Raw genomic sequence first — 115,343 nt, 5'->3', positions numbered from 1 at the left:
ACCCCGCTTTACGATCCGCAAAAATATAGCCGGACCCCCTCCCGCATTTTCTCCGTCGTAGAATGTCCTCCCCGAATACCCCCCCATTGGTAAATCCGGGCCCGTAAAACCGTCCGATTCCCCTGCCCGAAAATAAAACCGATTATATGCCCCAATTTGCCAAAATAAGCCCAAATTGAGCCCCATATAATACCCTTTAAAGCCCTATAGAAGCCCTATTAGCGGCCACTTTTTTCTCCATCAACCAAAAACCCATCCGGGCCTGAAAACGGCCCTCAAAACGCTTCTATGAGAACTTTTTATTTCGTCCGATTGCCAAAATACGGCCGATTTGGGCTTATTTTTAAACGGAGCCCGATACGGGCTTCTTTTTGATCTGAAAATGGGTAATCGGAGGCCAGATTGAGCCCGGATTGGGGTAGACCAGTACCACTCCCTGCACACCAGATAGGAGGGTGATGGCATCCCTCTCCCACCGCCCTTGTCCGCTTAAAACATTCACCGGGATTTTCCGGCTTTTCCGGAAAAAGCCGGACACGGTTGCCGAAATTTCTCAAAAAAGTTTACTGGCGTTATCGGACTTTTTGAAATTCGTTTACCAGTGCTGCCGAACTTTTTAAAAAAATTCATCCGGGAGTGTGCATTTTTGGAAAATGTTCAACGATTCGTCCGGACTTTTCCCGGAATTTTCAACCAGTGGGCCGGCCAGCATGCCTCTGGTTCTGGCCGTCCCGTGGGATGGGGGGCCGTCGTCCCCATACCCCCGCGGCGGATCAGGACGATTAAAACCGCACTCACATCCGTCATGCCTAGGAGGTGCCCTGATGAGAGGAGCATCATAATTTTACCTGTTTTGAGGTTCCGGACCAAAATCAGCGGGTATGGTACCAGTTGGATCTCTTGTGGTTATGATATTTTTACAATTTTTCTATGAATCGGTTTCGCCAGAATATATTTTTCTAATATGTATAGAGCAATTCGTCAAATCTATATAGTGTCAGGGTGACATGGTAATAATAAGGGTGCTGATGCATTGGCAGTCGATTTAAAAACATTCAATGAGGTGAAATAGTGATCGCCAACGGTAACCACAAAACAGCACGGTAGTGGCAATAGTACGATTTAACATTAAGGGATAATGCATATGTTTTCGGTGCTCTATATCGATGACGATCCGGCGATTCTCGATCTCGGAAAGATCACTCTCGAAATGTCAGGAAATCTTCGCATCGACACAGCCGCATCGGTCGGGGAGGCACTCGGCAAGGTAAACCGGCAAAAGTACGATGGTATTATTTCAGATTATGAAATGCCCGGCGTCAACGGCATTGATTTTCTCCGGCATATCCGTCTTCACCACCGCGACCTTCCCTTTATCCTCTTTACCAGGAAGGGGGGGGAAGAGATCGCTATTGACGCCATCAACAGCGATGCCGATTTCTATCTCCGGAAAAGCGGGGATCAAACGACCCGGTTTGTCGAACTTGAACAAAAAATCCTTACGGCCATCGACCGGAAGCGAATCCGGGACAATATCAGGGAATCCCGGCAGCAGATGGAAGATCTCGTCGATTCTCTCCCGTATGCGACGTTTGCCATCAACCACGAGAACAAGGTAATCTCCTGGAACCGGATGATGGAGACGATGACCGGCGTGCCTCCTGAAGCAATCATTGGCACGGGGAAGTACCGGGATACGCTCCTTGTACTGGACGAGAAGAGGACTCCCCTCGTGGACCTCGTCCTCAACAATGATAAAACCAGTGAAAATGCGTATCCGAATCTGGTCCGGAACGAAGACAGGCTTGTCTCCGAAATATACAGTCCGACCGTCTACGGCGGCAAAGGGGCGTTTCTCTCTCTGATGGCATCCCCTATCTATGATTCGGGCGGCAGGGTAACCGGCGCGATAGGGTCAATCCGCGATATCACGCCACAGAAAATCGCAGAGAGTGCGCTACGGGAAAGCGAAGCCCGTTTTCAACGGGCGGAAACGATAGCACATCTCGGCCACTGGCAGCTTGACCTGGTCTCCGGAATAATGACGAGTTCCGAGGGCGCAGGAGCAATTTACGGCATGAAGGACCTCACGATATCAACCGCTCAAAAAATCCCTCTGCCGGAATACCGCCAGGTTCTGGATGGGGCCCTCCAGTCGCTGATAACGGAGGGGAAACCCTACGATCTGGAATATAAAATCCGGCGCGCGAATGACTGGGCACCGCGGGATATCCATTCTGTAGCGGCATACGACGCGGAACACCGGATCGTTTTCGGAGTGATCCAGGATATCACTGATCGTAAACAGTTCGAACTTAAACTCCAGGCAACAAATGAGCAACTTTCCGCAACACAGGACGAACTAAGGGACCGCTGGCAGAAGATCGAAGAGATCACGGCCGGGGTTCCCGGGATTGTCTACCAGTACTACGTCCGTCCCAATGGCGAGAAGGGTGCATATTATATCAACGAACGGGCCGGTGAAATCATTTTAGGGTTCGATTATTCGGATAAGGATTTTTTCCGGTGGTTTACCCTGCATGTGCACCCGGACGACAGGAACCGGTTCCTGGAATCGATCGACGATAGCCAGAAGAAGGTTGTGCCCTGGTTCTTTGAGGGCCGGTTCGTAAAACCCTCCGGGGAGACCATCTGGTTCTGCGGCAGGGGAAACCCGGCTGCCCACAGAGATGAACTGGTCTGCACGGGTGTCTTTCTGGATATCACGGAGAAAAAAACAACCGAGATAACACTTCGGGAAAGCGAAGAGAAGTTTTTGTCGCTTGCAGAGCACTCACCTGAATCCATCCTGATAATTGATGTACAGGGAACGATCCTGTTCGCAAACAATGCAGCGGTCCAAATAATCGGGGCCCATGACCGTGCCGCACTGGCCGACAGGAATCTCATGGAGTTTATCGCCCAAGAATCCCGGGAAGATGCGGCAAGGGACTTTACGCAGCTATCCATGGGACACGATGCCTGCCCTGTCCCCCTTTCGGTTATATCTGCACAAGGGAAAAAAATCCAGATGGAACGTATCGGCAAGGCTCTGGTGTACGAGGGCAAAACCGCAAATCTTCTGTCTGTCCGGAGTATTACCGATCGCGAGCGGCTCGAAGATGCTCCGCAAGAAGGCGGGGAGCAGATCCTCCTCCATTTCAACAATCTGGATGCAGGCTGGGCCCTGCACGAGATCATCCTCAATGCCGATAAAACGGCATCGGATTACCGGGTCCTTGCGGTCAATGATTCATTCGAACAGCAGCTGGGTATCAGCCGTACAGCCGTGATCGGGAAGACCAGCCGTGAAGCCTATAATACGAAAGAACCCCTGTACCTTGATATATTCGCACAGGTTGCAGACTCCGGTGAACCGGAAACCTTCGAAACGTGTTCCTCCACCTTTCAGAAACATTTCCGGATCTCGGTGTATTCTCCCAGGAAAAACCAGTTTGCCACGGTCTTTTACGATATAACTGACCGCAAACAGGCCGAGGAGGCGCTGCGGCAGGCAAACATCCAGCTTAACCTGCTGACCAGCATCACCCGGCACGATATCCTCAACAAGGTCTCCACTCTCATCGGATACCTTGGCATCCTGCGCATGAAATTTCCGAATCCTGCGTTGACAGATTATATCAGCAAACTGGAAGATACCGCAGTAGCGATCCAGTGCCTGATTACAGATACGCAGACCTGCCAGAATCTCGGTCTCCGCGCACCGCAATGGCAGGACCCGGACAAACTCATCAGGCATTTACATTTCCCGGAGACCGTCGCGCTCACTCTGGATTTGCAGGGTGCTGAAATATACGCGGACCCGATGCTTGAAAAAGTGTTCTTCAATCTCCTGGACAATTCCATCAGGCACGGCAGGCAGGTGACCGGGATCAGGGTATCATCCCGCCGGTCAAACGAAGGGCTGGTGGTCGTGTGGGAGGACAACGGTGCCGGTATCCCGATTGAAGAGAAAGATAAAATTTTTGAGAAGGGGTATGGGAAAAATACCGGGCTTGGATTATTCCTTTGCCGGGAGATTCTTGCCATCACCGGTATGACCATGCGGGAGACGGGGGAACCGGGCAAAGGCGCCCGGTTCGAGATTATGATTCCGAAAGGCGCGTACCGGCCATCCTGAACGAAGACCTGCAAAAAAGGGTCCGATATTTCCCATTGCTCACAGAGTACGGCAAAATCTGCAGATATCCTGGCAGAACCCTGGCAGCGGGATGAGTTATATTTTCTGGATGAATCGGGGACAGACCCCTCTGACAGGAACATCCCGCCGGGCCCCGGTAAGAAGACCTGCGGCACAGGCATCCCGCATGCGCAGACCTCCTAGTTTGTAGCGGCCCGCCGCTCTATGAGGGAATCATTCTTGCGCTTCTTGTAAATGGCAATCTCAATATTCGCAAAGAGTTCCTGCCGGTTGATCGGCTTGACAAGGTAACCGTCGGACTCTGTCACCACCACCCTCCGGATCGTCTCGTTGTCTGCGTGAGCAGTCATAAAAATGGTAGGGGTGCCGTACAGCCCCTTGATCCTCCGCGCCGTCTCAATGCCGTCTATCTCGCCCGCAAGGTGGATGTCAATAAGGATAACGTCCACCCGACTTACTCCACCGGCCATGGTGATCGCCTCTTCGCCGCTCACGGCAATCCCGACTACCGTGTAGCCTATTTCCATCAGCAGGTCTTCAAGCATTTTTGAGAAGTTTGAATCGTCTTCGACAAGAAGGATGCGTTTTTCGCTGGAGTTCCCGGCATTCCTGATCATTACGTGACTTCGTACAATTCTTTTGGTGTTTTCGGGATCTGTTTCTTTCAACACGCCAGGGTCGGATTCCTTCAGATTTAATTTCCGGGTAAACTGCACGATTGCATTCTGTAACTTATCGGACTCTTTATTAAGTTCCAGGATCCTTTGGGTATTTTTTGAATCGGCTTCCTTTAATACACCCAATTCGTTTTCCTTTTCCTGAAATAATCGGATATATTGATCTATTATCTCTCTCAGCCTTTCGGATTCCTGTTCTGATTCTATGAGACGCAGGCCATTTCTCAATTCTGATTCTTTGAGTGCAGCGAGTTCATTTTCACGGTTTATTAAGACATCATAAATACTGCCTGTAGAATTTTTTAATGCATCATGATCTGTTTTTAACTGGGAATACTGATTTTTTTGATCCTCCAGGTCACCGTATATCTGCCGGATCTGGATTTGAGCCTGATTATTTTGCGCGTTTATGGCCTCCAATGCGTGGGTTATGGTCAGAAATTCATGATAGGCAACAGTATTTAATTCCTCGATTCGCCTCCAGCCGAATAATCTGTTAAAAAAATCAAGAGATTTAATATTCTCAAGTAATGTGCGTAAATTACCCGTGGAAGAAATTACCATATTAGTCTCTTAAATAAAAAAATGAGTTAAATACATAAATACATTTGGGAGAAATTGATGTATATAGAGAATTTGCATTCGTATCTGATTTCCGCCCTAAAAAAATCTCAGGGTGCACTGTGAGCAGTGTACAGGTGCTGAGGAAAACCGAGGGAGAGCATATCCAATGGGAGTTTTCATATCAGCCAATACCTTTTCACAATAACGAAAAAACTGCTCCCGCCCTAAGATAATCGCATCTGACACAGATCTATGGAGAGAGGGTCCGGTATATTCTGGCAGCGGGAAGAGATGTGCGGCATACCGAAGCTCCCAAAAGAGTCAGGAGAATTTTCTGACGATTTCTATAGATCGATCTCTTTTCCGGTATTGCCTTATTACCCCCCCTGCAAGGTGTCGGTTACATTCTTCTTGATGAAAGAGAAATGTATATACTTCATAATTTTGGAATATAGTTAATCAGTTTTATTCTATTTACATGGGTGGCGAACTGTTGAAGGAGGGGAAGTTCACGTATTTTAAAAAAGATTCTCCATCGCTCGCAACGATCCTCATTCTTTTTTTTATCGCAATGCTGGTTGTCTCGTTTATCTACGAGCTGGTAAAACAGATTCTCTATCCATCTATCACCATCTGGGAATCCCACACCGTCACTATCCTGTTTACCAGCATTGTTTCGGTTGTGATTCTCTTCTTCCCCCTCCGCAATCTGTACCAGGAACAGGAAAAAACGAAGGCCGTACTCATGCACCAGCATGAAGCCGAGAAGAAACTCAGGCAATCGGAAGCCCAGTACCGTACCTTTGTCGAATCGGTAGACGATTCGATTTATACGGTTGACCGGGACCTCCGGTATCTTCTCATCAATGCACGGCACCTCGCACAGCTCGGCCTCTCACCGGGGGTCTATATCAGAAAAACATACGGTGAGTTACATTCACCAGAAGAGACCTCGGCCTTTGAAGAGAAGGTCAGGCAGATTATTGGAACGAAAACGTCCCTGCAGTATGAATATAGACGTGAGGGGAAATATTACCACCGCAAACTCAACCCGGTCATTGAACCTGCAGACAATACCGTGATTGCAGTCACGGTGATCTCTACCGATATCACTGACCGGAAGCGCGCGGAAGAAGAACTGAAGCTCTTTAAGGCCTCTGTCGACGGGGCTTCAGATGAGGTGTTCTGGCTCGATTTCGAAGGCAATATCATTTACGTCAATGAAGCCGCCTGCCGGCTTACCGGGTACTCAAGGCAGGAACTCCTTGGCATGAAGATCTTCGCGCTGGATCCGGGCCTCACACCGGCACGCTGGGAAAAGTCCACTGCCAATCTCCTCATGCGCAAAAGCCAGATTTTCACCACGCAGCACCGAAACAGGGACGGGGAAATCCGGGATGTCGAGATAATGACAAATTATGTCAGGAATGATGAGGCGGAGTATTGTTTTGCCTTTGTCCGCGATATCACAGACCGGAAAAAGACGGAAAAGGCGATAAAAGAACAGGAGCGATTCTTAAACGACATTCTGTCGGCCATCAAGGATGGCATCTCGGTACAGGATCCATCTATGACGGTCCTGCGGGCCAATAAAACCATGGAGCAATGGCATCATCAGTCAGTGCCCCTTATCGGAAAACGGTGTTTTGAGGTGTATCACCAGCGCCGCAGGCCATGCGATTCCTGCCCAGTGCAAAAGACCCTCAGAACAGGTAAACCCGACAGTTCAATCCTTACAATAAAAGACGCGGACAAGATTACGGGATGGGCAGAAGTCTACAGCTTCCCGATGTTCAGTCCGGAGACCGGTGAGATAACCGGGGTTATCGAGTATGTCAGCGACATCACCGAGCGGAAGTATCTCGAATACACGTATGAACAAGAGATGGAATACTACACCGCGGAACTGAAACGGTATACGGATACACTGGCAACGACAAACAACAAACTCAATCTCCTGAACAATGTCACCAGGCACGATATCCTCAACACCGTTACCGGCCTTCTGGGCTCGGTGGACATGGCGCTTGTCGCGGGGACAAAAGAGGAGCAAACCGCGCTTCTGCACGACATCAGAAGTCTCGGGAAGATCGTCCAGAGACAGATTGAGTTCACGCGGCAATACCAGGACATTGGAATAGGGGCAGCAGAATTGCAGGAAGTCCGGTCAACCATCAGGTCGGCTGCAGAACAACTGCCACTCGAAGGCATCACTCTTGAAATCAATGTCGACCGTCTCGCGATTTATGCCGATCCTCTCATCGGGAAGGTTTTCTATAACCTCATGGAAAATTCACTCAGGCACGGGGAACACGTGACTAAGATGTCCTTTGATCTCAGGAAATCCGGCAGCGATATGATTATAACTTTCAGCGATGACGGGGCCGGTATTCCGGAGGATCTGAAAGAGAAGATTTTTTTGCGGGGATTCGGGAAGCATACCGGCCTCGGGATGTACCTCGCACGGGCGATCCTCTCCATCACCAACATCAGAATTCAGGAGACGGGCGAGTTCGGGAAAGGCGTCAGGTTCGAGATCATTGTACCGGAGCAGGTGTACCGGGAATCGAGGTTTTCCCCGATGTAGAAGGAAATAACAGATCGCATTACCATAAGACATGAAACCTCATGGAGACCAAGACTACATCCACTCGTGGAAACGGTACAGGGCCGGGCCCGGATCATTGTTCACCTATTGCTGGCAATCCGGGCACCACTGTCAGACCGGCCCCGGTTTTTTGTTTATGATCCCGCCGTACCGGATAAACACAAGACCCATAACATCCATGCGCCACACGCAGGAGGGAGGCGTCGCATTGATTTTTTGTTTCACAGGATACTATTTTGAAAAATCAAAAAATGATCGGACAAAGAATTATTGAAATTTTTACAAATGGACGGTATAGGTATGACCGTTATCTAATCATACTGCCGCCATGTGTGGCCGCACTCGGTGCACCGGAAGAACCGCACCTCGCTCTCATCAGCCGCCCGGAGCTGGCGGAGCCACCAGAAGGCGAGGTTGTTCTCGCACTTCGGGCACTTGATCTGGAGCGTGGGCATCGTTTTTATATTTGTATCTTCATCGTCCACGATGGTGATCTCGTTCTCCGTGCGCTTCTTCTCGCGGGTCATATGTTCGGTGGACTCGATCTTCCTGATATATCCGCATTTGCGGCATTTGAGCTGGCCGCCAGATGATATCAGCATCGTTTTACATTCCGGGCAAAACATCGGATACCAGTATTGGTTATAATACAAGATTAAGGTGATTATGATGCCCCTCTGACGTAAGTGTTACCTACTGGCCGCCCCGCGCAGGCGGTCACGGCGCGGTCGTTTCCCTGCCGGTGGGACAGGTCATGGGGAGAATCCTTTTTTTGATTAAGCGCAGATAGATCTGTGATGATCGAGTATCTTGTCCTGATATCCTGTATCGGATTTCTGGCATCCCTGATACCCGGTCGACACCGGAAATATGCAGCGATCGTTGGCTGGGTCTTTATTGTCATCTTTCTCTTTGCCGCGCTGCCGGAATATTTTTCCGAGAGCAATTTCCTCTATCCGCTCATGGCGGCGCTCTCGGTCCCGTTCCTGTTCATCACCATAAAATACCTGCTCGCCGGCAATACCTCGGTCCTGCACCTCTCCCGGGCCGCTGCGGTAGCTTTTTTGATCTATGCCCCGTTCGCGTACCTGCCCGTAGCCGGCACCTGGCTCATTTCGGCGGTCGTGAGCGAGATTATCTGGCTGCTGAATATTTTCAATTACCCGGTCAATCTTGACGCGTGGAATATCATCGCACAGCACGGCTTCCGGGTCGAGATCATCCTTGCCTGTACCGGCATGCAGAGCATCGCGATTATGCTCGGCGTCGCCGCAGCGGTGCCGACCACGCTCCGGCAGAAAGCCTATGCGTTCCTTCTTGTCGCACCGACAATCTACATCCTCAACCTGTTCCGGAACGTCTTTGTCATCATGGCCTATACCGGCCAGTGGTTCCCTTACTTTCCAGATATCGCGGGGAACGGCGAGATCGGTTACGAGAGCTTCTTCTGGGCCCATAACGTGATCGCGGAGTTGCTCGCACTGGTCGTCCTGATCGTGATCGCGTACGGCCTCTTTACCCTGATACCCCAGCTCGGGTCGTTTGCCGACGAACTGTACCAGTTGTATTACGGGGAAGTCGTCAGGGAACTGGGACGGATCAGGGGAAAAGGGACCGGGACACCTGCACCGGCTCCCGAACCGGTGCCCGGGGCTGAGCCGGCGCCTGCAGAAATACCGGATGAGCCGGGAAAACAGTAGCAACCGGGCTGTGTTTCCTGGCGGGACGATCATGTTCTTTTGTTTTTTGAGGATTTTTATTCTCCCGGAGACGGAATCAGGGTAAATAAATAACAGAACCCTGCAGGATCACATGTAATCCAATTGAGGTTCCCATTGGACAATAAAAACGAATGAAATTATTCGAGAGTTCCTTCGCATCAGGGCCCCTCCTGGACACGGCGGCACTCATCAGATATGGGGGCAACAACCCCCGTGTCTCACGAGAGTGTTTTGTACAGGTACACGATCCGCTGGATCGCCGAGAAGTTCGTGCAGATCGCGATAATAATAACCGATATCCCGATAAACCCGGTGACGCCCCCGAGGATTAGCACAAGGAAGGTTTCGGGCCGGCCAAAGAACCCGACTCCCTCCAGCGGGTCGTCGATCTTGCCTTCCACTTTTTCCCGGTACCCGATCTCCGCGTAGACCACCGGCTTGATGAACGTGTTCATCAGCGACCCGGTCATGGCAAGCCCGATAACGGCAAAGTCCGCGATTTGCGGGACTGGCAAAAACCCGCTCACGATGGCGATTCCCGACAGACCGACGCCAAGGAGCACCAGCGCATCCACGTACTTGTCGACAATCCAGTCAAAGACCGCGCCGAAGTTGGTGTGGGAGTTGGTACGGCGTGCGATGCTGCCGTCGACCAGGTCAAAGAGTGCCGAGAGCAGCAGGAGCAGGCTCCCGACCAGAAACAGGCGTTCCACGAACAAGGCCGCAGCGGCAATCCCCGCCACAAGGGCGAGGAACGAACACTGGTTGGGGGTGATACCGCACCGGACAAAGACCCCTGCAACCGGCTCAAGGTACTGTTTGAACCGTGGCCGGAGAGCGGTAATATTCATAGCTCACATCATGGGTATACGAACCATTAATAGTTACGGGATAATGGCGGACTGACCGGTAGCGGTAACTCACCGGTATTATTATTGCCTGCAGGGAATCATCATATTATTTACATCGCGCGTCAAATGAAGAACTGAGAGTTGAATGCTCATGGCAGCAACACCGGCCCGTCCGCATATCCTGATGATGTCCGAGATCACCGCTGACGGCAAGCTTACCTTAAAAAAAGGTGCTTCCAGCAAGATCCTGATGAAATACATGGCACATGAGACCGAGATCCTGCTCCACGAGACACGGGCCGCATACGACGCGATCATGGTCGGCGCAAACACTATCCGGATCGATAACTCTTTTCTGACGGTCAGGCTCGTGCCCGGCAAAAGCCCGCTCCGCGTCATCCCGTGCAGCATGGCGGATATCCCGCTTGATTCAAACGTCCTCGGGCCCGATGCGAGGACCCTCATCGCGGTAGCGGAACGGGCTCCCAAAGACCGGGTTGAAGCGATACGGGCAAAGGGCGTGACCGTGGTAACTGCAGGAAAGGATCATGTCGAACTGCTCCTCCTGATGCAGATCCTGCACGATGACTTCGGGGTAAAAAAGCTGATGATCGAGGGCGGTCCGACGCTGAACTGGCATATGCTCCACGAAAAACTGGTTGACGAGATACGGCTCATCCACCTGCCGTTTATTGTCGGCGGATCGGATACGCCGTCCCTTGTTGGCGGAATGCATATCAATTCAGAAGACGAGATGATCCGCTTAAATCTCAAGAAATATTACCTGTGCGGCAGCAACCTCGTCTCCGAGTTTGACGTGCTGTATACCTGAGAGCTTACCTGTATGGAAATCCCTGCAATCTATCCCGCGATGTCTGCACCGGCTCCTGCCCCCCGCAGCGTCAGTCTGAAATGGTTGTTGATCATCGTAGCCGGTATTATTCTTGTAATCGGGGCGTTCATTGTCGTGTATTATATCACCGGAAACGATCATGCCGGTGTCAAGGTCATCCGTATGGAAGGAACGCTCTCGACCGGAGATTTTTCCAATGATGACAGTGTCGGAAGCGAGTATGTCGGCGACCAGCTGCGGCAGGCAGCGGACGACCCGATGGTCGAGGCTATCGTGCTCCGGGTGAACAGCCCCGGGGGGACACCGGCTGCGGCAGAAGAGATCATCAATGACATGGAGTACGCAAAGACAAAGAAGCCGGTTGTCGTCTCCATGGGGGACATGGCCACCTCTGCGGCGTACTATGTAAGCGCCCATGCGAACAGGATATACGCAGATCCCGATACGTTCACCGGCGGTATCGGGGTCATCTGGACGTTCTCGGATATAAGCGGCTGGATGAACCAGGAAGGCTATAATGTCACGGTCGTCAAATCCGGGGCTTTTAAGGACATGGGTTCAACGTCCCACGCGCTCACCCCTGCCGAGCAGGACTACGCACAAGAGATCGTAAACGAGAGTTTCAACGAGTTCATCAACGATGTGACGACGCAAAGGATGATTGCACGCTCGGATATTGATGACGGCCGGGTGATCCGCGGTGCCGATGCGATAAAGATCAACCTTGTCGACAAGCTGGGCAACCTCAACGATGCGATCGAAGGTGCGAAGGAACTGGCGGCCGCACGGAAATAAGTGCACTCATTTTTCCTGTATTTTTCTTCTCGCTGTAAGTATTTTTTGTTGCAGGTTCAGTCTGTATTCCAAATCCCCCTTGTTCCTGTCGTTTCCGTACCATTTTCCTGACAAGCGTTTTTCCTTCGCGCGGCCATTCCTCACATAAAGCTTCCTTTCTAAAACGAGCAAAAAACGGCTCCATAGAATCGGACATGAACATACGCGTTCACATCCGGAACCATGAAAATCAATAAAAAATATGTGATGGTTCCCCGCATCAGGGCCTCTTTCGAGGCCCGGCGGGGCAGGGTGTTTTTTAGTATTTTTGGTTACCGATCCGCCGCGGGGGACGTTCCCTTCAGGGGCGGCGGCACTCATCGTATATCTTACGGGAGGCAGGTGCTGTCTTCAAGTCATTCTGTGTTTTATTGCTTGCAAAAAACAGGGTTCTCTCCAGATCCCAAAAAAACCGGTTCACACCATACGGAGCGGGTCGGCCTTCATGTACTCCCTGCATACGGTAGTCGCATAGTGACCCGGGGGCAGGGTAAATTTCAGGCGCACGGTTGTCTCATCTACGGAGGCATCGACCACGGTTCTGAGGGCAATCGGACGCCACGCCCCGTCAAACTTTGTCCTGACAAACGTCGAGGCCTTCCGGAAATCCTCTGCGGTGATCTGCATATCTGCAAGGATATCCCGGATGGCGTCATTGCCGGTAATAGCATCAGGCTCATCTTTTCCCGGCATGAAAAGTGCGATGGTGCACCGGCCCCGGGCGAGGTGGAGGGTGACGGCAGGAAGGTTTGCCGCGGTCACGGCATCGGTGCGGCCGTTTGCGAAGATCAGCCGGTCTCCCGGCACCGGGTCCGTGAGGGTTTGACCGCTGGCGAGCCGGTGAGAGAGGGCGCAGTTGAAGAGGTATGACTGGAACGCGGAGACAAACATCGAGAGGAGCTTGGGCGGCAGCTGCTGGAGCGCCCCGGCGTAGTCGCCCGGCCGGGCATGAAGGTACGAGAGCATCGAGCGCTCGAAGGACATCTGCACCGGCAGCTCGCGGAGGGCAACAGCCGGATCACGGGTGTCCATAAATACCGTCCTGACCCTGCGGACCTCGTCGATCTCGTGAGGAAATGCCTGGCCCACGTAAGTGACTACCGCCTGCTCGTAGTCACCATGGAGGATCAGCTCCCCGATACGGTGCGTCAGCGGGCGGATGACGCCGAACCGCTGGAGCCCGAAATAGTTGGGCAGGGCCTGTGATACGGTTTCGCAAACAGCCGCGACCCGGCCGGCCAGATCCTCCGGGCCGGCGTCCCGGATGCAGATATCGAACCGGTTCCCTTCGAGATCGCCCAGCGAGAGCTGTTCGTTTGACTGCCCGACTGGTTCAAGGATGATATCCTTGAGGTAGAATCCCGCGATCTCTTCCGGTGTCACCTTGTACAGCGAGATGAGCTGCGTGGTCCGGGCGTTCCTGTCCTTGGTCCCTGCCCAGCCAATCCGCCGGTGACTGATGTTGAGCCGGCGGGCGATCTCTTTTACCGCGTGCTGGAGTTCCCAGTTGGTTTTGGTGAGCCGGCAGATCAGGTACGGGCCGGTTGTTCCGCCTTTCCCTGCGAGAGGGATCTCATCGACGATGAAATCTTCCGGTGCCGTGCGGAGTGTTCCCCCGATACCCAGCGTACTGGTCGCGTAGTACTGCATCCCGAGCTCGCGTTCGAGCGCATACGGACTCTCTTTCATAAGAGCGAAAGCGTACCGGTGATCTTGTCGAGGTCTTCTGATTTTGCCGGTCCGAGGCCGAGCGCGGTGATAGTGCCGGGCGGGATCTCGGTCATGCCGGCATCCTGGACAAGAGATGTGGAGATCCCTGCCCGTTCCGCGATCACCTTGATCTCAAAGAGGGTCCGTTCGCTGTCCGCTTTGAGCACCACTTTTTTCTGCCCCTCCGCCTGCCACGATTTGCGCAGCGTCTTGTCCGCGCTCTCGAATGCCCCAATGGACGCATGGGCTGCCTGTGCACATTTCTTGCCGCAGCTCATCTTCACATCGTTCCTGAGAATGAGGCACTGTTTGTACCTGAAATGAGGTTCGTATCCGGGGTTATTATCATTTTGAGGTGGTTTTGGCATCGCAAAATCTCTTTAGTTTAGGTGGAAATTAATCTTATCATTCCGGAAAAAACGGATGTAATTTTTTAATAAAACCCCTAAAAATCCATGGATCGTCATGGTGGTTGCAGTGCGACAACTTTTGAGTTCACCCCCGGCCCTGTGTGGCCGTTAATCGGGGGAACCAAGGGAAGACCCGGTATGGTTTCTCTGGTCACCGGTCTCCAGAAACCTCTTCCAGAAACCTCTATTTGATCTCTCACTAAAAAGCAACCATGAAAAGATCTCAATCAAAATCCGGAACTATGCAGAGGAAAATAGTGGCACAGAGCATTGTTCGGATAATGTTGGCTGACCTCTGCAGGAAATACCCTGCCTTTGATACTTTTTATTCCGATAATAAAGCCAATATCGATAAAATAGATATTACGTGGGAGATCTCTGCAACTGCAAAAAATGAGGGCACTTCGTCACCGGTAACAAATACCATTGTCCTGAAAAAATATCCCAAATCCCCCGAGGATGCGCGGATAGTCGCCCATGAAATCGAACATCTGCTGATCTGGGAACAGGGATATCCATACATCATCGCCGATCTCCATGCTGACGGCGAACTCTACCGCAGACTTCACCAGTCGGCACAGGTTATCCAGGGAACGGTTTTTGAGCCCATGGTCGAATCGAAATTAAAAAAATATTTTAAAAACATGTGTACCGGTAATCACACCTCCGCCATGAAGGGACTCTCAAAATTAATAGAGAACAAGGAGAAAGTCATTCCTGAACTTGAGGAGCCCCGGGCTCTCCTGTATTACAGCTGCCTGTATGTCCAGAAACGCCAGATACTTGAATTGACCTGCACGACAGACAAAACGGATGAATATACCCGCAGGTTCACCACCCATTTTGGCGGGAATATTCTCCCGTGCGCAGATAAAATACTGGCATTGATCAAAAAGAATACGCCCCGCTCCCCGGAATCGGTCAGGATAATCCTTTCGGGCATACTCCAGAACAGGAACTGTGAATTTGGCTGCCGGTACCAGGAAGAATTTAACCGGTTCGTTATTGACCGGTAATTCTTTAACAATTCCCCCGGGTATCAGCCCAGACCTGGTACATGAAGCGGGCAGGATCTTTCTCCGGTCCTGCAGTACAGGTATTTTGTGGCCCTGGAAAACGGTGTCCCGTAAAGGCGGCTGTAAGAGAAATACGAAAAATGCTTTAATGCCTCTGTTTCAATTTCACGGGAATGCCGGTTTTGGGGAACTGGCATACCCCGCACCCGGAAAAGATCCATGACGTGATCACCCGGTGCCGGGCGCAAACCGGGTCAGAACCGATGTTTATCCCTTTGCCATCCCCGCGGCTCACGGATAAAACCCCGGCTTACCGGGCAGGTCTGCCGCAAAAAAAGCATTATGCTAAAACCTCTTCTTGCAGGAACGCCAATGGTACAAAAAGAGATCACCATGAACCCCCTCCGACCCGACCGGATCATCCGCTCCCGCCGCCGGACTATCTCGCTTGAGATCACCCGGGACGCGGTTCTCGTCGTGCGGGCCCCGCTACGGACAACAGAAGCATACATCGGGAGCCTGATCGAACAGAAACGTGCGTGGATCGAAAAAAAGATGGCCGAGATGAAGGGCCGGCCGGCTCCCGGAAAAAGACGATTTGTGCAGGGCGAGGAATTCTTATTTCTCGGGAAATTCTACTCTCTTGAAATCCTCGCCGGAAGCGATGCCGGGATAAGCCTCGGCGATCGATTCTATATCGGCGAAGAACGGCTCCCGGAGTGCCGCAGGCTCCTCATTGCATGGTATACAGAAAAAGCCGCATCGATCCTTCCGGCCCGGGTCGCCGGGGTTGCCGCAATCCTCGACTACCGGCCAAAAAAGATCCGGATCTCGGATACCCGGCGGCGCTGGGCCTCGTGCAGCACGTCAGGCACCCTCTCATTCTGCTGGCGTCTCGTACTTGCCCCGCCCGAAGTCATCGATTACGTGATCGTCCATGAACTAGTCCACATGCGCCAGCCGGATCACTCGAACCTCTTCTGGGAGAAAGTGCGTCTGGCCATGCCGGACTACGAACGGCACCGGGAATGGCTGCGCGAGAATGAGCAGATGCTTGCGATCTGACCGGACAGCCCGTTACAACCGGCCCATGGCAGTCATATGCGCTCCGGCCCGGGCACGCACCGGGCATCACCTCAATATACTTTATGAGGGCAATGATAATTTAAGGGAAGTATCTGATGGCGCACGTGCTGGTATCACCGCTGAACTGGGGACTGGGCCATGCCACGCGTGACATCCCGGTGATCCGGACCCTGCGTGATCACGGCCACGATGTGACGATAGCCGCGTGCGGCAATGCCCTTTCGGTGATCAGGCAGGAATTTCCGGACGCGCCGTATATCGAGTACCCGGATTACCCGGTACCGTTCAGTTCCGGGCACCTCTTCGTTCCCAGATTCTGTGCGTCCATCCCATTCATGCTCAAGGCGGTGGCACGTGAGCATGCAACCCTCGGGGCCATCCTCGCAAAAGACCGGTACGACCTTGTCATCAGCGACAACCGGCTGGGCGTCTTCTCGTCAGACGTCCCCTCGATCTTTGTCTCCCACCAGCTCCACTACCACCTGCCGCTCCTGTACTGGCCGGCAGAAATCCTCGCCATCCCGGTCAACCAGTATCTCCATGAACAGTACGACCGCATCATCGTACCTGACAATCCCCCGGGCCCGCTCTCCCTTGCCGGCAAGCTCTCCCGGCCGCAGACCGACGTGGCACGCGAACGGGTCTTCTACTCAGGCATTCTCTCCGGCACCCGGCAGATGGCGTGTTCCCAGGATCTCGACTACCTTATCATCATCTCCGGGCCGGAACCGCAGCGGACTTTCCTTGAAAAGGTTATCCTCGCAAAAATCGGGGACCTCGATGGCTCCGGCGTAGTGCTGCTGGGCAGCCCGCAGAGACCAAAGGCGGCAGTCCGGCGCGGGGACTGGATCTGCGTCTCGTACGTCTCAACCGAAGAGAAGGCTGAACTGATGAACCGGGCCAAGTGCGTGATCTGCCGGTCGGGTTACACAACCTTGATGGAACTCGCCGAGCTCGGGAAAGATCGGGCGCTCCTCATCCCGACCCCGGGACAGACCGAACAGGAATTCCTCTCGTGGTACTACAAAGAAAAAGGCTGGTTTTATTCACAGGAACAGGGCAGCCTGGATCTTCTGGATGATATCGAAATGACCCGGAAATACCACGGGTTCCCGGCGATGCCAAAGACCGCTGAGAACACGCACCGGCTGTATGACGAACTGCTGGCGGGGTATCTCGAATGAGGCGCGTCCATGGATGATCTGATTATATCCGGCGTCATCGCCCTTTTGGTATTTTACGCCGGTATTGCGGTTGTAGTGTACGGGATAATCCGGGTGCTGTTGCTGGTCGCGCAGGCAGCCCTTGCCGGCAACTACCTGAAATTCGGCGGGCTGGTGGCCGGTATTGCAGCCATGGTTCTCGCATATATTATCATAGGGTTGTGGCTGCGCAGGACCGGTACGATCTGAATAATCGCAGGTTTTGGCAGTAGTGGGGTAAAAAAAGTACAGTCCCCTTCTCACGATTATCTTTTATGAACCCGGAGATTACCTTTTCATGTAGGGATGCTTCTTTTGGAGTAGTGTGCGATTTGGCTTTGCGTCCCCGCAAACGCCAGATGCATTCGCGGGGTAATGGGAAAAAGGATGAATAGTCAGTCGGGGCCGGTCACGGAGCATGGGGTTCTTCCGGTCTTGCCGGGTTTACCCGTTCCAGCGCGAGTGCGGCCTGGTTTGCAAATGCGGTCAGGATACGGGACTGCTCGTAGGTTATGACTCCATTTGGCTCGACCGGCTGGACTCCGAGAATCCCGATGACGCCGCGGGAACTCTGGAGAGGGATGTACCGGAGTTTCGATCCGTGAAGGGTATCGGTGTCATAACCGGCGGTTGCACCATGCGCAAAGGCCCAGGTCGCCACGGCGATATCGTCTGCATCGAGGACGAGTCCCGGGCTCTGCGCATGCACCACAAGGTGGTTGTTTTCCGGCAGGAAAAATGCACTTTCCCACTGGAATATTTCCCGTATGTGTTGCCCGACCGCATTCATGATCGTAGCGGCATCCACCGCGCTGGCAAGGTCCTGCGAGAGTGCATAGAGTGTGCCTGTCTCTTTTTCGCGGGTCTGGGCCGCATCGGCATGTCTGCGTGCGCGGGCAACGAGCATGCTGATGACCGTTCCGACAATGATCATACCGGCAAACGTGACGAGGTACTGGGTATCGGAGATCCTGAACGTCAGGTACGGGGGTACGAAGAAGAAATCGAACGCGATGACACCGATAACCGCGGTAAAAATTGCGGGTTTGAAGCCACGCTTGAACGCGATGACGACAACGGCGAGCAGGTAGAACATCAGTTGGTTGACCGGTGAAATAAGGGGGTGGAACAGCCACCCGATAATGGTGACCGCAATGATAAGCGTCAGGCTGTCCACGTAATCCCTTGGAGGTGTAGCAGGCAGCAGGGGTTCCAGATCTGCCGGTTTTTCCGGCAGATCCTTACCGCTGCTGATCACGTACACATCGATGGGCCCGCTGTTGTGGATGAGCTGGTCAACCACCGAGCCAAAGACAAATTCCTGCCACCGGGGGCGCAGGGTTTTCCCGATAATGATCCGGGTCACGTTATGCTGCCGTGCATACTCGAGGGCGGTATTTGCCACGTTAAGCCCGAACAGGCTTACGGTTGTCGCCCCCAGTTTTTCCGCAAGCTGGAGCGACCGGTCGACCTGCTCCTTTGATTTCTGCGAGAGCCGGTGATGTGCTGGAGTTTCAACGTAGACGGCGCACCAGCGTGCATTGATCCGGTCGGCCTGCCGGCGGGCCGTCCGTATCAGCCGTTCTGCCAGAGGGCCCGGTCCGATACAGACCAGCAGGTATTCTCCGACCGGCCACGGACCGGGAATAGAACGCGTCCGCATGTACTCAATCATCTGGGTATCCACGCGCTCTGCTGCCCGGCGCAGCGCAAGTTCGCGGAGGGCATACAGGTTTCCCTCGTTAAAAAACTGCTCGATGGCCCGGGCCGCCATGTCGGGAATGTACACTTTGCCTTCACGGAGACGCTGGAGAAGTTCGGGCGGTGCAAGATCGACTACCTCGATCTCGGCTGCCTCGTCGATCACCCGGTCAGGGATCTTTTCCTGCATGATGACGCCGGTGATCCGCGCGACTACGTCGTTCAGGCTCTCGATATGCTGGACATTAAGGGTGGAATAGACGTCGATCCCATCCGCGAGCAGTTCTTCTACGTCCTGGTACCGTTTCGGGTGCCGGGAACCGGGAACGTTTGTATGGGCCAGTTCGTCAACAAGGACCAGCTGCGGGCGTGCGGAAAGGATGGCATCGAGATCCATCTCGGGGAGTTTCACGCCATGGTACTCGATAGTTCGGACAGGAATCACCGGAAGTCCTTCCATGAGCATCTCGGTCTCGCGCCTCCCGTGCGGCTCGACGTACCCGATCCTGACATCGATGCCTTCGTCTTTTTTGAGGTGCGCGGCCTTGAGCATCTCGTAGGTCTTCCCGACTCCCGCGATATACCCCAGAAAAATTTTCAGTTTCCCCCGGTGTTTCTGCATCTCTTCTTTTTGTACCCGGGCGAGGAGCGCATCGGGGTCAGGGCGCTGATTCGTACGGGTATCGGGGCAGGCTGGCATAGGTCAGGTTCACACTCCAAAGAACACAAGCAGCATATCGATGATCTTTATTCCGATAAAAGGGGCAATAATCCCGCCGACCCCGAATATCAGGATGTTATTGCGTAATGCTTCTTCCGCCGACATCGCGCGGTACTTCACGCCCCGCAGGGCAAGCGGAATGAGCGCGATGATGATAATCGCGTTGAAGATCACCGCCGAGAGAATCCCGTTGTGGAGGCCGAGGATATTGAGCGCGGCAAGCGACGGGTAGGTGGACGCAAATGCAACCGGGATGATCGCGAAGTACTTGGCGATATCGTTTGCGATGGAAAATGTCGTGAGCGCCCCCCGGGTCATGAGGAGCTGTTTTCCGATCTCCACGATCTCGATGAGCTTTGTCGGGTTGGAATCGAGATCGATCATGTTTGCCGCTTCACGGGCCGGCTGGGTACCGGTATTCATTGCGACCGCGACATCTGCCTGCGCAAGAGCCGGGGCGTCGTTTGTCCCATCGCCGGTCATCGCCACCATCCGTCCGCCGGCCTGGTACTCCCGGATCAGTCTGAGTTTGCTCTCGGGTGTTGCCTCGGCAAGGAAATCATCGACCCCGGCCTCTGCTGCGATCGTTGCTGCGGTGAGCCGGTTGTCCCCGGTGATCATGACGGTCTTGATGCCCATCTTACGGAGCTGGACAAAACGCTCCTTGATCCCGCCCTTGACAATATCCTTAAGGTGGATGACCCCGAGCGCCTTCCCGTTTTGTGCAACGACGAGCGGGGTTCCCCCTGCCCGTGAGATGGTGTCGACCGCATCCATGAGCTGGTCCGAGACGGAGTTCCCGCTGGACTGGATGTACTTAAAGAGTGCATCGGCCGCGCCTTTCCGGATATGGAGATCGCCCTGGTCAACGCCGCTCATCCGGGTCTGGCTGGAGAACGGTACAAACTGCATGCCGGCATCGGGCCCCGATGCCCCGACCGTCCTGCCCCGGAGGCCGTACTTCTCCTTTGCAAGGACGACAATGCTCCTGCCCTCAGGAGTCTCATCGGCAAGCGAGGCAAGTTGTGCGACCCCGACCAGATCCTCGATTGCGGTCTCGTCCACCGGGATGAATTCGACTGCCTGCCGGTTCCCGAGCGTGATGGTCCCGGTCTTATCGAGGAGGAGGACATCCACATCCCCGGCTGCCTCGATCGCACGCCCCGATGTCGTAATCACATTACGCTGGATCAGCCGGTCCATCCCTGCGATGCCGATTGCAGAGAGGAGCCCGCCTATCGTCGTCGGGGCAAGACAGACAAAGAGCGCCACGAGTACCGTGACCGTGATCGTGGTCCCGGCCCCGGCGGACTGGACGCTGTACGCGGAAAATGCATATAGGGCTGCGGCGACTACGATAAAGATTGAGGTCAGGCCGAGCAGCAGGATGTTAAGCGCGATCTCATTTGGCGTTTTCTGGCGCTTTGCCCCCTCGATGAGTCCGATCATGTGATCGAGGAATCCTTCCCCGGGATTTGCACTCACGAGAACGATCAGCCAGTCGGAAAGGATGACGGTTCCCCCGGTGACTGCACTCCGGTCTCCCCCGGATTCGCGTATGACCGGGGCGCTTTCACCGGTGATCGCACTCTCGTTCACCGATGCGATGCCTTCGAGGATCTCGCCGTCCACCGGGATCGTGTCCCCCGCCTTTACATAGAACAGGTCGGACTTGTGCAGGACCGATGAGGAGACCATTTCGAATTCTGTGTCCTGCGGTTCACTGCCATGTGCGATCCGGTAGCCGTCACAAAGGCGTTTTGCGGTCGTGTCCTGCCGCATCCTCCTGAGGGAGTCTGCCTGTGCCTTGCCCCGGCCTTCCGCAAGCGCCTCGGCAAAGTTTGCAAAGAGTACCGTAAACCAGAGCCACGCAGAGATGGCACCTATAAAGCCGGCCGGTGCCTCCCCTGCCCCCGCGAGCGCCTGAAAGTACAGGAAAGTCGTTATTGCGCTCCCGACTTCCACCGTAAACATAACCGGGTTATGGATAAGCGTCCGCGGGTCGAGTTTGAAGATCGCATCTGCTATCGCACGCCGGTAAAGGCCCGGGACTGCCGTAGAACTGCGGGTTTTTTTCACGTCAGACATGGATCAGCCCCCGCGCGACCATCCCCATGTATTCAGCGATGGGGCCAAGCGAGAGCGCCGGGAGGAAACTGAGCGCCCCGACAACGATGATGACAAAAACCAGCCACAGGATAAACAGAGGCCGATGATCAGAGAGCGTCCCTTCACCCGATGGAACAATCTTTTTTACAACAAGAGATCCTGCGAGTGCAAGGGTCAGGACGATAACCGCATAACGCCCGATAAACATCGCAATTGCGGTGGTGATGGTATAGAATAGGCTGCCCGCCGAGATGCCGGCAAAAGCGCTGCCATTGTTCTGGGATGCAGATGAGTACGCGTACAGGATTTCGGAAAATCCGTGCGGCCCCGGGTTCAGGACGCCGGCCTGACCGGCAGGAGTGAGTACGGCAAGGGAGGTGAAGGCAAGAATCAGGACGATGGGGATAAGGATGATGATCGTCGCCATCTTCATCTCGCACTGCTCGATCTTCTTGCCGTAGAGTTCCGGGGTCCGGCCGACCATCAGGCCGGCAACAAACATAGCGATGACAGCAAAGACTAGCATGCCATACATCCCGGACCCGACACCGCCGAACACTACTTCACCAAGCTGTATATCAAAAAGCATGACCCCGCCGGCAACGGGCATGAATGAGTCATGCATGGAATCGACCGCGCCGCAGGAAGTGACCGTAGTCAGGACGGCAAAGAGGGCAGAGGGGACGATCCCGAACCTGACCTCTTTTCCTTCCATATTCCCCCCTGACTGGATGTGCGAAGAGGCCTGGTCGATGCCAAGCGGCGCAAGCACCGGATTGCCCCCCTGCTCGGACCAGATGGTAAGGCCAAGCAGCGGCAGGAATATAAGGGTCATGGCGATCAGGAGCGCGACACCTTTGCGCTTGGACCCAATCATGACCCCGAACATGATGCAGAGCGCTGCGGGAATGAGAATGAGGGAAAACATCTCGACAAAGTTTGAGAACGGGGTGGGATTTTCCAGCGGATGCGCCGAGTTGGCATTATAGAACCCGCCGCCGTTCGTACCGAGCATCTTGATTGCGATCTGCGAGGCAACCGGCCCGAGCGGGATGGTCTGCGTGGTCACAAGGTTGCCGGAAGAATCGTTGACCGGATTGAGGAGCGGTACGGTGACCGGGCCGCCAAATGTCTGGGGGGTTCCCTGCGAGACGAGCACAAGGGAGATGACCAGACAGAGGGGGATCAGGAGCATGACGCTCCGCACCAGCAGCACCCAGAAGTTGCCGATAGTCGTTCCCGAACGTCGCATAAACGCATAGATGAGCGCAACGAGAACGGCAAGCGCGACTGCCGCCGAGAGGAAGTTTTCAACAGCAAGGCCGGCCATCTGCGTAAAATAACTGACCGTTACTTCCGGTACATAGGCCTGCCAGTTGGTATTGGTCGCAAAACTGATCGCGGTATTAAGCGAGATGTCCCAGGGCACGGCCCCGAGTCCCGCCGGGTTAAGCGGCAGGAGAAATTGCACCAGCTGCATGACAAAAACGACACCAATACAGGGAACGGCAAAGACAAGGACGGAAATGGCAAACTGCTGCCAGTTCATCTCCTCGCCGGGTGCGACTCCGCAGAGCGTGAGGACTTTCTGTTCGAACCACTCGATGACCGGCGAGAGGAAGTTTGGCTGTCCGGTAAAAATCTTTGCCATCCACGCGCCGAGGGGGATGATAAGCAATGCGACAACGACAATAAAGAGGATCAGCTGGATCCAGTCCGACACCCGCAGGCCAAAAATAGAATCCGGGGTGTGGTCCTGGAGAATGGCAGACGACCCGGCGTTCTGCGGTACGGCGATCGCATGTGCCGCGAGGTCGTCAAGGGCAAGGTTCAGCGACAGGACATTGACCCGGGGTTCGCCAAATATCCCGAACTGGCGGGGCTCGACATGCGAGGCCACGAGTGCCGAGACATCTGCCTGCGAGAGGTTGCGTTCGCGGGCCACGCGGGGCACCTGGTAGTATGCGGCCGCGACCGAGATGTCCGGGTCAAGGCCGCTTCCCGATGCAGTAACGAGATCGACCGGGATCCTTTCCGTATTACCGGGATCGACCGCGTGAAGGGCATCGACCCGGGCCTGTACCTGCTGTACGAGCACCGGGTTATCAGGGCCGAGATTGGATCCGGAAGATAACCCTGCATTATACGGCATCAACGGTGTTGCGGAGGGGCGCCCCCAGAAATACTGTGGGGACGAGAACGGCTGGCCGATCTGCGATGACCCGGCCACCTCCCCGTTATGCTGTATGAGATCCCCGTTTGCCTGGACCGGGAATACCACTTGTGCGATACCGGTGACAACAAGCGGATAAAGAATGCCTACAATAAGCGTGAGTAAAAAAAAGATCAGTACCGCAGGCTTTGCCTGTTTTTTGATCATTGCCCCGATCGAATCGGAAGTCATATCACGACTACCTCATGCATGCCCGGTCCGGCTGGTTTGTGCCTGCGGGTTCTGTAGGTTCTGTATATAGCAGGGGTTCGACGAGTTTATAAATGCGCATCAGCCCTGTACTCCGGTAGTGATTTTTGTTAAATAAGACTTATGGTCGGAATCACAAAATAAATCGCAGATCTACGCCATTCCTGAAAGTCCTGGCGGCATACCGGTTTTTGGACTGCACACCTTCATTTCCGCCGTTTTTTAACATCTGCCAGGGGGGGGTTATACCACCGCCGGCACATAATCGTCAATAGGGCCGGGTGCCTCGGTCCCATGGAGTTGCCGCCTTTCGTATAAACAATTATCATTGCGTACAGCCTTTGATTATCCAATCCGGCACCCGCTATACGCGAACCGGGACATCCCCCTATGCCTGCGGGCATGCAGGTTTACCTGCCGTAATCTCCGGCTCCTGGTCGGGGAAATGCCCGGCATTTCGTGGCTGACGATTTTTATGAAAAGCGAGAGTGGATGAAGTGAGGGTAAAGGAAAAAGATAGCAAGAATCGTGACGAGTTTGCCTTTCTCTGCGAGACAGCCCTGAAACTGGGTGCAGCAGACGCAAAGGTGATTCCCGCGACAGGTGTTATCGTTGAAAACCGTGTCCCGCTGAAATGCCGGGCCGGGTGTATTGGGTACGGGAAGAAACTGACCTGCCCGCCGTACGTCCCGACACCGGACGAGTTCCGTAAGATTCTCGCCGAGTACCGCGCTGCTCTGCTCGTGAAATTCACGTCGCCGGCGATCGCTGACCCGGATATCATCTCGTCAGTCTACCGGTACTGGCTCGACCCTGAAGCACCGGCTGACAAGAAAGAGAAGGCTACACAGTTCTGGCACGATTATTTTGCCGGCAGCAAAGACTGTGCACCGGTGATGCTCGAACTAGAAAAAATGGCATTCAACGCGGGGTATACTCTCGCCCTCGCGTTTGTCAATGGGTCCTGCCGGCTCTGTGAGACCTGCAACGTGAAAGGAGGGATCTGCCTCCACCCGACGATGGCCCGGATCCCGGAACATGCAGTGGGCATCAACATGAAATTGACCGCGGAAAAAGCCGGGATGCCGATCCGGTTCCCGGTTGCCGGGCACCCGGAACCGATGGCGATCCTTTTGATCGATTAACCTTATGGCCGTAGAAGGAGACCTGATGCAACCATGACAGAAAACCTGTTGAAACCGGCTGACCGGGCTGAAGTGACGGTACTGGTGGACAATTATATCGATATCTTTGTACCACCGGCCACTTCAGTGGACCACCGGCTGCCGTTCGACCCGGTCCGCACGCTTCTTGCCGAACACGGCCTCTCCTGTCTTGTCAGGGTCTTCTCCGGGAAAAATGAGCACGCGATCCTTCTTGATGCCGGGCTCTCCGGGGACTGCCTCTTCCATAATAGCCGGCAGCTGGATCTCGATCTTTATACGGTTGAAGCGGTGGTTTTAAGCCACGGCCATTTCGATCATACCGGCGGGCTTGTGGATTTTTTCCATGGTGCCACCCGGCAAATCCCGCTCATCCTCCACCCGGACGCCTTCCTCAGGCGCAGGATAAACAACCCGGCCAGAGTACCGGTCGATCTCCCTTCTCTTGATGCAGTTACGCTGAAAAAAGCCGGCGCGGACCTACAGCAGCGCGAAGGATCCTCAACCCTTGCTGCCGGTCATCTTCTCGTGACCGGACAAGTCGAAAGAAAAACGCCGTTCGAGAAAGGGCTCCCGGGAATGGAAGCCTGGACCGGCGACCGCTGGACGGCCGATCCTGTCCGCGACGATCAGGCGATCGTTATCAACGTTAAGGGCAAAGGCCTTATCGTGATCAGCGGTTGTGCCCATGCTGGCATCATCAACACTGTGGAGTATGCAAAAGAGATCACGGGAGTTGAGACGGTCCACGCGGTCATGGGCGGTTTCCACCTCACCGGGCCGGCCTTTGAACCGGTGATCGCTCCCACCATCAACGGGATGAAACAGATAAACCCGGTCTATGTCGTCCCGATGCACTGCACGGGGTGGAGCGCGATCAACCGGTTTTCCCGGGAGATGCCGGGAAAGTTCATTCTCAATACGGTCGGGACGACATACCGGTTTTAGGGATGGATGTACAATGTCCATCATTTTTTTGGCGATAATAAAAATACGGCGCCTTTCGGCTTGGGAGAACGCACATGAAGCGATCGGGTTCGCTTTAAAACGATAACAATCGGTACAATGCGGGAGGGTTCCCCGCCTCAGGATTCCTCCGGGGCGCGGCGGAAGAGGAAATTTTTGCGTGCTGGTTTTTCGTAGTGATTCTGTTTCCCGGTCCTTCGCGGGAGCGTCCCTTTGGTGGCAGCGGTATTTATCGTATTTAAGGGAGGGAGACGGCATCCTCACAGGTAAGCGTCTGGGGCAATGGCCGCCATCACCTGCCGGAACCGCAACCTGAATGCAAAAAAAGAGTCCCTGTCTGACTTTCCTGTCATACACCCGGGAATAACCTGTTGTCCCGGCCTGCCCTCCATCTTCCTTTACATTCAGGCAGGTCTCATCACAATCTGCACCGCTGTCTTGTTGTCCCAGAATACAGTTCCAAGATCCATGTCAACTGTTACTGCGCTTCCCTCCTTCCTGACGAGCCGGACGTTGTCAAGGGTCATGCGTGCACCATGAGCGGCCTGATCAACCCGCTGGCGAAAGGTGGCCTGGAACCCCGGATCGATCATGCTCGCGATATCGCGGCCTGCCATATTTTCCCCGGGACCGGCACCAATCAACCGGCTGCCGGCAGGATTTATGTAGGCGATCCCATCCTTTTGGTATACTACGATCCCTTCAGGCAGCCATTCGACAAGAGATCGGTACCGTTCTTCACTTGCAGATATGTCCTCGACATTCGATACGTAATCCTTGATAAAAACTGATGCAATGACAAGAATCAGCGCAAAGAAGACCCGGTCGACCAGTGCGTATCCAATCGGTATGTCACGCGGCGACAGGAAAAGGCTTGTCGCCATCAGGAGAATGAAAACGCCGGTCATCACGATCGGTGCATACTTCCAGCTGAGGTACACGGTCAGGAAGAGGGGGATAAGATACAGGATCCAGATCACTACGCCGAGGGGCGTTATGATGTCGATGACAAAAATGAATGCAGTTGCAAGAATAATATACGTAACAATGCGGAGAAAATCACCCCTTCGCTGAACCGGCCACGTGAGCCTTCCCATGTCCACCATACATGATCCTGTAGGATCTTATTATAAAAATCTGGCGGATGGCAGATGGCGGCGCCGGGGTCACGCTTCCAGGTTCATGGGTTTGCGGGCAGCCTTTTTGGGAGACGGGGAATATTGTTATCCGGACCTGCCCGAACCGTTCACCCCTATCAGAACCGTTACCTCCCCGGGCTTTGCGCTCAGCGCAAAGTCACAGTATAACCATGGAGAGGTTGTGCTATCAGCGCTTTAATCATGGTACTCTTCCCGTTTCCGGATAAGGAACGCGGCGATCATGATCACAAACAAAGATCATCCGGACACTTACGTTTGATTTCCCGGTCGTATTACAGAATACACATTTTCAAATACAGGTATCGCGTATGAAACACTGGTGAGAACATGAAGATCAGTGCACGGAACATTCTGAAGGGGAAAGTAAAGAAGATCACCACGGGATCTGTCAACTCCGAAGTCACGATTGAGCTTCCTGACGGGCAGGAAATCACGTCGATCATCACTAAAAAATCGGTGGAAAACCTCAAACTCTCCGTAGGTGTACCTGCCTGTGCAGTCATCAAGTCCAGTGAAGTCATGATAGCAGTCGACTAAATCTTCTTTTTTTAGCGAGGAATGCAATTATGATTGCATTCTTAAGACAGGGGATAATTCCTGCACATCGTTCCATCGCAAAAAGGGATAGTTTCCCCTGAGTTTCTTCCTGAAATTCCTCCAAATGTACCGGAACCGTGCAACCGTACATTTAACTATTGTTAATGTTATTTGTTTATATTAGGGCGAAAATTAAATGAAAGATGCATTGCTCACGGACCGGCAAAAGGAAGTCTTGAGATACCGGAAGAGTGGGATGACACAGCAGCAGGTAGCGGATATCATCCATACGTCAAAAGCAAATGTCTGCACCATAGAAAAATCTGCAATGGAGAATATAGAGCGTGCAAAAGAAACCCTGTATTTTTTCCACACACTGGATGCGCGCCACCTCTGTACCCTGAAGGAGGGATCCGATCTCTTCGATTCGGTCCCCCTCATTTTTGAGGAAGCCGAAAAGATCGGGATAACCGTAGCCACCGATTCGATGAATCTTGTCAACCGGCTGCGTGCCGAGATCCCGAAACGTATCCATGGCCGGCTCATCAGGCAGGATATCGAAGTATTTCTGGGGGACGACGGGAAACTTGAGTTCGGGTGACTGTTTCCCGGGCACGGGCAGTTCGGTACCGCCGGATCTTCCCGTGCAAACCCTGCACATGGAGTGGCCGGTCCTGAGTACATCCAGGGACGTAGGATAGTTCCTGCGCATCGTTATGTCGTGCGGCTTCAGACTTTTTGCCATCTTTCTCTACGAAGTCACGTCAACTTGTCAGGACCCAAATTCACCCGGATTAAATTCACGCGCAATGGCAGACCGTGCATATCTCTGGCATCTCACCGGGAATGCCTTCCCACTCTTTTTTGCCCTGGCAGATCACGCAGGCACGGTCCCCTATATCAGTACTGTCGGAGACCCGGTGCGTCACCACGATGCAGGGGATCTGCATATCTTTGACAACCCGGCGCGTGAGATCCTTTACCGTCTGCGTGCTGTCCGCGTCCAGCGCGGTAAACGGCTCGTCCAGCATCAGGAGGCCCGGCTCGATGGCAAGGGCCCGGGCAAGCGCGACCCGCTGCTTCTGCCCGCCGGAAAGGTTTCCGGCTCTGACCCCGGTCAGATCCGCGATGTGCATCTGCTCCATCCAGTACGCGATGCGCTCGGAAATGACCGGGCGCGGGATGTGCCGGGCGCGAAGGCCGAATGCGACATTGTCGCGCACGGTCATGTGGGGAAATACGGCTGAGTTCTGGAGGACATACCCGATCCGGCGGTCTTCGGCCGGTACATCGATACCCTTGGCCGTCAGGGAGAGGCATTCACCGTTTAAGGTGATTGAAGCGGTGTCAGGAGTAAGCAGGCCCGCGATAATGTTGAGGGTCGTCGACTTGCCCGAACCGTTCACCCCCATCAGGACCGTTACCTCCCCGGGCTTTGCGCTCAGCGCAAAGTCAAGGGTATAATCGCGGAGCCGTTTTACCATCATTGCTTCAAGCACGATCTGCCTCCCGTTTCTGGATCAGGCGCACGGAGATCATGATCGCAAACGAAATGATCACGAGCAGGATAGAGATCGTAAGCCCGACGTTGACATTACTCTCCATCTCCACGTAGACTGCAAGCGGCATCGTCTGGGTTACTCCGGGCAGGTTACCGGCAAACATGATTGTCGCACCAAACTCCCCAAGAGCCCGCCCGAAGGTCATGACCGCACCCGAGACAAGGCCGCCAGCTGTCATGGGGACGGTGACCATCGTCAGGATCCGGAGAGAAGAGGCCCCGAGCGTCCGTGCAGTCTGCTCGTAGGCCGGGTCCAGCTGCTCGAAGAGTGATTTTGCCTGGCGGAGGTAGAACGGGGATGCGACAAATATCTGCGCCATGATCACCGCGAGAGTGGTAAATGCAAGCTGGATACCGAACATGTTAAAGTACCGGCCGAGAAGCCCGACCCGGCCGTAGAGAACGAGAAGGGCGACCCCCGCTACGGCCGGGGGGAGGACCAGTGGCAGGTCGATGAGGGTATCCACGATCACTTTTCCCGGGTACGAGTACCGGGAATGAAAATAGGCAAAGGGCGTCCCGATAAGGATGACGATGACAAGGGTGATACAGGTGGTAAAAAGGCTCAACCAGAGTGCGCTTGTCACACCGGGGTCCTGGAGCGTGGCTATGAACTGGCCCGGCGGGATCCGGATCAACAGTGCAAGAACAGGCAGGGCGAGGTACAGCGTGACCCCGGCAATTACGATCCCTGCCGCAAGGAGGGTAATGCTGTGCCGGTAATTTTTCGGCCAAAGATGTCGTGGTATCATGGGTCAGGTGCTCTCCTCCGGCAGGCCTGCTCTCCGGCCCGGCTTAAAAAAAATTGTGTTTTCCGTTTTTCTGAGTTACGGGGAGGTAAACCCGTATTCATTCAGGATATTCTGACCGGCCGAAGAGAGCATGTACTGTTCAAACCAGGCAGCCTGTGCCTGGTTGGTGCTTTCCCTGAGGATACCGATGGTATACGTCTGGAGGTAGTTATCCTTTGTGGGGATGGGGAGGCTCTGGTAGGTGCCGCTTGCCGCTGCAGTCGCTGTGGACTGGTATACGAATCCCGCATCCACTTCGCCAAGGGCAACCTTTGCGGCGACGGCGGGCTCGGAAGTCTCATAGCTGACCACATTGCTGATCGTCGCATTCTTCCAGCTCTGTCCATAGGTGGAGTTGGCAAGGTTGTTTATGGCCGCTGTCGTCGCGGTACCGACCGGAACGGTATTTGCCGCCATTGCAATCTTCACGCCTGGTTTTGCAAGATCGGTAAGGGACTTGATATTGGCGGGGTTGGATGCCGGCAGGATGACGATCACGTAGTTGGTCGCTAATTTCTGGATAGTATTATTGATGAAGTAGCCCTCTTTTTGCAGGGTGTTCGTGTAGCTGTTACTCGCGGAGATGAAGACATCGGCATATGCACCGTTTTCAACCTGTGTCTTAAGTGCCTGTGTGCCGTCAAGGTCAAAGGCCACGGTTGTTCCCGGGTAGGCCGCGGTAAATGAGGATCCGATGGTCTTTGATGCACCGGATAATGATGCAGCAGTGTAGACTACCAGGTTGCCTTGCGATGCGGTGTAGGTCGGGGCAGGTGTCGAGGTCGTTGCAACGGTCGTCGGCACAGCGGTGGTCGCTGATGCCACCGGTGTTGATACAGCGGTTACCAGTGCAGTTGTCGCAGCAGGTGTTACCGGGGCACTTGTTGTGCTCTGCGTGCAACCGGCAAAGAGAGCCGATACAAGCAGGAGTCCGCAGACAATACCGATGAACGCAAGTCTGGTTGGTGTCAGTGTTTCTTTCATGACTTAACAATCCTCTGGGATCAATTCTTTTGTATATTCTTTTCGGGATAATAGTTAATATTTGTGCTGTATTATCCCATTTTGTAAACATTAAGTGATTACTCTCTGCAATCCATTCGGTGCATAACTCTACGGGGGCATCCGGATAAGTATCCGGTTTTTTGTATCGGCATCGAACAGTAACGTTCGTAATCCGGAGTAAATTATCTTCAGATTTTTGTTGTCAGCCGGACTTTCACCGTTTCCTTGTCCGGTTTTTCGATCTCAAGAACATAGCCCCTGCGTTCTGCTTCAACTTCTATCCAGGGAGGCACATGGCTGCAGGTGATCTCAAGGACCAGGAATTCTCCGCGCTGGATAAACTGCTGAAGTACCTGCTTGCTCGAAACCTCCGGGCGGTTGCCCTGGATCTCCCTGATGGAGATGGTGTAGTTGCCGGGCGAAGTCTCGATTGGTGCCGGGGTGGTGCCGGCACCTGCCGGAAGACACACGGTGGCCTGCTCCGCAATCTCATCGCGCCAGACGTTGTCGAGGAACTGATCCGGTGTTCCCGCAATCTCCCAGACCGAGCACCGGGCTTTTTCGAGCTCGAAGTAAAGGGCGCCACTCGCCGACTGTGCAACAAACACACGGCAGTCGCGGAGGAAGCTTTTGAGATCCTCCATCTGCCTGCGCAGCTCGCGGAGTCCCAGTAACGGAGAGAGGACAAACGCCATCTCCCGGTCTTTCTGCCACGATCCGAGGACATGGCGGTATACGACAACGTTCCCCGCTTCATTCAGGGGAATAGATGCACCGTCCGGGCCGATGATGGCTGCTATCTCCTGGATGCACATGGTTTCATCACCTCAGGTTACAACAGGAGCCGTTCGACCGGTTTTCCACCTTCAATATGGGAGTCGAGGATCTCGGCAACATCTTCCGGTGTCACGGAGCCATACCAGACATTGTCCGGGTACACGGCCACGATCGGCCCTTTCTCACATATTCCGAAACAACCGGTGTTGGTGAGGAAGACTTCGCTCCCGGTCCCACGTTCTTCGATCTCCTCTGCGAACTTCTGCATTATGTCGACACCGGTTTTGGTGTGACAGAATCCTTTCTGCGTCCCGTTCGGACGGGAGCTCGTACAGACAAATATGTGCTTCTCTGGTTTCTGCATGTCAATAACCTTCCTTAATCATCATTTTTTCTTTGATCCGGGTCCGGTAGGACATGTATTTCGTCTCGAGCAGGGTGTTCGTGAACCGGTCGAGGAACGCGAGCGTGCCGGTGTAACCGACCGAGAGGACACGTTGACCGCCGGTCCGGTCATGGACCGGGAACCCGACCCTTACAATGGGAATACCCTGCCGTTCGGTGAGAAACTTCCCACCCGAGTGGCCGACCGCGATATTTACCCCGGCAAGTGCAGCTGCCTCATCAAGGGTGGCAAAGTCCGTTTCCTCGAAGAGAACCGGTGCTTCTCCAACATCGGAGAGGACCGGCACCAGCAGCCCGGCGAGTTTGCTGTTCTTTGTCCCGCTTGCGATAACAACAGGCGGCGCTCCGTTCTCCGTGCAGGCACGGGTAAAGGCGTATACGAGTTCGGGTTCGCCATAAATGACGGGCTTCCCTTCTGCATTGTACTTGTGCGAATCTGCCATTGCATCAAGAAGCCAGCCCCGCTCAAGTGCGAGCTGGTCCGGTACCGGCCCGCAAACGAGCCCCTGCAGGGTTCCGATAAACCCGTCCATCGCTTCGATCCCTACTGGCAGGGGCAGATTAATGAGCGGAACGCCGAACTTTTCTTCAAGGAACAGGCCTGGCGAAAGAGCGTCCGGGCAGGTGAGCCCGAACTGGACGGTAAAGGGGGCGCCGGGCATCCGTGCGATATCCTCCGTCCGGGTTCCTCCCGGCGGGATCTTCTGGTACCGTCCGCCGTAAGGCCGGTCGAGCGTCAAAGAGTAATCGGGCACCAGCACATATTCTATCCCCATCAGGCAGAGAATGCGTTTGATTTCGCGGATATCGGCAGGGCTGATGTGTGGAACGATCACGTTGATACGGTTGTGCTTTTCCGCAGGCCGGGCGTAGGTGGCGATGACCGCCCGTGTCGCCGCCCAGAACCCCTCGGTGTGGCTCCCGCTGTAACTCGGGGTCGGCACCGGGATGATGTCAATGCCGTCAAGATTGTGCTCTTTTACATACGAAGCCACGATACGGTCAAGGTCCTCCCCCATCGTCTCCGAGAGGCATGTCGTGAGGATCCCCACCACTTTGGGCTGGTAGACCCGGAGCACGTTATCGATTGCTTTTTTCAGGTTCGCTTCTCCGCCGTAGATAGTCTGCTTCTCGTTCAGGCCCGATGAGGCGATGTCGACCGGCTCGTTGAAATGCTCAACGTTTGCAAGCCTCATGTACGTACTGCAGCCCTGGGAACCGTGCGAAATGACCATGGCATTTTCTATACCTTTGAAGGCGATCACGCCACCAAGGGGCATGCACATGTGGCACTGGTTCTCGTTTACCTGTCGTGCCCGGCCTGCCTGTTGTGTTCCGTCCATGTCAGCGTACCTCCGGCGCAGCGGTTCGTTTCAGCTGCTTCCAGACCGGTGAGCACGTGGTGACGTAAACCTCGTGTGCGAAGGTAACTGCCCCGTCAAAACCCGCGAGGCACTCTTTCCGGTCATGATTGTGGTCGACGAATCCGATACCGAGTTTGTACGCGAGGACACGCTCCTTGACACCGCCGGCCATCACGTCCACGTGTTTTTCAAGGAGAAACTTCTCGAGTTCGGCCGGGTTCGCATCGTCGATGATGACTGCATTCTCGTCAAGCATTCCGCTGATGTCGTCGTACTCCTCTTTTTTGCCGGTCTGGGTGCCGGTGAGGACGATCTCCATCCCGAGTTCCCGGAGCTGCCGGATAATGGCGACTGCTTTGTAGGCTCCGCCCACATAGATTGCTGCACGTTTGCCGGCGAGCTTTTTCCCGTACAGCCGGATAACGGGCCTGATGCGTTCCATCTCCCGTGCGATGAGAGTTTCGGTCCGGCGGGTGATTGCCGGGTCATCGTAGAATGCCGCGATCCGCCGGAGGCTGTCCGCAGTGTTTTCCGCACCGAAGAAGTTAACGGAAATGAACGGGGTGCCGAACTCTTTCTCAAGATTTGCCGCCACCCAGTGCATCGACCCGGTACACTGCACGATGTTCAAGGCAGCGCCGGGTGCCTGTTTCAGCGCCGCGACCGAGGAATCCCCGGTGAAGGCGACGTTGATCTCGATCCCCATCTCCGCAAGATAGTTCCTGATGAGCCAGGTCTCGCCGCCGAGGTTGTATTCTCCAAGGATGTTGAGTTTCCTTGTCTTTTCCACGGAGGTGCCGTCTTTTGGCGTGATAAGTTTCATCAGCGCTTCGGCCGCAGCCCGGTACCCGACCACTTTGTTGCCGGAGATGAAACCGCTCGATTCGACCGGGATGATGTCGATTCCGTAGCGGGCTGATGCCGCTTTGCTGACCGCGATGATATCATCGCCGATCATGCCGGAGACGCAGGTCGCGTACACGAAGATGGCAGGAGGGTGGTATTTTTCCACGATCTCATCGATGCAGGCGACGAGTTTCTTCTCGCCGCCAAAGACCACGTCGTGCTCTTTCATGTCGGTCGAGAAGCTGTTCCGGTACATCTCCGAACCACTCGACAGGCTCCCCCGGATGTCCCACGTGTACGTGGCACACCCGATCGGGCCGTGAACGAGATGTACCGCGTCCGTGACCGGGTTTAAGACAACCCTGGCCCCGCAGAAAACGCAGGCCCGCTGGCTGACCGAGCCCGCGAGGCTGTCGTCAGTACAGTGAATGGCCGTCTTGTTCTTGCCGCCGCTCGCAATGGAGTTCTGGCGTTCATTGATGCAGGCATCCGGGCCTGTTTTCAGTACGCAGGTTTCCTCCATGGTTTACCTCCCTTCTGATATTTTCACAATATAAGTTCGTAGTCTTCATCGAGGCAGTCGCGGTCCCGGCGTTCGAGGAACGCATTACTAATCTGCTCTATGAGGCGCAGGCACCCGCGATAGCCGACAACCGGCATCAGGGGATGGACAGCCCGGTCAAGAACCGGGAAGCCGACCCGGATGAGCGGGATGTCTTCGGCCCGGGCGATGTACTTGCCATATGTCGTCCCGATGATGAGGTCGACACTCTCCTCCCTGATCCACTGGTGAAGCTCGAAAAGGTCGCCTTCCGCCTTTACCTTGCTTCCCTCGATCCCTGCATCTTTGAGCAGCTTCTGGATCTCCGCATCGAACTGTTTGCCCGGTGTGCCCGTGAGGATATACTTCGGGACCATGCCCATCGTGAGGACGAATTCCGTGAGAGCAATCACGTGATCGGGATCGCCGAAGATCGCGACTTTCTTTCCCTGGTAGTGGAAGTGGGTGTCGATGAGGGTGTCAATTACCTGCCCGCGCTCGATGGCGAGCGATTTCGGGACGGCGACGCCAAACCAGTCTTTGATTGCCATGATGAAGTTGTCGGTCGCTTTCAGGCCGATGGGGAGTTTGAGGGGGATACCCGTGACCCCGAATTTCTCCTGCAGGAGATCGGCTGCATCGTTCGATGCGAATGCGCCAAGCGCTATCGTTGCAGAGGAGTTTGCAGAGTCGCGGATCTCCGCGATGGTTGCCCCACCCTCCGGGTACATTTCGTACTTGCTTGTCAGGGGTGAATCCAGCACGTCCGAAGTGTCCGGGAACATGATCATCTTAACACCGAGTTCGGTGACGATCCGCCGGATTTCCCGCATGTCGCCCGGGTTTACAAAGCCCGGGATGACATTAAGCTGGTTTTTCTTTTCGCCACCGTCAGACTGTGCAAGGTACGAGACCATCGCTTTAACCATGCCGGAGAACCCGGTAATGTGCGAGCCCTGGTAACTCGGGGTATTAACATGGATGACGAACTTTCCTTCCGGGATCTCGGCCTGTTTTAAGATGTTCGGGATATCGTCCCCGATCGTTTCGGAGAGGCAGGTGGTATGGACCGCCATGATCTCGGGGTTATAGATTGCAAATACGTTCTTGATGGAGGTCTTGAGGTTCGCCGCCCCGCCAAAGACCGAGGCACCTTCCGTAAATGAGCTCGATGAAGCGAGCACCGGGTCACGGAAGTGCCGGGTCAGGTGCATCCGGTGGTATGCGCAGCAGCCCTGCGAGCCGTGGCTGTGAGGCAGGCACCCGTGAATGCCAAGTGCCGCGTACATCGCGCCAATGGGCTGGCAGGTTTTTGCCGGGTTGATTTTGCCGGTCGTGTGGTCGACCGATCCTTCCGGTACGCAATCAAGCATTTGATTCACTCCGTATTTCCGGTTCTTTTTCCCATGGAGGGGTTATCAGTTTCCATGCAGGGGTCGTGAGAGCGTTTGCCACGTCACGGGCGAAGTTGATCGCGCCGTCGTATCCCGCGTACGGGCCGCTGTAGTCGTAGGCGTGCAGTTGTTTTGAGGCCACACCCATCTTGTGGACAATGTACTTGTCCCTGACGCCCGAGAGAAAGAGGTCGGGTTTTGTCGTCCGGATCAGCATCTCGACCTCGTGATGGTTTGCGTCATCGATAATGATTTCCCCTTTCTTCATGTTCGGGTAGATGCCTTCGTAGTAATTCAGCGGAACTTTTGCCTTGAGCTCCTCGTACTTTTCTTTGGATATATTCAGGTGAACGTGCGCTTCCTGGTACATCTTCTCGTCAGGGACGAGATGGAGTTCGGGGATGTTCTTGCTGTCCGCGTCGGGCTTGATGGTGGGGATGACCTGCCGGCCCTCGTAGTCGTCACGATGGGCGAACTCATAGCCGGCGATGATCATTTCCATACCAAGGTCGCGGAGGAGGTACTGGTAGTGATGACTCCGCGAGCCGCCGACGATCGCAAAGGCGGTCTTGCCTACCAGGATCTTCCGGTACTGATCGAGGATGGGCCCGATCCGTGCGGTCTCCCGTTCGATGACTTCTTCGGTTTTCTTCGCAAGTTCCTCGTCATCGAAGCACCGGGCAATCTGGCGCAGCGAATCGTTTGTCGATTCAATACCGATGAAATTGACCTTCAGCCATGGGATGCCGTACCTGGTTTCCATCATCTCGGCGATATAGTTGATCGACCGGTGACACTGGACGAGGTTGAGGTCCGCGAGGTGCAGGTTCCTGATGTCGAGGTAACTCGAATCCCCGGTGAGGACGCAGTTGACCGTGTACCCGATTTCGGCAAGGACGCGCTCCAGTTCCCAGCCGTCGCCGCCGATGTTGTACTCTCCGAGAAGATTGATGACGTGTTTGCCGGGTTTCCGCTCGGTCCCGGTCCCGACAATTTTCTCCATGAGGTTGTTGTTTGCTATGTGGTGGCCTGCCGACTGGCTGACCCCTTTGTATCCCTCGCAGTTGTACGCAAGGACCTGGATCCCGTGGCGCTCCCCGGCTGCTTTCGCGACGGCGACGATATCGTCGCCGATGAGTCCCACCGGGCATGTTGCACATATGTTGATCGCCCGAGGGTGAAATGCAGCGACGACCTCGTCGATCATCCGGGCAAGTTTTTTCTCGCCACCAAAGACGATATCAGGCTCCTGCATGTCGGTCGTAAAGCATAGCTGTGAATAGATCCTGTCCGCCGGGGTCGTGTCATCGGCCCGCGCCTTGTTCCGGCGTGTCCCCCAGCTGTAGTACCCGCAGCCGACCGGGCCGTGGGTGATGGTTACCATATCCTTTATCGGCCCGATGACAACACCTTTGCACCCCGCATATGCGCAGCCGCGTTGCGAGATGATGCCGGGGATTGTCCGGGTGTTTGCCTCGATCTGCGGGCAGCATGCTGCCGCTTCATCCCTGACGATGAGATGTTTCTTCCGGTTTTTCTTCACCGTATCCGGATAGGGGATGAGCATCTCATCGATTGTTCCTTCAATATCGCTCATATCAGATGCCTCCTTACCAGATTGCCGCTTCTCCCGATTCGCCGGTGCGGACCCGCACCGCGTCGAGGATTGGCATCACGAAAATTGCCCCGTCCCCGATACCATGCCCGGTCCTGTTCGCGTTCGTTATCGCTTCCACGATCCGCGGCACATCGTCATCGTGCGCGAGGATTGTAAAGAGCCGGCGCGGGAAGAACCGTGAGCCGTCGAGAAAACTCGTGACAAGCTGTTCGGTGTCCTGTGCCTCGCCAAAGTCATCGGTGCTCATCGAGAGGAGTTTCTCCCTGCATTCTTCGATCCGCACCTGGTCGGTGATGAGCCGGCCCCTCCCGGAAACTTTCACCGCAGTGAACCCGGCTACGCCGGCCGAGACGAGGGCTTTTTTCGTGGCGCCGGTTTTTTTCATCCGGATTACGGCCATTATCTCTTTCACCAGAAGTCGCCTCCTAGAGGATGGGTGCACCTTTCGAGATCGTGTAGACCTCTTCGATGGGAGAAACAAAGATCTTCCCGTCCCCGAATGCCCCGTCGCTGCCGGTCTTTGCCGTTGATAAGATCGTTTTTACAACCTTATCCTTGTCCGCATCCTGGATAGCGACAAGGATGAGAGTCTTTGGGATTTCGTCATAGACCATCCCGCCGATCCTGATCCCTTTCTGTTTGCCGCGGCCCACAACATCAACCATGGTTGCCGCATTGAACCCCGCAGAGGAGAGCTCTGCGAGTACGTCGTCTTTCTTTTCCGGTCGTACAATTGCACGTATCAGTAACATTGCCTCAATCCCGCCTCAGTTTTAACGTTTATCTTCCGGGTTTTCCGTCTTTACATTGCGTCGAGGAAGCCGTGCTGCATCATGAGCTCTTCAAGGCGTTCCTGTTTCATCGGTTTTGGGATGACGAACATCTTGTTCCCGTCAATGGCCTGTGCGAGGTTCCGGTACTCATTTGCCTGGTTTGACGTAGGATCAAAGTCGACGACCGTTTTCTTGTGGATCTCCGCACGCTGCACGAGGTTGTCACGCGGGACGAAATAGATGAGCTGGGACCCGAGTTCCTTTGCGAATGCCTCGAGAAGAGGGCGTTCGTTGTCGACTTTCCGGCTGTTGCAGATAATACCGCCGAGCCTGACTTTGCCGTTTGTCGCGTATTTCTGGATCCCTTTTGAAATATTATTTGCCGCGTAAAGGGCCATGAGTTCTCCTGATGCGACAATATAGATCTCTTCAGCTTTTCCTTCACGAATGGGCATCGCAAAACCCCCGCAGACAACATCCCCCAGCACATCGTAGAAGACATAGTCGAGGTCATCGGTGTACGCCCCGAGCGATTCGAGCAGGTTTATGGACGTGATGATCCCGCGGCCGGCACAGCCGACACCGGGTTCAGGCCCTCCGGATTCGACACACATCGTGTTCCCGAATCCGGGTTTGAGTATTGCACCGAGTTCGATGTCATCTCCTTCATCTCTCAGGGTATCGAGAACAGTTTTCTGGCACAGGCCGTGCAGGAGGAGCCGTGTCGAATCCGCCTTCGGGTCGCACCCGACGACCATGACATGTTTTCCTGATTCTGCGAGCGCCGCAACAGTGTTCTGTGTGGTGGTCGATTTGCCGATACCGCCTTTTCCGTAAATTGCTACCTGTCGTTTCATTGAACTATACCTCTGTCGTTTCCACTATTATCCGTAAAAATTATTCCCGGAACCTTGCCATATGATTCCAAGGTCCGGTGTCCGCAATTTGTTTCGTGCAGAAGACCCCGACGTTTGTTTTCATCTTATCGGGATTTTTTGAGGAACGAATCAGGATACGTCAATCTTTCGTCCCTCCTGCCTGTCTTACCCAACTCCCGGTTCGGGACTTTCGGCATTGCATGCACAAGCAGTGATTATCGGAACAATTGATCCGATACGTGTCAAGTGCATGAGCCTCTTCGTCATTCCGCCCAAGAGTAGATCTACAGCTTTACCTTGTGCAATGGAGCAAACGGGCATGACAAAACCCTAGTGTCTCCAGTCCTCAATCGTCGCATCGCAGGTAACCGCCGGTTAATCGCGGATACCTCCGAAGCTCGTGCAGTTTGTCGCATCTTTCCTCCTTTTTACAAAATAGAATTGTTTTACAAATATTTATATGTTATAGTAGGAACATTCCTTCTCTCGTATAACATTATAAATAGTAATCAATCAAACCTCAAGAAGGCAGCACAGTTATCCCTGAAGACAAATGGAATTGGGAGGAAATTCGGTCGAACGCCCGGAAAACCATTATTGGCGCCAAGAAAAATATAGAAGATCCGAACATTTTCCATAAGATTGCCCCTATCCCGGTTCTTGCCCGGATTGGGTTGGGGGGTCTCATCATCATATGGTCCCCCGAGGCATTTGTCGCTCTTGGGACGAACACCTACTTTGCTATTTTTCTTGTGTTAGGGACTGCACTCACGGGTTTTTATCATCTCATATGCCTGCACCCTAATTCAACCGGGCAAGTCTGATTATTCTTTTTCCTGATAACATTCTCCTCTGCCATTTTCCCGGAGGAAATACAACGCCCAGTTTCGTTTTGAAAGGACCTATCTGGTAACAGGTCATATCGGCAGGAACGGCTTTATTGAATTCAAAAAAATTCTTCGCTTTTTTGTTCCAGTCAGGAACGATCAGTTCAAGTTTTCCACATCCTCTTTTTTTTTGCTGTTCTTATACAAAATTCAAACAACGCCAGTCCGATCCCAAGATTTCTAAAACTATCCAGGACAAACAGTTCGTCAACGGAAAGGGAGGGTAACGCCATGACGGTCGAGTACGACATGATGATAATTACGTAGGCTACCCATTCCAGGCCTATTTTCCCTAAATATACCTCGTATTTAGGATTTTTTGAAAATGCGTCCTCTTTGAGTCTTGTTAATATTGTGGAATCAGGAGCGCGAGTTCTCTCCGATTCCCTGTATTGTGTAAAAAGAAAACCAAAATTATCAAAATTACTTTTATTCATTTTTTCTATATGCAATAATATTTCTTGCATGGAAAACTAATTCCCCCAGATAATATAAATATTTTTAGTTCTTATACTTCATCGGGATTCTTGTGACCACAGTATCTCATTAAAGTGCATACTAAAACACAAAATGAAAATGAACACGCTATCAGACAGAGGGGTGAAAACGGTATGAAGATGGTTCTGGCGGCAGTACGCCCGGAGAAATTGGATGTAATAAAAAAAGCCCTCGAGGAAAAGGGTTTTGTTGCCATGAGTATCTTTGAGATGACCGGCAGGGGGGAACAAAAGGGAATTCTGCTCGAATACCGGGGAGAAGATGTTGCAGTTGACACCCTGCCTAAGATTATGCTCATGATGGTCGTAAACCACAATGACGTAGATTCAGTTATTTCTATCATACGGGCCAGCGGGAGGACAGGACATATCGGAGATGGAAAGATATTTGTTCTCCCGGTAGAGAAGATGGCCAGAGTACGCACTGATGAAACCTGGTAATAAGGACTGGATAAAAAGGATCTTTCACGTGAAAGATTCTCCATTTTTGATAAGCCGCCGATTGGTTTTATTCTGAATTATTAATCCTTTGCAAGGAAAGCCTGAGAAGCATAGTATCGATCTATAATTTTTCCGGATGCGGAATTAATGCATCATTAACACACAATGATTCGATGATTTTGCCTAAATAGATAATTTTATAAAGTATGGAAGGAAATTGTCTTCCTGTAATTTTCCAAAAAGAGAAAGGAACCATTAGATGAAACTTGGGGGGATTTGATTCAATGGAGCAATCACAAAGCAATGACCAGGCACAAGGAGCCCCGAAAACCGGGACAATGAAACGTACGTTGAACCTGACGTCACTTCTGGTGAATGCCATGGCGCTTATTGCACCCGGCGCATTTCTCTGGACTACGTTCCAGATACAGGCAGCACAAACGAACGGGGGCGTAACAACAGCAGGAGAGATGTGGACCGGCCTTATGGCCGCTCTCATTCTTGCCTTCTTAACGGCAATTTCCTATGCCGAGCTTGCAAATATTTATCCCAAGGCCGGCTCCGGCTCTTCTTATTATTATGCCGAAGCCGCGTTTCTTGAAAAAGAAAAAGCCGGGCACCGCAAATGGGCGCGTATTGCCAAATTTTTAGTAGGCTGGATATCCCATCTCTACTACTGGATTTATCCGGGCATCATGGTGGCCTTCTCGGCAATCCTGATCGTGTATATCTTCGGATTGTTCGGGATCGCCCTGGCAGTATGGCAGCAGATCCTCGTAGCCATCCTCTTTGCGGTCTTAAACGGCTACATCGCCTATCGCGGGATTTCAGGTTCCACCATGACCGCGATTATCATTAATGCTATCCAGCTCGCGGCACTCATCGCTTTTGCAATACTCGCGATCCTGTACCGGCACGCGCATCCGGATCTCGCGTACGTCCAAACCGCTTCAAGCATAATGATACCGCATAATTTCACAAACCTGCTTTTCCAGTCGACCATTGCCATCCTGTTACTGGTGGGATTCGAATCGGTGACTTCGTTAGGTTCTGAAGCGCTCCGGCCAAAGCAGGACATCAAACGGGCAATCCTGCTCTCCCTTATCATCCAGGGCGTATTTGCCTATTTGTTCGAATACTTCGCGGCCATCTACTTTGTCGGCCCCCAGATGACCGGCACCGATGCGACAGGAGCTGCAGTTTCCGGCTGGGGGGCAGCCGCAGCGTCGGGCGCTCCCATCGGCGATATGGTACGGATTATCGGCGACTCGATGTTCGGGGGAGGTACCGGGTTCATTCTCGTGATAATATTTGCTGCGACGGTTGTGCTGGCATTGATCGGTACTACCCTTGCCTGCCTGAACACCGGCGTCCGCATAACCTATGCAATGGGCAAAGAGAAAGAGATGCCCACCCTGCTTGGTATCCTGCACGGTCGTTACGACACGCCGCATTACGGCATCTGGATACTCGTCGCGGTATCTGCAGCGCTCGGAGCGTATGGGGTGGTAAATGTCGATAACCTGACCCAGATCACGCTTGCATCCAACACGGGCACCTTCCTCCTCTATGGCCTGACCAATTTGATCGCCCTGTGGGCGTTCTTTGGCCGTCCCAATTCCAGTCTCCTTAAACATCGTGTGGTCCCGTTACTCGGTTTCCTTGCGAATTTCCTCATGTTCGGGGCCATTATCTGGCTCGGTGTCAGTGCCGGGGGAAATTCGGCCAACGATGCCGTGATCGCTCTCGCGATGGTTGCAGTCTGGCTGGTGGCCGGGTCAGCCTGGTTTATTCATAATTCGAAGAAACTGAGTCGCCCGGTACTGGCAACTAATGTACCACAGGCAAATGGTCTGGATCACGATGATGCATAACCCGATGGATCTGGAAGAAAAATAACTGGTGGAATCCGGGAGGCAGCAAGAGAGAAAAACCCGGGAGGTAAGAAGGAGGTAAATCCCCCCGGATCCAGGATTTCTCATGTTTCCCCCGTGAATTTCAGGAGAATCATGGTGGCAGAAAATTCCCCGATGCAGGCAACAGACAAAACGCCGGCTCTTGTCGGCGCTATTGTGAAGTGGCGGGCAATCACTCATCAGGGACTGCTGCGCTCGCAGAATGAGGATGCCCACTGGGTCTCCCATTCTGTTGAAGCCAAAAACGATACTGAGTCGGCTTCGCGGTATATCTTCGCTGTTGCCGATGGACTGGGCGGACACCGGGGCGGGGCCATCGCCAGCAGGATGGCCCTGAAAGCGGTTAAGGATTGTGTTTACCGGTGGCATGGAGGGGGATCGGACCGCCTCGTTGGCCGGGCCCTGCAACAGGCAAACCAAAAAATATTCCACGTGGCCCAATCCGACACTGAATTATTCAACAAAATGCAGACGACATTGACTGTCGTTGCGTTGGACCAGGATTCATTAACCGTCGGCCACATCGGAGACTGCCGGCTTTATCGTGTAAGAGATGGCCGCATCGACATATTGACCCGGGATCATACCATGGCAAATGACCTGCTCCAGTTGCATTTGATCTCGAAAGAACAGGCATCTGATCATCCGGGACGGCACCAGCTCACCCGTTCGGTTGGTGGCGAGCCATTTATGAATTCGGATATAATCCGCGAGAAGATGCATCCCGGTGACATCTACCTGCTCTGTAGTGACGGGTTGTGGTCAGAACTTACCAGGGATGAAATTTTCTCTGCATTGCAGGAGAACGATGTCAGTTCGGCATGCGAAAAACTGGTTCGCATCGCCCTGAGGGGGGGTGCGCCGGATAATATCACGGCCATTGTATTTTGCATTGAAATGATTGGGACACAAGCGGCACCGCTGTTTTCCTGGAGGTCAATCCTTGGAAGACGATAATTCCCGACACAATCCGCCAGCAGGAGATCACCGTAAACACAGGATGGGGATCATTATGAAACTGGTTAAAGCAATCCTCAAACCACAACAGTTCGAATTTGTCAAGAAAGCATTAGAAGACAAAAATTTCGTCAGCATGACCGTAACCGAGGTCAGGGGCCGGGGCGAGCAGAGAGGAATCTCCCTCGCATACCGGGGTGGCGTGATGAACATCGACATGCTTCCCAAAACCCAAATCGAGATCGTCGCGAGGGAGAAAGATGCCGGTGCCGTGATCAACACCATCATCGAATCCGCAAGGACCGGGAAAATGGGCGATGGAAAGATATTCGTCCTCCCGGTTGAAAGGGCGATCCGGATCCGCACCGGGGAAACGGAGGTCTGACTGGAGACACGTGCGCCACCGAGGTCGAAGATCAATCTCTTCCATAAAGGCCCCGGGTCTCACTATCCCGTGGCCGGTTTTCAGGTGTTGAACACGTATATGCAGGAACTGCCAGGACCGATGTACATTCAGTTTTCCCCGGATTCTTTTATGACGGGTTGTACGTATTATTATCCCGGATGCTGCCCTGGCCCGTCACGGGAATTCATACATGTCCAGGTTCAGGCATACAGTACGGATGAGTGTCTCTTATGAAGATGATCTGGACCATGATCCGGCCGGAGTCGGTACAGCCGGTGATAACGGAGCTCGACAATGCAGGGATCTGTGGTATGACCCGCATTAAGGGGACAGGTTTTAGCAGGGATTTGGGGGTCACCCCGGGAAATATCCAGAACCCGGAGATTCCAAAAGAGATACTTATGCTTGTTGTCCCGGACGCAGAAGTTGCCAAAGCAGTCATGCTCATACGGACTGCAGCAAAGAGCGGTCCGAAAAATATTGCAGAAGGAGGAATGATCGACTACGGAAATATCTTTGTCACCTATGTCGAAGAATCGTTTCCTATAAGGACAGCCGGTAAAACCGGCGGGATTCTGAAGATATGAAGCAGATCCTTGCTATAATCCGGGACGACCAGGTCGGGCAGACTACCACTGCCCTCGCAAAAATCGGCATCCGGGGCATTTCATTCCTGTATGTCACCGGCCGCAGCGGCCGCGAGAAAGGAACGGACAGTGCCCGGGAACAGCGTGGGGTCCTGAACCGGGACTGCAGGATGCAGCTGAAGGGCAAAGAAAGTTCTCACCGACCAGCAGTATCCGGTGATGAAATACCCGGTGATTTGTCATCCCCTGGAAAAGAATCCGGTTATGGTTTTTTACCACGGCGGATGCTTATGATCATCGTGGACGATGATGATGTTGAAGTAATTGTTCGGGCAATTCTGGGCGCCAGCAACACCGGCGATCTGGGTAAGGGAAGGATTTTTATCTGCCCGGTAATCAGCACTATCCCGATCAGCAGTGGTGAAACGGGAGAAAAATCCTTGTCATGAAGAGGGGGAATAGAGTGGTATTGGAGCAGGCGATTGGCAGAAAACCGGACCACCGTTTTTTTGGAGGTGAGGGCAGCAAAAACAGTAATTTACCTGATCCGGGGTACATTCAGCATAAGGTAATAAAGAAATGAAAATAATTCCTGATGAGTGTGCAATCATCTGTTTTGGATCCCAAAACACCCGAGTACGCAGATTTCAGATAGAGCCGTGAGGTGCCAAATTGTATAAACCTGGGGAAATTGTATGCGATTATAAAATAATTGAATTTATGAGCCAGGGCGGGTTCAGCCAGATCTACAAGGCATATGATCCCAATGGGCAACTGGTCATACTTAAATTCCCGGATGTATCGTTACTCGGCGATCTCGCAACCTACGAGCGTTTTCGCCGTGAAGTAACTATCGGGCAGAAGTTGAATCATCCGGCAATTCCACGAGTAATTACCTTTAAAGAAGGGTCTGACTGCGTATTACTCGCCCTCGATTACATCGAAGGCAAATCGCTTCGAACCTATATCAGCGAAAATGCCCCCTTACCGCTTGACAAAGTCCTCTCTCTCTCCGATCAGCTCACCGAGGTGATCGAGTACCTTCATTCCAACAAAGTCTATCACCGGGACCTGAAACCTGAAAATATTATTGTCGGGCCCGATGAAAAAATCCACATTCTCGACTTCGGAAGCGCGTTGCTTGAAGGTTCCCGGCGGGTAACATGGCGGTGGGGATCGAATGCCTTTGGCACACCGGATTATATGGCACCTGAACAGATTCAGGGAAAACGAGGGGATTCGCGTACTGACGTATACGCATTGGGGATGATTGTCTTTGAAATGCTGACCGGCACCCTGCCATTTCACGGGGACAATGCTCTTTCTGTTATGAACCAGCACCTTACGGCAGTTCCCGTCTCACCCCGAAAACTCCAGCCATCAGTACCACCCGGCATTGAAGCCGTAGTGCTCAAATCGATACGCCGTGATCCCGAAAAACGCTACCAATCCGCCAGTGCGTTCCGGTATGATTTGCAGCATTATGCAGAACTTGATCTATCACAATTCCAGCTTGAACCGGAGCCGTCGGCAAGCGGGATGCTGACCGACCGCCAGATATGGCTGCGCAGTATATTGATATTTTTTGCATTCCTGGGAGTTGCAGCATTACTTGTATTGGTCGTATACCTGATGCATCACCGGTAAATGGTAGTATGCATGATATACTGTAAAAAAGTGAAGATTTCTTTTCCCCGGTTGCCCGGGAAATCTCTGAAAAAAATTGCTTTCATCCCCCCACACGGCCGGCATCAACCGGCAGTCAAAAAACTTCGATGTCCGGGCACTCAACGAAGTTGCCCGGGCGGGATAACCCTGTCAGAGAACTTCAGGAACCAGGACAGGATCCGGCGCCTGTTGTCCCGCTCCTTCCAACACCTCAAAATACGCCCGTAAAACCGTCCGATTCCCTCACTCAAAAATCAAAGCTCATATTTGCCTTAATTCGTCAAAATAAGCCCAAATTGAGCCCCATATAATGCCCTTTAACGCTTAATATCGGCCCATTACAGGCCACTGTTTTCCTTACCTGCCAATTCCCATCCGGGCTCAAAATCAGCCTAAAAACCGCTTCTATGAGGTCTTTTTATTTCGCCCGATTGCCAAAATACGGCTTATTTGGGCTTATTTTTAAACGGAGCCCGATACGGGCTTCTTTTTGGGGTGAGGGAGGGGGATCTGGGCTCAAATTGGGCCCGGATTTGTGGATCCCCCTATTGCTGAATCAGACATTCCGGGGGATCTTCAAAGCGTCCCCCACGAGAGAGGCGATTTCTTCCCTTGCAGATCCTGTACAAACAGTCCCGGTTAGCATCTCCTTTTTCATTCTGTTTTCAATCGGTATCGGTTCCGGGGTAATGTCGGCAATATCTGTGGACTTGCATACCGGATTTTCGCTAATACCCCACTGATGTAATATTCATCCAGCGCGCGATGAAGGCGGACGTGGATGCAGCGATAGAGACGTTCGGGAAAAATGAGCATGTGAAGAAAGTGTTCTGGGCCCTGTTTGTCTCTATGGCCGGGCCGGTTTTGGCCCGGGTCCTGGACCCGGTGACGGCGCAGCAGGTGGTGGGGGTGATTGCCGGGAGGGGAGGGTGATTTTTTAAAAATTTTTGATAAACCCTTTTTCAGTTTAATTTTTTTTCAAATCGCATCCTCATCGTGCTTGGGACTCCTGATAAGATCCAAATCCTTGAAGATCGATTGAGCTATTCGTCCAGGAATCGAAAAGAATTGTACCGGGCTCTTACGTATCCCACTTTTTTAAAAGAGGAAAAGAAAAAAAGATCTGTTTCGTCTTCAGTTAGTGCTCGCTATTTCACCTCATAGAATTTTCCGGGCCATACAATTTTCCTGGCAACTGCCAACGAAACGGCGTCGGTAATAAGTTAGGGACGACACATATCAATTATTATCCCAAAAAACAATATTGCCCATTATAAAATCGCCCGGCTTCCCGAAGGGGAAATTATCCGTCTGCGCGACACCACATAGGAAGATCCAACAATTACCATGGGTACAAGTTATATCTTAATCGGCAGTCCCTGCAAAAGGGGACGATTTCGAGGATGAGGATATGGCCGCAAAGAAGAAGACAATCAGACCAAAAATAGCAAATCTTTCGGGGAAACCCCCCGGGGATATAAAGAAACCTGATGTGAAAACCGGTTTTCCCATCATCGGTATCGGAGCATCGGCAGGTGGGCTTGAAGCCTTCGAGCTTTTTTTTAAGGAAGTCCCCGCAGACAGCGGCATGGCGTTTATCCTCGTCTCCCATCTCGACCCCGGCCACGCGAGCATGCTCGCGGAGATCCTGCAGCGGGTCACAAGCATCCCGGTTGTCGAAGCAAATAACCAGATGGCAGTTGAGCCCAACCATGTCTATGTCATCCCGCCCAACCGGGAACTGACCATCTTCCACGGGACGCTCCAGCTCGGCGTTCCCGGCCTGCTGCGGGGGCAGAGAATGCCAATAGACACGTTCCTGCGGTCCCTTGCAGAAGATGCCGGCGAGAAAGCGATAGCAGCAATCTTCTCGGGAAGCGGAACTGACGGGACGCTGGGCCTCCGGGCTGTGCTGGGTGCCGGCGGGGTTTCATTTGTCCAGGATCCTGCGACCGCAAAATACGACAGCATGCCCGCGAGTGCGATCCAGAACGGTCTTGCGACCTTCGTTTTCCCGGTAGAGAAGATGTACGGGGAAATCGCAGATTACGTTCATACGTATCTCGTTCGTAAGATCCCTTCGCCCCTGCCGCCTCCAGAAGGAAAACACCAGTATATAAAAATCCTGATGATCCTCCGGACAAAGACCGGCCATGATTTTTCCCTGTACAAGGAGAACACGATCCGCCGCCGCATCGAACGGCGCATGGACATGCACAGCATCGAAGACCCCGATGCTTATGCCCGGTACCTCGCCGAGAACCCATCCGAAGTCCGTCTCCTGTTCAAGGAACTTCTCATCAACGTGACCAGTTTCTTCCGCGACCCGGAAGCATTCGAGGTTCTCAAAACAGAGATCCTCCCGCCGCTCCTTATTGACAAGCCGGAGAATTATGTTTTCAGGGTCTGGGTAGCCGGTTGTGCGACCGGCGAGGAGGCCTACTCCATCGCCATGGTCCTGCGGGAATGCATGGATACGGCCCGGCACCCGCTCAAGGTCCAGATCTACAGTACGGATATCAATGAGGACGCGATCGCGGTTGCCCGTGGCGGGGTATATCCTCCCAATATTGCGATCGATATCTCCCCGGAACGGCTCAGGCGGTTTTTTATCAAGGAGGAGACCGGGTTCCGGATAAAAAAGGAGATCCGGGAGATGGTCGTATTTGCCGTGCAGGACGTAACAAAAGATCCCCCGTTCACCCGGCTTGACCTGATCAGCTGCCGTAACCTCATGATCTATTTTGAACCGGAACTCCAGAACCGGCTGCTGCCGGTATTCCATTATGCCCTGAACCCCGACGGGGTTCTCTTTATCAGCCCTTCGGAGAGTATCGGCCGGTTCACCGATCTCTTTGCACCGGTCAACAGAAAATGGAAGTTCTACCGGGCCCGGCAGTTCATTCCTTCCGCCCGCACGGAACGGATATTCAATCTTCCCGTTGCCACAGGCCAGGCCGGCCGGGAGCTGGCCGCAACACCGGTGGGGACAAATTTTGTCGAACTCACCCGGGGGATCCTCCTCCAGGCCTATGCACCTCCCTCGGTGATCATCGATGCTGACGGCACCATACTCTATGTGCACGGGGATACCGGGAACTATCTCCGCCCCGCCCCCGGCCAGGCCAGTCTGAATATTATGGAAATGGGCCGCGACGGGCTGCAGCTGGGCATGAGCAAAGCCATCCACACTGCGATAAAGACAAAATCTCATGCGATCGCCCGGGGGGTGCCGGTCAGGACAAACGGCGGGGTGCATCATGTCGATATCACGGTCAGGCCGCTCACTGACCCCGGAACGGCAAAAGAACTCCTGATCGTTAGTTTCCGGGATGCGGGACCGGAGGAAGCAGAAAAATCCCTCCACCGCACGCCACCGACAGGGAAGGGGCAGTCGAAGAGAGTAAAAGAGCTCGAGCAGGAACTTACGTATACCCGGGAGAACCTGCAGGCACAAATGATCGAGATACAGGCTGCGAACGAGGAACTCAAATCCACCAACGAGGAACTCCAGTCCACGAACGAAGAACTGCAATCCACCAACGAGGAACTCGAAACCTCCAAGGAGGAACTCCAGTCAGTCAACGAAGAGATCGTGACCGTCAATGCGGAACTGCAGGCGAAGATCGAGCAGCTCACCGATATCCAGAACGATATGAAAAACCTCCTTGACAGCACAAATATCGGGACGATATTCCTGGATCAGCGTCTTTGCGTGAAACGGTTTACCCGCGAGGCAGTGCACGTCTTCCGGCTGGTCGCGACCGACGCGGGCCGCCCGCTTGCCGATGTCAAGTCCATCATCGTTTCCGGGGATATCCTTGTCGATATTCAGGAAGTGCTCGACACCATGGTCCCCCGGGAAAAGGAGGTGCAGACCACGGACGACCGGTGGTACCTCGCCCGTTTTACCCCCTATCGCACGTTAGAGAATGTGATCGACGGGGTGGTGATCACGTTCACCGATATCACCGCAATAAAATCGATGGAGGTCGAGATCCGGCGGGCCCGCGAGGTCGCGGAGAATATCATCGATACCGTGCGGGAACCGCTCGTCGTGCTCGATCCTGAGTTTAAGGTTGTCTCTGCGAGCCGGTCCTTTTATTCCACGTTCCAAGCGGCGCCCGGGGAAACGATCGGGCGTAGTCTTTTTGAACTGGGAGACCGGCAGTGGAACATCCCGCAGCTCCGCGAGCTGCTGGAAACCGTCCTCCCCGAAAGAACCAGTTTTGAGAATGTCGAAGTCGACCATACATTCCCCGGGATCGGGAAACGGAAAATGCTCTTAAACGGCCGCCGGATCGAAAGCGACCGTGGCGAATCCCGGCTCATTCTCCTTGCAATGGAAGACATCACCACCCGTTCACCGGAAAAGGCACCGGTGAAAAAAGGCCGGGGTACCTGACGGGGTGCCCCGGTTCGGCCTCATAGCAGGGTCACAGGGTTAAACAAGCGAGGGCCAAAATCCGGGACTGTTATGCAATCAGACCTTTTCGCGATCCCGGTGAGCCGTCCCCCGTGCCCGGTACTGCAAACGATACGTTTATCCCGTCCCCCCGGCTTCTTAGCCTGAGTGTAATCGCGACGCCATTTTCCCTGCGTGAGATGATCGATAACGAAAAAAAGTAAGCAGTCCAGACCAGCCTCTCCCATAAAATCCGGAAACATCACCCCGACGAGTACGGAGCCGGGCCATCTCCCCGGAGCCCTCGCTTGTGCAGAGGTACCGGTACGGTCAAAAAACCGGGAAACCCGGGACCGGCAGGACCTGCGGCAGATCGCAGAGACCCGCCTCGCTGAGCATCTGCTGGTTCCCCCCGGTTTGACAGCCAGGTCCTCCGCACAGGTCCTCCACGAGCTTCGTGTCCACCAGATCGAGCTGGAAATGCAGAACGAGGCCCTCCGTGAAGCGCAGTGCGCCCTCGAAGAATCCCGTGACCGGTACGCAGACCTGTATGAATTTGCCCCGGTCGGGTACCTCACTCTTTCGAAAACTGCGGTTATCATTGAAGGGAACCTCACCAGCGCCACAATCCTTGGGGTTGACCGGCGAAAACTGGTCAACAGCCGGTTCGGGAGATTTGTTACCGACGATGACCGTGACCGGTGGAACCGTTATTTTGTCAGTATCCTTCGTACCGACGACAAGCAGGTCTGTGAGCTGAAACTCAGCAAAGGTGACGGCCCGGTTATCAGTGCGAGGCTCGAAAGCGTCCGTCTGGAGCGGGGTGATGCAGATCCCATCATCCGGATGGCAGTCAGCGATATCACGGACCGGGTGAGCGCCGAGGAGAACCTTGCCCTCAAAAGCCATGACCTCGATGAACTGAAATCTGCCTACGACACTATTGCACGAGGGCAGGAGAAATTGCGGCAGAACGAAGCGAGGCTGACCGAGGCACTTGAAGAAAAAGAGATCCTCCTCTCAGAGGTTCACCACCGGGTCAAGAACAATCTGACCGCGTTCATCTCGCTTCTCAGCCTTGATGGTTCCTATGAGGATACCGAGGGAGGTAGGGCCCTCAGGAAAGACCTCCAGAACCGGGCCCGGAGTATGGCCCTGATCCACGAGACCCTGTACCAGACCGGGAAATTCTCGAACGTCGATATGGAGGTCTACCTGAATAATCTCGTCCGCCAGATCGCCGACACGTACCCGGAGAGCATGAATATCCGGACCGTTGTCGACGTTCAGGGAGTCGCTTTAAGTCTCGACCGGGCCACTACCGCCGGCCTGATCATCAACGAACTGGTGACTAACTCCCTCAAGTATGCATTCCCGCCGGGGTTCGACTGCATGGCAACCCGGGGAGAGCCCTGTACGATCAGGGTCTCGCTTGCCCGCAAAGAGGGGAGGGATGTACTGGCAGTGGCTGATAACGGCCGTGGATTCCCTGAAGGGTTTGATCCCCTGACAGCAAAATCGCTCGGCCTCAAGCTGGTGAACTTCCTTGCCCGCCACCAGCTCCGGGCGGAGATAGACATCCAAAGAGAGAGGGGCACTGCATTTGTTTTCCACCTTAAGGAAACCGGGGATTAACACATGACAGGAAAAATCATACAGATTGTGGAAGACGAGGGCCTGATCGCCATCCACCTGACTGAAATACTGGAAAAAGCCGGGTACAGGGCTTCCGACCCGGTTTTCTCCGGAGAGATGGCACTTTTGGCGCTTGAAAAATCTCCAAAGCCCGATCTCATCCTGATGGACATCGGGCTTGCAGGTTCGCTTGACGGGATCGGGACCGCAAGAAAAATCCGGCAGCAGTATACTATCCCGATCATCTTCCTGACCGCATATTCGGACAGGAGCCGGATTGAACAGGCAAACGAGATATCGTCCTTCGCATACCTCATAAAACCGGTGTCCGAAGAAGACCTCCTTGCTGCAATAAGAGACGCACTGGACGGGAAGTCAGGATAAATGAAAAGAGGGCACATGGACCGGTGCGGAGATCACTCTTGCATTCATCGGTGCTGCAGTTCTGTTCCTGCCGCTCTTTGTGTTCCTGCCCAAGCTGATCCAACGGGCGATGAAGACAGATGTGGACGCAGCGATCGAGACGTTCGGGAAAAATGAGCATGTGAAAAAAGTCTTCTGGACCATGTTCGTCTCTATGGCCGGGCTGGTTTTGGCCCGGGCCCCGGACCCTGTGACGGCGCAACAGGTGGTGGGGGTGATTGCCGGGATGGGGGGGGATGATCATCATGAGGGGGGCAAATGCTCCCTCCCTTTATCCGCGATGTGTACGTGGACTGCGAAAAAGTGGGTCTTTTTCGCCCGCATCCGGCATGATGGCCACCGTTGGAGAAATCTCACATAAATCTGCATTAAAAGAAAAGTGTTATGCCGGGGTTTTTACCGGTGCACATTCACTTTTGCGGGCCGACTTTTTCACCGGCACTGTTCTATGTCGCGTAAGATACCCCTCTTCTCCCCCCAGATTTTCCTGATGCAATTCAAACAAAATGATCGTTTAAGACACTCCTGCAGGCAGGGGATGCGGTATACAATCCGTATAGCCTGTCGTTTGTCAATTAATCTTAATGTACATTATTTAAAAATAAGTAAAATCCCAATACTTATATGCAACTACGCGAGAGTATTTTGCAGATAACCGGCGGGAATACCAGCCCCGCCGGTTTTTGATCGTCACCGATCCCGGCTGCATCACGGCTATTGCCACCGCAAAAAACCTGCGGTTACGATAAATGCCGGACATGTAGGGAGCCAGAACTCATGATCACCCGGCATCATATGGCACTTGCCCTGATGTGCGCTCTTATTTTATGTAGTTCCTTCTTTCTGTCCGACCCTCTTCTCATGGTGCTGGTCATTGCCGGTACCTGTACCGGTGTCCTCCTGCCCGATATCCACATGACCCGGCCAAAACATCTTACCTTCCGCACGTTCGCGTGGCTCATCGTCCAGTTTCCCCGGCGGATATGTGCCCCGCTCATGTGCCGGATCTCTGCACGCACCCGGCACCCGGTCCCGGATCCTGCGGACAAGCGCCTGACCCACTCCCTTCCCGGCGTCCTGTTCATTTTTGTATTCACCAGCGCCTTTCTTTACCTCCCGGCGTTCCTGGCAGACCGTGCACTTGCCGGATGGATCGCTGTATTCCTGGGCGGCATACTCCTCGGCATGGGGCTCCATCTGGCTGAAGATCTCTGCACGAGAAAAGGTATCTTTCCCTTCTTCCCGTTCAGCTCCCGGGCAGTCGCCGGTTCCATACGTCCCTGCGACCGGACCGACCCCCGGATCGCCCGGTATCATATCCAGCACGGTACCGTGCTCATTGTCCTTTTCTCGCTTGAAAGCGAAGGCATCCTGGCACCGGCCCTCTTTTCACCGCTCAGTGTCGCCGGTATCGGCATCTGCCTGGGTACCATGGTATACTTCTCTGAAGTAGCGGTCCGGCAGGATCGCGGGCCCGCAGGTATCATAAAGGCGCCTTCACCGGCAAAGACTACCTGATCGTATAAAATGAGGATCACAAAAAAGTGATCGTTGCACCAGCCCTGTTACGATCTTTGATGTACTAAAACTACGGTCTTTGTAGTCCTCAAAAAGTGCGGGTGGTGTGGTTGTTCATTTATGTGCCTGGTATCCCATCGCGCGGGCAAGTGCGACAAGCTCTGCGAGCTGCGCTTCCTGTCGCCCGGTCAACCGCCTGCCTTTCTGGATCAGGCGCCCGAGCTTCACGATCCTGATACGATCCTCATGGCTAAGTGAGCCCGCATTGTGAGCCCATTTCACCAGATCGAACCACTGCTGGCGGCTGAATGTCGGAACGCCGGCGTCCGTAACCTGCCCCGCTGTTTCCTCACCGGATACGCTTTCGGTATCGGCCGCACCGGCATCATCGTCACCGGTTTCATCGTCGTCACAAGTATCCTCCGCATCATCCGGATCATACTCCCCGGTCGTAGTGTCTTTGTAACCTGATGCACCGGTTTCCCGGACAATATTCCCGGCCTCGCCGCCCGGTGCCCCGGGGGCCCGGGTCGCATCCGGCAGCTCGTCGATATCGAGGTCCTCTGGCTCTTCAAAGAGGTCTTCCACGCACCTGATCGTGACCCGGGGCTCATCCGGTTCTTCAGCCGCATGTAAGGTATCTGGATCTGCCGGTGCCGGCGGTACCGGTATTAACCGGTCAATCTCTTTGCGGGCCAGTGCCTGCGGCCCGTGCGTAATGATAACGGGAAGATCCGGCCCTTTCATGACGATCGCGTGGTTTTCAACCGGGATTTCTTCTAGTGCGGTGGAAGGGATACGGGGTTTTTTCCTGAGTTCGACAAGGGCATCTTTTGCCTCGGCATATGCCTCTTCAGCCGCATGCCGCTCCTCTTTTTCTGCTGCAAGTGCGGCGGCAGCCTGTTCAATTTCCTGGTTGAGAACCTGCACTGCTGCTTCTTTTTCGGCCTGCTCCCGCTCGGCATCGCGAAGCTGTTCTTCCAGCGACCGCTGACGTTCGAGTGCAGTTTTAAGATCGCCTTCGAGTTCTCTAACCTGATCTTCGCGGCGGACATCCCCCGTCGCTTTCTCGTCGGTTATCTTTCGGAGTTCCTGATCGGCCTGCTCCTTTTCCCGGGCTGCACGCAGTTCGTTATCCTCTGCCCTGCAACGCGCTTCGCGCTCTGCATCAAGGGCATCTGCCAGGCCCTGGATTTTTGCAAGGAGTTCACGTTCGTGTGCCGCCGCCTGCTCTCCGGTGGTATCAAGGCTCCTTTCGACCCGCTCCTTTGTCAGGGTAACCTCCGAGAGTTTCTCTTCGGCTGCGTGGCGCAGGCGCTGTTCGGTCTCCAGTTCATCCTGGACCCGTTCCATCTCGGATGCAGCCGAGCGGGCAAGTTTGTCGGATTGCGCTCCGGCAAGCACGGCCGCAGCGAGTTCTTCGTTCAGACCCTTCTGCGTACCAAGCGCGGCGTCCCGCTCCTGCCGGACCTGCACCAGATCGGAGCGGGCTTTCTCCAGGTCCTGGCGGAGCGCACAGATGCTGTCGTTAAGTGCCTGCAGCTCCCCGTCCTTTGTCTCTGCCAGTTCCCTGACACTCTTTTCTGCGCCGGCACGCAGGTATTTTTCCTCATCAAGGGCAGCAGCAGTAGTGTCCAGCCGCTCCTGTAATGCCTTGAGCTCCCGGGCAATCTGGTCTCCTGCCGTAGCGATGCGGGCAAGTTCAGCTTCGCGTGATGCGTTCTTCTGGCGCTCGGCACCAAATGATTCCGTGAGCGCATCGTATTTCTGCTGGAGCGCTTCATGGTGTGCGAGGAGCGTCCCTTTCTCGGCGGCAAACGCCGCTTCTTTTTTCGCTGTTTCCTGCGCGAGCGTGCCGTACTGTTGCTCCGCGGCTTCCCGGTGCTCTTTTTCGGCAGCCAGTTCGTCAGCGAGCCGCAGGCATTCCTGCGACTGCTGCTTTGCCTTTTCGGTAATATCCCCGACCATCTGCCGGAGATCCTGCTCCGACATTGCTTTCGCCTGCAGGATGGACTTGACTTCCTGTTCAGCCGCTTCCGATCGGTTCTTCTCGCCGGCAAGGGCGCTTTTTAGCTGCTCGATCTCGATAGACCGGGTACCAAGTGTTTTGTGTGCCTCGTCGTGTTTCTGCGCAAGCTCGGCAACCTGCGTCGCCAGTTCATCCCGGTGCCCGGTAACGTCTGCGAGTTCTTTTCTTGCCTCTTCAAGGTCCTTTTGTGTCTTTTCGAGATGCTGGTTTAAGGTCTCTGCATCGCCGCGGAGTGCATGTTCGAGTTCATCTTTCTCGGTCCCGAGCGTACGGATCGTATCCTCTGCTTCTGCAAGCCGGGCGCGTGTTGATTCGAGTTCCTGCGTAAGCCGGTTGATTTCATCCCTGTTTCCGGCAATGGCCATCTCTTTCTCTTCAAGCCGGGAGCGCAGGGAATCTCCCTCTTTTTTCTGCCCTAAAAGAGCATTTTCGGTATTCTCCAGCTCGTGCGTCTTCCCGTTCAGGAGCATCTGGAGACGGGCTGTTTCCGTACTGAGTTCGCTCGTTCTGTCGGCGACCCTGTGTTCGAGCGTGGATTTCAGGTTGTCAAGCGTACCCTGCACCCGGGCCAGTTCCCCGGCCCGGTCGACAGCGATCTCAAACGAGGAGAGCAGGAATTCCAGGAGTTTCCTGCGATCCGCCATGATCACGTAATCGTGATCTTCGTGCCGGATCTTGAACTGGGTCCTGACTTTTTCAGGATCCGGTTTTTCGACCGCTGATCCGAGCATGGTCTCAATCAGCGACAGGAGATACAGGGGATCGTACGGCCGGGCGATAAAATTGTCCGCATTGCTGTCAAGGACGATCAGGAGGTCGCCGAGGCTTGCTACACCGGTGAGAAGGAGCACCGGGACCCTCCAGAGATCGTCATCGGCCTTTATCTCGCGACAGACATCGTAGCCATCCTGCTCCGGGCTGGTGGCATCGCAGATGAGGAGGTTGGGTTTTCCGGCACGAAGGGTCTCGAGCAGTTCCGTTCTGTCGGAAAAAAAGGTAACCCGGTATCCCTCCGACGTCAGCTGATCGCTGATCAGCTGCGAGGCCCGGGGATCTTTGCAGAGAATGAAGACATCGATGGCGCTGTCCCCGTCAGGGATGTCCGCATCTGTACCTGATGGTTCAGAATTCATCACCATTGCTCTCTAACAGAATTAAAAGGCTTTATATTATATCTATGTTTATATCGCCTGCGGTTCTGTCAATCGCCCGCATTCGTGTGCGCAAACCGGCCGGGATGATTAAAAAAGAATTTTTTTCTCGTGTCAACCTTCTCTTTCGACAAAACGACGATGCACCGGGAGACGGAGAAGAGCAGGCCTGCCCCGGGACTACCCTTTCGCTTGAGCGATGCCGGTGTATTACATTCCCGGGAGGCATGGTTTTGCAGGCGACGTATCAGATCGACGGGAGAGAAAGATAGCCTATGCAAGGATCTCCCGCAATATAAAAAGAAATAAAAAGAAATTTTTCCGGACTCTGGGTTTTTTTGTGCTTTTAGGACAAGGGAATTTTACGCTCCACCCACGAGTCGATAAGAGCCCTCGATATGCTCATTTTTGCGGGAAGCCCGGGAAGGTTATCCCGGCCAAACCAGCCTGCGAAAACGATCTCATTGTTGTCGATAGAAATTTCACCACCGGCATAGTCGGCCACAAACGCGATCATGAGCGAGTCGGGAAACGGCCATGGTTCGCTTGCAAAATACCGGATATTTTTCACCGCAATGCCTACCTCTTCCAGCACCTCGCGGCTGACGGCATGCTCAAGCGTCTCGCCCGGCTCGACAAAGCCCGCGATCACGCTGTGCATCACGGCCGGGAACCGGGGGGAGCGGGCCAGCAGGATCTCCTCACCCCGGGTGATAAGCACGATGATCGCCGGTGAGATCCGCGGATAGATGACCAGATCGCAGGCCGGACATCTCTTTGCCCGCTCGGAAAGAACCGGCAGGGTCTCATGCCCGCACCGGCCGCAGAACCGGCTCGTTTTTGACGATCCGATCGTACGGACGGCAAATGCCGCAACGGCGAGATCCCTGTCCGGGATCCTGCCATAGAGATCCCGTATACCGATAATGACCCGGTCCCCCGGGATCGGGGCACCCTGCTGCAGCTCTGCCGCGTAGCAGGGTACTGTACCGATGTGCCCGAGGTATTCGACAATGCCCGGCTGCGACGGCCCGGCTTCTGCATAGATCTGCGGGTGTTCCCCGTTTCCGATCGCTACGCCCTGATCGGAGACGAGTACCCAGAGTGCTCCGGTCGCCGGGATGTCGGGCACCCGGGGGTACCGCGGCAAAAGGGCGGTGGCCGAGAAGACCGCATGGTGAGCGGAGGGATCGGGCGAGGCGGTGTGTTGCATCATCAACATACTCACGAAGGGTGAGAAACATTTGGTGCGGCCCACGATAAACCCGTGGCTTGCACCTTACCTGCCGGAAGCTTGCGGCATCAGCGAAACAGGGCATCCTGTCCCTTTTTACCGGCTGATCGCGAATCCCTGTTTGAAAATCTAAAATAACCGGTTCCGGGGAGTTTCTCTCCCACCCTTTCTTTACGCCCCTGTATGATTCGGCAATGTCTTTACCCCGCACGCTTGAGGGCATCCCCGCATAGAACCATACCTCCCGGGAAGATACTATCCCACGGTCACGAAAGCAAAAAGGGGAGGATTAAAGGACAGGTACGTTCCCTCCCGTCTCTCTGATAACCAGGTCCTTTTGGTGAAAACGGGTTTTCTCCCGGTCCAGAAACCTTCACCCCCTGCCCTCCGGCAGAGATCCGGATCATGCCCGGTCAGGAGCCCTCCGGGACCCAGTTCTCGCACCGGCCGGCAATGGCTGCCTCAAGGGTCCGGACACTGCTGATAAATATCGATTCACCGGCAAGGAGCGGGGTGACCGCAGGTTCGGTCCGGCCGACCACGGGATCATCAGGCAGGACGATGGTCTGTGAAAACTCCGCGACACCCCCGATATTCCCGCAGGTGTTCTGTACTTCAGGGTCTTCCAGTGCACGGTTGATGGCGAGAATAACCTTTTCTATCCCGAGCTGCCGGGCGAGCGCTGCCGATTTCCGGGCAACGGATACGGCGTTGTAGGAATGATCCGTCACCACCACTGCGCAGGTGAACCCTTCGGCGACAGCCCTCCCGAAATGTTCGAGTCCGGCCGGGGTGTCAAGGATAATGACCTCGTCGGCAAGGAGCCGCATGTGCCGGAGTATGGCGGAAAGCAGGGTATACTCGGGACACAGGCACCCGCCACCCGCCTCTTTCACGCTTCCCATGACAAGAAGCCGGAGGTTGCGATCGACCGGCACCGAAAACCGGTCGATCACATCGCTTACATCGGGGTTGAGCGTGAGAAGCCCGCCCGGGGAAACGTCCGACCCGGCGCCGGTCTTTTCGCGCAGGTAGTCGGCACTCTCCGATACCGGCACAATCCGTTCCGCGTCAGCCCGGGGGATACCGAGCGTCGCCGCGAGGTTCTGCTGGGGGTCGCCGTCGATCGCAAGGACCCGCATTCCCTCGCGGGCAAACAGGTGGGCGAGGAGCGCCGCAAGGGTGGTCTTCCCGACCCCGCCCTTCCCGGTGATGACAACCCGGATCCCCTTTTTTACCGGCCGGGTCCCGGCTGGCCCGCTCATATCCCCAGCTCTACGCGCTTCTTTTCGATATGGTTCTCGATAAGCACGGCCGCCTTGACCGGGTCAGGTTCAACGGCAAAGCTCGCGTTCACGGCACCTTTGAGGCCATCGGTGAGGAGCGAGACCACGGCCGGGCTGCCGGAGATATGCGGCATCACGCCGAGTACGGTATAGACACCGGAGGCAACGAAGTAGGCGCCGATCGAAACCGCCTTCTGCGAATACCATTCCGGTGCTGCGCCGGCGATGGGCAGCTTGTGGATCGGGACATTGAGCGCATTGCCCAGTTCGGCCGCGAGCACGAGGATACGCGAGTTATCCACGCACGAACCCATGTGCAGCACGGGCGGGATTTTTAACGATTCGCAAACCGCACGCAGGTCGTCGCCCGCGAGAGCCGCTGCTTCCGGCCGGAGAAGCCCGGCCTTTGCCGAGGCAATCGCCGCACAGCCCGTCTCGACACAGAGGATGTTTTTCTTTATGAGCGCCTTGGACAGGGTCACGTGGCCGTAGTCATGCTTCACGTGCGGGTTGTTGCACCCGACGATCCCGACCGCGCCCCGGATCTTCCCGGCCGCGATGAGATCGATGAGGGGTTTGAACGAACCCCCGAGCGCATTTTTAATCGCTTCATTGGAGAACCCGGACATGAGCGGGACCGGCTTACCCGGGATCAACACCCTTTTCGGGTTCCGGTTCTTGAAGTTCTCGACTGCCATCCGGACGATCGCTTTTGCAGTCAGGAATCCTTTGTCCGCATGGAAATCAAAGAAATACGAACCCGGCATTTTTGCCTTGGCACTGGTGGAGATGATCAGCGTGTGGAAGCAGCTGGCGGTCCGTGCAAGCGAGGGGAAGATACACTGGTAATCGACAATCATCGCCTCGAGGGCACCGCTCGTGATGACCAGTTCCTGGTTTAAGTGGTTACCACTCATCGGGATGCCCTTGCGCATCAGGAGCTCGCTTCCCGTGCAGCAGAGCCCGACGAGGTTGATCCCTTTCGCACCGTTTTTTTTGGCGAGAGCCACGAGTTCGGGGTCCGCAACCGCCTTGACGACCATCTCGGAGAGCACCGGGTTATGACCGTGGACCGCGATATTGACATGGTCTTCCTTGAGCACCGCAAGGTTGATCTGCGATGATTTGATGGTCGGCGTGCCGAACAGGACATCGGAAATATCGGTCCCGATCATCGACCCGCCCCACCCGTCAGACAGGCTGCAGCGCAGGCCCTGCAGCAGGATGTTCACATAATCTGCCCCGACCCCCATCTGGATCCGGTGCATACAGTCCACGACTTCGCGGTCGATCCCCCGTGGGGAGATCCCGAGATTATCCCAAATCTCCCGGGTCGCTTTCGGAGCCCGGTTGAGAAGCTGGAGGGTGTTTTTCACCATGCCGTACTCTTCGAGCATGGCGCGGCCGAGTTCGGCAGCGAGTTTCTCGCTGCTCTTACCGTCAGGTGAGATGCCGTACTCTTTTGCGATCACGCGCAGTTTTTCCGGATCGGCGATGCCGTAGTCTTTGGTCTTGCCCATCCCCACGAGATACAGGGTTTCGAGGATATCACGGCCGTGATCGGAATGGGCCGCTGACCCGGTCGCGATCGTATCAAGCAGGTTGCGGGCGACAATCAGGTCGGCATCGGCACCACAGACGCCCCGGATCCGGTGGGGCGGGATGATCCGGCACGGGCCCATGGCGCACCGGTGACAGGAGAGCCCGGCCTCGCAGTATTTGCAGGGCGGCTGCTGCATCTCGTACCGGTCCCAGACGGTCTCGATGCCGTCCTTCATTGTCCTCTCAAGGAGGGGTTTTGCATTCTCGTCGATCGTCCGCTCTGCAAGTTTCTGTGCGATCAGCGCCGGGTTCATAAGGGCCATCCGGACGCGGTCCAGCTCGCAGACATCGAGGCGTTCACGGACCAGCACGGGTTTTGGTTCTTCATCTGCCATAGATCGTTCACTCCTTCGATACTCGATATGTGGTGATTTTCTATCGGGGATATATAGTGTTTTGGTATATTGTCAGGGAGTGAGAGATGACGGATAACGTTTACCAGCGGGACCGGGTCTGCACAGATAACGACACTTTTCTCAAATCACCTGCCTTCTCCGGTGCGAACGCGATCTCCTGACGATGGCAGGCGAAAATACACGAAAAACAAGAGAGAACCGCCGCGGTAAAATCCTCAGCTTTTATCAGGTATCCCCTCCTGATATACCGTTATGAAGTGGCCCGGATGGCTGAACCGGATCGTTGTTGGTGCCGGGCTTGCAAGTTTCTTTGGCGATCTCGGGTACGAATCGGTGACCGTTCTCCTTCCCTCGTTCCTGATCCTTCTCGGCGCTCCTGTCTTTGCCCTCGGAATTATCGAAGGCCTGAGCGACGGGGCATCCAGCTTCGTCAAGCTTTTCTCGGGATATTTTGCCGATAAGCTGGGCAGGCGGCGGGGGTTCGCGCTGGGAGGCTCGGTCGCGACCGCTGTCTTTCCTGCAATCGTCGCCATCGCGTCCTCGTGGTATGGGGTACTTGCGGGGAGACTCGTCGGGTGGATCGGCAAGGGGATCCGCAGCCCCGCCCGGGATGCAATTCTCTCGAAATCGGTAGAGAAGAAAGATCTCGGCAAGGCCTTCGGTTTCCACCGGGCCGGGGACACCCTCGGGGCAGTCGCCGGGCCTGCCCTGGCCCTCGTCCTCGTTGCATCGATGGGTATCCGGGAGATCCTCTGGCTGGCGGTAATCCCCGGTATCCTTGCATTCGTCGCAATCTGGCTCTTCCTGCGCGAGCGCGACGCGGCCCCGCACCCGCGACCCCGGCCTCTTGTTGCATCCATGCGGGGACTCCCGTTACGGTTCAAGGCTTTTCTCGGTGCAGTCCTCGTCTTTGGGATTGCGGACTTCTCCCAGACCCTGCTCATCGCCTTTGCCATCGTCAGTCTCACCCCGTCGCTCGGGTTTATTCCGGCAACCACCCTGGGTGTGGGCCTGTATCTTGTACGAAACATCGTCTATGCTGCGGCATCGTATCCTCTGGGGCTGCTCGGCGACCGCATCGGGAGGAGGCCGATGCTTATTTTCGGGTATGCCGTCGCTGTCGCGACCTTCATCGGCTTTGTCATCGCCCCGGCGAACGTGATCGTATTCGGTATGCTCTTTGCGATGTGCGGCATCTTTATCGCGGCCGAGGACACTCTTGAAAGCGCCCTCGCCGCTGAGATGGTGGAAGAGGAGTCCCGGGCGCTTGGCTTCGGGGCGCTCGCCACCATAAACGGGGTCGGCGATCTCGTATCGAGCGTGATGATCGGGTTCATCTGGACATTCGTCGGGTACAGCGCAGGTTTTATGATCGCAGCCATCATCGCCGCTGCGGGGACAGTCCTTCTTTTCTGGACTACCAGGGGGGCCTCCGGCGCCGGGCGATCAGTGAACTGACCGGGGAAAGCGTGGCACCATCATTATCGCCTTTTCTCCTCCCTGTCCCGATATGAACCCTGTTTATCCGCTCACATGGATCGTTTTTGTGTTTTCGCCCCTCGCTCTTGTCGCCACTGCCGCCGCCACCACGAATGTCGTGCAGGTCTTTGTCAACCCGGGCAACGGGAGCGTCGGCATTAATTCCACCGACAAGGTGGCCCGGGAATTGCTTTCCGGGTACTGCAGCCTGTAGGCATTTTTGTATTAAGGGATGGCGTAACAATCTGTATCGGGTGATGACGGCCTGCATCTTCTCACCCTGCCCGCACATGAAAATTCCTTTCATTCCTGCATTTTTCCACATGATCCCTCAAAGACCCCAGCCTTCAATCCGGGCCCAAAATGGCCCCCGATTACCCTCTTCACACCCGAAACAAAGCCCGCATCGGGCCCCGATTAAAAATAACCCCAAATAGGCCGCATTTTTGAAATCGGACGAAATAAAACGGACCCGATAGTGCAGTTCTTTTGGCTGATCGCAGGTCACATTGCCGATTACACGATCCGTAAAAAAGATGCCGCCAGAACGCGGATACAGGGCAATAAAGGGCATTATATGGAGCTCAATTTGAGCTTGTTTTCGTAAACTGATGGTTAAAAACAGCCGGATTTTTGGGGAGCGCAATCGGACGGTTTTACGGGCGTTTTTCAGGCATCGTAAAAGGGACAACCTGCACCCCATCCAGTCCTGATTCATGGGATTCTCCGATCAGGATACTCGTCCAGTCAAAGGGATTCGCAACGAATCCATACACGGCCGGGTCCTGTTGCACTTATCGTTGGTCGCCGATCTTTAATTTCGTAAAAATATTCACATCAACCGCCAATGCAACTGCACCCGATGCGAGCCTTGCATGCGCGAACCGAAAACATCCTATGCCGGCGCACCCGAATATCAACGGTAAGTATTATTGTTTGCGGGGCCGTCTTGATGCCGTATACCATCAGTCTCATTTCTCCGGAAGAAAAAGAGCAGCTGGCAGAACGCTGTGCACCACGGGTAAAATACGAGATTAAATCCGAGATCTTCGGCTGCTGCATCAAGCTGCTGTCCGATGATCGGGCACTTCCCGGAAAATGGCAGGAGAACTTTTATCCGATGTCCCAGAATATCCGGTCGCACGGCCGGCTCTTTGTCTTCTCAGACCCTTCCTGCGCTGAGAACACGGTCCGGTTTGACCCGTATTCGAAGACTGCGTTCCTCTTCAACGTCTCCTACTATGGCTGGGTCAAATCGATCGCGCTCGGGCTGTGCGGCGATATTCTTGAAGACGAACACGGCATCTCCTCGGTCCACGGCGCCTGCGTGGATGTCGGGGGAAAGGGGCTTGCCATGGTCGGGATATCGGGTGCAGGGAAGACCACGCAGACCTATGGCCTCCTCCGCGACCCGCACGCCCGGATCATATCCGACGACTGGTTCTTTGCCCGGGTCTTCGGCCCGGAGATCCTCGCGTACGGATCGGAGCGGAATTTTTACATCCGCCAGGACCTTTCCGCCATCTGGAAGGAGTACGATGGCCTCGTTGAGGCGGAAGAGTACGATGCGGACGGGCGTGCGGTCGCCGACATCCGGTGGGTCGTAGGCAAAGGGCGGCTGCTGCCCCTCACCACTCTTTCGACCATCATCATCCTCAAGCGGGACGCCGCCGACCCGCAGGTCCTCTGCCCGCTTGAAAAGGGAGAAGCGCTCGACCTTTTTACCGGAAACGGCTACTTCAACCCGCACCTGCTCGTGAGGGATACCCGCAAGACCGCACTCCGGGACCGGTACATCAGCGACCTCATCGGGCGGACGGACTGCTACCTGCTCAATACGACCGGGACGCCAAAGACGACACAGGATGCGGTCCGCTCGGTCCTCGGCATGCCGGGGAGCGGATAAATGCGGCCCGGATAATCCGGTAACAGTGCGTGCTTTAAAAAGCAAGATTAAAATATCCCCGCGCCAGAATTCACGTATAACTATTGAGGTATTTTTGTATGGCTGAAACTGCTGCAAAACCGGAATCGTGCGGATGTTTAAGCGGGTGCTGGGCACCCGGGCTCTTTCCGTGGTGGGTTCTCCTCCTGTGGGGGTTCCTTGCCCTGATCCTCGGGGTCATGTTCCTTGCCTCGCCCGGCATTACAACGGTGATATTCATCACCTTCCTTGGCGCGTACTGGTTTGTCGGGGGTATTTTCTCCCTTGTGAGCCTTGCTGTTGACCGGACGAACATGGGCTGGAAGGTCGTCCTTGCGATCCTGAATCTTATCGCAGGTATCATCGTCCTTTCCTACCCGTTGTACAGCACCTTCTTCCTCCTGACGTTTGTGATCATCATCATCGGCGTCTGGGCATGCATCACTGGTATTGCCCACCTGTATCACGCGTTCTCGCAGAAAGATGCGGGAAACGGCATCCTCGGGATCATCAGTCTCGTCTTCGGGATCCTGCTGCTTGTGTTCCCGCTGATCTCGGCCGCACTCCTGCCGTTTATTGCCGGGATCTTTGCCATCGTCATCGGAATTGCCGCTATCGTGACCTCTTTTGCCGCAAAGAAACAGGCCCCGGTGGCACCGGCCCCGTAACGGCCAATCCCTCTTTTTAACGCACCGTCCTTCATTTGCCAGATATCCGGCATTTTCCCGCGAACATCGCCGGGGTTCATGAAAGATTCATGCGCAGACAATGATGGCCCCAAAGCACCGGGCAAAACCCCCGGTTCCGGAGAAAATCACCCCGGTATCATGAGGAGATCGTTATTTCCCTTTCATGAATGATGAGTGTCCCCTCCCCAAAGGGATCCCCCCGGCAGATTAACGAGGGGTGCGCATACCAGAAAAACTCCCTTCCCCGCCGTGCACCGGAGGGGCCCTGAGGCGGTAAGCTCTCGCACATTTTTTACCGGTTTTCATAGATCCGGGGTTGAATCCACTCGGTTCGTAACCCCACTCCCCCGTTTCAGGAATCTTCCTGTCGCAACAGCCCACCAGAGGGTTTCTAAAAAAAAATCAGGGACTCCCCCCGGAATGAGGAGATTCATATGGCATGCGCGGAAATTGTTGATATGCCTTGATCCCCCTCAGTTCAGCCCTGCTCCCGCTCACCCCCCTCTCTCTCTCAAACCAGATCCTCCAGTACGGGGTATGGGTGTACCTGGTGGTCTTTGTCATTATCATGCTCGCATCTACTATCGTTGGCTGGCCGATCCCTGACAACACGTTCCTGTTCCTCGCCGGGGCAGTGGCCATTGCCAATGGTTTGTCGTTGGTGTGGCTGTTTGTCATCGCTGTCGGAGGCGGGTTTGCAGGGTACGAGATCAACTACTGGAGCGGGAAGTGGTTCGGGCTGGCAATCTGCCGGGGGGTATGCCCGGCAGTCCTCAATGACAAAAATGTCCGCAGTGCCCTCGACCTGATGGACCGGTTCGGCCTGGCCGCGCTGATCTTCAGCCGGTTTATGCCGGTTCTTAACCTGCCGTCATTCATCGCGGGGGTGAACGCGATGGAATACCGCAGATATGTAGGATTTAATCTGATCAGCTCTGTAGTCTGGTGCGGATCTCTCCTGGTTCTCGGGTATTATATCGGAAGCATCTCCATAATCAGCACGTACATCAATTACCTTACTGATCTCTTTATTGTTATACTGGTCGTCTCGATTATCATCGTGATAGTCCTGTTTGTCCGTGATTATGCAAAACGAAAATACGACCGTGTACCGGAATGAAAGAAATCCCGGGAACGTTTTTTTCGTCCCTGTTTCACGCAAATGGGGTCTGGTCAGTTAACGGCGGATCTTCAATTTTTATCTTGCAAATATTTCGCTGTCAGCCGGCAATGTATCAAAACCGCATCCGGTAATTCTTCAGGCATAGTTCCCGAAACCTGCGGATGAGGTTTCCGCTACGAGGGCCGTTGACCGTATAATTCTGACGAAATAAAACCGTGGTCACCCGTCATAAACACTCCTGGACCCCCCGACCGGGTAAGTCCTTTATAGTTGAGAGGGTATTTGAAACCGGCACTTCATGACGCTCGCCAGTTTTACGATCGAACATCCCTATCGCACCTCTTTTTGGTTCCTGCTGATCGTCGTAGGTGTGGTCGTTGCAACCGGCATAATAAACGAAAGATTCCTGACGGGCAGTCTCGTGCAGTCTGCAATCGTAGATCTTGTTCTTGCTGTCATCGGGATCTGCCTGCTGATACGTCTTGACTGGTGGGGAAAAGCAGGGTACACCACCGGAGTCCGGCTGGCATACGTTCCCCTTTTTATCCTGCCTTCGGCAATTGCCCTGCTGTCGCTGTCGGAAGGGATCCGCGTGACCGCACCCCTTGCCATCATTGCATTCGCAGCCCTGACACTCGTCGTGGGGTTTGCGGAAGAGACCTGGTTCCGCGGCCTGATACTCACCACTCTTCTTCCGACAGGTACGATACGTGCGGTCATTATGAGCTCCTTTTTCTTTGCGGCACCTCACCTTCTCAATATGATCGGAGGTACATGGGATCCTTCCTTCACCCTCGTTGACAGTGTTGCGGCATTCGGCCTCGGGATCACCTTCGCCGCAATTCGTTTACGGACGGGAAGTATCTGGCCCCTTGTCGGAATTCACGCCCTTTTTGATTTTACTTCGCTTATTTCCCTGGGTGGGGTCAATGTCCCGGCACAATCACCCCAGGTTCTGCTCACATCGGTGTTTATCGGCATTTTGTTTGTGGGATATGGCCTGTTCCTGCTCCGGAACGAAAGAAAGGGGGGGAAATCGGTCACGAATGCCTGATAAATCGTGGCTGAACGGTTTAAATTCCGGCACCCCGGTCTTCTCTTTTAAACGTACGGGCCGAACAGGTCCGCCGGTCTAATATGCTGGTGATATACTGACGGACACCCGGGAACGTCCTCCCCCTTATGAAAAATCCGAGCATCCACCACCAGCACGGGGACCTGCGACTGCGCCCGGCAAAAAAGGGGATCATGGTTTTTTTATGAGGGCTTTTCCTGCAATAAAGGCAGCGCCCGCGACACGGCCCAGCTTCCGGTACGAGCGGCCGGCAAGCACCAGCGGGTCGATCTTTTTGGGATCGGGAACCTTATCCGTCAGGCAGTCCTTGTCCACGTAATATTCGATAACGTCGCCGATAAAAACATCGTTGTTGGGCAGCTCTACGGTCTTTGCCACTTTGCAGAGCGCATTTACCGGGCACTCGCGGATCATCGGGGCATGCTTCTTCTTCCCGTAGAATGCGGAAAAGACTACGGACTTGTCGGCATCGCGTCCCGAGACCAGGCCGCAGTAATCAGTCTTTTTGATGAGACCTGCGGAGGGCACATTGATACTGAAGTACCCGGACTTTCTGATGCCGGCATTCGTGTAGTGACCCTTCATGGACGAGATATAGACAACCGGCGGCTGGATGGACATGACGCCGTATGCGCCGATGGTCAGGTAGTTCTCCTTTCCGTCGACAAGCGCACCGGCAATTACGATGGGGAGTGGCGTAGCGGGAGCCTGGTTTTGCAGCTGGATTTTTTCCATAATTAACCTCGTGTGGACGGGTAAGATCCGGAAACCACCGGTGTCCGGGCCCGGCCGCTTCAACTCTGGTACCCTGAGGTACGATGCGGCATATACCGGTACCAGAAGGAAGGTAAAGATTTTTTGGATTCGCACCCGGCAGGAGCGGTGCAAGACCGTTCAGGCTCCTGCCGGGATTTTCCCCCGGGCCCGGTGCCAGGCGAATAGACTCCTGACGATAAATCCCAAAACTATAACCGGCACAGCCGCAGCGCCCGCGATCGTTACCCATTCTGTGGTGGTGAGCGGCACCGTGCCGAAGACCGCTCCACCATACTGGATGATGAGGATTTGTATGAACACGATCCCACCCATGACTAAAAAGAAGACCGGGTTGCCGGAAAAAAACGCCGGCATTTTCCCATCCATCACCCTGCAGTTGAAGCCGTTCACCACGGCGGCGATGATAAAGGCGGCAAAGAATACCGAGGTGACTCCCCCTTCCGTCTGTCCACCCATAAAACCGGTACCGAGCTGGAGGAGACCGCCCATGACAAGAAGGGCCCCGGTGACCGCGATCGAGACCGCCATAAACGGCGTGATGATCGCGGCGTCACGCGGGACTGGGGGCCGGTCAAGCAGCCCGGAATGCGGTGCCTCCGAACAGAGTGCAAAGGCGGCGAGCGTGTCCATGATGATGTTTACCCAGAGGATCTCAATAATGGTAAACGGCTCCGGGTACCCGAGAAGGGGTGCAGCAAGGACGAGGATACAGATGCTGAAGTTGATGGTGAGCTGGAAGATGAGGAAACGCTGGATATTCTCGTACAGCGACCGGCCCCACCATACTGCGCTCGTGATCGAGACAAAGGAGTCGTCGAGCAGGATAATGTCGCCTGCCTCACGGGCCACGTCAGTGCCGGTGACACCCATCGCGAGCCCGACATCCGCACGCCGGAGCGCCGGGGCATCGTTTGTCCCGTCGCCAGTCACGGCCACGACCGCGCCGGCCTTCTGGAGCACCTCTACGAGCAGGAGCTTGTCCATGGGTTCGGCTCGGGCCATCACGTCGAGGTTTTGCGCGGCTGCAGCCTGCTCCGCTGCCGGGAGATCACGGAACTCTTTTCCGCTCATCACGGTCCCACCCGTGAGAATGCCGGCCTCGCGGGCCACTGCCACTGCCGTTGCCGGGTTGTCACCGGTGACCATCTGCACCCTGATGCCGGCGTTCTGGCAGCGTGCGACAGACTGCGCGATACCGTCCCGCAGGGGATCGCGGATGCCGACGTACCCGTCCCAGCAAAGATTGGTCTCGTCCTCATCGTCCCCGTTGATCTCCCGGTGGGCAAACGCGAGTGTCCGCATCGCCCGGGAAGAAAAGGCGTCAACCCCGTGGAGATCGGGCGCCGGCGTGCAGAGGCCGGCGAGGATCTCCGGGGCGCCTTTGACGAGCAGGAACCACCGGCCAGAGAGATTCACCACGGTCGACATGCGCTTGCGCTTCCCATCGAAGAGATGCTGCCGGGCCGCCGGGTGCTGCTCCCGCAGCAGCCGGTAGTCGATCATGTGGGACTGCAGCCACCGGAGGAGCGCCCCTTCGGTGGAGTTCCCGATCACTCTTGTCCTGCCGTCCTCCCGCTTTTCAAGGTGCGTGGTCCCGTTCACCGCAGCGTTGAGCGCAATCCATTCCGCCACACTTGCCGGGACCGGTCCTGGTACGGCAGGGGCAGCGACCGAGGCCCCGGCCACCTCCATTTGGTTTTTCGTGAGTGTCCCGGTCTTGTCGGTGCAGATGGTAGTCGCCGATCCAATGGTTTCACAGGCAATGAGGCGCCGGACGAGACAGTTGGCCCGGGTCATCTTGCGCATAGCAAGGGAGAGGGAGAGCGCGACGCTCATCGGCAGGCCCTCGGGCACGGCAGCAACGATGATCACGACCGCGAGCATGAAGTACCGGAGCAGGTGGTCTACGGAGGCAATATCAAGTCCTGTCAGCTCACCGACAAGGATGCCCCGGATAACCAGTGTGCTGCAGATGAGAATTGCCATGGCGTAGCCGAACGTTGAGATGAGCCCGGCTAGATGGTCTAGCTTGGATTCAAGCGGGGTCTTTGTTACATGATCAATCCCGAGCGCTGCGGCGATCACACCCATCTCCGTTGCGTCGCCGACTGCGGCAGCGATCATCCGCCCTTTTCCCTCGGTTACGAAACTTCCCCTGAGAACCTGCTCACCGGTTTTCTTATGAGCCGGCTCGCTCTCACCGGTGAAGGCCGATTCGTCGCAGGAAAACCCATCTGATGCCAGCAGCCAGCCGTCTGCCGGAATCGCGTCGCCTGCTTCAAGGAGGATAAGGTCGCCGGCGACAATCTCCCGCGAGGGAACCACGGTGGGGCGTGAGTCCCGGATCACCCTGACCGCCATATCGTCGCGCCGTTCGTTGAGGACTTCGAACTCCCGGCTGCTCCGGTACTCGTTGAAGAACGAGATCCCGGTGGCAAGCAGGATCGCGGCCAGGATCGCGAGGGTATCGAACAACCCGCTCCCTTCAGGGATTGCGACAATTGCAGAGACCACGACTGCAAAAAGGAGGATCCTGATGATGGGGCTGTCGAAATTTTTCAGGTACTGTTTCCAGAGCGGTGCCCGTTCCGGCGGCGTCAGTACATTTGTACCATATTGCGTCCGGCTCTCTTCTGCCAGCTGGGACGAAAGCCCGTTTTCCCCGGCAAATTCCCTGATCTTATCAAGCGCGAGCATTTTTCATGTCCCGGCACAATGATACCGTCTTTTCCTGAATGTGAGTGACGTGTTGGCGCCCGGGAAAGATAACACTGTATTATGATATCATGTGTCGACCTGACAGGGTCCTGTCCATTGACCCCGCGGGCAATTTGCCGGATGCAATATTCAATGCAGGGGAAGGTTCAGTATCCCGTGGCGTAGTACCAGCCGTTTTCGTCGTGGATATGCACCGGCACCGAGAAGAGCCTGCTGATGTTATCATCGGTCAGCATGGCTGGTTTTTCCCCGTCACCACAGACCCGGCCATCCTTCATCAGAACGACCCGCGAGATCTCAGGGATGATATCATGGAGGTGGTGCGTCACGAGGATGATACCGGTTCCTGAATGCGCGATTGTCCGCAGGGTTCTCCGGAACGTATAGAGAGCGGAAATGTCGAGGCTGTTTGTGGGTTCGTCAAGGATAAGCGTGGCCGGATCGAACACGAGTGCTCGTCCGATCAGGAAACGCCGCGCCTCTCCCGAAGACATCTCGTTCATGAACCGGTCTTTCAGTCGTTCGATCGAAAGGAACCGGAGGATATGAGCGGCCTTCTCTTCCATCGCCGGGGTGATCTCCCGGTTAAAGAGGCCGATGCTCGAGAAAAAGCCGGAGAGTATCACTTCCTTCCCGGTGATGCCCCGGCTGAAGGTGTAATGGAGATCGTTTGACACGATCCCGAGATGCGACCGGAGATCGAAGATGTCCCAGTCCTCTTTGCCCCGGAACCGGAATGTCACGGGTCCTCGGGAAAGAACCGGGTAATACTCGCGGGTGATGGCTTTTATAAGCGATGATTTCCCTGCGCCATTAGGACCCAGGATGGCTATGTTCTCTCCTTCGCCAATCGAGAGGGTGACAGCATCGAGCACTTTCTTATTGCCCCGGATCACGGAGACATTTTTAAATTCGACAAGGGGGGGCAGGTTTGTCAGGTCAGGCGCAGGGTGTGCAGGCATGGGTTCAAAGAGTCCGTACAGAGTATTTCCCTTTACCGGCAGATATCCGTTTTCTTGTCGGCAACACACCCGCCATGGGGCAGTTTTTCCGGTCAGGGTCATTCCATCAAAAAGACTATCTGGAGAGGGTCGGATAAGCGTACCGTATGCCAGACAATACCCTGTCACCCGCTGGCGCCGGGCTGGAGTTCATGGAGCAGACGAAATACCGGAACCTGAAACGGTCGGACCAGGAAAAAGGTCTTGCCCGGCCGCCGCTTGAACTCCCGCCGGCGCCCGGCCTGCCGGTCATGGACCTCCCGAAACCCGCAACGCTTGCAATCCCACACCTGGATCTCCGCATGGCAATCGAGCGCCGGCACAGCGTCCGGTCGTATGCAAAAAAGCCGCTCTCCGTTGACGAACTCTCGTTCCTGCTCTGGTGCACGCAGGGTGTAAAGAGCGAACACGGCACCCATGCCACCTTCCGCACCGTCCCCTCGGCCGGGGCGCGCCATGCATTCGAGACATACCTGCTCGTAAACGATGTGGACGGCCTCGCACCGGGGCTGTACCGTTACCTTGCCCTCACCCACCGGCTCTGTCAAATGACAACCAACCCTACGCTCCACATCGACATCGCCCGTGCCTGTTTCGACCAGGACTTTATTATGAGGTGCGGCGTTGCATTCCTCTGGACGGCCGTCCCGTACCGGATGACGTGGCGGTATGGTGAGCGTGGGTACCGGGACCTGCACCTTGATGCCGGCCACGTCTGCCAGAACCTTTACCTCGCCGCAGAGGCGATCAGCTGCGGGGTCTGCGCCATCGCCGCATTCGATGACGACGCGATGGCAGAAATTCTGGGGATAGATGGGAAAGAGCAGTTTTTGATCTACCTTGCAACGGTCGGGAAGTGCGAAACAGGGCCGTGACCGAACGCGTACTCTGGGGGTTAGAGTATCTCCTTACGGATCCGTGTTTTTGCGAATTGGAGCTCCGTTGAAAACCTTTTTATAAAAGACGAGGCTTCCCCTCTTGCGCCAATGCGTCCCCCGAGGGGGGACGGGACGGAGTGTGATGCCCAGATATTACCTGTACAGAAAATCTCTGCATTTTTGTGTACAGGCAATTCATCGCTATCGCAAACGGGGGATACCCGAGCGGCAGGAGCGAAGGCATAAATGCCGGAGCCCCCAGGAGCGTCACGATAAGAAATTAAATGGTTTCTATAGAGCCAAATTTTGGCAGGGAGCGCATTACGAAGCACGGTTCACCGCAATCGTATAACGGTGCCCGCCCGGCGTGCGCTCCCCGGAAAGTGAACCGCCGGCCCGCTCGCAGAGCCTGAGGAAAAATCCCCGGACCGTACTGGCAGGCCAGCCGCCATTTTTCCCGCCCGTCCCGGTGATCGTTACGGTAGCACAGGTCTGATCCGTTGTTATCCCCAGGGCAAGTTCTTCCGCGCCGGTACCCACGAGGTCTTCAAGAATGTAGGTGAGCAGATCTGAAAACAGGTCCCGGTCGATGAGTACGCAGGGATCGTCGATTTCCCGTGCAAACGAAACCCGGATATCGTCAAGCAGCGGGCGGGTACCGATCCGGGCGAGCAACAACCGGGAAAAGGCAGACTCGTCATCGGTGGAGGCAAGGATGTCGTCATCAGAACAGGACGGACCAGAGAGACCGATGATCACCGACTCTATGACCGTGCAGAGTGCGCAGGCCTCACGCTCCCTGGGCGGGGTGAACCCGCGCAGCATCGTGGAATAGGAAGAGAGCAGCCGTCCAGCCCGGGTCACGAGCGACGGATCGATAATCCTGGCCAATTCGTCCGTCATAAACGACCGTTCCAGTTTCCCGATCACCTGCCCGGCCTTGAGCGCAAGGTGGATCGAAACATGGTCCTGTGCATGATGGGCCGCGGCAAATTCCCGGAAACTTTCCAGCAGCCCGTCGAGTACGTCTCCGTCGATCAGGGTACCGGCCTGTGCAGCCATATCCGTTTCGCCCAGTTCTTCCATCACATGTGACACGTAATAGAGGCGCCCGGCAAGGATCGTGAAGAGTTCGTTAATCTCCTCCATGCAGTCTTCGGCAAACCTGGCGGTTTCTTCTGCCCTGTGGCTATTGAGTTCCGCAATGTCCGTGAGTGCGCGTGCATCCGTGAGGACTTCTTCAAGCATCGTGCACGCGTGGTTTACCGTGATGATCCTGCCGTGCCCGGGGCAGACGATGTCAATTGTCCCACTCTTAAACATGGCAAGCATGCCTTCCAGCGACCGGATCAGGTCATCCTGATTCCACCCGCACAGCCCGGCGATCCCCGGGTTTGCGGCAAAGAGCAGGTCACCGATAAAGAGCATGCGGCCCACCCGGATACAGCAGCTGTCCGGGCTGTGGCCGGGCGTGTGGTATAGCTCGATGCGGTGCCCTGAAGAAAACAGGAGACATTCGCGATCGATGTATATCCCGGGTTCCGGGCTGAACCGGTCGCGGACACAGGATATCGTCACCTTGTGCGGGAGCCGGATTTGCTCAGTCCGGATTGTATCGCACCATTTATTGTCACCAAAAAGGTGGATGCCCACCGGCATGGCGGCAAACTCCCGCCCGAGAACTTCGCTCTGGGTAAGATTCGGATCGCGCCGCTCGATCGCTATCGCACCGGCATCGTGGACGGCAAGGAGACTGTGTTCCGGATCGAAGAGGGCCGGGCATGTCTGCATCCCGATAAAATGATCCACGTGGGCATGAGTCAGCACCACCATGAGCGGCAGGTCGGTATCGTCACGACACCGTGTTACTTCTGTTGCAAGTATCTCCGCCTGCGACAACAGCCCGCCGGGATCTACAAGGAGCAGGAGGCCCGGTGTCTGGATCAGGTACGAGTTGGACGAGATCACATCGGCCTTACGTATCTCCGCAAAAATCCGAATATCCGCTGCTCCCGGGACCGTCTGCCAGGTCCGGGGCGTCAGCAGCTCGCTGCCGTTACCAGGCAGCAAGCGCTTCATCCTGGGATGCATAGATGGAAAAAATCGAGGTGAACCCGGCAAGTTTCATGACCTTGTGCACTTCGGGCGAAAGGCGACAGAGCGCATACCGGTCGCCATCGTTACGCAGTTTCTTTGCCGTCGCAAGCAGGACCCGCAGGCCACCGCTGGAGATATAGGTTACACCGCCAAAATCGAGGAGAAGTCTCCGGTTCCCTTCGGCAATGCGGCTGTTGATGGCCGATTCGAGATCCCCGGCCGTTGTGGTATCAACCCGTCCGTTCACGGCAAGCACCGTTGCCACGCCATGCATCGTGGTTGTAATTTCCATGTTTATTCCCCGAATAGCCATATGGCCGTACCAGATACTTTATAAATATCATCCCTGTGCCGAGATAATCCTTCTCCTTTTCCAGTTTACTGACTTATTTATGTACGTGCGTGTGCAAACCATAGCTGGAGTGTTTTCTCATGGCCCCTCTGATCCGGATACCGCGTTTCCCTTTCATACGCCCGTCATGGAGGGCTGGTGCATCTGTCGGCTTTCCGGCCCGGGGCCATGACAGGATGGTCCCGGTGCAGGGTGAACCAGCGGCATCATTTCAGGTTTGCGGTGCGTGATTATGACCGGGTCTGCCAGTCTTGCTATTCCCGCCCTTCTTGATGAGGTCCCGGGAGTCTCCGTTGAACTGGAGCGGTGCATGAGGTCGTCGGGTTTTTCCGATGAACAGATCCTCGATCTCCAGCTTGCCGTGGAGGAAGCAATCACCAATATTATCGTGCACGGCTATGCCGGTACCCCGGGCACCATTGTGATCCATTGTGGGGCAGGGCCGGATGAGGCGATCGTTGAGATTTTTGATGATGCGCCGGCGTTTGACCCGCTCCAGGTAGCGGAGCCGGATATATCCACAGGTCTCGATGACCGGGAGATCGGGGGTCTTGGCATCTTTCTGGCCCGGAAGGTGACCGACGCGGTTACGTACCGGTACGAGGATGGGCAAAATATCCTCACATTAACGAAAAAAAAACAAAAATGCGGGACCTGAAATTATTGTTCAGGGCTCCCTGACGATATCCTGAATATAGGCCACGCCGATCTTTGCCCGACGGAGCCGGGTGCTGTCCAGCAGGTGGCGCATATCCACGAACGTGGCATCGCTCACGATCTTTTTTACCTGCGAGTTCAGGTCGAGCGAGGCGTCATAGGGTACCCCCCGGAACACCACGCCATGGTTATGGAGGGATATTACCTTTGAGCCCCCCTTGTTTGCCGGGTTTGCGTAGTACAGGGCATCGAGGTCTTCCTGCCGGTAGCCTGAAAGATCGTGGGCAAGGTCAATGCCGATCCCAAAGCTCACCAGCGTATCTCCCTTGTAAGACATGCTGGTATCGGAAGACATCCACGTGGCGGACTGCGCAGGATCCATGATCGTTGCGCCGCCGGGCAAACCTGCACCGGCAACCGGTGCTTTTTTGATGCCCGAACTGGCGAGACCGGCGATCACACCCCAGATGGCGACCGCGACCACTCCCTTGTAACTCCTCACCCGGTTCGTGGCGCCCGAGAAGATCATGCGGTAGATATCTCCAAGGCTGATCCCCTCCGGGTTCTTGGTATCGAGGGTCAAATACTCGTTGAACGGCCCGTCCAGCGTGACATTAAAGCCCGTGTAGACAGGAAGATCGGTTTCTGCGTCAAGCGGGGTCAAGAAGTCCGGCGTGTTGTTCCCGTCAGTCGGCAGCCAGACCATTGACCCGTACAGGGTGATCATCTCTCCCAGGAGCGGCATTGCCTCTTTTTTGTCGGCCCCGAGCGCGCCAAGGCCGAGCGAGTACGTGATCTCTGAGAATTTCTTTGTCCTGATATCCGATTCCGTCAGTTGTGCCTGCAGGATCTTGTGGAGATCGCCCGTGACCCGGAGAACCGGTGGGCTGGTCATCCAGCCCGGATCAATCGTCAGCGTGACGCCGTTCGCTTCGATCTTCTTATAGAATATTTCGTTAAAGAGCGTCGGGTTTTTGCGTTTTTTCTTCATGTCGTCCACGGCGGCATCCGTCGTCGGGAATATCTCTAATATTGTCGAGAACCCGGCCATATCGAGCACTTTTTGCGGGTACTCCCCGACGCCGGCAAGGGCAAAGCGCCCGCTCCTGCGCTTCATCTCTTTTTTTAATACGTTAAACGTGCGCAGCCCGCCGCTTGAGAGGTACGTGGAGCCGGACAGGTCGAGCACCAGTTCCTTGTCGTCGTCATGCAGCGCTCCTTTTATCCACTCGTCGAGCTGCTGTGCGCCGAATGCATCCAGCCTGCCATTGATAAAAAAGACCAGCACGCCTTCCTTTCGTTCGCTCTTTGCTTCCATAATTCCTTCTCCCGGATAATACTTCTTGCACCTTTCTTTTTTTAATGTTCGTATTTATCAAAAAATGCAAGGCCGGTTACTTGGGGCGCCCGGGTCAAGCAGAGCTTTTTTCGCGGAGAAAAGGGGTTTTAGGAAGTTTTTTGTTCAAAGATGAGGAGCGGCCGGTCTGCGGTATCATAGAAAAAGAGGTGGCCGCTCCGGAACCGTATACCAGAAGTGTTTCGGAGATCCTGCATGTATTCGGATTCGAGCTGCATCACGCCGGGTTCGGCACAGGTCGTTCCGGTCGTGACTTCCTTTGTGAGAGAAAGCGTGAAATTGCTGATAGTGTACTGAGAGCGGTACCAGTTGCAGCCGGAATACCCGCCGAGGGATGTCCCATTATCAAGGCCGAACGAGATATTCACCTTCGTCCCGTTCATTACCGGGACCATCGTTTCCCCGCTGCTTTCGTAATAGGTCAGCGTCCAGCTGGTGCCGGTCAGGTTGACCGGGATGGACCGGGTAACTCCCTGGACCTGGGCGTAGATGATAAGCAGGATGAGGACACCGATGAGTATCATTGCTGCCCAGAAACCCCGGCCCATGGGTGCCGCCGGGACGGGAACAGATTCCGCTGGCACCGGGCCCGGTGTGCCGGACTCCAAATGGTCATCGTCCATACCAGTATTCAAAGGTCCTTTGTCACATAAGCCTTCGTGGTCCCGGGTAGCGGGGCAGCGGAACCGGTGCGGCAGGAAATCCGGCCGGGGCCGAAAAGAAAAACGGTGCAGGCAGGTAGCGTAGTAGCACTCCCGGACCGAACGGGTGCCCGGCGTTATTTTCCCATTTCTTCGATCAGGCTTTCGATTAGTGGCCGGATGCGCGGGAGCGTTTCCGTGATGATCTTCCAGATAATCCGGGGCCGGGTGACCGGGTCTGCACGGGCGACCTCCTCCTCAAGTGCCGAAAGTTCCTTCCAGGGCAAAAGCGCGTATTTTACCCGGATGATTGTCGGGATCTGGTGCACCTTTTCATCGATGACCCTGAGGCTGCCGGCGACGCTTTCATAGGTTTTTTCGTCCCGGTAAAAATCCTCATACTGGTACCCGTCAGTGAGCCGGGAAACTTTTGCGATCTCGGCAAGGATACCGTGAAGCAGTTCGGGAGTATTCCGTCCTGTCATGGGTGTGTCCTCCTCATTATGCCCTCACCCTTAACGTTTTTTTCGCGCTTCCCCGGCATCTGCCGGTCAAACTACGGTTCTTGCGGGGATGATCGCGAATGCCTGCGAGAGATTGGCAGGGGAGGCTCAAATACTTTCTCAGGAGAACGACGTGTCTCTCCCGCAGGGTTTTGGGGGAGTTATTATAGATTACATCCAACTATGCTTATGGAATTTGCCGATGTCAAAAAATGGGTAATCTTTTTTCTGGGAATTCTCTGTGCCATTGTTATCGCCAATGCACTCTCGAATCTGATCATAGCGTATACCGCACTATCCGGCTGGGTGAATTTTGTTGTCAGCTTTGTCCTGTACGCCGTATTATTCTTTGCCATCCTCTATCTTCTGGAAAAAATGCTCGGCATAGAATTTTTCGGGTTCGGGCGCACCTAGGCGCTCTGCGCCTCTCCTTTTTGGCATCGCCCGGAACCGTATCGCTAACCACCGGATGAATCAGGTAATAAAGGGGCACACAGTCCAAGGGACATGATCTTTTTCGAAAGGAATAATACCTGAAATTAACCTGAGTCGGGAACCACGCGAGACAATGGCGGTATCCTGCACCTGGCCGGCTGCAGGATCTCCGAAAAGACGCCATTTATCCTGGCACCGGCATACGAAACTATTAACGCGTGAAAATAGAGGTAATTCTATGGATGCGAAACTCTCCAGCCTCCTGAAAGGGCTGATAGGAGTGATCTTCGGAGGTCTCGCGCTGGTGGTGCCGGGGCCTGTACTCTCCTTCTTCGAGGGTATATTCTGGGTGCTTCTGGTGACGGGAATTGTCCTCTGCGCACTGATCGCAATTACTTCACGGGTGGATGAATCATTTTTCTGGTTCCTCTGTGCTGCAGGCCTCCTTGTCATAGGGATCATCGAGACCTTCTTCCCGAACACAATCTCCCTCGTCCTTGTGCTGGCTGTTGCCGTGCTGGCATTCTATGCAGGCTACTCCGGGATTTCGTTCGCACTGACCCGGCCGCGATCAAAATACTATCTTGTGGCCGGTGTGATAGTGAGCAGTGTCGTTCTCCTGTATATCTTTATCAGGTTCGTGCCGGCCATGAGCACTATCATTATCATGACCGTAGTCGGGACGTTCTCTTTTGTTTTAGGGCTCTTTGCCATCCTCATGGGATTGACCATGAAAGAAGGCGAAGCCGAGCCCATCCCCCCCCATGTATTTATTCTTTCCACCTGCGGGATTCCGATCAAAACCACGGGAAATGATGCCCCGCAACCGACCACACCGGATCAGTCACCGGGACAGCAGCAGAAAGAAAATCCCCCCCGGTAACCCTGATTTTTTCCGGAGCTTTCGAGGATGATGCCGGCCTACGATGTTGTTGTCGCAGGTGCCGGTCCGGCAGGCTCTGCAGCCGCCCGTGCCTGTGCGGAGCACGGGCTTTCGGTGATCTGTCTTGAAGAACAGGCAGGCATCGGGTATCCGGTGCAGTGTGCCGGTCTCTTGTCCCTTGCTGCTTTCGATGAGTGTGCCGTTTCCCGGCACTCTCTCCAGAATGCGGTGACCGGTGCGCGGGTGGTATCCGGTGCGGGACACGCACTTGTCATCGATGCAAAAACCCCCAAGGCTTTCGTAGTCGACCGTGGCATGCTCGACCGCGAGATGGCAGAAGCGGCGGCAAACGCCGGAGCAGAGTTCCGGCTCAAGACCGCGGTCTGTGGGGTTACGGATAACCGGGTCATCACCCGGGGGATTAACGGGCATGAGGAGTTTTCCTTTAAAATCCTGATCGCAGCCGACGGGCCCCGGAGCACAATCGCCCGTACTTACGGAATGGAACGGGCACCGGTGTTTCTTGCCGGCATCCAGGCTGAAGGAAAGCATGATTGGGATCCGGGGCTTGTCGAACTGTACCCGGATGCATCCCCGGAATTTTTCGGCTGGGTCATCCCGTCAGGAAACGGCCGGGTCAGGGCCGGGCTCTGCGGGACAACACAGGTATGGGAACGTTTCTCTGCCTTTGTCCGCAGGATCGGCCTTTCCTCCGATATGCACTTGGTCACCGGCACGATTCCTCTGGGCGTCATGCCGCGGACTTATGCCCGCCGCACCCTCTTTGTGGGGGACGCTGCGGGGTTTGCGAAGCCCACGTCAGGCGGCGGGGTCTATAACGGCATCCGCTCTGCCCGCCATGCAGCAGCAGTGGCCGTTTCGTGCTGCGAACACGACACCTTTTCCGACAGATCCCTTGCAGAATACGAACGGCGATGGCAGGCAGATATCGGAAGGGAACTCGCGCTCGGGTACCGTCTGTTTTTAATGCGCCAGCACCTGTCCCCGGAGACGATTGACCAACTGATCCTCGCGATGAGCGACGAGAAAATTATCGACCAGATTGTGCAGTATGGCGACATGGACCGGCCGGGAAAAATTGCCGGGATTCTCCTGAGAAATCCGTCCCTCTTCCGGTTCCTCTCTCCGTTCCTGATATCCGGCATCCGGTCGTTTTTATAAAAAAATCAGGATTTCCCGGTGGACATCATTCAACCACGTAAGGGGAGTTACTCACATCACTCGAATGGCGAGTGCCACCGCCCCCGATAGGAAAAACCAGCGGTGGATCTGTGACTGCAGAGCAATCGTTAAAATACTTGGTCCTCACCTTGGTATTCCCGATAGTCTTCCTGAACGTGGAGATTTTGGGCGCTGCACTTTTTTTATGGAAAAATTTCAGGACTTACCCGGGTCTTTTGGTTCTTCCGGTCCTGTGCATTCCGGCGTCTCGCACTGGTGTTCCCACGGTTCCACGGGCAGGTCATGTTTCATTGCCGGCCAGAGCCGTGAGACAAGAGTCGTGAGAACAAAGAACCCGATCGTGACCAGCACGATGGCCCCACCCGAGGCGAGGTTGTACGAGAACGAGAGCTGGAGACCGATGACGACCGAGACAATCGCCATGCAGATGGCCACAAGAACCGTGCGCCGGAAGGGTAGCCGGAGCTGGATGGCGGCAATTGCCGGGATCACCATCAGGCTCGATACGAGAAGCACCCCTACCAGACGGGTGGCAACGACCACGGTGAGGCCGACAAGGATTGTAAACAGGACCTCGAGTGTCGAAACCGGCATGCCGGCGACTTGGGCGAAGTCCGGATCAAGGGTGATCCCGACCCACTCCTTCCAGAGCAGGGAAAGAATCACAAGCACGATCACCCCGAGGCCGGCAGCGAGGTAGACATCGCTGTCATTGATCCCAAGGATGGTCCCGAACAGGTACGAGAGGAGGTCGGCCGGGGCGGACTGCGCCATGCTGATAAGGACAATGCCGACGGCAAGACCTGCCGAGAACATGATGGCAATTGCCGCATCGGAGGCAACCCGGAGCCGGCCGAGCACGTGAATCCCCAGCGCCCCGGCGACGACCGAAGCAACGGCAGTATAGAGGGGATAGAGCCCGGTCCAGAACCCCAGCGCAATACCCCCGAAGGCCACGTGACCAAGTCCATCGGCGATAAGCGAAAGCCGGCGCAGCACGATAAACACCCCGAGGCTTGCGCAGGTAACTGCCACAATCAGGCCGCCAATAAGCGCCCGCACACCGAACTTGAACATCAGGAATTCAAATACCATCCGCGTGCCTCCTCATTCCTTTCCTGCCCGGACCATCAGGTTCCAGAGCCCGTCAGGCCCGAGAGCTGCAGCCGGACCATCATAGATGATCCGGTGATGCAAAAAGATGATCCGTTCCATCGTCCGGGAGAGCTCGGTGAGATCATGGAGGATGAGGAGGACGGTGAGCTTGTGCGTGGAATGGAGGTGGGAGAGCAGGGAGTAGAATTCCTCCTTGCTTCGGGCATCGACGCCATTGGTCGGCTCGTCGAGAGCAAGGATATGGGGGTTTCCCACAAGAGCACGGGCGATCAGCACCCTCTGCTGCTGACCTCCTGAGAGATCCGAAAAAAGTTCGCCCGCAACCCGGCCAAGCCCGGCCTCTGCAATTGTTTTGTCAATAATCCTGATATCGTCTTTTGTCTGTCGGGAGAAGAGGCCGGACTGGCCGTAGGCCCCCATTGCGACAACCTCCCGTACGGTGACCGGGAACTGCTGCTGGCGCAGTGCTGCCTGCTGGGGGACATAACCAATGCAGGGCCGGCAGGGAATTCTGCCCTCGCATTCGCCCTTGTGACAGGTAAACTCAACAGTCCCCGTGTCGGGCCTGAGCAGGCCGACAAGAATTTTTAAGAGGGTGGTCTTTCCCGACCCGTTCAGGCCGGCAATTCCCACGAACTCTTCCTGACGGATGGAAAGTGAGATGTTCTCAAGGACGCGGTCTCCCCCGTACGAGAAACTGATATTGTCCGCTCTCAGGCAGACCGGGCGGTTATTGGCGAGGCCATCTACCGGCATTTGAGCGCCTGCTTCATCTGCTGAAGGTTGTTCTCCATGATGTCCACATAATCATTGTCGCCCGGGCTCAGGGGACCGGCAGGCAGGATCTCCATAGTAGTATAGGGATACAGCGGCAGGTTCAGTTCTGCTGCGACCGATTGGCTGAGTGCCTGAACCTCGTCGGGCTCGGCAAGCACGCCCTGGATATTATCTGCTTTTGATTCGTTGAGCACCATCGTCATCTGCTGGATCGATGGCTCCGCATCCGGGCTTACTCCGGTGATCGAGAGGGCGGTCAGGTTGTACGCGGCGGCCTGGTAATCGAGGAATGCGTGGGAGGTCAGGAAGGTCCGCGTGGTGCAGTTCGATAAACCGGCCACATAATCACCATCCAGTTTTTTCAGGCGCGCTTCAAACGCATCTGCGTTTCTGCGGTAGCCGGTGGCATTGGCCGGATCCGCTGCTGCAAGCTGGTCTGCGACATAGCTGACGAAGTATTCGGCAAGCGGGGGAGAGAGCCAGAGGTGGGGATCCTGATTTGTATCGGGAAAATTCGGGTCTGTATTCCTCATCTGCGCGAGTACCGTCGGAGGAATTGAATCGATGAACGGGGCCCGGACGATGGTCGGATTGGCAGACACGGCAAGGTTCTCTGCCCATGGTTCCATGAATGGTCCGTCATAAAAGAGAATGTTTCCCTTCGCAAGGGTTATCGCATCACCCGGGGTCGGTTCGTACTCGTGGGGCTCTGCACCCGGTGGAAGAAGCTGTGTGACCTGCGCATAATCCCCGGCAATGGGAAGAACGAGCAGGGTGATAGGCCGGAACGAGGTGATGACCTGGAGTTTACCGGAAGACCCGGCAGCCTGTGATGCCGCAGGTATGTGACCGGCAGTAAAGACAGGATAAAGTATCAGGACGATGAGCAGGATAAACAGCGCCAGTACACCTGACAGTAACATTTTTTTCGATCGCGGGGTCATTCTGTCATCTCTCTGGATAATGTCCTGATGAGAATCCGGATGGAATATCGCCGGTTGATCATATAACGGTTATGAAAAATTTGGGGATTCCCCAATTTTCCCGGCACTGGTTTTATGGGGATTATGCAAGTTTTTTTTTGATTGCCCCTCCTGTTATGCCGGTGGAAAAATGGGACAAAGGCATCGTGCTCTCTGACGGGCGCATGACCCGGTCACTTCAGGGCGCCATCCCGGATTCAAGACAGCCGTCATCATGCGTGATCGCCCCGCAAACCCCGAGCCGAGGGTGTCCCATCGCAATGCAGATCCGGTCGATGGCCTCTTTTGTCACAAACGATTCAAAGCGCGAGGCCTCTGCACAGGCCTGCTCGTGCGAAAACCCGTAATGGGTGAGCATCAGGCTCAGGATTCGGTGGCGTTTGACAATGTATTCTGTATACCGTCTCCCCTCATCAGAAAGGCCGATCCCATGGTATGGCTCATGGGCAACTAATCCCGCCGCACAGAGCTCTGTTATGGTCTTTGTGATGGTCGAGGGATCAACCGAAAATTCCCGTGCAATATCTGTGGTCCGGACCCGGCCGCCTTTACCATGCAGGTATTTCAGGTATTCCACCTTGCGCGGGGAGAGCCCGCACCCGTCGCCGATTTCCATGATTGCCGTATATGATTGCTTTTCACAATAAAGTTTGGACAATCCCCAATATTTTGAAAAGTAACAGCTGTCTCCATGCACAAGAAAAATACCCAGCAGGTATGAAGGTGAGAGTGGAAGCGCCTGTACATAGACCAGTACTGGCCAGACGCGGGATTGCCTTAAAAGACAAGTTTTATTTACTTTTATAAAGTACACTTGAGCAGTGATATCATGCATATCATGGAAGGATTTCTACCCTGGCAATGGTGTGTCTTCTGGTACCTTGTATCGGCGCCATTCATCATTTACGGGATTTACCTCTTGGACCGACAGGTTAAAGCACAACGTGAAACACTTTCGCTTCTTGCAGTGGCAGGTGCATTTATATTTCTCCTGTCGTCGCTGAAAATGCCGTCTCCTGTCGTAGGTAGTTGCTCACATCCCACGGGCACCGGACTTTCAGTCGTGCTGTTTGGTCCTTTTATCACTGTGGTTCTCAGCCTGATTGTGCTTATATTCCAAGCACTTTTCATGGCCCACGGGGGGATTACCACGCTCGGCGCCAATGTCTTCTCCATGGGAATTGCCGGGCCGCTTCTCGGGTATGCTGTGTACCGCGTGGGAAAGGCAGTGAACCTGAACATATTCATCAATGTGTTCCTTGTTACTGCTGTCGCGGATCTCTTCACCTATGTTATCACGTCGATCGAGCTCGCCGCAGCATTCCCGGCAACGCACGGCGGATTTATGGTCTCGTGGGAGACCTTCTTTGCCATCTACGCCGTGACGCAGATACCCTTGGCGATCCTTGAAGGCGTACTCATCGCCCTCGTATTCAAGTACATTGTCCAGAGCCGGGGCGATATCCTCGTCAAACTCAAAGTGCTCACACCGGAGCAGGTTACAAAAATCATGGAGAGTTTCAAATGATCCCCAGATTTTTCATGAAGTACAAACTTGAGATCATCTTTGCGGTCGTAATTGTGGTCTTTGCTGCGGTCTTCCTCATCCAGAATGCCCACATCCAGGCAACCGCCAAACCCGGCGAAGAGACATGGCAGGGATCTGATGATATGGGCAGCGCGGCTATCGAGGCAACGGGGTATACTCCCTGGATACAGCCTCTCTGGACCCCCCCTAGTACAGAAGTCGAGTCCCTGCTCTTTTCCATCCAGTCTGGCCTCGGAGCGCTCGTTATCGGATACTTCTTCGGGTATTACCGGGGTAAACGGGATAGTGCAAAAGCTGCATAACCTCTCTCTTTAATTTATTAACATTTGAGATGCACGAGGGTATGGACTCCTTATGAAAATCCTGGAGGATAATCTGGACTACTATGCTCAGGCAAACGCCTTACGGGACGTGAATAGCTATCTCAAATTTATCCTTGGAATGGGGGCGATACTGATCTGTGTTGTCTCCCCGGGCCCGGTAGCACCTCTTTTTATTCTTTTTACACTCTCTGCTATCACCATGGTATTCGCAAAAATCCCGGTGCGGGTGTACGCTGAACTCCTCCTGATCCCGCTGACATTTGCAGTCTTATCTGTGATTGTGATATTGTTTTTAAGTGGTGGCGGCGATCCCATCCTCACGTTTTCAATCGCCGGTATACCGCTAACTGCCACAACCGGCTCCGCAAACCTTGCGCTTCTTGTTCTTGTCCGGACCTTTGGCGGGATGTGCGGGCTCTTCTTTATTGCCCTGACGACCCCCATGATTGAGATCTTCTCTGTCATGCATGGACTGCGCGTTCCGCCGGTGCTTATAGATCTTTCCATGCTGATCTACCATTTCATCTTTGTTTTTATAGGCCAGGCAATCGCCATCCACAATGCCCAGACCATCCGGCACGGGTATACATCATTTAGGCGGTCCCTCAACTCAATGGCGATGCTCGGTGCAATGCTCTTTATCCGGGCATGGAAGGAGGCCGAAGACCTGATCATCGCGATGGATTCACGGTGCTATGACGGCAAACTGGAACTGCCAGGCCAGCAGAATCCCCCAAAACCGGCGGCAATTGCGTCCATCGCAGCCTACCTGGGGATCTGCATTACTGTTGCGATCATGACCAGCACGATAGTGCTTTTCAGGTGAACGATGACGAACCTGCTCGAATTTGATAATATCCATTATGCCTACCCGAACTGCCAAGAGTCACTTTCCGGTGTAACCTTCTCGATAAAAAAAGGAGCCAGGGTCGCACTGGTCGGCCCCAACGGTGCCGGGAAGACCACCCTGCTCCTGATGTGCAACGGGGTTCTTGAACCCTCGAAGGGGCGGGTGCTTCTCGATGGCAGACCCCTCAGGTATGACAGCCGCTCGCTCCGTGAGGTGCGAAAGAAAGTCGGGCTGGTATTCCAGAACTCAGACACCCAGCTCTTCGCACCGACGGTATACCAGGATGTGGCGTTCGGCCCCCTTAATCTCGGTATGACGCAGGATGAGATTCGGTCAGCGGTCGCGCGATCCCTTGCTGCCGTAGGGCTTACCGGGTATGAGAAGAGGCCGCCCCACCAGTTGAGCGGCGGTGAGAAGAAACGGGCCGCAATTGCCGGAACCCTTGCGATGGAGCCGGAGGTTCTCGTTTTTGATGAACCAACCAGCTCGCTCGACCCTGCCGGTGCCGCGGACCTCATGGAACTGCTTGATGAATTCAATGCAAAGGGAACGACGATCATCATCTCTACTCATGACGTGGAACTTGCATACCTGTGGGCGGACCAGATCATCCTGATGAACAAAGGGAAGGTGATTCATGCCGGTACTCCAGAAGAGGTCTTTACGGACCCCACGCTCATCACATCCTCGAATCTCCGGATGCCTGCAGTGCTAGAGGTCTATACCGAACTCGTCTCGCGGCTGATGGTGGAAAAGACGCAGTCGCCGAAGTCTGTCCTGCAGCTGATCAGCCTGCTCGAACAGAGTTCCAGTAAGCCACGGGCAGACAGGGTCCCCGGGACCATCACGGTCTGCGACGTGGACGCAACCAGTGCTGAGGAAATCACGGCGTGGATAGCAGACCATCCGGGGGTCAGGTGCGGGGCAATGGGAACCCGGGCAAAAAATCTTGCCGAGTGCGAATCGATATCACTCGATTTCACGTATGGCGTGATAGATAAAGGCATCCTGCGGGCACTCGTCGGGGATTGCTCCGTGCTCCTGACACCGGCATCGATGGTGCCGCATGTTTTCCGGCGGGTGGATGCATATTGCCGGGAGAGCGGCAATACAATCGCCGTTTTTCACCTGAACCCTAAAACTCAGTCCCCCGCGACGGGTATCACGAAGGAAGGAAATCAAAAAGGATGAACCCTGATCCTGACTACAGTGACCATTACGAAGATAATCATCATTCAGGTGATCATGAAGATCATCACCACGGGTGCCTCGCACATACGCACGGCATTGTCAGAAACAAAGGATAATCGGAAATCTTCGAATGTAACAAGCCGGCAGGTCACCATTATTTTTCAGGAATCCTCTTTTTGAGATTTATTAATGAAATCCGTTAAACATTTTATACAAATAAAATTGTTCTTACCTGCCTGCAATTTTTACATAAAATACGAACGAAAATTTAAGAATTTCTTATTAATTACAAGTATTTTGCCTGTATCAATATCAAAAACTTTTTATATGCATCCTGTAATTATCGATTATGACAGTGTCGGGAGTTGTCAGTACTGGGAGTATGAGTCACCCGAAAATGGGCCTGTCTGGCAAGTTGACACTCGTACATGTCATTATCTTTACATCAGTTCTCTCTATCCTGTTCTTACTTGATATTCTGACGACGCAGGCCATCCTCCGTATGGGTGGTGTCGAACTGAACCCGTTGATGGCAGGTGTAGTCACCACCCCGCTCATGCATGTGACTCTCAAGTGTGGAGTACTCATAATGATTATTCCCGTGGCCCTGACCGCGGAGGACCGGGTGAGAGGATCGGGGATTGTGTTGTATGTAACCCTGATCGCCATGTATGTAGTAGTTATTATCAATAATGCGACCGTACTCCTCCCCCACATCACGAGAGCCATCGCTGGATAATCTGCCGGAGAACAGATTTATGTTCCCGGCCATTGGGAAGGAGCGAGGATCCGGCGGGATTATTTTCCCCTGTGCCCTGCAGGCAATAGATAATTGCGCTCACATGAAACCGGGAGTCGAGCCCGCTTCCCGCAAATCCCGGCAAAATTCCTTTGGAGTTCATCAGAAAAGTGTACGATCCCCTCACGATAGGGACTGACTGCCTATGATCCTTTCCTCATGGATATTGAGTAATCAGCAGGAAAACAGGGTGATGTAAGGACACTCCCGAACCCCCTTAAAAAAGATCCTGCACCGTCCTGTAGGATCTACCCGGGATTACAAATGGCCTGTACATCCCTCTCTCATGGGGGGAGATCGCAGGAAATTATGAAAGAAAATGGAGGAAGTTATGCCTTTTTCTCGGCGAACTCGATCTCGATGCCACCGACATTGGCTGCAAATATGTTATACAGGAAGGCCAGGATCGCGCCGCAGATGAAGGCCAGGATCCCGAAAATGATGGGAAATACGATGATGGAAAGCAGCCCGAGGGTCGTTGCGCCCGGCAGGCTGTACTTTGCCCCGATAGCGGCCCCCATGATGGCAAAAAATATGCCATAAACAAGGCCGAACACAATACCGAACAACGCATGGATCTTCGCCCATGAGATAATTTCAATGCTCTTGATGACAGTCATAACAAGATACCTGTTGAATGGGTGTGCAGCTATGGGTAAAAAGTCTTTTGAAGTGTAATCTGGTTCGATCTTTTAATTTCTCCAGGCGGCACGCTTCTTTATCACGTGAAACCGGTGTCCGCGAACGTTCATGTATATAAGGCTGTTTTTTCAATATAACCGGCAGGTATTTTAGCAAAGGATCGAATTCTCATGGCTGGAAAGCAGAAACCCGTGCAGGTTCAGGAGCCAGTACCGTTACGTCTTACCTGTGCATTCGCCCGGCGGATGCACGCCACTCCCAAATCATTCATCCGGGAGATTCTCAAAGTGACGGAAAATCCTGATATTATATCGTTTGCCGGCGGCCTGCCCAACCCCGACCTGATCGATGTCAGGGGTATTGCACAGGCCGCCACCGATGTCCTGCGCGATGATGGCAGAGCGGCCCTTCAGTACGCAACGACCGAAGGGTATCCTCCGTTGCGCCAGTATATCGCGGACCGGTACAGGACCCGGCTGGGTCTCGATGTTTCGCCCGAAGAGATCCTCATCACCAACGGTTCGCAGCAGTGTCTTGATCTCATCGGCAAGATCCTGGTAGATCCCGGCGACAGGATCGTCATTGAACGCCCGGGGTACCTTGGCGCAATTCAGGTATTCTCGCTCTACGAGCCGGTCTTTGTACCGGTCGAACTCGAGCCGGAGGGACCGGATCCGGCAGCCTTTGAAACAGCGCTTGCGGGGGGTGATGCGAAACTCTTCTATGGTATCCCCAACTCCCAGAACCCATCAGGGATCACGTACTCAGAAGAGCGGCGGAAGGCATGTGTCGACATCCTCGCCGGCACCCGTACGATCGTGGTCGAGGACGATGCGTACGGGGAACTCCGGTTTTCCGGCAGGTCGCCTCCGCCTTTAAAGAAATATCTGCCCGACCAGACCATACTCACCGGTTCATTATCGAAGATCGTTGCCCCCGGCATGCGCCTCGGGTGGGTCTGTGCCCATCTGCCGATCATGGACCAGCTGGTCGTTGCAAAACAGGCATCCGACCTGCACTCCAATTTCCTTTCCCAGCGGATCGCCTCGCGTTATCTCGAAGACACCGACATCGATGCACACATCCGTAAGATCCGGGATGCGTACCGAAAACAACGGGACTGCATGATCGCCACGATGCAGGATGTAATGCCGGAGGGAGTCAGCTGGACCGAACCAGAAGGGGGGATGTTTATCTGGGTTACGCTTCCTCCCGGGTGCTCCTCGATGGAGGTCTTTACCCATGCGCTCCGTGAACAGGTAGCCGTGCTCCCGGGTATCCCGTTTTATATCGATGGAGGCGGGACCGATACGCTGCGCCTGAATTTTTCCAACGCAGATACCGGACGGATTGCCGAAGGGATAGAGCGGCTCGGCCAGGTGATCCGGTCCATGACCAGGTAAACATGCCTTGCCGGCAGCAGGATTGCGGTGGAATAAAAGGGCTATAAAAATAGCATTCATAAATAGTAGTGTACATATATATACCGGAAAGAGTATATGCCGCATCCCCCCACGCTTGGGTATCGACTTTGCGGCGCCGGAAAATATCAAGGATTATCGAGGGAGCGACGACAAATTATGAGCAAAAGTGATGCTGAAGCATTAATGCGACAGGGCATCGAACTCTACGATCTCGGCAGGTACCAGGAAGCTGTGGTCATGTTCGACCGGGCGCTCACCCTCTTCCCGAAACTGCCAAAAGCCCATTATTTCAAAGGCATCGCATTATACGACCTCGGAAAATTCGATGCTGCGATTGATTCCTACGATACGGCGCTGACACTTGATCCCTCCGATATCAATGCATGGTACAACAAGGCAGCAACCCTCGCGCAGATCGGCAAAAACCGGGAGGCACTCGATACCTGCGAACGGCTTATCGCTCTCAGATACGACAATGCCGAAGCCTGGATCCTCAAAGGCATCGCCCTCTACGAACTGGGCAGGTACCAGGACGCAATATCGGCCTACGATCATGCGCTTACCATTGATCCCAGCCACGCGAAGGTCTATTACAACAAGGGTATCGCCCTTGCAGATCTCGGCCGGCATGAGGAAGCCATTGTCGCGTACGGGAAGGCAATCGAGCTCGTCCCCGGCTATTCAAAGGCGTTTTACAACATGGGGATCTCCCTCTACGAGATCGGGAGATACGAAGAAGCCCTCGGCGCCTTTGAAAAGGCTCACGCACTCGATCCCGCTGATGCATGGGTCTGGTATTACCGCTCGTTTATTCTTGCAAAACAGGAACGGTATGCGGAAGCCGCCGAAGCGGCGGGGACGTTTCTCGAGTCCGAACCCGATCATGCGGACATCTGGGTGATCAAGGGCATCGCCCAGTACAGGACCGGAAAATATGCCGATGCGGTGTTATCGCTCGACCAGGCGATCCTGCAGAACCCGCTTGTCGCCGATGCCTGGCTCTACAAGGGGCTCTCCCTGTTTGAGCTTGAACGATACGCGGATGCCGCCTATGCCCTGGACAAGGCAGCGGAAATGAGCCCGGCAGACAGCAGGATCTACTTCATCCGGGGCAAGGCCTACCAGAACCTGGGCCGTTTCCGCGAGGCAGTGGCGGATTTTGATCGGGCAATTGCTGCCGAGCCGGATAATACCGATGCCGTGTACAGCCGGGGTGTCTCCTGCATCCACCTGAGCAGGTACGATGACGCGCTTGAGGCATTCGACCAGATCCTCTCCGTGCAGGAGAACCATGCCGGCGCTTCCTATTTCAAGGGAATTGTCCTTTCCCGGCTTGGAAGGCAGGAAGAGGCCATCCAAGCCTTCGAGCATACCCTTTCTGTCGATCCCGGCTGCGCCTCGGCAGCCTACCAGATGGGCCTTTCTTCTGCAGGTCTCGGACGCTTCAGCGATGCAGTCTCTGCTTATAACAGGGCGCTGAAGATACGGCCAGATTATTCTGATGCTGTATACCATAAGGGGTTTGCTCTTGCAAAGCTCGGAAACAGCGAGGACGCCATCCAGGAGTTCGACCGGGCCCTGATCGATAATCCGGGCAATGCACAGGCATACCACCAGAAAGGCCAGCTCCTGGTAAAGACTGGCAGGTTCGACGAGGCGCTGGACGCGTTTGACAAGAGTATCGCTCTCAGGCCCGATAATGCGCAGGTGTATTACGACAAGGGAAATGCTTTGTTAAAAGCGGAGCGGTTCAGGCCTGCGACAGAGGCGTTTGACGAGGCCATCGGGGTCTACCCCAACTATGTAAATGCATATTTCGGCAAGGGCCTCGCCTTCACGAAACTGGGCCAGGCGGATGAAGCACTCCGCGCATTTGACCAGGCCGTAGCAATCGATCCCGCCCACACGCTTGCACTGTATCACCGGGGAGCGGTGCTCCTGAAAAAAGAGCGGTATGCCGATGCCGCTGCAGCGTACGATGCCGCGCTCGCGCTTTCCCCGCAGAACACGACCGCTCTCTACGAAAAGGGGATCGCCCTTACGCATCTCGGGCGGTGGAAGGATGCAGTCACTGCGTTTGAAGAAGCAGCCGGGCAGAATCCTGGCCTTACCGATGCATGGCTCCAGGCGGGGATCTGCCATGCGCACCTTGGCGCTCCCAAAGAGGCAATTGCGTCTTTTGACAGGGTAATCGATCTTAACCCGAAGAACACGGAGGCCCTGGTGCGCAAGGGGATGGCGCTTGTTGCGCTGGGCAGGTTCGACGAGGCGATCGTGGTCTTTAACCATGCCATCGAAGGCACTCCCCGTGATGTCTGGGCCTGGTTCTACAAGGGTGTCTCGCTTGCAGAGCTCTCCCGTTTCGAGGAGGCCATCAGGGCATACGAACGGGTACTTGAGATCAACCGGCGGTGCGCCCGTGCGTTCTATGAGAAAGGCAATGCCCTTGCCCGGCTCGGCAAGCAGCTGGAGGCGATCATCTCCTATGATCAGGCGCTGGAGATCGAGCCCGACAACCCGAAAACGCTATACCAGAAGGGCATAGCCCTCGCGCAGCGCGAACGGTATGACGATGCGATAAAGACCTTTGAGCGGATGCTTGTCCTTGAACCGGATCATCCGCAGGCACTCTATTATCTAGGTATAGCGTACGCCGGCCGGGAACGGTACGAGGATGCAATCGGGGCGTTTGAACGATCCCTCGAGTACAACCCGGCAAATGCTCTCGCCCACCATTTTATGGGGATCTCTCTTATCGAGTGCGAGCGGTACGAGGACGCAATACGGGAATTTTCCGAGGCTATTCTCCTTGATGCCTCAAATGCATCCACGTACTATTACCAGGGTATTGCGTACCTCCAGTCCGGGAAATATGAGGAGGCCCTTGCAGCGCTCAATACATCCATCTCGATGAATTCCGCCCTCACCGGGGCATTTACTTACCAGGGCATTACCCTGGCCCGGCTGGGGCGGCACGAGGATGCAGTCGCGGCGCTGAACCGCAGCCTCGCGGCAAATCCATCGCAGATGGAGGCGCTGGTCTGCCGCAGCGAATCCCTCATGGTGCTCCAGCGGTACGCGGAGGCGGTGGAAACGTTCGACCGAATCCTCTCTTTAAACCCGAACCTTGTCGATATCTGGATGCAGAAGGGAACCGCACTTGACCGGCTGGTAAAAAAACAGGATGCGCTGGCTGCCTTCACCAAAATGCTGGAGATAAACCCGGGCAATGCCGAGGGATGGGTGAAAAAAGGCATCCTTCTTACGGACTTAGGCAAGATTGCCGACGCCGTTACGGCCTTCACTAAAGCCCTCGACATCAACCCGGCGCTTGACGATATCTGGATGAGGAAAGGAGATGCCCTGAATGTCCTGGGGCGCACCGGGGATGCCGCCGATGCGTATGCAGAGGCCCTCAGGCTGGATCCCGACCAGGAAGATGGCTGGATCAAAGACGGCAGGGCCCTCTTTGACCTGGGGAGATACCAGGATGCGATCGATGCGTTCGATAACGCGATTGCCCTAAATCAGCGGAGCACCGTCGCCTTCCTTTACAAAGGATTCTCGCTTGAAAAGCTCAGCCGGATCGAGGAGGCGCTTCAGGTCTTCGAAGTCCTCCTGGAGATCGATGCGGGCAACAGTGACGCTCATTACCACATGGGTCTTGCCCTCGCAAACTCAGGTCGGCCAAAAGAGGCACTTGCCGCATTTGAAGCAGCAATTAAAATACGAGAATCCTCTGCTCCTGCGTGGTACAACAAGGGAAAGATGCTCCTCGATCTCGGCAAGTATCAGGATGCGATTGCCGCGTTCGACCGGGCACTGGAAATAGAGCCCTCGTATACCGAGGTTTTTTATTACCGGGGTTTTACGCTCCAGAAGTTAGGGCGGTTCCAGGAATCTATCGAAGCGTTCGAGAAAAACCTTGAAAAGGATACGAGTAACTCTCCGGGATATTACTTCAAGGGCATCGCACTCTCCAAGCTCGGGAAGTACCAGGAAGCGCTTGAAGCCTTCGACCGCGCGCTTATTTATGATCCGGAGAATGCACTGGTCTATTTCCAGAAAGGCCGGGCGTTTGATGGCCTTGGCCGGCACCAGGATGCTGTCACCGCGTTTGAGAAAACCCTTGCACTCAAACCCAAATACGCCGAGGCACGGATGCGCAGGGGCATCTCGCTCTACAACCTAGGCAGGTTTGGCGAAGCACTTAAAGATTTCGACCGGACTATTGCAGAGAACCCCCATAACTTCCATGCCTGGTACCAGAAAGGCCGGGCGCTCTTTGATTCAGGCAACTATGACGACGCAATCAACGCCTACGACCATGCGCTGGAAGTGGAGTCCAACTATCCTGAAGCACATTACCATAAGGGTCTCGCCCTCTACGAACTCGGCAGGTTCGAAGAGGCGATCCTCTCGTTCGACCTCGCGCTCGAGAGTGATCCCCACCTCGACCGTGCCCTGTTCCACCGCGGGGCATCGCTCCTGAAACTCGAACGCTACCGCGAGGCGATCCAGGCCTTCGACCAGACGCTCGTCCTCCTGCCCAAATACGCACCCGCACACCATCTCAAAGGTGTCGCGCTCGCTGCACAGGGTTTGTACCAAGATTCTATCGATGCGTATGAACGTGCACTTGAATGCGATCCAAAAAGTGCTGAGTCTGCACTCAACAAGGCCATATCGCTGCATAACCTGGGGCAGGATGATGAATCTGTCCAAGCATCTGACAAGGCCATTGAGATCCGACCGGATTTTGCGGAGGCCTGGTATTATAAAGGCGTCGCCATGTCAGCCTTGGGAAGGTATGCCGATGCGGTGCCGGCCTTCTCCCGTTCGCTGGAACTTGACAGCACAAATGCACATGCCTGGTTCGACATGGGACTTAACCTGATCCATCTCCTGCGTAACGATGACGCGGTAGCGGCGTTTGACCGTGTTCTTGCCCTGGTAACAGATTATCCGCCGGCATACTATCACAAGGGACGCGCTCTTGCTGCCATGGGTAAGAACGAGGAGGCGGTCGCCTCCTTCGATCGTGCACTCGCGATCACCCCCGGCGATGCGCCTCTTCTCTCATCGAAGGGTCTTGCTCTCGAATCTTTGAAACGCTTCAGGGAAGCGGCAACGGTCTTTGAATCAGCATGCGCTGCGGATCCCGGGTTGGCCGATAATTTCTATCACTTGGGCCTTGTGTATGTTGAACTCCAGAGGGATGAAAAAGCGATCGGGGCCTTTGCAAAAACCATCAAGATCAATCCGGAGAATACCGAAGCGCTGGAGCAGGCGGGGCTTGCTCTTGCCAGGCTCGAAAAATACGAAGATGCGATCGAAATCTTTGACCGGTGCCTCCGTCAGGGCCGGGAAAGCGCCCGCATCCAGTTCGAAAAAGGCTGCGCATTTTTTGCCCTCAAGAAATATGAAGATGCCATACCCTCATTTGACCGCGCGATTGAGCTGGGCAGCAATCACACCGGTGCGCTGGTTAAAAAAGGGCAGGCGCTTTCGGAGCTCCGGCGTTATGAGGAGGCACTCACGCTCTTTGACCGGGTCATCGCACTCGACCCGGAAAATGGAATCGCCCATTTTGTCATGGGAACCGCGCTCACCCGGTTGTCCCGGTACGAGGACGCGGTGATCGCGCTCGACCGCGCCCTTGAATATGAAGGCAGCAATGCCCGAATCCACGCATGCAAGGGTTACGCACTCTACCGGCTCAACCGGTTCAAGGAAGCCGCTGAATCATTTGCAAAGGCGCTAAAACGCCAGCCAAAGGATGTCTTTTCCCTGCTTTACCGGGGAAAATCCCTCCTTCACAACGAACAGTGGGAGACAGGTATTGCAGCGTTTGACAAACTGCTGGCCATTGACGGAAAAAATGCGCCTGCGTGGTACTATAAGGGCCTCGCGTACTCCCACCTTGCGCTGCATAATGACGCGGAGGATTCATTCGAACAGGCACTTGCAATTGACGAAAATTGTGCGGCAGCATGGTATCAGAAAGGGCTGGTATTTTTCGAACAGGAACGATTTGAAGAATCGCTTCCGGCCTTTGATCGCGCACTGGAAATAACCCCATCAGCGCAGGCTTACGCCTTCAGGAAGGCGTTAGCCCTCTTTATGCTGCGGAGGTATCAGGATGCAACAGGGATCTTCGATCTCGCACTTACCCTTGGCCCGGAGACTTCCGTCATTCAGTATTACCGGGGGCGGGCATTCGCTGAGGTCAGGGATTACCAGAAAGCACTCGATGCACTCAACCGGGCGCTCGATCTTGACCCGGAGAACTCGTTTATCTGGCTTGCAAAAGGCGAAGTCCTGTTCTTCGAAAAGGACGGCGCCGCCGCAGTCTCTGCCTTTGATCGGGCTCTTGTACTTGACCCGAAATCCGTGGATGCTGCCTTCTATAAGGGAGAATCCCTTGCGCAGCTTGGAAATGACGAAGAAGCGCTCCATGCATATAACGTTGTACTCGGCTTCGATCCTTCGTATCCTGAAGCCGCGTATGAAAAAGGGCTGGCACTGTTCCGGTTGAAAAACTATGCCGGGGCGATTGAAGCCTGCGATCAGGCAATTCAGTACGTGCCCGAACATGCCCATGCGCACTACCAGCGGGGACTGGCCCTGTTTGCCCTCGGCAAATACGAAAAAGCAATACGGTCCTTCAAACATGCTCTCGAACACGACCCCTCCTTAAAAGATGCCCTGTTCAAGTCCGGGCTGGCACACGCCGGTATGAGCAGGTACATACAGGCCCTCTCCGCTTTTGACAAACTGCTGGAGAGCGAACCGCAGAACGCGGAAGTACTGTACCATAAGGCACGGATGCTTACAAAACTCGGCAGGCCTGATGAGGCCCTCGCCATGCTCGATGCATCCCTCGATATTGAAAATAATGTCGCAGATGTCTGGCTTCTCAAGGGAAGCATTCTTCTTGAACTTGAGCATCTGGATAATGCCGTGGAAGCGTTCGACCGAGTCCTCGCCCTGACTCCCGAAAATAGTACGGCCTGGTACAGAAAGGGAAAGGCATTTGCCGGGCTTCGCGATTATCCGGAAGCGATCCGCTGCTTTGACCGGGTTATTGCAGCTGATCCCGGCTGCCCGCCGGCCTGGTTCAGGAAAGGCAGTGCCCTGCTCTCCGGTGGCGATCTCAGGGTGGCAATAGACGCACTCACAAAAGCACTCGAACTCCGACCTGACAATGCAAACGGGTGGTATGACCGGGCCGTCGCGCTTGCCGGTCTGGGACGGTTCGAGGAGGCCATCCCCTCATATGACCGGGCGCTCGCCATAAATCCGAAATATGCGAGCGCTTATTACGATAAGGGAAGTGCGCTCGCCCACCTCGGCCGTGACCGGCAGGCGATTGAGGCATTTGACATGGCCTCTTCGATCGATCCGAATTTCTCGGTCGCGTATTTCGAAAAAGGTCTTGCACTTGCCCGGCTCTCGAAGAACAAGGACGCAATTGCAGCATTTGATGCAGCGATAGGCATCGATCCTTCCAGTGCACCGGCATTTCTCAATAAGGGTCGTGCCCTCGCCAACCTCAAAAAATTCGGGGACGCCGTTACTGCGTTTGATTCTGCAATACGGCTGGATCCGTCAGGCTACGATGCATGGTATGCCAAGGGTTGTGCACATTCCCGGATCAAACAATATAACGATGCGGTTACTGCCTTTGACCGTGCACTGGAGATTGATACTACCCAGTATCCTGCATATTATGAAAAAGGAGTCGCGCTTGCCCGGCTTCACCGGTATGAGGATGCAGTCACTGCATTCTCTGACGCAATTGCCCGTGACGATAAGAAACCGGAATCGCATTATGAGAAAGGCTCTGCACTCCTCAAACTCGGGCGTGACAAAGATGCTGTCGCCTCGTTCGGGAGAGTTCTTGATCTGGACGCCACGTTTTCGGATGCTGCCTATAACCTTGGCCTTGCAGAGGAACGCCAAGGCCGGTTTACCGAAGCGATAACGGCATTTGACCGCATGCTCTCCCATGAACCGGAACATTTCGGGGCCTGGTACCACCGCGGCCTTGCATTGGTGCAGCTGGGAAAGGACAACGATGCCGTGCAGACTTTTGAGAAAGCCCGCCAGATCGAGCCCCACGATATCGCCCTGCTCTTTTCTGAAGGGAAGGCCTGGTACCGGCTTGAACAGTTTGAGGAGGCGATCCACCTTTTCGACATTGCGCTCGGCAGGGAACCGGGTAACGGCGAGATCCTGTTTGAGAAGGCAAAGGCCCTTGCCTGCATCGGACGGCACGATGAGGCGCAGGAAACCTTTCGTCTCGCGTTCACCCAGATTACGGACAATTACGAACCTGCCTACCTCCGGGGGCTGTCGCTCATGGTGCTTGAACGGTACGAGGACGCCGATATGGCCTTTGACGCCGCGCTCGCGCTCAACCCGGATAATCCCGATATCTGGTCCCAGAAAGGCGGGGCGCTCATGCACTCCGGCCGTTACGAGTCAGCGATCGCTGCATACGACCGTGCTATCGCGCTCCGGCCTGAGGATCCCGGTGCATACCTCAATCGCGGCAGGTCTTTTGCTGCACTCAACAAGTATGAGGATGCCATCGGTTCATTTGATAAGGTGCTTGAGATTGAGCCTTCAGATCCTGTTGCCAGTTTCGAGCGCGGGAGAGCGCTCTTTTATGCCGGCAAATACGAGGATGCATGTGTAGCGCTTGATATTGCCCTTGATGACGACCCGAAAAATACCGGGGCCCTGTACTTCCGTGCAGCATCGCTTGTCGCTCTGGAACGCTATGCAGAAGCGGCAGAATCGTTTGAGCGTCTTCTGGTGTACACCCCGGAAGATGCCGATGCCTGGTTCGAGCAGGGCCGCGTGTTTGCCAGGCTCCGGCGCTTTGACGACGCCATCGCGGCATTTGATCATGTCCTCCAGCTGGTACCGGAGCATTTCGACGCGCAGTTCCAGAAGGCCCGCTCGCTGGACCTGCTGGAACGGTACCCTGAGGCGGTCGAAGCGTATTCCGGGGCACTCTCCCTGCGGCCATCGGATGCAAAAACTCTCTATTATAAAGGCGTGGCACTTGCCCGCATCGGGCGCACTGAAGATGCCGTAAAAGCGCTCGACGCAGCGCTGGAAATTGATCCGGTCTCTGAAGACGCGCTCTTTGAGAAGGGCAAGGCGCTTTCGACGCTGGGTATGTTCCGCGAGGCGGTCAAGACCTTTGACAAAACCCTGCTTATTGACAAGAATTATGCCGGGGTGTACTTCCATAAGGGCCTTGCTCTCGCGGAGCTGGGGAGACATGACGATGCGATCCTTGCGTTTAACAAGGACATCGATCTCGATGCCGGTAACACCGAGGCATTCTACCGCAAAGGTATTTCCCTTGCCGCAACCGGCAAACTCGGTAACGCGATTGAGGCATTCGATCACGTGATACAGTCCGCACCCGGATCCGTTCCGGGCTGGCTCCACCGGGGGATGGTGCTGTATGACCTCGGAAAATACAACGACGCCATCGATTCATACAAAAAGACGCTGGAGATCGATCCGGCCAACGCAGATGCCTGGTACCTGATGGGCCGTGCACTCTTTACATTCAACAATTTCGGGGATGCGGTCGGAGCATTCGACAAGGCACTTGAAATAAATTCCGGGTTTCCGGACGCACACTACTATAAGGGCAGGACGCTCTTCGAACTGGGCATGTACAACGAAGCTGTTCTTGCATACGACAACACGCTCGCACAACGCCCCAAGCATGATGAAGCGCTGTACCACAAAGGCATGGCTCTCCTGCGACTCCAGCGTCCCGAGGATGCAATCGCTGCCTTTGATCTCGCCCTCCGGCTCCGCCCTAACTATGCTTATGTCTGGACAGGAAAAGGGATGGCGCTTGCGGCACTTGACCATCACAAGGATGCCGTTACCTGTTATGCCAAAGCCATCGGCCTCGACAAGAAGGATGCCCGTGCGTATTACCAGTACGGACTCTCCCTGTCGGCACTGGACCGGTACCAGGAAGCGATAAAGAATTTCGATGCGGCGCTGGTGCAGCAGTCGGATTGCGCCCCGGCATTCTTTGCAAAAGGACAGGCGTTATGCAGAGTCGCCATGTACCAGGAAGCGATCAACGCATTTGACCGGGCACTTGCAGAGCAGGCCACGTACCCTGAAGCATGGCTTTACCGGGGAATAGCAGAGGCCAGCCTTGACCGGTACGAGGAGGCTCTCGACTGCTACGGCCACGCTCTTGCAATAAACGCATCCTATGCCCCGGCTCTTCTCAACCAGGGACGGGCGCTTATCCACCTGGGTCGTACCGGCGAAGCGCTCGCTTCATTTGAAAAAGTTCTTGCCCTCCAGCCGGAATCCGCGGAAGCCTATTACTACAAAGGGCTTGCCCACGTAAAGAGGACCCAGGATAATGAGGCGGTTGATGCATTCAACCGTGCAATCGCCATCAACCGGCAGTTTGCTGAAGCATTCCATTACAAAGGTGTCGCGCTTGCCCGGCAGGAACAGTACGAGGAGGCACTGGCATCGTTCGACGCAGCACTGAGGATAAAAAGCGATTATCCCGACGCCCTTTATGAGAAGGGGAGAGCCCTTTTCCATCTCGAAAAATTCAAGGATGCCCTCGTGGTCTTTGACCAGGCATTGTCCGCCAATCCCGGATATGCTCACGCAATTTTCCAGAAGGGGCGGACTTATCTCGCGGTCCAGAATCCGGACGGGGCAATCAGGGCGTTCGATCGCGCACTTGAGATAAACCCATCCTGCTACCAGGCGCACTACTGGAAAGCACGGACGCTGTATGATGAGGGCAGTTATGATGCCGCCATCTCGGAATACGACCGAGCTATCGCCATAAAACCGGATTCTGCCGAACTTTACCGGGATCGTGGCCTTGCGTATGCAGCGATCGAACAGTACCGCGATGCCATCAGGTCCTACGACCGGGCGCTGGAGATCGATCCTCACGGTGCCGATGCATTTGCCCACAAGGGAACATCTCTTGCCGAGCTTGGCATGTACCGTGATGCGCTCGAAGCATTCGAGAAAGCGCTCGAAAAGAACCGCGATTTTGCGGCCGCCTGGTTTGGCAAGGGAAATGTTCTCTATGATCTCGGGAAATTTGCGGAGGCACGGGATGCATATGATGAGGGACTTCGGCTGGATCCGGAAAATGCAGTCGGGTGGACCCGGAGGGGAATGACCTTTGCCGGCCTGCAGGATTATAAGATCGCGATAGAATCCTATGACCGGGCCCTTGCAATCGATCCCTCGTTTTCGATTGCCTACTTCACGCGGGGGAGCGCATTTGAATCACTCGGGGAGTTCGAGGAAGCTGCAGAGTCCTTCCGGGCGATGATTTCCATCCAGCCGGATTTTGTCGACGCATGGATCCACCAGGGGCGTGCCCTCCAGGAACTGGAAAAATACCCTGAAGCCCTAGCATCATTCAAACGTGCGCTGGAGATCGATCCTTCACGAAAAGAGGTCTGGAACGATGTCGGGGTAACGCTGGACAAACTCGACAAGCACGAGGAGGCACAGATTTGCTACGACAAGGCCCAATGAGGGTACGCGACCGGTCATCCTATACGGGAAAAAACGCCTGTAAAACCGGCCGATTCCCTTATTCAAAAATCAAATCCCAAATTTGCCCCAATTTGCAAAAATAAGCCCAAATTGAGCTTCGTATAATGCCCTTTAACGGCCCGTAACGGCCTAATAAGGGCCACTGTTTTCATCATCAACCAAAATCCCATCCGGGCCCGGAAACGGGCCTCAAAACGCGTCTATGAGATTTTTTTATTTCGTCCGATTGCAAAAATACGGCTTATTTGGGCTTATTTTTAAACGGAGCCCTATACGGGCTTCTTTTGGCGATGTCAGACACCGATCGGAGGCCAGATTGGGCCCGGATTGGATGCATCGGTTGGCGACAGTCAGAACCGGAGAACACCATTATTCCGTGGAACAGGGATTTAAATTCGGAAAATCTGGTATCAAAAAGTTCCTTTTCCTGTTGTGCCTCCCGGGATGTCATGAGACAGGGGACCTTCACAGATCTTTTACCGGCTTTCACGGTCCGGTTGTGATCGCAAGAGGCTGAGTCCCGTTTTTTCAAAAAAGCAAAAAAATAAGATCTTTTTTTGTCCTTACTAATTCCTTAATATTTCTTACTGACCGCCTTGTACCACAGTGCGGCACCGATAATTGCGAGAGCCGCCAGAACGATTTCCACATCATATTTTATGTAAAACGGTGTCTCGGTTGCCGCCAAGTTCTCTGCATCCTGGAGGTTGACATCGAGATAAGGATAATTTGGATCCAATTGCTCTACCTTCTGGAATGCGACGACGCCCTCGTTGCACCGGCCCATGCCGCAGAGTGCGTATGCCTTGTTGAACCATGCCTCGGCATTGTCCGGTTCGACACTGATAGCTTTTTCAAAGGAGTCCAGTTGCTCGTTATAATACATGTTCGCCGTGGTCTTATCATGGAGCTGGTCCTGGTAGTAGTAACCGATATTGTAGAAGATCTGCCCATGGTTTATCCAGGCTGTTGCAGAAGAGGCATTGAGATCCAGTGAACGGTTGGACGCGTCGAGGGCGAGATTCAGGGTGGCAAGCGGGTCCGCGGTATACCGGTTTGCGCGATTGAGGACATCCGCTATGCCATCCCATGACGCGGCATAGCCGGGATCAAGGGCAAGCGACTGGTTGTATGCCTGCAGGGCTTCTGTGTAATTTCCCTCATTTGTTAAGGTACTTCCGAGTGTATACCACCCTGCGGCATCGGTCGGAGTACCTGCAGCGGCGGAAGGGAGCCCAAAAATACTCAGTACAAGCAGGAGCATCAAAAGGACAATGGTTCTGGATCTCATATCACGGAATATATGAGGTAGGGCTCCCTCATAAGATTTGCCAAATCACGACCGTAAACATCATCTCCGGAGCACAAGGATATGGCGGGTGAGACTCTTATGCACCCTCTGCGTGTGGTGTTGGAGCACAGTCATGTGCTGTACTGCGATACCGGAGATATCCTGATGCGTGACCACAATTGCACGGGCGCCGGTCTTCAGGATCCGGTTGATTTCGCGAAGAGCATCATGATACAGGTGCTCCATGGTATCAGCTTTTTTTATGCAGACCGACTGGCCGTAGGGAAAATCAGTCACGACAGCATCCACTGCCCGGTCGTGCACCGGCAGCCGGGTGGTATCGGCAAGGAAGAGCATACTCTGGTGCACATTTTCTTTGCATCCCTGGATCATCATGGGATCGAAATCGCTTCCCACCGCATGGACCCCGAGCATCTCCGCTTCAATCAGGATCCCACCCGTACCACAGAACGGGTCGAGCAGGATCGAACCGCTACCTGCAAGAGAGAGGTTGACGAGCGTACGTGCCATACGGGGCATCATGACGCCGGGATGGAAAAACTCGCGCCTTCCCGGATTACGCTGGTCGTAGGCGCCCCGATCGATCCGGTACAGAACCCTGCCGAAATAACACCGGTCTTTTGAAATAATCGCCCGGTACTCCTCGACCGGGTTGATGAGCTGGACCGGGCCGGTGATCATGGTGCCAATCAATCGTTCGAATTCCCTCTGGGAGCAGGGGTTTTTTCCCAGGCAGCCTTCATGTACCAGTTTGGCCCGGCCGGAAAACGGCCGGGCCGCGGTTATGGAAAGATCGGCAAGAAGGTGCCGGAACGAAGCCACATCCGGGGCGCATTCACCGAGGTACTCCAGTACCACGTGGGTCATCGCGAGGCGCCGGGCATCTCCCGGTACCGGGCATTCGGCCACGGCAACCTGCGGTCGCGAGTCAAGCACCGTTGCGACACACTCGATCTCGGCACACGGCAGGGTTGGGTTCTCACCAGAGAGCTCAAAAAGGAGCTTCATCCTGTTATCTGTGGGGTACCTGCCCACAAATACCTGCCTTACCTGCAGGGAAAATAAATAAAAACCGATCAGCGTTTTGATTGTGCAAAAAAATTATTTCTTTCCCTTTTTCTTTCCCATTATCCCCGAAAAGATTCCGCCTGCCTTGTTGTCATTACCTTCAAGTTCGGAAAGTTTCTGGTAGAGTTCTTTTGCCTCGCCGGATATTCCCCTGGGGGTGATAATCTTCACGCGGACAAGAAGATCGCCGGGTTTCCCGCGACGCTTCACGCCCTCGCCGGCAATCCTGAGCGCGGTGTTGTACTGGATACCGGCCGGGATCTTCAGATCGATGTGGCGTTTATCAATAGTCTCAATCTCAACCGTCGTCCCGAGCACGGCAAGGGTGGGACTAATCTCGACCGTGGTCTCAAGGTTGTCGCCCATGCGCTCGAAGCGTTTGTTCGTGAGGACATGCATCTCGATGAAGAGGTCCCCGTTCGGCGCACCGTAATCGCCGGCCTCTCCGTAGCCTTCCATCCTGAGGCGCATCCCGCTGTCAACACCTGCGGGAATGTGAACGGCAACCTTGCGCTTGACCCGGGTATGCCCGGTGCCATGACATTCGCGGCACTGCCGTTCCGGGATCTTCCCCCGGCCGCCGCACATCGTGCAGGGCGTCATGCGGACGAACTGGCCAAATACCGACTGAGCGGTCTGGCGCATCTGACCACTGCCACCGCAGCGCGGGCAGACATTGGTCTTTTTGGTCTCGCTGCCCGAACCCGCACATGCGGCACAGGCTTCACTGTGCAGGACATCGATCTCCTTGTCGGTACCAGCCACTGCTTCTTCAAGCGTGATCTGCATGCGCATTAAGAGGTCGGCACCGGGCTGCGGGCCTGACCTGCGCTGGTTCCCGCCAAAGAAATCGAAGATATCCCCGAATCCGGAGAAATCGGACGAGAAACCGCCGCTCCCGTAGCCGCCTGCTCCGGTATAGGATCCTTTCGAGGCATTGGTGAACGTCTCGTGGCCCATGTTGTCATACTGCGCCCGTTTCTGGGCGTCGGAGAGCACGCTGTATGCCTCGTTGATCGACTTGAACTTCTCTTCGGCCCCCGAATCCTTGCAGACATCCGGGTGGTACTTCCGGGCGAGGTTGCGGTACGCTTTCTGGATCTCTTTCTCGTCAGCACTCCTCGGTACTCCGAGGATGTCATAGTAGTCGCCCGAACCCATGGATGTTCACTCGTCTTTGACTTTGTAATCCGCATTGACGACGTTATCGTCCTGCTTCTTTTCCGGTTCTGCGGACGAGGGGCCAGCGTTGTCACCGGGCTGTGCACCCTGCTGTTGTGCAGTCTGCTCGGCCTGCATCTTCTGGTAGATCTTGGTAGTTGCCGCGTAGACCGCCTCGGTCAGCGTTTCCATAGCCTTCTTAATCTCGTCCGGGTTGTCCCCGGAAAGGGCTGTCTTTACGGCTGTAACGCCATCTTCGACTTTCTGCTTGTCTGCCGCATCTAGCTTGTCGCCGTTCTCCTTGAGCATCTTTTCTGCGGTAAAGACGGCTGTGTCAGCCTGGTTGCGGACCTCGATCTCTTCCCTCTTCTTCTTGTCATCGGCCTCGAACTGCTTTGCCGCGTTCATCATCTTCTTGATATCTTCATCCGACAGTTTTTTGTCCCCTTTAATGGAGATTGCCTGCTCATTACTGGTGCCAAGATCCTTTGCCGACACGTGGATGATGCCGTTCGAATCGATATCGAACGTGACTTCGATCTGCGGGATACCCCGGGGGGCCGGCGGAATGCCGGTCAGCTGGAACTTGCCCAGCGTAAAGTTATCCTTTGCAAGGGCGCGTTCGCCCTGCACTACGTGGATCTCGACGCTGGTCTGGCCGTCGGCTGCGGTCGAGAAGATCTGGCTTTTCCGGGTGGGGATCGTGGTGTTGCGTTCGATGAGCTTTGTTGCAATACCTCCCAGTGTCTCAATCCCGAGTGTGAGCGGGGTCACATCAAGGAGCACGATGTCCTTGGTCTCACCGGTCAGCACCGCACCTTGGATGCCGGCACCAAGCGCCACGCATTCATCGGGATTGATACCCTTGTCAGGCTCTTTACCCAGCAGTTTTTTGACCGTCTCCTGCACGAGCGGTATACGGGTCGACCCGCCGACAAGGAGCACGTGGTCAATATCCTTTGCCGTCAGCTTTGCATCGCTCAATGCCTGGTTAACCGGACCGACTGTCGATTCCACGAGGTCGCCGATCAGCTGTTCGAGTTTTGAACGGGAGAGATCGATGTTCAGGAACTTGGGGCCGGTAGCATCGGTCGTGATATAGGGCAGGTTGATGTTGGTCGTCTGGCGCTGGGAGAGTTCTATCTTTGCGTTCTCAGATGCATCGCGCAGGCGCTGCATGGCATACATGTCGTTTTTCAGGTCAATGCCCTCTTTCTTCCTGAACTCATCAACGAGATGGTCGGTAATGAGCTTGTCGAAATCGTCACCGCCGAGACGGTTGTTGCCTGCGGTGGATTTGACCTCGAATACTCCATCGCCAAGCGTGAGGATGGACACATCGAACGTGCCTCCGCCAAGGTCGTAGACAAGGACGGTGACATCCACTTCCTTGTCGATACCATACGCAAGAGCGCTTGCTGTCGGTTCGTTGATGATACGCAGGACTTCAAGGCCGGCGATCTTCCCGGCGTCTTTTGTGGCCTGTCTCTGTGCGTCGTTAAAGTAGGCCGGGACAGTGATGACAGCTTTTGAGATCTTCTCCCCGAGATATGCCTCTGCGTCTACCTTCAATTTCTGGAGGATCATCGCGGAAATTTCCTGCGGCGTGTACTCCTTGTCACCAATTTTTACTTTCTCCGATGTCCCCATCTTACGTTTGATGGACTGGATCGTACGCTGGGGGTTGGTCACAGCCTGTCGTTTTGCAAGGCTTCCGACCAGTCGCTCCCCATCTTTTGTAAATGCGACAACGGACGGGGTTGTTCGCGCTCCTTCGCTGTTGGGGATGACAATGGGTTTTCCCGCCTCCATGATCGACATACAGGAGAATGTGGTCCCAAGGTCGATTCCCAGTATTTTCTCATTTGCCATAGTGTCAGTCCTCCTTGTACTCAGGATATTTCTCTCATTTTTCAACAGTCGCTTCGTCGTTTGACGTGTGTCCTTTTGATACGGCAACTTTTGCATACCGGATCACTTTCTTGTGCATCCGGTACCCGGGAGAGAGGACATCGACAACAGTTCCCTCTGTTTCATCAGAGGAGACGTGTGCGACTGCCTCATGTTCCCCGGGATCAAAGGATTTTTTTAAGGCATCTATGGGTGTTATACCATTCCGTGCGAGAATCCCTGCCAGCAGCTGGCGGATCTGTTCAACACCGGTGCGGAGGTGATCATCATCAGCCTTGAGTGCACGTTCCATGTTGTCCGCGATCTCAAGAATATCAACGGCAAAACGCTCGTTTGCATGCTGTACCAGGGATTCGTGGTCCCGGGAGGTCCGCTTCCGGTAATTGTCGAAATCCGCTGCGAGCCTGAGATACCGGTCATTTAAGTCATCGCACCTCTTTTTTTGCTCCGCGAGTTCATCACGTTTCTGGGGTGTCGGGGATACTGGTGTTTCCGGCACTTCTGCATTGTCTTCAGGCACGGGAGGGGTATCGTAATTTTCCATAGTTCATCCCATTCGATGTTCCAATATCTATTGAATTGGGGTTCTATATAAATTTTGAGTGATCGTTAACGACTGTATCCGGTGGAATTTAAGGTTTTTAAAAAAGTCAGCCCCCCTAACCGGCGAATTCGTTTCCTTGGGTACATGAAACTGTCTTTGATGCGGTAATACCGATCCGGTGCAGGTTTATTCAATCAGCGGATTTGCCTTTTCTTTAATAATAAGCGTCAGATTGCGGTACCTGTCCGTCATGCTTATGGATCGCCAGGAATGAGATTCCGGCGCTGCATACCTTTTTTGGCTTTTGTCTGCATACTCTACAGCATGAAATGGGCGCTTCTCTCGGTATGGGACAAATCCGGGATCGTGGAACTGGCGCAGGCGCTGGTCAAAAACAAGTACAGTATCCTGAGTTCGGGAGGGACCGGCAGGACGCTTGCCGAAGCTGGTGTCCCGTTCACCGAAGTATCGAGTTACACGGGATTTCCCGAAATGATGGATGGCCGGGTCAAGACGCTTCACCCTAAGGTTCACGGGGGCCTCCTGGGACGGCGCCAGATTGACGATGCGGTGATGGTGAAATACGGGATTAACAGGATCGACCTGCTGGTCGTAAACCTGTACCCGTTCGAGAAGATGTCAGGGCAGTCCATGGCACTCGACAACCTGATTGAGTACATCGATGTGGGGGGGCCGGCCATGATCCGGGCTGCAGCAAAAAATTTCAGGGATGTCGCTGTTGTTGTTGACCCGGCCGACTACCCGGCCGTGATCAACACGATCAGCGGAGAAACTTTTTCTCCTGAACAACGGCTGATGTTCGCTAAAAAGGCCTTTGCCCGGACTGCGGCCTACGATGCAGCCATCAGCAATTATCTGTTCAATCTGGATATGGCGTTCCCGCCCATCCTCTCCCTCCAGTTTACACACGGGAGGATGCTCCGGTATGGTGAGAACCCTCACCAGCAGGCAGCTGTGTACGGCACTGCTGGTATTGCCGGTGCTGAACCCTTACAGGGAAAGCAGATGTCATATAACAATTACCTTGACGTCAATGCCGGCACAGCCCTGTTATCGGAATTTGAGGAGCCGGCAGCGGTAATCGTCAAACACAACAACCCTTGTGGCGTCTCCACTAGTACTGATGTCCTGGATGCCTACCTGACTGCCCGGGAGGTCGACCCGGTATCAGCCTATGGCTCGGTGGTATCCCTTAACCGCGAAGTGGACAAAAAACTTGCAGAAGCGATCGACTCCACCTTTGTCGAGGTTGTTGTCGCACCATCATTTACGAAAGAAGCGCTCGATGCGATGAAAACAAAAGAGAACATGCGGGTGCTCATCCTCCCGGACCGTATTAATGCGGAAGAAGTGCGTACTATTGACGGCGGTATCCTCGTCCAGAGGACCCCGCCTTACCAGGAAAACTGGAAGGTTATTACCGACCGTGACCCGACAACCGATGAGATGCAGGCGCTCCGGATCGCGTGGAAAGTCTGCAAGCACACCAAGAGCAACACCATCATCTTTGCCGACCGTAAGCGTACCCTCGGCATCGGTGCCGGACAGATGAGCCGGGTCGATTCGGCAAAGATCGCGATCGAGAAAGCCTGCGCCCCGCTCGCAGGATCTGCCGTTGCTTCCGACGCATTCCTTCCCTTCCCGGATACCCTTGAAGTTGCGGCAAAGGCCGGTGCCACCGCTCTTGTCCAGCCCGGCGGATCGATCCGGGACAAGGAGGTTATTGAAGCCGCGAACCGGCTGAACATGGCGATGATTTTTACGGGCGTGCGATACTTCAGGCACTAAAATTTTCTGGTATTTTTTAAATTTAAGCCCGATTTTGGGATAAATTTATATTCTGCGAAGTTTTTATATCAAATATAAATCGTTTGTGGCTGGTACAGTCATGGATGATTCGGTATGAACCATGGTGGTGAATGAAATGGATTACGGAACCCTGATCGGGAACTCTTTTACCTACGTAAAAGAGGGTATAATCGACAACGTGAACAAGTGGCTGCTCCTGATGATTGCCACGCTCATCCTGACCATCCCGCTGATGGGATATATCATGAACGTGTACCGGGGCACCAAACCTGCGCCCGGGGTGGATAGCTGGGGAAAACTTTTCGTGGATGGCATTCTTCTTTTCATTGTCGGGTTCATCTATGCAATCCCTGTGATAATACTGGAATTCCTTACGATCGGTGCGACTATTGCAACCATGAAGAGCGGCCCGACAGTCATGATGACAGGTCTTGCCAGTGCCGGTATCCTTGCGGTGCTCATGATCATTGTCGCAATCATCATTGGCCTTATCTCACCCATCGGGATTATCCGTTTTGCACGGACCGGAAAATTCGGCGAGGCTTTTAATTTCGGTGAGATTCTTGCCACCATAAAAAAGATCGGCTGGCTGTCGTATATTCTTGCTCTCATCATCGTTGCCATCGTAGTCGGTATCCCGGTTCTCGTTCTCTGGGTCATCCTCATCGCACTGACAATCGCCCTGCCACTTATCGGGGTGGTCATTGCAGGAATCATCCTGCTCATTGTCCTCCCGATTATCGCGGTATTCGAAGCACGGTACCTTACCCAGGTTTATGAGAGTGCCGGAACCGTATAATTCCTTTTTAATTTTTACCGGATATATGCAGGATCATTTAGAGCGCCTTTCTTTCGAAGATATTCTTTTATCGTTGACATTCCGCAAAAACTATCCCGTATTTTTTTCAAACCGACAAAAGATCCGTACGCAAAGTACGGGATTTCACCCAGGGTCTATAAAAAAGAGAATTTGTTCTTTGCAGCGCGAAGAAGATCTTTATCCGCGATCATCTGTACCTATTGCAAATACCACGCCTGTTGATCTCACTGATTATCTCTGCACCGCGCCAAAGTTTGCCTGTTCCACGGTTTTGGCATAACGTGCAAGAACACCTGTGAGCGGCTTTGTCACCGGTTTCCATGAGGCTTTCCGGGCCTCGATAGTAGCTGGGTCGACCAGAAGATCGATTGTTTTATCAAAAAGATCGACCGCAATGCTGTCACCTTCATGAACAAAGGCTATGGGTCCGCCGACCGCAGCCTCCGGTGCTACGTGCCCGATGCAGGGCCCGCGGGTGCCCCCCGAGAAGCGCCCATCTGTTACAAGCACCACGTTTGTGTACCCAAAGCCCATCAGGGCCGATGTCGCGGAAAGCATCTCCGGCATGCCGGGAGCACCCCGGGGGCCTTCGTTCCTGATGATCACGACGTCTCCTTCCGCGATCTGACGTGAGAGAATCGCGGCCATTGCCTGTTCCTCGCCATCAAAGACCCGGGCAGGACCGGTATGTTTCCACATCGCTTTTGGCACGGCTGCGGATTTGACGACCGCTCCATCGGGCGCAAGTGACCCGAAGAGGATCCGGAGACCCCCTGCCGGGCTCACCGGTGCATCGAGGCCCCTGATAACCTCTTCGTTTTTTATCACCGCATCGCGCGCAATCCGGTGAATGGTTGTGCCGGAAACGGTCGGGCAGTCTGCAAGATGTTTTTCAAGGCGTTTGAGTACTGCAGGAATTCCACCGGCCCGGTACAGTGCCTGCATTGAATAGGGACCGGCAGGGAGCATGTAACAGATATGCGGGATCTCTTCGGCAATGCGATTGAAATCCGCAAGCGAGAGCGGGATCTCCGCCTCGGTTGCAATCGCCATAAGATGAAGCACGGTGTTGGTCGAACCGCCAAGCGCCATGTCCACCCGGATCGCATTTTCAAGGCTCTTTTTGGTGACGATCTCGCGCGGTGTGACATTCTTTTTTACGAGAGTGACTACTGCCTCGCCGCTCTCCCGGGCTATCCGCAATTTTGCCGCGTCCACCGCGGGGATTGCAGCACAGCCGGCGAGCGACATCCCCATACTTTCGGTCATGCAGGCCATCGTATTTGCGGTATAAAGTCCCTGGCAGCTCCCGCAGCCGGGCATGGCGCAGCACTCGAGATCTTTCAGGGATGCCTCACTCATGCTCCCTGCGGCGACCTTCCCGACACCTTCAAACACATCGATTAATGAGAGATCGTTTCCTCCCATGTTTCCGGAGAGCATCGCTCCGCCGGTCACAACAACCGTCGGGATATTGGTCCTGACTGCCGCCATGAGCATACCGGGCACAATCTTGTCACAGGTACCGACACACACAAGCCCGTCAAAACGGTGGGCCTGCACCATAAGTTCGATGGAATCAGCAATATTCTCCCGCGAGGGAAGAGAGTATTTCATCCCTTCATGCCCCATTGCAATCCCGTCACAGATGCCAATAACGCCGAATTCAAAAGGCACGCCACCGGCAGCAGCAATTCCTTCACGCACCTTTTCCGAGAGCTGGCGCAGGTGGGTATGGCCGGGCACGATGGTATTGTACGCATTGGCAATACCGATAAACGGGAGTGTCATCTCCCGGTCGGTCACCCCCAGCGATCTCAGAAGCGAACGGTTTGGCGCCCGTTCGTACCCTTTCTTGACCCTGTCACTTCGCAGATCCGTCATTACCTGATGATTACCCGGCATGATTCATGAATCTGTTGGGCGGATATACAGAACCAGGCTGCCATCCCTGATAAATTCTTTCGACCAGGCCCGGCATCGGGTGCAGGCCTATCGGTATACTGGCGGAGAACAGGAATCCAACCGGGGTAAGCAACCCCTAAAAGAGCATATTTTCCCAAAAAGGGAAATTACCTCTTTTTCCGGAAAGAATATACTGCGTAGATTCCCCCGATGATAGCCGCGATCAGGACGGAGAGGTAGACCGGATTGGACACGATGGCCGCAAAGCCGGTCAGGTTTTCCACATCGATCGAGACCTTCATCGGGTCGGAGATGTAGGTA

General features: G+C 54.7%; 93 protein-coding genes. 46 read left to right on the top strand and 47 right to left on the bottom strand.

Annotated features, from left to right (window positions below; genetic code table 11):
• The first annotated feature begins 1,144 nt into the window (after positions 1 to 1,144).
• The gene (locus tag ACLQMU_RS08450) at positions 1,145 to 4,141 is read left to right on the top strand and encodes a PAS domain S-box protein (RefSeq protein WP_443673655.1); all 2,997 of its coding nucleotides are present in this window, start codon (positions 1,145 to 1,147) and stop codon (positions 4,139 to 4,141) included.
• A gap of 200 nt (positions 4,142 to 4,341) precedes the next feature.
• On the opposite strand, the gene ACLQMU_RS08445 is transcribed toward ACLQMU_RS08450, so the two are convergent.
• Positions 4,342 to 5,403: a response regulator gene (locus ACLQMU_RS08445; RefSeq protein ID WP_443673654.1), complete on the bottom strand. Its 1,062-nt coding sequence runs from the start codon at positions 5,401 to 5,403 to the stop codon at positions 4,342 to 4,344.
• A 478-nt stretch (positions 5,404 to 5,881) separates the two neighbouring features.
• On the opposite strand from ACLQMU_RS08445, the gene ACLQMU_RS08440 reads away from it, so the two are divergent.
• Complete coding sequence (locus ACLQMU_RS08440; protein ID WP_422149781.1) at positions 5,882 to 7,990, top strand: PAS domain-containing protein; 2,109 nt, start codon at positions 5,882 to 5,884, stop codon at positions 7,988 to 7,990.
• 332 nt (positions 7,991 to 8,322) lie between these two features.
• Here ACLQMU_RS08440 and ACLQMU_RS08435 read toward each other — a convergent pair whose 3' ends face one another.
• On the bottom strand, positions 8,323 to 8,637 hold the full coding sequence (locus tag ACLQMU_RS08435) for a transcription factor S (RefSeq protein WP_422149782.1): 315 nt from the start codon (positions 8,635 to 8,637) through the stop codon (positions 8,323 to 8,325).
• A gap of 171 nt (positions 8,638 to 8,808) precedes the next feature.
• Between ACLQMU_RS08435 and artA the strand changes: the two genes are divergently transcribed.
• Positions 8,809 to 9,711 (top strand): archaeosortase A, encoded by a 903-nt coding sequence (gene artA / locus ACLQMU_RS08430; RefSeq protein WP_422149783.1) that lies wholly within the window; start codon positions 8,809 to 8,811, stop codon positions 9,709 to 9,711.
• Between the two features lie 239 nt (positions 9,712 to 9,950).
• Here artA and ACLQMU_RS08425 read toward each other — a convergent pair whose 3' ends face one another.
• Positions 9,951 to 10,583 (bottom strand): CDP-alcohol phosphatidyltransferase family protein, encoded by a 633-nt coding sequence (locus ACLQMU_RS08425; protein ID WP_422149784.1) that lies wholly within the window; start codon positions 10,581 to 10,583, stop codon positions 9,951 to 9,953.
• Between the two features lie 151 nt (positions 10,584 to 10,734).
• On the opposite strand from ACLQMU_RS08425, the gene ACLQMU_RS08420 reads away from it, so the two are divergent.
• The gene (locus tag ACLQMU_RS08420; RefSeq protein ID WP_422149785.1) at positions 10,735 to 11,415 is read left to right on the top strand and encodes a dihydrofolate reductase family protein; all 681 of its coding nucleotides are present in this window, start codon (positions 10,735 to 10,737) and stop codon (positions 11,413 to 11,415) included.
• A 12-nt stretch (positions 11,416 to 11,427) separates the two neighbouring features.
• Complete coding sequence (gene sppA / locus ACLQMU_RS08415) at positions 11,428 to 12,231, top strand: signal peptide peptidase SppA (protein WP_422149786.1); 804 nt, start codon at positions 11,428 to 11,430, stop codon at positions 12,229 to 12,231.
• A gap of 6 nt (positions 12,232 to 12,237) precedes the next feature.
• Here the strand turns inward: sppA and ACLQMU_RS08410 are convergent, their stop codons facing one another.
• The 3 genes from ACLQMU_RS08410 to pth2 all read right to left on the bottom strand — a co-directional run bounded on the left by ACLQMU_RS08410 (position 12,238) and on the right by pth2 (position 14,348).
• On the bottom strand, positions 12,238 to 12,591 hold the full coding sequence (locus ACLQMU_RS08410) for a hypothetical protein (RefSeq protein ID WP_422149787.1): 354 nt from the start codon (positions 12,589 to 12,591) through the stop codon (positions 12,238 to 12,240).
• Between the two features lie 96 nt (positions 12,592 to 12,687).
• Positions 12,688 to 13,959 (bottom strand): tRNA pseudouridine(13) synthase TruD, encoded by a 1,272-nt coding sequence (truD, locus tag ACLQMU_RS08405; RefSeq protein ID WP_422149788.1) that lies wholly within the window; start codon positions 13,957 to 13,959, stop codon positions 12,688 to 12,690.
• Positions 13,956 to 14,348 carry a peptidyl-tRNA hydrolase Pth2 gene (gene pth2, locus ACLQMU_RS08400; protein WP_424039013.1) on the bottom strand — a complete coding sequence of 131 codons (393 nt, stop codon included), beginning with the start codon at positions 14,346 to 14,348 and terminating at the stop codon, positions 13,956 to 13,958. Before pth2 ends, truD begins: the two co-directional genes overlap by 4 nt.
• Positions 14,349 to 14,671: 323 nt before the next feature.
• Between pth2 and ACLQMU_RS08395 the strand changes: the two genes are divergently transcribed.
• From ACLQMU_RS08395 to ACLQMU_RS08380, 4 genes are all read left to right on the top strand, one after another.
• On the top strand, positions 14,672 to 15,406 hold the full coding sequence (locus ACLQMU_RS08395) for a hypothetical protein (protein WP_422150327.1): 735 nt from the start codon (positions 14,672 to 14,674) through the stop codon (positions 15,404 to 15,406).
• Positions 15,407 to 15,778: 372 nt separating this feature from the next.
• Complete coding sequence (locus tag ACLQMU_RS08390) at positions 15,779 to 16,471, top strand: M48 family metallopeptidase (protein ID WP_443673653.1); 693 nt, start codon at positions 15,779 to 15,781, stop codon at positions 16,469 to 16,471.
• Positions 16,472 to 16,587: 116 nt separating this feature from the next.
• Positions 16,588 to 17,676: a glycosyltransferase gene (locus tag ACLQMU_RS08385; protein WP_422150328.1), complete on the top strand. Its 1,089-nt coding sequence runs from the start codon at positions 16,588 to 16,590 to the stop codon at positions 17,674 to 17,676.
• Positions 17,677 to 17,685: 9 nt separating this feature from the next.
• Positions 17,686 to 17,904: a hypothetical protein gene (locus ACLQMU_RS08380; protein ID WP_422150329.1), complete on the top strand. Its 219-nt coding sequence runs from the start codon at positions 17,686 to 17,688 to the stop codon at positions 17,902 to 17,904.
• Positions 17,905 to 18,103: 199 nt separating this feature from the next.
• Here ACLQMU_RS08380 and ACLQMU_RS08375 read toward each other — a convergent pair whose 3' ends face one another.
• The 3 genes from ACLQMU_RS08375 to kdpA are packed head-to-tail and all read right to left on the bottom strand — an operon-like array spanning position 18,104 to position 24,629.
• Positions 18,104 to 20,095: a DUF4118 domain-containing protein gene (locus ACLQMU_RS08375; protein WP_424040534.1), complete on the bottom strand. Its 1,992-nt coding sequence runs from the start codon at positions 20,093 to 20,095 to the stop codon at positions 18,104 to 18,106.
• A 9-nt stretch (positions 20,096 to 20,104) separates the two neighbouring features.
• Positions 20,105 to 22,204 (bottom strand): potassium-transporting ATPase subunit KdpB, encoded by a 2,100-nt coding sequence (kdpB, locus tag ACLQMU_RS08370; protein WP_424040535.1) that lies wholly within the window; start codon positions 22,202 to 22,204, stop codon positions 20,105 to 20,107.
• Entirely contained in the window at positions 22,197 to 24,629 is a 2,433-nt protein-coding gene (gene kdpA / locus ACLQMU_RS08365; protein ID WP_422150332.1) for a potassium-transporting ATPase subunit KdpA, read from the bottom strand. Before kdpA ends, kdpB begins: the two co-directional genes overlap by 8 nt.
• 506 nt (positions 24,630 to 25,135) lie before the next feature.
• Between kdpA and ACLQMU_RS08360 the strand changes: the two genes are divergently transcribed.
• Both ACLQMU_RS08360 and ACLQMU_RS08355 read left to right on the top strand, forming a co-directional pair.
• Positions 25,136 to 25,792 carry a DUF2284 domain-containing protein gene (locus ACLQMU_RS08360; protein WP_422150333.1) on the top strand — a complete coding sequence of 219 codons (657 nt, stop codon included), beginning with the start codon at positions 25,136 to 25,138 and terminating at the stop codon, positions 25,790 to 25,792.
• Positions 25,793 to 25,825: 33 nt separating this feature from the next.
• A complete protein-coding gene (locus tag ACLQMU_RS08355; RefSeq protein WP_424040537.1) occupies positions 25,826 to 26,758 on the top strand; it encodes an MBL fold metallo-hydrolase in 933 nt (310 codons plus the stop codon).
• Between the two features lie 422 nt (positions 26,759 to 27,180).
• Here ACLQMU_RS08355 and ACLQMU_RS08350 read toward each other — a convergent pair whose 3' ends face one another.
• A complete protein-coding gene (locus tag ACLQMU_RS08350) occupies positions 27,181 to 27,882 on the bottom strand; it encodes a PAS domain S-box protein (RefSeq protein WP_422150335.1) in 702 nt (233 codons plus the stop codon).
• A gap of 381 nt (positions 27,883 to 28,263) precedes the next feature.
• Between ACLQMU_RS08350 and ACLQMU_RS08345 the strand changes: the two genes are divergently transcribed.
• Both ACLQMU_RS08345 and ACLQMU_RS08340 read left to right on the top strand, forming a co-directional pair.
• Positions 28,264 to 28,473 (top strand): TOBE domain-containing protein, encoded by a 210-nt coding sequence (locus tag ACLQMU_RS08345; RefSeq protein ID WP_422150336.1) that lies wholly within the window; start codon positions 28,264 to 28,266, stop codon positions 28,471 to 28,473.
• 196 nt (positions 28,474 to 28,669) lie between these two features.
• Entirely contained in the window at positions 28,670 to 29,074 is a 405-nt protein-coding gene (locus tag ACLQMU_RS08340) for a Tfx family DNA-binding protein (RefSeq protein ID WP_422150337.1), read from the top strand.
• 199 nt (positions 29,075 to 29,273) lie between these two features.
• On the opposite strand, the gene ACLQMU_RS08335 is transcribed toward ACLQMU_RS08340, so the two are convergent.
• From ACLQMU_RS08335 to ACLQMU_RS08275, 13 genes are all read right to left on the bottom strand, one after another.
• Positions 29,274 to 29,972, bottom strand: a complete 699-nt coding sequence (locus ACLQMU_RS08335) for a sulfate/molybdate ABC transporter ATP-binding protein (protein ID WP_424039863.1) — start codon at positions 29,970 to 29,972, stop codon at positions 29,274 to 29,276.
• Positions 29,965 to 30,786: an ABC transporter permease gene (locus ACLQMU_RS08330; RefSeq protein ID WP_422150339.1), complete on the bottom strand. Its 822-nt coding sequence runs from the start codon at positions 30,784 to 30,786 to the stop codon at positions 29,965 to 29,967. Before ACLQMU_RS08330 ends, ACLQMU_RS08335 begins: the two co-directional genes overlap by 8 nt.
• Positions 30,787 to 30,861: 75 nt before the next feature.
• Positions 30,862 to 31,809 (bottom strand): molybdate ABC transporter substrate-binding protein, encoded by a 948-nt coding sequence (modA, locus tag ACLQMU_RS08325; RefSeq protein ID WP_424039864.1) that lies wholly within the window; start codon positions 31,807 to 31,809, stop codon positions 30,862 to 30,864.
• 209 nt (positions 31,810 to 32,018) lie between these two features.
• Positions 32,019 to 32,645 (bottom strand): Fe-only nitrogenase accessory AnfO family protein, encoded by a 627-nt coding sequence (locus tag ACLQMU_RS08320; protein WP_422150341.1) that lies wholly within the window; start codon positions 32,643 to 32,645, stop codon positions 32,019 to 32,021.
• Positions 32,646 to 32,662: 17 nt separating this feature from the next.
• The gene (locus tag ACLQMU_RS08315; RefSeq protein WP_422150342.1) at positions 32,663 to 32,971 is read right to left on the bottom strand and encodes a 2Fe-2S ferredoxin; all 309 of its coding nucleotides are present in this window, start codon (positions 32,969 to 32,971) and stop codon (positions 32,663 to 32,665) included.
• A gap of 1 nt (position 32,972) precedes the next feature.
• Positions 32,973 to 34,355 (bottom strand): nitrogenase component 1, encoded by a 1,383-nt coding sequence (locus tag ACLQMU_RS08310; protein ID WP_422150343.1) that lies wholly within the window; start codon positions 34,353 to 34,355, stop codon positions 32,973 to 32,975.
• A gap of 1 nt (position 34,356) precedes the next feature.
• Positions 34,357 to 35,745, bottom strand: a complete 1,389-nt coding sequence (gene nifE / locus ACLQMU_RS08305; RefSeq protein ID WP_422150344.1) for a nitrogenase iron-molybdenum cofactor biosynthesis protein NifE — start codon at positions 35,743 to 35,745, stop codon at positions 34,357 to 34,359.
• Between the two features lie 23 nt (positions 35,746 to 35,768).
• Positions 35,769 to 37,136 (bottom strand): nitrogenase molybdenum-iron protein subunit beta, encoded by a 1,368-nt coding sequence (gene nifK / locus ACLQMU_RS08300; RefSeq protein WP_422150345.1) that lies wholly within the window; start codon positions 37,134 to 37,136, stop codon positions 35,769 to 35,771.
• Positions 37,129 to 38,754 (bottom strand): nitrogenase molybdenum-iron protein alpha chain, encoded by a 1,626-nt coding sequence (gene nifD / locus ACLQMU_RS08295; protein ID WP_422150346.1) that lies wholly within the window; start codon positions 38,752 to 38,754, stop codon positions 37,129 to 37,131. Before nifD ends, nifK begins: the two co-directional genes overlap by 8 nt.
• Before the next feature lie 13 nt (positions 38,755 to 38,767).
• Positions 38,768 to 39,187 (bottom strand): P-II family nitrogen regulator, encoded by a 420-nt coding sequence (locus ACLQMU_RS08290; RefSeq protein ID WP_443673652.1) that lies wholly within the window; start codon positions 39,185 to 39,187, stop codon positions 38,768 to 38,770.
• Positions 39,188 to 39,200: 13 nt separating this feature from the next.
• Positions 39,201 to 39,527 (bottom strand): P-II family nitrogen regulator, encoded by a 327-nt coding sequence (locus ACLQMU_RS08285; RefSeq protein ID WP_424039868.1) that lies wholly within the window; start codon positions 39,525 to 39,527, stop codon positions 39,201 to 39,203.
• Positions 39,528 to 39,577: 50 nt separating this feature from the next.
• Positions 39,578 to 40,405, bottom strand: a complete 828-nt coding sequence (nifH, locus tag ACLQMU_RS08280; protein WP_422150349.1) for a nitrogenase iron protein — start codon at positions 40,403 to 40,405, stop codon at positions 39,578 to 39,580.
• Between the two features lie 1,012 nt (positions 40,406 to 41,417).
• On the bottom strand, positions 41,418 to 41,780 hold the full coding sequence (locus ACLQMU_RS08275; protein ID WP_422150350.1) for a GNAT family N-acetyltransferase: 363 nt from the start codon (positions 41,778 to 41,780) through the stop codon (positions 41,418 to 41,420).
• 144 nt (positions 41,781 to 41,924) lie between these two features.
• Between ACLQMU_RS08275 and ACLQMU_RS08270 the strand changes: the two genes are divergently transcribed.
• The 13 genes from ACLQMU_RS08270 to ACLQMU_RS08210 all read left to right on the top strand — a co-directional run bounded on the left by ACLQMU_RS08270 (position 41,925) and on the right by ACLQMU_RS08210 (position 55,766).
• The gene (locus tag ACLQMU_RS08270; protein ID WP_443673651.1) at positions 41,925 to 42,251 is read left to right on the top strand and encodes a P-II family nitrogen regulator; all 327 of its coding nucleotides are present in this window, start codon (positions 41,925 to 41,927) and stop codon (positions 42,249 to 42,251) included.
• Positions 42,252 to 42,535: 284 nt separating this feature from the next.
• Positions 42,536 to 44,125: an APC family permease gene (locus ACLQMU_RS08265; protein ID WP_443673650.1), complete on the top strand. Its 1,590-nt coding sequence runs from the start codon at positions 42,536 to 42,538 to the stop codon at positions 44,123 to 44,125.
• A 135-nt stretch (positions 44,126 to 44,260) separates the two neighbouring features.
• Entirely contained in the window at positions 44,261 to 45,124 is an 864-nt protein-coding gene (locus ACLQMU_RS08260; protein WP_422150353.1) for a PP2C family protein-serine/threonine phosphatase, read from the top strand.
• Positions 45,125 to 45,179: 55 nt separating this feature from the next.
• Positions 45,180 to 45,509 carry a P-II family nitrogen regulator gene (locus ACLQMU_RS08255; protein WP_422150354.1) on the top strand — a complete coding sequence of 110 codons (330 nt, stop codon included), beginning with the start codon at positions 45,180 to 45,182 and terminating at the stop codon, positions 45,507 to 45,509.
• A gap of 251 nt (positions 45,510 to 45,760) precedes the next feature.
• Positions 45,761 to 46,117, top strand: coding sequence for a P-II family nitrogen regulator (locus ACLQMU_RS08250; RefSeq protein ID WP_424040340.1), 357 nt, complete (start codon positions 45,761 to 45,763; stop codon positions 46,115 to 46,117).
• Positions 46,114 to 46,566 (top strand): P-II family nitrogen regulator, encoded by a 453-nt coding sequence (locus ACLQMU_RS08245; RefSeq protein ID WP_424040338.1) that lies wholly within the window; start codon positions 46,114 to 46,116, stop codon positions 46,564 to 46,566. Before ACLQMU_RS08250 ends, ACLQMU_RS08245 begins: the two co-directional genes overlap by 4 nt.
• A gap of 223 nt (positions 46,567 to 46,789) precedes the next feature.
• Positions 46,790 to 47,764: a serine/threonine protein kinase gene (locus ACLQMU_RS08240; RefSeq protein WP_424040336.1), complete on the top strand. Its 975-nt coding sequence runs from the start codon at positions 46,790 to 46,792 to the stop codon at positions 47,762 to 47,764.
• A 786-nt stretch (positions 47,765 to 48,550) separates the two neighbouring features.
• Positions 48,551 to 48,718, top strand: a complete 168-nt coding sequence (locus ACLQMU_RS08235; protein WP_424040334.1) for a hypothetical protein — start codon at positions 48,551 to 48,553, stop codon at positions 48,716 to 48,718.
• Between the two features lie 478 nt (positions 48,719 to 49,196).
• Positions 49,197 to 52,190: a CheR family methyltransferase gene (locus ACLQMU_RS08230; protein WP_424040332.1), complete on the top strand. Its 2,994-nt coding sequence runs from the start codon at positions 49,197 to 49,199 to the stop codon at positions 52,188 to 52,190.
• Between the two features lie 417 nt (positions 52,191 to 52,607).
• Positions 52,608 to 53,825 carry a sensor histidine kinase gene (locus ACLQMU_RS08225; protein ID WP_422150383.1) on the top strand — a complete coding sequence of 406 codons (1,218 nt, stop codon included), beginning with the start codon at positions 52,608 to 52,610 and terminating at the stop codon, positions 53,823 to 53,825.
• Between the two features lie 3 nt (positions 53,826 to 53,828).
• A complete protein-coding gene (locus ACLQMU_RS08220; RefSeq protein WP_422150384.1) occupies positions 53,829 to 54,209 on the top strand; it encodes a response regulator in 381 nt (126 codons plus the stop codon).
• 109 nt (positions 54,210 to 54,318) lie between these two features.
• The gene (locus ACLQMU_RS08215; RefSeq protein ID WP_422150385.1) at positions 54,319 to 54,609 is read left to right on the top strand and encodes a hypothetical protein; all 291 of its coding nucleotides are present in this window, start codon (positions 54,319 to 54,321) and stop codon (positions 54,607 to 54,609) included.
• 416 nt (positions 54,610 to 55,025) lie between these two features.
• On the top strand, positions 55,026 to 55,766 hold the full coding sequence (locus tag ACLQMU_RS08210; RefSeq protein WP_422150386.1) for a metal-dependent hydrolase: 741 nt from the start codon (positions 55,026 to 55,028) through the stop codon (positions 55,764 to 55,766).
• Positions 55,767 to 55,880: 114 nt separating this feature from the next.
• Here ACLQMU_RS08210 and ACLQMU_RS08205 read toward each other — a convergent pair whose 3' ends face one another.
• The 4 genes from ACLQMU_RS08205 to cooS all read right to left on the bottom strand — a co-directional run bounded on the left by ACLQMU_RS08205 (position 55,881) and on the right by cooS (position 63,403).
• Complete coding sequence (locus ACLQMU_RS08205) at positions 55,881 to 58,934, bottom strand: response regulator (RefSeq protein ID WP_443673649.1); 3,054 nt, start codon at positions 58,932 to 58,934, stop codon at positions 55,881 to 55,883.
• Between the two features lie 358 nt (positions 58,935 to 59,292).
• Positions 59,293 to 60,162: an NAD(+) diphosphatase gene (nudC, locus tag ACLQMU_RS08200; protein WP_422150388.1), complete on the bottom strand. Its 870-nt coding sequence runs from the start codon at positions 60,160 to 60,162 to the stop codon at positions 59,293 to 59,295.
• 431 nt (positions 60,163 to 60,593) lie between these two features.
• A complete protein-coding gene (locus ACLQMU_RS08195) occupies positions 60,594 to 61,445 on the bottom strand; it encodes an ATP-binding protein (protein ID WP_422150389.1) in 852 nt (283 codons plus the stop codon).
• Positions 61,442 to 63,403 carry an anaerobic carbon-monoxide dehydrogenase catalytic subunit gene (gene cooS / locus ACLQMU_RS08190; RefSeq protein ID WP_424040328.1) on the bottom strand — a complete coding sequence of 654 codons (1,962 nt, stop codon included), beginning with the start codon at positions 63,401 to 63,403 and terminating at the stop codon, positions 61,442 to 61,444. Before cooS ends, ACLQMU_RS08195 begins: the two co-directional genes overlap by 4 nt.
• 273 nt (positions 63,404 to 63,676) lie before the next feature.
• Between cooS and ACLQMU_RS08185 the strand changes: the two genes are divergently transcribed.
• Positions 63,677 to 64,882, top strand: coding sequence for an MFS transporter (locus ACLQMU_RS08185; RefSeq protein ID WP_422150391.1), 1,206 nt, complete (start codon positions 63,677 to 63,679; stop codon positions 64,880 to 64,882).
• Positions 64,883 to 64,934: 52 nt separating this feature from the next.
• Positions 64,935 to 65,117: a hypothetical protein gene (locus tag ACLQMU_RS08180; protein WP_424039916.1), complete on the top strand. Its 183-nt coding sequence runs from the start codon at positions 64,935 to 64,937 to the stop codon at positions 65,115 to 65,117.
• 117 nt (positions 65,118 to 65,234) lie between these two features.
• Here ACLQMU_RS08180 and ACLQMU_RS08175 read toward each other — a convergent pair whose 3' ends face one another.
• Positions 65,235 to 65,621, bottom strand: a complete 387-nt coding sequence (locus tag ACLQMU_RS08175; protein WP_424039918.1) for a hypothetical protein — start codon at positions 65,619 to 65,621, stop codon at positions 65,235 to 65,237.
• Positions 65,622 to 65,855: 234 nt separating this feature from the next.
• Between ACLQMU_RS08175 and ACLQMU_RS08170 the strand changes: the two genes are divergently transcribed.
• From ACLQMU_RS08170 to ACLQMU_RS08155, 4 genes are all read left to right on the top strand, one after another.
• On the top strand, positions 65,856 to 66,809 hold the full coding sequence (locus ACLQMU_RS08170; RefSeq protein WP_422150394.1) for an aldolase: 954 nt from the start codon (positions 65,856 to 65,858) through the stop codon (positions 66,807 to 66,809).
• Between the two features lie 98 nt (positions 66,810 to 66,907).
• A complete protein-coding gene (locus ACLQMU_RS08165; protein ID WP_422150395.1) occupies positions 66,908 to 67,495 on the top strand; it encodes an HdeD family acid-resistance protein in 588 nt (195 codons plus the stop codon).
• Between the two features lie 484 nt (positions 67,496 to 67,979).
• Positions 67,980 to 68,636 (top strand): DedA family protein, encoded by a 657-nt coding sequence (locus ACLQMU_RS08160; protein WP_424039920.1) that lies wholly within the window; start codon positions 67,980 to 67,982, stop codon positions 68,634 to 68,636.
• A gap of 301 nt (positions 68,637 to 68,937) precedes the next feature.
• Positions 68,938 to 69,693 carry a CPBP family intramembrane glutamic endopeptidase gene (locus tag ACLQMU_RS08155; protein WP_422150397.1) on the top strand — a complete coding sequence of 252 codons (756 nt, stop codon included), beginning with the start codon at positions 68,938 to 68,940 and terminating at the stop codon, positions 69,691 to 69,693.
• A 192-nt stretch (positions 69,694 to 69,885) separates the two neighbouring features.
• On the opposite strand, the gene ACLQMU_RS08150 is transcribed toward ACLQMU_RS08155, so the two are convergent.
• From ACLQMU_RS08150 to ACLQMU_RS08140, 3 genes are all read right to left on the bottom strand, one after another.
• Positions 69,886 to 70,449 (bottom strand): flavin reductase family protein, encoded by a 564-nt coding sequence (locus ACLQMU_RS08150; RefSeq protein ID WP_424039923.1) that lies wholly within the window; start codon positions 70,447 to 70,449, stop codon positions 69,886 to 69,888.
• Positions 70,450 to 70,608: 159 nt separating this feature from the next.
• Positions 70,609 to 73,188, bottom strand: a complete 2,580-nt coding sequence (locus tag ACLQMU_RS08145; protein WP_422150399.1) for a calcium-translocating P-type ATPase, PMCA-type — start codon at positions 73,186 to 73,188, stop codon at positions 70,609 to 70,611.
• Positions 73,189 to 73,355: 167 nt separating this feature from the next.
• Positions 73,356 to 74,171 (bottom strand): ABC transporter ATP-binding protein, encoded by an 816-nt coding sequence (locus ACLQMU_RS08140; protein WP_424039927.1) that lies wholly within the window; start codon positions 74,169 to 74,171, stop codon positions 73,356 to 73,358.
• Positions 74,172 to 74,317: 146 nt separating this feature from the next.
• Between ACLQMU_RS08140 and ACLQMU_RS08135 the strand changes: the two genes are divergently transcribed.
• A complete protein-coding gene (locus ACLQMU_RS08135; protein WP_422150401.1) occupies positions 74,318 to 75,085 on the top strand; it encodes a SagB/ThcOx family dehydrogenase in 768 nt (255 codons plus the stop codon).
• Between the two features lie 324 nt (positions 75,086 to 75,409).
• On the opposite strand, the gene ACLQMU_RS08130 is transcribed toward ACLQMU_RS08135, so the two are convergent.
• Positions 75,410 to 77,167, bottom strand: a complete 1,758-nt coding sequence (locus tag ACLQMU_RS08130; RefSeq protein ID WP_424039929.1) for an MBL fold metallo-hydrolase — start codon at positions 77,165 to 77,167, stop codon at positions 75,410 to 75,412.
• Positions 77,145 to 77,477 carry an STAS domain-containing protein gene (locus tag ACLQMU_RS08125; RefSeq protein WP_422150403.1) on the bottom strand — a complete coding sequence of 111 codons (333 nt, stop codon included), beginning with the start codon at positions 77,475 to 77,477 and terminating at the stop codon, positions 77,145 to 77,147. The genes ACLQMU_RS08130 and ACLQMU_RS08125 overlap by 23 nt, the downstream gene beginning before the upstream one ends.
• A gap of 292 nt (positions 77,478 to 77,769) precedes the next feature.
• Between ACLQMU_RS08125 and ACLQMU_RS08120 the strand changes: the two genes are divergently transcribed.
• Positions 77,770 to 78,195 carry an ATP-binding protein gene (locus ACLQMU_RS08120; protein WP_422150404.1) on the top strand — a complete coding sequence of 142 codons (426 nt, stop codon included), beginning with the start codon at positions 77,770 to 77,772 and terminating at the stop codon, positions 78,193 to 78,195.
• A gap of 9 nt (positions 78,196 to 78,204) precedes the next feature.
• Here ACLQMU_RS08120 and ACLQMU_RS08115 read toward each other — a convergent pair whose 3' ends face one another.
• The 3 genes from ACLQMU_RS08115 to ACLQMU_RS08105 form a co-directional block, all read right to left on the bottom strand.
• Positions 78,205 to 79,512 carry an STAS domain-containing protein gene (locus ACLQMU_RS08115; RefSeq protein ID WP_424039930.1) on the bottom strand — a complete coding sequence of 436 codons (1,308 nt, stop codon included), beginning with the start codon at positions 79,510 to 79,512 and terminating at the stop codon, positions 78,205 to 78,207.
• A 128-nt stretch (positions 79,513 to 79,640) separates the two neighbouring features.
• Positions 79,641 to 80,174 carry an META domain-containing protein gene (locus tag ACLQMU_RS08110; RefSeq protein WP_422148777.1) on the bottom strand — a complete coding sequence of 178 codons (534 nt, stop codon included), beginning with the start codon at positions 80,172 to 80,174 and terminating at the stop codon, positions 79,641 to 79,643.
• A 155-nt stretch (positions 80,175 to 80,329) separates the two neighbouring features.
• Positions 80,330 to 80,677 carry a HepT-like ribonuclease domain-containing protein gene (locus ACLQMU_RS08105; protein ID WP_422148778.1) on the bottom strand — a complete coding sequence of 116 codons (348 nt, stop codon included), beginning with the start codon at positions 80,675 to 80,677 and terminating at the stop codon, positions 80,330 to 80,332.
• A gap of 207 nt (positions 80,678 to 80,884) precedes the next feature.
• Here ACLQMU_RS08105 and ACLQMU_RS08100 point away from each other — a divergent pair, with 207 nt between their 5' ends.
• The 3 genes from ACLQMU_RS08100 (at position 80,885) to ACLQMU_RS08090 (ending at position 83,195) form a co-directional block, all read left to right on the top strand.
• Positions 80,885 to 81,109: a hypothetical protein gene (locus ACLQMU_RS08100; protein ID WP_422148779.1), complete on the top strand. Its 225-nt coding sequence runs from the start codon at positions 80,885 to 80,887 to the stop codon at positions 81,107 to 81,109.
• Positions 81,110 to 81,368: 259 nt separating this feature from the next.
• Entirely contained in the window at positions 81,369 to 82,013 is a 645-nt protein-coding gene (locus tag ACLQMU_RS08095; RefSeq protein WP_422148780.1) for a hypothetical protein, read from the top strand.
• 27 nt (positions 82,014 to 82,040) lie between these two features.
• A complete protein-coding gene (locus ACLQMU_RS08090; RefSeq protein WP_424039933.1) occupies positions 82,041 to 83,195 on the top strand; it encodes an NAD(P)/FAD-dependent oxidoreductase in 1,155 nt (384 codons plus the stop codon).
• A gap of 216 nt (positions 83,196 to 83,411) precedes the next feature.
• Here ACLQMU_RS08090 and ACLQMU_RS08085 read toward each other — a convergent pair whose 3' ends face one another.
• The 4 genes from ACLQMU_RS08085 to ACLQMU_RS08070 all read right to left on the bottom strand — a co-directional run bounded on the left by ACLQMU_RS08085 (position 83,412) and on the right by ACLQMU_RS08070 (position 86,708).
• Positions 83,412 to 84,311, bottom strand: a complete 900-nt coding sequence (locus tag ACLQMU_RS08085) for a metal ABC transporter permease (RefSeq protein ID WP_422148782.1) — start codon at positions 84,309 to 84,311, stop codon at positions 83,412 to 83,414.
• A gap of 12 nt (positions 84,312 to 84,323) precedes the next feature.
• Positions 84,324 to 85,088: a metal ABC transporter ATP-binding protein gene (locus ACLQMU_RS08080; protein ID WP_422148783.1), complete on the bottom strand. Its 765-nt coding sequence runs from the start codon at positions 85,086 to 85,088 to the stop codon at positions 84,324 to 84,326.
• Entirely contained in the window at positions 85,079 to 86,032 is a 954-nt protein-coding gene (locus ACLQMU_RS08075) for a metal ABC transporter solute-binding protein, Zn/Mn family (protein WP_422148784.1), read from the bottom strand. Before ACLQMU_RS08075 ends, ACLQMU_RS08080 begins: the two co-directional genes overlap by 10 nt.
• 238 nt (positions 86,033 to 86,270) lie before the next feature.
• The gene (locus tag ACLQMU_RS08070) at positions 86,271 to 86,708 is read right to left on the bottom strand and encodes a metal-dependent transcriptional regulator (protein ID WP_422148785.1); all 438 of its coding nucleotides are present in this window, start codon (positions 86,706 to 86,708) and stop codon (positions 86,271 to 86,273) included.
• Positions 86,709 to 86,921: 213 nt separating this feature from the next.
• Here ACLQMU_RS08070 and ACLQMU_RS08065 point away from each other — a divergent pair, with 213 nt between their 5' ends.
• The 5 genes from ACLQMU_RS08065 (at position 86,922) to ACLQMU_RS08045 (ending at position 90,744) form a co-directional block, all read left to right on the top strand.
• Positions 86,922 to 87,620: an energy-coupling factor ABC transporter permease gene (locus tag ACLQMU_RS08065; protein WP_422148786.1), complete on the top strand. Its 699-nt coding sequence runs from the start codon at positions 86,922 to 86,924 to the stop codon at positions 87,618 to 87,620.
• A gap of 14 nt (positions 87,621 to 87,634) precedes the next feature.
• Entirely contained in the window at positions 87,635 to 87,943 is a 309-nt protein-coding gene (locus ACLQMU_RS08060; protein WP_422148787.1) for an energy-coupling factor ABC transporter substrate-binding protein, read from the top strand.
• 52 nt (positions 87,944 to 87,995) lie between these two features.
• Complete coding sequence (gene cbiQ, locus ACLQMU_RS08055) at positions 87,996 to 88,790, top strand: cobalt ECF transporter T component CbiQ (RefSeq protein ID WP_422148788.1); 795 nt, start codon at positions 87,996 to 87,998, stop codon at positions 88,788 to 88,790.
• Positions 88,791 to 88,793: 3 nt separating this feature from the next.
• A complete protein-coding gene (locus tag ACLQMU_RS08050; RefSeq protein WP_422148789.1) occupies positions 88,794 to 90,005 on the top strand; it encodes an energy-coupling factor ABC transporter ATP-binding protein in 1,212 nt (403 codons plus the stop codon).
• 382 nt (positions 90,006 to 90,387) lie between these two features.
• On the top strand, positions 90,388 to 90,744 hold the full coding sequence (locus ACLQMU_RS08045; protein ID WP_422148790.1) for a DUF5658 family protein: 357 nt from the start codon (positions 90,388 to 90,390) through the stop codon (positions 90,742 to 90,744).
• A 389-nt stretch (positions 90,745 to 91,133) separates the two neighbouring features.
• On the opposite strand, the gene ACLQMU_RS08040 is transcribed toward ACLQMU_RS08045, so the two are convergent.
• Positions 91,134 to 91,424: a hypothetical protein gene (locus ACLQMU_RS08040; protein WP_422148791.1), complete on the bottom strand. Its 291-nt coding sequence runs from the start codon at positions 91,422 to 91,424 to the stop codon at positions 91,134 to 91,136.
• 192 nt (positions 91,425 to 91,616) lie between these two features.
• On the opposite strand from ACLQMU_RS08040, the gene ACLQMU_RS08035 reads away from it, so the two are divergent.
• The gene (locus ACLQMU_RS08035; RefSeq protein WP_422148792.1) at positions 91,617 to 92,849 is read left to right on the top strand and encodes an aminotransferase-like domain-containing protein; all 1,233 of its coding nucleotides are present in this window, start codon (positions 91,617 to 91,619) and stop codon (positions 92,847 to 92,849) included.
• Positions 92,850 to 93,026: 177 nt separating this feature from the next.
• Positions 93,027 to 104,450, top strand: coding sequence for a tetratricopeptide repeat protein (locus ACLQMU_RS08030; protein ID WP_443673648.1), 11,424 nt, complete (start codon positions 93,027 to 93,029; stop codon positions 104,448 to 104,450).
• Between the two features lie 595 nt (positions 104,451 to 105,045).
• Here the strand turns inward: ACLQMU_RS08030 and ACLQMU_RS08025 are convergent.
• From ACLQMU_RS08025 to ACLQMU_RS08005, 5 genes are all read right to left on the bottom strand, one after another.
• Positions 105,046 to 105,762: a tetratricopeptide repeat protein gene (locus ACLQMU_RS08025; RefSeq protein WP_424036051.1), complete on the bottom strand. Its 717-nt coding sequence runs from the start codon at positions 105,760 to 105,762 to the stop codon at positions 105,046 to 105,048.
• A 60-nt stretch (positions 105,763 to 105,822) separates the two neighbouring features.
• Positions 105,823 to 106,791 carry a TRM11 family SAM-dependent methyltransferase gene (locus ACLQMU_RS08020; RefSeq protein ID WP_443673647.1) on the bottom strand — a complete coding sequence of 323 codons (969 nt, stop codon included), beginning with the start codon at positions 106,789 to 106,791 and terminating at the stop codon, positions 105,823 to 105,825.
• Positions 106,792 to 106,884: 93 nt separating this feature from the next.
• On the bottom strand, positions 106,885 to 108,012 hold the full coding sequence (dnaJ, locus tag ACLQMU_RS08015) for a molecular chaperone DnaJ (RefSeq protein ID WP_424039405.1): 1,128 nt from the start codon (positions 108,010 to 108,012) through the stop codon (positions 106,885 to 106,887).
• Positions 108,013 to 108,018: 6 nt separating this feature from the next.
• On the bottom strand, positions 108,019 to 109,884 hold the full coding sequence (gene dnaK / locus ACLQMU_RS08010; RefSeq protein ID WP_424039407.1) for a molecular chaperone DnaK: 1,866 nt from the start codon (positions 109,882 to 109,884) through the stop codon (positions 108,019 to 108,021).
• 34 nt (positions 109,885 to 109,918) lie between these two features.
• Positions 109,919 to 110,467 (bottom strand): nucleotide exchange factor GrpE, encoded by a 549-nt coding sequence (locus tag ACLQMU_RS08005; RefSeq protein ID WP_424039408.1) that lies wholly within the window; start codon positions 110,465 to 110,467, stop codon positions 109,919 to 109,921.
• A 324-nt stretch (positions 110,468 to 110,791) separates the two neighbouring features.
• On the opposite strand from ACLQMU_RS08005, the gene purH reads away from it, so the two are divergent.
• Both purH and ACLQMU_RS07995 read left to right on the top strand, forming a co-directional pair.
• Complete coding sequence (gene purH / locus ACLQMU_RS08000; protein WP_424039410.1) at positions 110,792 to 112,276, top strand: bifunctional phosphoribosylaminoimidazolecarboxamide formyltransferase/IMP cyclohydrolase; 1,485 nt, start codon at positions 110,792 to 110,794, stop codon at positions 112,274 to 112,276.
• 136 nt (positions 112,277 to 112,412) lie between these two features.
• A complete protein-coding gene (locus ACLQMU_RS07995; protein ID WP_422150438.1) occupies positions 112,413 to 113,096 on the top strand; it encodes a DUF4013 domain-containing protein in 684 nt (227 codons plus the stop codon).
• A 252-nt stretch (positions 113,097 to 113,348) separates the two neighbouring features.
• Here ACLQMU_RS07995 and ilvD read toward each other — a convergent pair whose 3' ends face one another.
• Complete coding sequence (gene ilvD / locus ACLQMU_RS07990; RefSeq protein WP_422150437.1) at positions 113,349 to 115,001, bottom strand: dihydroxy-acid dehydratase; 1,653 nt, start codon at positions 114,999 to 115,001, stop codon at positions 113,349 to 113,351.
• Positions 115,002 to 115,343 lie beyond the last annotated feature (342 nt).

It is taken from the genome of Methanoregula sp. (genome assembly GCF_052325125.1).
Classification (GTDB): domain Archaea; phylum Halobacteriota; class Methanomicrobia; order Methanomicrobiales; family Methanospirillaceae; genus Methanoregula.
This window is presented reverse-complemented; position numbering and strand designations above follow the sequence as displayed.

Bases quoted from the DNA above. Each gene is read 5' to 3' on its own strand.
- ACLQMU_RS08450 (WP_443673655.1), top strand. From the start codon at position 1,145: ATGTTTTCGGTGCTCTATATCGATGACGATCCGGCGATTCTCGATCTC.
- ACLQMU_RS08445 (WP_443673654.1), bottom strand. From the start codon at position 5,403: ATGGTAATTTCTTCCACGGGTAATTTACGCACATTACTTGAGAATATT.
- ACLQMU_RS08440 (WP_422149781.1), top strand. From the start codon at position 5,882: ATGGGTGGCGAACTGTTGAAGGAGGGGAAGTTCACGTATTTTAAAAAA.
- ACLQMU_RS08435 (WP_422149782.1), bottom strand. From the start codon at position 8,637: ATGTTTTGCCCGGAATGTAAAACGATGCTGATATCATCTGGCGGCCAG.
- artA (WP_422149783.1), top strand. From the start codon at position 8,809: ATGATCGAGTATCTTGTCCTGATATCCTGTATCGGATTTCTGGCATCC.
- ACLQMU_RS08425 (WP_422149784.1), bottom strand. From the start codon at position 10,583: ATGAATATTACCGCTCTCCGGCCACGGTTCAAACAGTACCTTGAGCCG.
- ACLQMU_RS08420 (WP_422149785.1), top strand. From the start codon at position 10,735: ATGGCAGCAACACCGGCCCGTCCGCATATCCTGATGATGTCCGAGATC.
- sppA (WP_422149786.1), top strand. From the start codon at position 11,428: ATGGAAATCCCTGCAATCTATCCCGCGATGTCTGCACCGGCTCCTGCC.
- ACLQMU_RS08410 (WP_422149787.1), bottom strand. From the start codon at position 12,591: ATGAGTGCCGCCGCCCCTGAAGGGAACGTCCCCCGCGGCGGATCGGTA.
- truD (WP_422149788.1), bottom strand. From the start codon at position 13,959: ATGAAAGAGAGTCCGTATGCGCTCGAACGCGAGCTCGGGATGCAGTAC.
- pth2 (WP_424039013.1), bottom strand. From the start codon at position 14,348: ATGCCAAAACCACCTCAAAATGATAATAACCCCGGATACGAACCTCAT.
- ACLQMU_RS08395 (WP_422150327.1), top strand. From the start codon at position 14,672: ATGTTGGCTGACCTCTGCAGGAAATACCCTGCCTTTGATACTTTTTAT.
- ACLQMU_RS08390 (WP_443673653.1), top strand. From the start codon at position 15,779: ATGGTACAAAAAGAGATCACCATGAACCCCCTCCGACCCGACCGGATC.
- ACLQMU_RS08385 (WP_422150328.1), top strand. From the start codon at position 16,588: ATGGCGCACGTGCTGGTATCACCGCTGAACTGGGGACTGGGCCATGCC.
- ACLQMU_RS08380 (WP_422150329.1), top strand. From the start codon at position 17,686: ATGGATGATCTGATTATATCCGGCGTCATCGCCCTTTTGGTATTTTAC.
- ACLQMU_RS08375 (WP_424040534.1), bottom strand. From the start codon at position 20,095: ATGCCAGCCTGCCCCGATACCCGTACGAATCAGCGCCCTGACCCCGAT.
- kdpB (WP_424040535.1), bottom strand. From the start codon at position 22,204: ATGTCTGACGTGAAAAAAACCCGCAGTTCTACGGCAGTCCCGGGCCTT.
- kdpA (WP_422150332.1), bottom strand. From the start codon at position 24,629: ATGACTTCCGATTCGATCGGGGCAATGATCAAAAAACAGGCAAAGCCT.
- ACLQMU_RS08355 (WP_424040537.1), top strand. From the start codon at position 25,826: ATGACAGAAAACCTGTTGAAACCGGCTGACCGGGCTGAAGTGACGGTA.
- ACLQMU_RS08350 (WP_422150335.1), bottom strand. From the start codon at position 27,882: ATGGTGGACATGGGAAGGCTCACGTGGCCGGTTCAGCGAAGGGGTGAT.
- ACLQMU_RS08345 (WP_422150336.1), top strand. From the start codon at position 28,264: ATGAAGATCAGTGCACGGAACATTCTGAAGGGGAAAGTAAAGAAGATC.
- ACLQMU_RS08340 (WP_422150337.1), top strand. From the start codon at position 28,670: ATGAAAGATGCATTGCTCACGGACCGGCAAAAGGAAGTCTTGAGATAC.
- ACLQMU_RS08330 (WP_422150339.1), bottom strand. From the start codon at position 30,786: ATGATACCACGACATCTTTGGCCGAAAAATTACCGGCACAGCATTACC.
- modA (WP_424039864.1), bottom strand. From the start codon at position 31,809: ATGAAAGAAACACTGACACCAACCAGACTTGCGTTCATCGGTATTGTC.
- ACLQMU_RS08320 (WP_422150341.1), bottom strand. From the start codon at position 32,645: ATGTGCATCCAGGAGATAGCAGCCATCATCGGCCCGGACGGTGCATCT.
- ACLQMU_RS08315 (WP_422150342.1), bottom strand. From the start codon at position 32,971: ATGCAGAAACCAGAGAAGCACATATTTGTCTGTACGAGCTCCCGTCCG.
- ACLQMU_RS08310 (WP_422150343.1), bottom strand. From the start codon at position 34,355: ATGGACGGAACACAACAGGCAGGCCGGGCACGACAGGTAAACGAGAAC.
- nifE (WP_422150344.1), bottom strand. From the start codon at position 35,745: ATGGAGGAAACCTGCGTACTGAAAACAGGCCCGGATGCCTGCATCAAT.
- nifK (WP_422150345.1), bottom strand. From the start codon at position 37,136: ATGCTTGATTGCGTACCGGAAGGATCGGTCGACCACACGACCGGCAAA.
- nifD (WP_422150346.1), bottom strand. From the start codon at position 38,754: ATGAGCGATATTGAAGGAACAATCGATGAGATGCTCATCCCCTATCCG.
- ACLQMU_RS08285 (WP_424039868.1), bottom strand. From the start codon at position 39,527: ATGTTACTGATACGTGCAATTGTACGACCGGAAAAGAAAGACGACGTA.
- nifH (WP_422150349.1), bottom strand. From the start codon at position 40,405: ATGAAACGACAGGTAGCAATTTACGGAAAAGGCGGTATCGGCAAATCG.
- ACLQMU_RS08275 (WP_422150350.1), bottom strand. From the start codon at position 41,780: ATGCAAGAAATATTATTGCATATAGAAAAAATGAATAAAAGTAATTTT.
- ACLQMU_RS08270 (WP_443673651.1), top strand. From the start codon at position 41,925: ATGAAGATGGTTCTGGCGGCAGTACGCCCGGAGAAATTGGATGTAATA.
- ACLQMU_RS08265 (WP_443673650.1), top strand. From the start codon at position 42,536: ATGGAGCAATCACAAAGCAATGACCAGGCACAAGGAGCCCCGAAAACC.
- ACLQMU_RS08260 (WP_422150353.1), top strand. From the start codon at position 44,261: ATGGTGGCAGAAAATTCCCCGATGCAGGCAACAGACAAAACGCCGGCT.
- ACLQMU_RS08255 (WP_422150354.1), top strand. From the start codon at position 45,180: ATGAAACTGGTTAAAGCAATCCTCAAACCACAACAGTTCGAATTTGTC.
- ACLQMU_RS08250 (WP_424040340.1), top strand. From the start codon at position 45,761: ATGAAGATGATCTGGACCATGATCCGGCCGGAGTCGGTACAGCCGGTG.
- ACLQMU_RS08245 (WP_424040338.1), top strand. From the start codon at position 46,114: ATGAAGCAGATCCTTGCTATAATCCGGGACGACCAGGTCGGGCAGACT.
- ACLQMU_RS08235 (WP_424040334.1), top strand. From the start codon at position 48,551: ATGAAGGCGGACGTGGATGCAGCGATAGAGACGTTCGGGAAAAATGAG.
- ACLQMU_RS08230 (WP_424040332.1), top strand. From the start codon at position 49,197: ATGGCCGCAAAGAAGAAGACAATCAGACCAAAAATAGCAAATCTTTCG.
- ACLQMU_RS08220 (WP_422150384.1), top strand. From the start codon at position 53,829: ATGACAGGAAAAATCATACAGATTGTGGAAGACGAGGGCCTGATCGCC.
- ACLQMU_RS08215 (WP_422150385.1), top strand. From the start codon at position 54,319: ATGAAGACAGATGTGGACGCAGCGATCGAGACGTTCGGGAAAAATGAG.
- ACLQMU_RS08210 (WP_422150386.1), top strand. From the start codon at position 55,026: ATGATCACCCGGCATCATATGGCACTTGCCCTGATGTGCGCTCTTATT.
- ACLQMU_RS08205 (WP_443673649.1), bottom strand. From the start codon at position 58,934: ATGGTGATGAATTCTGAACCATCAGGTACAGATGCGGACATCCCTGAC.
- nudC (WP_422150388.1), bottom strand. From the start codon at position 60,162: ATGATGCAACACACCGCCTCGCCCGATCCCTCCGCTCACCATGCGGTC.
- ACLQMU_RS08195 (WP_422150389.1), bottom strand. From the start codon at position 61,445: ATGAGCGGGCCAGCCGGGACCCGGCCGGTAAAAAAGGGGATCCGGGTT.
- cooS (WP_424040328.1), bottom strand. From the start codon at position 63,403: ATGGCAGATGAAGAACCAAAACCCGTGCTGGTCCGTGAACGCCTCGAT.
- ACLQMU_RS08185 (WP_422150391.1), top strand. From the start codon at position 63,677: ATGAAGTGGCCCGGATGGCTGAACCGGATCGTTGTTGGTGCCGGGCTT.
- ACLQMU_RS08180 (WP_424039916.1), top strand. From the start codon at position 64,935: ATGAACCCTGTTTATCCGCTCACATGGATCGTTTTTGTGTTTTCGCCC.
- ACLQMU_RS08175 (WP_424039918.1), bottom strand. From the start codon at position 65,621: ATGAATCAGGACTGGATGGGGTGCAGGTTGTCCCTTTTACGATGCCTG.
- ACLQMU_RS08170 (WP_422150394.1), top strand. From the start codon at position 65,856: ATGCCGTATACCATCAGTCTCATTTCTCCGGAAGAAAAAGAGCAGCTG.
- ACLQMU_RS08165 (WP_422150395.1), top strand. From the start codon at position 66,908: ATGGCTGAAACTGCTGCAAAACCGGAATCGTGCGGATGTTTAAGCGGG.
- ACLQMU_RS08155 (WP_422150397.1), top strand. From the start codon at position 68,938: ATGACGCTCGCCAGTTTTACGATCGAACATCCCTATCGCACCTCTTTT.
- ACLQMU_RS08150 (WP_424039923.1), bottom strand. From the start codon at position 70,449: ATGGAAAAAATCCAGCTGCAAAACCAGGCTCCCGCTACGCCACTCCCC.
- ACLQMU_RS08145 (WP_422150399.1), bottom strand. From the start codon at position 73,188: ATGCTCGCGCTTGATAAGATCAGGGAATTTGCCGGGGAAAACGGGCTT.
- ACLQMU_RS08140 (WP_424039927.1), bottom strand. From the start codon at position 74,171: ATGCCTGCACACCCTGCGCCTGACCTGACAAACCTGCCCCCCCTTGTC.
- ACLQMU_RS08135 (WP_422150401.1), top strand. From the start codon at position 74,318: ATGCCAGACAATACCCTGTCACCCGCTGGCGCCGGGCTGGAGTTCATG.
- ACLQMU_RS08130 (WP_424039929.1), bottom strand. From the start codon at position 77,167: ATGAAGCGCTTGCTGCCTGGTAACGGCAGCGAGCTGCTGACGCCCCGG.
- ACLQMU_RS08125 (WP_422150403.1), bottom strand. From the start codon at position 77,477: ATGGAAATTACAACCACGATGCATGGCGTGGCAACGGTGCTTGCCGTG.
- ACLQMU_RS08120 (WP_422150404.1), top strand. From the start codon at position 77,770: ATGACCGGGTCTGCCAGTCTTGCTATTCCCGCCCTTCTTGATGAGGTC.
- ACLQMU_RS08115 (WP_424039930.1), bottom strand. From the start codon at position 79,512: ATGGAAGCAAAGAGCGAACGAAAGGAAGGCGTGCTGGTCTTTTTTATC.
- ACLQMU_RS08110 (WP_422148777.1), bottom strand. From the start codon at position 80,174: ATGGACGATGACCATTTGGAGTCCGGCACACCGGGCCCGGTGCCAGCG.
- ACLQMU_RS08105 (WP_422148778.1), bottom strand. From the start codon at position 80,677: ATGACAGGACGGAATACTCCCGAACTGCTTCACGGTATCCTTGCCGAG.
- ACLQMU_RS08100 (WP_422148779.1), top strand. From the start codon at position 80,885: ATGGAATTTGCCGATGTCAAAAAATGGGTAATCTTTTTTCTGGGAATT.
- ACLQMU_RS08095 (WP_422148780.1), top strand. From the start codon at position 81,369: ATGGATGCGAAACTCTCCAGCCTCCTGAAAGGGCTGATAGGAGTGATC.
- ACLQMU_RS08090 (WP_424039933.1), top strand. From the start codon at position 82,041: ATGATGCCGGCCTACGATGTTGTTGTCGCAGGTGCCGGTCCGGCAGGC.
- ACLQMU_RS08085 (WP_422148782.1), bottom strand. From the start codon at position 84,311: ATGGTATTTGAATTCCTGATGTTCAAGTTCGGTGTGCGGGCGCTTATT.
- ACLQMU_RS08080 (WP_422148783.1), bottom strand. From the start codon at position 85,088: ATGCCGGTAGATGGCCTCGCCAATAACCGCCCGGTCTGCCTGAGAGCG.
- ACLQMU_RS08075 (WP_422148784.1), bottom strand. From the start codon at position 86,032: ATGTTACTGTCAGGTGTACTGGCGCTGTTTATCCTGCTCATCGTCCTG.
- ACLQMU_RS08070 (WP_422148785.1), bottom strand. From the start codon at position 86,708: ATGGAAATCGGCGACGGGTGCGGGCTCTCCCCGCGCAAGGTGGAATAC.
- ACLQMU_RS08065 (WP_422148786.1), top strand. From the start codon at position 86,922: ATGCATATCATGGAAGGATTTCTACCCTGGCAATGGTGTGTCTTCTGG.
- ACLQMU_RS08060 (WP_422148787.1), top strand. From the start codon at position 87,635: ATGAAGTACAAACTTGAGATCATCTTTGCGGTCGTAATTGTGGTCTTT.
- cbiQ (WP_422148788.1), top strand. From the start codon at position 87,996: ATGAAAATCCTGGAGGATAATCTGGACTACTATGCTCAGGCAAACGCC.
- ACLQMU_RS08050 (WP_422148789.1), top strand. From the start codon at position 88,794: ATGACGAACCTGCTCGAATTTGATAATATCCATTATGCCTACCCGAAC.
- ACLQMU_RS08045 (WP_422148790.1), top strand. From the start codon at position 90,388: ATGAGTCACCCGAAAATGGGCCTGTCTGGCAAGTTGACACTCGTACAT.
- ACLQMU_RS08040 (WP_422148791.1), bottom strand. From the start codon at position 91,424: ATGACTGTCATCAAGAGCATTGAAATTATCTCATGGGCGAAGATCCAT.
- ACLQMU_RS08035 (WP_422148792.1), top strand. From the start codon at position 91,617: ATGGCTGGAAAGCAGAAACCCGTGCAGGTTCAGGAGCCAGTACCGTTA.
- ACLQMU_RS08030 (WP_443673648.1), top strand. From the start codon at position 93,027: ATGAGCAAAAGTGATGCTGAAGCATTAATGCGACAGGGCATCGAACTC.
- ACLQMU_RS08025 (WP_424036051.1), bottom strand. From the start codon at position 105,762: ATGAGATCCAGAACCATTGTCCTTTTGATGCTCCTGCTTGTACTGAGT.
- ACLQMU_RS08020 (WP_443673647.1), bottom strand. From the start codon at position 106,791: ATGAAGCTCCTTTTTGAGCTCTCTGGTGAGAACCCAACCCTGCCGTGT.
- dnaJ (WP_424039405.1), bottom strand. From the start codon at position 108,012: ATGGGTTCGGGCGACTACTATGACATCCTCGGAGTACCGAGGAGTGCT.
- dnaK (WP_424039407.1), bottom strand. From the start codon at position 109,884: ATGGCAAATGAGAAAATACTGGGAATCGACCTTGGGACCACATTCTCC.
- ACLQMU_RS08005 (WP_424039408.1), bottom strand. From the start codon at position 110,467: ATGGAAAATTACGATACCCCTCCCGTGCCTGAAGACAATGCAGAAGTG.
- purH (WP_424039410.1), top strand. From the start codon at position 110,792: ATGAAATGGGCGCTTCTCTCGGTATGGGACAAATCCGGGATCGTGGAA.
- ACLQMU_RS07995 (WP_422150438.1), top strand. From the start codon at position 112,413: ATGGATTACGGAACCCTGATCGGGAACTCTTTTACCTACGTAAAAGAG.
- ilvD (WP_422150437.1), bottom strand. From the start codon at position 115,001: ATGACGGATCTGCGAAGTGACAGGGTCAAGAAAGGGTACGAACGGGCG.